General features: G+C 68.3%; 90 protein-coding genes and 2 tRNA genes. 40 read left to right on the forward strand and 52 right to left on the reverse strand.

Annotated features, from left to right (window positions below; genetic code table 11):
* Nucleotides 1-21 precede the first annotated feature (21 nt).
* On the reverse strand, nucleotides 22-957 hold the full coding sequence (locus tag ABD793_RS34285) for an SDR family oxidoreductase (protein ID WP_344867449.1): 936 nt from the start codon (nucleotides 955-957) through the stop codon (nucleotides 22-24).
* Nucleotides 958-1,035: 78 nt separating this feature from the next.
* Between ABD793_RS34285 and ABD793_RS34290 the strand changes: the two genes are divergently transcribed.
* Together ABD793_RS34290 and ABD793_RS34295 are read left to right on the forward strand one after the other, a co-directional pair.
* Nucleotides 1,036-1,608 carry a TetR/AcrR family transcriptional regulator gene (locus ABD793_RS34290; RefSeq protein ID WP_344867450.1) on the forward strand — a complete coding sequence of 191 codons (573 nt, stop codon included), beginning with the start codon at nucleotides 1,036-1,038 and terminating at the stop codon, nucleotides 1,606-1,608.
* 542 nt (nucleotides 1,609-2,150) lie between these two features.
* Nucleotides 2,151-2,408 (forward strand): cytochrome P450 family protein, encoded by a 258-nt coding sequence (locus ABD793_RS34295; RefSeq protein WP_344867451.1) that lies wholly within the window; start codon nucleotides 2,151-2,153, stop codon nucleotides 2,406-2,408.
* Here ABD793_RS34295 and ABD793_RS34300 read toward each other — a convergent pair whose 3' ends face one another.
* From ABD793_RS34300 to ABD793_RS34310, 3 genes are all read right to left on the reverse strand, one after another.
* Nucleotides 2,409-2,888 carry a cysteine dioxygenase gene (locus tag ABD793_RS34300; protein WP_344867452.1) on the reverse strand — a complete coding sequence of 160 codons (480 nt, stop codon included), beginning with the start codon at nucleotides 2,886-2,888 and terminating at the stop codon, nucleotides 2,409-2,411. It abuts the gene before it with no gap.
* A gap of 191 nt (nucleotides 2,889-3,079) precedes the next feature.
* Complete coding sequence (locus ABD793_RS34305; RefSeq protein ID WP_344867453.1) at nucleotides 3,080-4,093, reverse strand: NAD(P)H-dependent glycerol-3-phosphate dehydrogenase; 1,014 nt, start codon at nucleotides 4,091-4,093, stop codon at nucleotides 3,080-3,082.
* Nucleotides 4,086-4,790: a lysophospholipid acyltransferase family protein gene (locus ABD793_RS34310; protein ID WP_344867454.1), complete on the reverse strand. Its 705-nt coding sequence runs from the start codon at nucleotides 4,788-4,790 to the stop codon at nucleotides 4,086-4,088. Before ABD793_RS34310 ends, ABD793_RS34305 begins: the two co-directional genes overlap by 8 nt.
* Nucleotides 4,791-4,900: 110 nt before the next feature.
* On the opposite strand from ABD793_RS34310, the gene cofC reads away from it, so the two are divergent.
* The 3 genes from cofC to ABD793_RS34325 all read left to right on the forward strand — a co-directional run bounded on the left by cofC (nucleotide 4,901) and on the right by ABD793_RS34325 (nucleotide 9,253).
* Complete coding sequence (gene cofC, locus ABD793_RS34315; RefSeq protein ID WP_344867455.1) at nucleotides 4,901-5,533, forward strand: 2-phospho-L-lactate guanylyltransferase; 633 nt, start codon at nucleotides 4,901-4,903, stop codon at nucleotides 5,531-5,533.
* Between the two features lie 598 nt (nucleotides 5,534-6,131).
* Nucleotides 6,132-8,303 carry an RNA degradosome polyphosphate kinase gene (locus ABD793_RS34320; protein ID WP_425548820.1) on the forward strand — a complete coding sequence of 724 codons (2,172 nt, stop codon included), beginning with the start codon at nucleotides 6,132-6,134 and terminating at the stop codon, nucleotides 8,301-8,303.
* The gene (locus ABD793_RS34325; protein WP_344867457.1) at nucleotides 8,300-9,253 is read left to right on the forward strand and encodes an NUDIX hydrolase; all 954 of its coding nucleotides are present in this window, start codon (nucleotides 8,300-8,302) and stop codon (nucleotides 9,251-9,253) included. Before ABD793_RS34320 ends, ABD793_RS34325 begins: the two co-directional genes overlap by 4 nt.
* Nucleotides 9,254-11,410: 2,157 nt before the next feature.
* On the opposite strand, the gene ABD793_RS34330 is transcribed toward ABD793_RS34325, so the two are convergent.
* The 3 genes from ABD793_RS34330 to leuC form a co-directional block, all read right to left on the reverse strand.
* Nucleotides 11,411-12,025 carry an HU family DNA-binding protein gene (locus ABD793_RS34330; RefSeq protein ID WP_344867458.1) on the reverse strand — a complete coding sequence of 205 codons (615 nt, stop codon included), beginning with the start codon at nucleotides 12,023-12,025 and terminating at the stop codon, nucleotides 11,411-11,413.
* Nucleotides 12,026-12,253: 228 nt separating this feature from the next.
* Entirely contained in the window at nucleotides 12,254-12,856 is a 603-nt protein-coding gene (leuD, locus tag ABD793_RS34335) for a 3-isopropylmalate dehydratase small subunit (protein ID WP_344867459.1), read from the reverse strand.
* Between the two features lie 34 nt (nucleotides 12,857-12,890).
* Complete coding sequence (leuC, locus tag ABD793_RS34340) at nucleotides 12,891-14,324, reverse strand: 3-isopropylmalate dehydratase large subunit (protein WP_344867460.1); 1,434 nt, start codon at nucleotides 14,322-14,324, stop codon at nucleotides 12,891-12,893.
* A 139-nt stretch (nucleotides 14,325-14,463) separates the two neighbouring features.
* Between leuC and ABD793_RS34345 the strand changes: the two genes are divergently transcribed.
* From ABD793_RS34345 to ABD793_RS34380, 8 genes are all read left to right on the forward strand, one after another.
* Entirely contained in the window at nucleotides 14,464-15,165 is a 702-nt protein-coding gene (locus ABD793_RS34345; protein ID WP_344867461.1) for an IclR family transcriptional regulator, read from the forward strand.
* A gap of 398 nt (nucleotides 15,166-15,563) precedes the next feature.
* Nucleotides 15,564-16,211 (forward strand): HU family DNA-binding protein, encoded by a 648-nt coding sequence (locus tag ABD793_RS34350; protein WP_344867462.1) that lies wholly within the window; start codon nucleotides 15,564-15,566, stop codon nucleotides 16,209-16,211.
* Nucleotides 16,212-16,292: 81 nt separating this feature from the next.
* Nucleotides 16,293-17,171 (forward strand): cyclase family protein, encoded by an 879-nt coding sequence (locus tag ABD793_RS34355; protein WP_344867463.1) that lies wholly within the window; start codon nucleotides 16,293-16,295, stop codon nucleotides 17,169-17,171.
* A gap of 478 nt (nucleotides 17,172-17,649) precedes the next feature.
* The gene (locus tag ABD793_RS34360; RefSeq protein WP_344867465.1) at nucleotides 17,650-18,834 is read left to right on the forward strand and encodes a quaternary amine ABC transporter ATP-binding protein; all 1,185 of its coding nucleotides are present in this window, start codon (nucleotides 17,650-17,652) and stop codon (nucleotides 18,832-18,834) included.
* Nucleotides 18,827-19,717, forward strand: coding sequence for an ABC transporter permease (locus ABD793_RS34365; protein WP_344867466.1), 891 nt, complete (start codon nucleotides 18,827-18,829; stop codon nucleotides 19,715-19,717). Before ABD793_RS34360 ends, ABD793_RS34365 begins: the two co-directional genes overlap by 8 nt.
* A gap of 28 nt (nucleotides 19,718-19,745) precedes the next feature.
* Nucleotides 19,746-20,654, forward strand: a complete 909-nt coding sequence (locus tag ABD793_RS34370) for a glycine betaine ABC transporter substrate-binding protein (RefSeq protein WP_344867467.1) — start codon at nucleotides 19,746-19,748, stop codon at nucleotides 20,652-20,654.
* A gap of 440 nt (nucleotides 20,655-21,094) precedes the next feature.
* The gene (locus tag ABD793_RS34375) at nucleotides 21,095-21,319 is read left to right on the forward strand and encodes a hypothetical protein (protein ID WP_344867468.1); all 225 of its coding nucleotides are present in this window, start codon (nucleotides 21,095-21,097) and stop codon (nucleotides 21,317-21,319) included.
* Nucleotides 21,320-21,424: 105 nt separating this feature from the next.
* On the forward strand, nucleotides 21,425-21,928 hold the full coding sequence (locus ABD793_RS34380) for a MarR family winged helix-turn-helix transcriptional regulator (RefSeq protein ID WP_344867470.1): 504 nt from the start codon (nucleotides 21,425-21,427) through the stop codon (nucleotides 21,926-21,928).
* A gap of 1 nt (nucleotide 21,929) precedes the next feature.
* On the opposite strand, the gene ABD793_RS34385 is transcribed toward ABD793_RS34380, so the two are convergent.
* The 3 genes from ABD793_RS34385 to ABD793_RS34390 form a co-directional block, all read right to left on the reverse strand.
* Complete coding sequence (locus ABD793_RS34385) at nucleotides 21,930-23,669, reverse strand: chloride channel protein (protein ID WP_344867471.1); 1,740 nt, start codon at nucleotides 23,667-23,669, stop codon at nucleotides 21,930-21,932.
* Nucleotides 23,670-23,846: 177 nt separating this feature from the next.
* Nucleotides 23,847-24,365: a DUF5938 domain-containing protein gene (locus ABD793_RS42880; RefSeq protein WP_425548815.1), complete on the reverse strand. Its 519-nt coding sequence runs from the start codon at nucleotides 24,363-24,365 to the stop codon at nucleotides 23,847-23,849.
* Between the two features lie 176 nt (nucleotides 24,366-24,541).
* Nucleotides 24,542-25,333, reverse strand: a complete 792-nt coding sequence (locus ABD793_RS34390; RefSeq protein WP_344867472.1) for an SDR family NAD(P)-dependent oxidoreductase — start codon at nucleotides 25,331-25,333, stop codon at nucleotides 24,542-24,544.
* Between the two features lie 191 nt (nucleotides 25,334-25,524).
* Here ABD793_RS34390 and ABD793_RS34395 point away from each other — a divergent pair, with 191 nt between their 5' ends.
* Nucleotides 25,525-28,275, forward strand: a complete 2,751-nt coding sequence (locus ABD793_RS34395; RefSeq protein WP_344867473.1) for a transcriptional regulator — start codon at nucleotides 25,525-25,527, stop codon at nucleotides 28,273-28,275.
* A gap of 1,543 nt (nucleotides 28,276-29,818) precedes the next feature.
* On the opposite strand, the gene ABD793_RS34400 is transcribed toward ABD793_RS34395, so the two are convergent.
* From ABD793_RS34400 to ABD793_RS34410, 3 genes are all read right to left on the reverse strand, one after another.
* A tRNA-Glu gene (locus ABD793_RS34400) sits at nucleotides 29,819-29,891 on the reverse strand.
* Nucleotides 29,892-29,983: 92 nt separating this feature from the next.
* A tRNA-Gln gene (locus tag ABD793_RS34405) sits at nucleotides 29,984-30,055 on the reverse strand.
* A 50-nt stretch (nucleotides 30,056-30,105) separates the two neighbouring features.
* Complete coding sequence (locus ABD793_RS34410; RefSeq protein WP_425548816.1) at nucleotides 30,106-30,942, reverse strand: HAD family hydrolase; 837 nt, start codon at nucleotides 30,940-30,942, stop codon at nucleotides 30,106-30,108.
* A gap of 1,111 nt (nucleotides 30,943-32,053) precedes the next feature.
* Between ABD793_RS34410 and ABD793_RS34415 the strand changes: the two genes are divergently transcribed.
* Nucleotides 32,054-33,292 carry an FAD-dependent oxidoreductase gene (locus ABD793_RS34415; RefSeq protein WP_344867474.1) on the forward strand — a complete coding sequence of 413 codons (1,239 nt, stop codon included), beginning with the start codon at nucleotides 32,054-32,056 and terminating at the stop codon, nucleotides 33,290-33,292.
* Nucleotides 33,293-34,493: 1,201 nt separating this feature from the next.
* Here ABD793_RS34415 and ABD793_RS34420 read toward each other — a convergent pair.
* The 8 genes from ABD793_RS34420 to serA form a co-directional block, all read right to left on the reverse strand.
* Entirely contained in the window at nucleotides 34,494-35,264 is a 771-nt protein-coding gene (locus tag ABD793_RS34420) for a fumarylacetoacetate hydrolase family protein (RefSeq protein WP_344867475.1), read from the reverse strand.
* A gap of 250 nt (nucleotides 35,265-35,514) precedes the next feature.
* Complete coding sequence (gene cimA / locus ABD793_RS34425) at nucleotides 35,515-37,146, reverse strand: citramalate synthase (RefSeq protein ID WP_344867476.1); 1,632 nt, start codon at nucleotides 37,144-37,146, stop codon at nucleotides 35,515-35,517.
* 847 nt (nucleotides 37,147-37,993) lie between these two features.
* Complete coding sequence (locus ABD793_RS34430) at nucleotides 37,994-38,446, reverse strand: ATP-binding cassette domain-containing protein (RefSeq protein ID WP_425548817.1); 453 nt, start codon at nucleotides 38,444-38,446, stop codon at nucleotides 37,994-37,996.
* A gap of 211 nt (nucleotides 38,447-38,657) precedes the next feature.
* On the reverse strand, nucleotides 38,658-38,873 hold the full coding sequence (locus tag ABD793_RS34435) for an iron chelate uptake ABC transporter family permease subunit (RefSeq protein ID WP_344867478.1): 216 nt from the start codon (nucleotides 38,871-38,873) through the stop codon (nucleotides 38,658-38,660).
* Nucleotides 38,874-38,883: 10 nt separating this feature from the next.
* Nucleotides 38,884-39,135, reverse strand: coding sequence for a hypothetical protein (locus ABD793_RS34440; RefSeq protein WP_344867479.1), 252 nt, complete (start codon nucleotides 39,133-39,135; stop codon nucleotides 38,884-38,886).
* A gap of 1,029 nt (nucleotides 39,136-40,164) precedes the next feature.
* The gene (locus tag ABD793_RS34445; protein WP_344867480.1) at nucleotides 40,165-41,208 is read right to left on the reverse strand and encodes a 3-isopropylmalate dehydrogenase; all 1,044 of its coding nucleotides are present in this window, start codon (nucleotides 41,206-41,208) and stop codon (nucleotides 40,165-40,167) included.
* Nucleotides 41,209-41,487: 279 nt separating this feature from the next.
* Nucleotides 41,488-44,826, reverse strand: coding sequence for a S8 family serine peptidase (locus tag ABD793_RS34450; RefSeq protein ID WP_344867481.1), 3,339 nt, complete (start codon nucleotides 44,824-44,826; stop codon nucleotides 41,488-41,490).
* A 263-nt stretch (nucleotides 44,827-45,089) separates the two neighbouring features.
* Entirely contained in the window at nucleotides 45,090-46,688 is a 1,599-nt protein-coding gene (serA, locus tag ABD793_RS34455; RefSeq protein ID WP_344867482.1) for a phosphoglycerate dehydrogenase, read from the reverse strand.
* A 637-nt stretch (nucleotides 46,689-47,325) separates the two neighbouring features.
* Here serA and ABD793_RS34460 point away from each other — a divergent pair.
* On the forward strand, nucleotides 47,326-48,222 hold the full coding sequence (locus ABD793_RS34460; RefSeq protein WP_344867484.1) for a nuclear transport factor 2 family protein: 897 nt from the start codon (nucleotides 47,326-47,328) through the stop codon (nucleotides 48,220-48,222).
* Between the two features lie 1,168 nt (nucleotides 48,223-49,390).
* On the opposite strand, the gene ABD793_RS34465 is transcribed toward ABD793_RS34460, so the two are convergent.
* The 4 genes from ABD793_RS34465 to ABD793_RS34480 all read right to left on the reverse strand — a co-directional run bounded on the left by ABD793_RS34465 (nucleotide 49,391) and on the right by ABD793_RS34480 (nucleotide 53,243).
* Nucleotides 49,391-49,696, reverse strand: a complete 306-nt coding sequence (locus ABD793_RS34465; protein ID WP_344867485.1) for a DUF397 domain-containing protein — start codon at nucleotides 49,694-49,696, stop codon at nucleotides 49,391-49,393.
* A 108-nt stretch (nucleotides 49,697-49,804) separates the two neighbouring features.
* Nucleotides 49,805-50,818 carry a ketol-acid reductoisomerase gene (gene ilvC, locus ABD793_RS34470; protein WP_344867486.1) on the reverse strand — a complete coding sequence of 338 codons (1,014 nt, stop codon included), beginning with the start codon at nucleotides 50,816-50,818 and terminating at the stop codon, nucleotides 49,805-49,807.
* A gap of 35 nt (nucleotides 50,819-50,853) precedes the next feature.
* On the reverse strand, nucleotides 50,854-51,360 hold the full coding sequence (gene ilvN / locus ABD793_RS34475; RefSeq protein WP_344867487.1) for an acetolactate synthase small subunit: 507 nt from the start codon (nucleotides 51,358-51,360) through the stop codon (nucleotides 50,854-50,856).
* Complete coding sequence (locus ABD793_RS34480) at nucleotides 51,357-53,243, reverse strand: acetolactate synthase large subunit (RefSeq protein ID WP_344867488.1); 1,887 nt, start codon at nucleotides 53,241-53,243, stop codon at nucleotides 51,357-51,359. The genes ilvN and ABD793_RS34480 overlap by 4 nt, the downstream gene beginning before the upstream one ends.
* A 324-nt stretch (nucleotides 53,244-53,567) precedes the next feature.
* Between ABD793_RS34480 and ABD793_RS34485 the strand changes: the two genes are divergently transcribed.
* Nucleotides 53,568-54,098: a PH domain-containing protein gene (locus ABD793_RS34485; protein ID WP_344867489.1), complete on the forward strand. Its 531-nt coding sequence runs from the start codon at nucleotides 53,568-53,570 to the stop codon at nucleotides 54,096-54,098.
* Between the two features lie 72 nt (nucleotides 54,099-54,170).
* Entirely contained in the window at nucleotides 54,171-56,024 is a 1,854-nt protein-coding gene (ilvD, locus tag ABD793_RS34490; protein WP_344867490.1) for a dihydroxy-acid dehydratase, read from the forward strand.
* A gap of 1,097 nt (nucleotides 56,025-57,121) precedes the next feature.
* Here ilvD and ABD793_RS34495 read toward each other — a convergent pair.
* Nucleotides 57,122-57,697 (reverse strand): DoxX family protein, encoded by a 576-nt coding sequence (locus ABD793_RS34495; protein WP_344867491.1) that lies wholly within the window; start codon nucleotides 57,695-57,697, stop codon nucleotides 57,122-57,124.
* An 84-nt stretch (nucleotides 57,698-57,781) separates the two neighbouring features.
* A complete protein-coding gene (locus ABD793_RS34500; RefSeq protein WP_344867493.1) occupies nucleotides 57,782-58,690 on the reverse strand; it encodes a 2-hydroxyacid dehydrogenase in 909 nt (302 codons plus the stop codon).
* Between the two features lie 59 nt (nucleotides 58,691-58,749).
* Here ABD793_RS34500 and ABD793_RS34505 point away from each other — a divergent pair, with 59 nt between their 5' ends.
* Entirely contained in the window at nucleotides 58,750-59,958 is a 1,209-nt protein-coding gene (locus tag ABD793_RS34505) for a PQQ-dependent sugar dehydrogenase (RefSeq protein WP_344867494.1), read from the forward strand.
* A 550-nt stretch (nucleotides 59,959-60,508) separates the two neighbouring features.
* On the opposite strand, the gene ABD793_RS34510 is transcribed toward ABD793_RS34505, so the two are convergent.
* Genes ABD793_RS34510 through gatC form a run of 4 tightly spaced genes read right to left on the reverse strand, consistent with a single transcriptional unit; the run spans nucleotide 60,509 to nucleotide 64,343 of the window.
* Nucleotides 60,509-61,027, reverse strand: a complete 519-nt coding sequence (locus tag ABD793_RS34510) for a hypothetical protein (RefSeq protein WP_344867495.1) — start codon at nucleotides 61,025-61,027, stop codon at nucleotides 60,509-60,511.
* Complete coding sequence (gene gatB, locus ABD793_RS34515; RefSeq protein ID WP_344867496.1) at nucleotides 61,028-62,533, reverse strand: Asp-tRNA(Asn)/Glu-tRNA(Gln) amidotransferase subunit GatB; 1,506 nt, start codon at nucleotides 62,531-62,533, stop codon at nucleotides 61,028-61,030.
* The gene (gene gatA, locus ABD793_RS34520; protein WP_344867497.1) at nucleotides 62,530-64,047 is read right to left on the reverse strand and encodes an Asp-tRNA(Asn)/Glu-tRNA(Gln) amidotransferase subunit GatA; all 1,518 of its coding nucleotides are present in this window, start codon (nucleotides 64,045-64,047) and stop codon (nucleotides 62,530-62,532) included. Before gatA ends, gatB begins: the two co-directional genes overlap by 4 nt.
* On the reverse strand, nucleotides 64,044-64,343 hold the full coding sequence (gatC, locus tag ABD793_RS34525; protein WP_344867498.1) for an Asp-tRNA(Asn)/Glu-tRNA(Gln) amidotransferase subunit GatC: 300 nt from the start codon (nucleotides 64,341-64,343) through the stop codon (nucleotides 64,044-64,046). Before gatC ends, gatA begins: the two co-directional genes overlap by 4 nt.
* Nucleotides 64,344-64,565: 222 nt before the next feature.
* On the opposite strand from gatC, the gene ABD793_RS34530 reads away from it, so the two are divergent.
* On the forward strand, nucleotides 64,566-65,219 hold the full coding sequence (locus tag ABD793_RS34530) for an ACT domain-containing protein (RefSeq protein ID WP_344867499.1): 654 nt from the start codon (nucleotides 64,566-64,568) through the stop codon (nucleotides 65,217-65,219).
* Nucleotides 65,220-66,086: 867 nt separating this feature from the next.
* On the opposite strand, the gene ABD793_RS34535 is transcribed toward ABD793_RS34530, so the two are convergent.
* The 4 genes from ABD793_RS34535 to ABD793_RS34550 all read right to left on the reverse strand — a co-directional run bounded on the left by ABD793_RS34535 (nucleotide 66,087) and on the right by ABD793_RS34550 (nucleotide 70,579).
* On the reverse strand, nucleotides 66,087-66,581 hold the full coding sequence (locus ABD793_RS34535) for a GNAT family N-acetyltransferase (protein WP_344867500.1): 495 nt from the start codon (nucleotides 66,579-66,581) through the stop codon (nucleotides 66,087-66,089).
* Nucleotides 66,574-68,739, reverse strand: coding sequence for an NAD-dependent DNA ligase LigA (ligA, locus tag ABD793_RS34540; RefSeq protein WP_344867501.1), 2,166 nt, complete (start codon nucleotides 68,737-68,739; stop codon nucleotides 66,574-66,576). Before ligA ends, ABD793_RS34535 begins: the two co-directional genes overlap by 8 nt.
* Nucleotides 68,740-68,750: 11 nt before the next feature.
* Nucleotides 68,751-69,473 (reverse strand): hypothetical protein, encoded by a 723-nt coding sequence (locus ABD793_RS34545; protein ID WP_344867503.1) that lies wholly within the window; start codon nucleotides 69,471-69,473, stop codon nucleotides 68,751-68,753.
* Between the two features lie 71 nt (nucleotides 69,474-69,544).
* A complete protein-coding gene (locus ABD793_RS34550; RefSeq protein WP_344867504.1) occupies nucleotides 69,545-70,579 on the reverse strand; it encodes a methionine synthase in 1,035 nt (344 codons plus the stop codon).
* Between the two features lie 145 nt (nucleotides 70,580-70,724).
* Here ABD793_RS34550 and ABD793_RS34555 point away from each other — a divergent pair, with 145 nt between their 5' ends.
* From ABD793_RS34555 to ABD793_RS34575, 5 genes are all read left to right on the forward strand, one after another.
* Nucleotides 70,725-71,405 (forward strand): LURP-one-related/scramblase family protein, encoded by a 681-nt coding sequence (locus tag ABD793_RS34555; RefSeq protein WP_344867505.1) that lies wholly within the window; start codon nucleotides 70,725-70,727, stop codon nucleotides 71,403-71,405.
* Nucleotides 71,406-71,519: 114 nt separating this feature from the next.
* Complete coding sequence (locus ABD793_RS34560) at nucleotides 71,520-72,563, forward strand: MBL fold metallo-hydrolase (protein WP_344867506.1); 1,044 nt, start codon at nucleotides 71,520-71,522, stop codon at nucleotides 72,561-72,563.
* Between the two features lie 95 nt (nucleotides 72,564-72,658).
* Complete coding sequence (locus ABD793_RS34565) at nucleotides 72,659-73,054, forward strand: GNAT family N-acetyltransferase (RefSeq protein WP_425548821.1); 396 nt, start codon at nucleotides 72,659-72,661, stop codon at nucleotides 73,052-73,054.
* 263 nt (nucleotides 73,055-73,317) lie between these two features.
* Nucleotides 73,318-73,698: a zinc-binding dehydrogenase gene (locus ABD793_RS34570; RefSeq protein WP_344867509.1), complete on the forward strand. Its 381-nt coding sequence runs from the start codon at nucleotides 73,318-73,320 to the stop codon at nucleotides 73,696-73,698.
* A 668-nt stretch (nucleotides 73,699-74,366) separates the two neighbouring features.
* The gene (locus tag ABD793_RS34575) at nucleotides 74,367-75,641 is read left to right on the forward strand and encodes a DUF222 domain-containing protein (RefSeq protein ID WP_344867510.1); all 1,275 of its coding nucleotides are present in this window, start codon (nucleotides 74,367-74,369) and stop codon (nucleotides 75,639-75,641) included.
* 9 nt (nucleotides 75,642-75,650) lie between these two features.
* On the opposite strand, the gene mnmA is transcribed toward ABD793_RS34575, so the two are convergent.
* From mnmA to ABD793_RS34595, 4 genes are all read right to left on the reverse strand, one after another.
* Nucleotides 75,651-76,745, reverse strand: coding sequence for a tRNA 2-thiouridine(34) synthase MnmA (gene mnmA, locus ABD793_RS34580; RefSeq protein ID WP_344867511.1), 1,095 nt, complete (start codon nucleotides 76,743-76,745; stop codon nucleotides 75,651-75,653).
* Between the two features lie 3 nt (nucleotides 76,746-76,748).
* The gene (locus tag ABD793_RS34585; protein ID WP_344867512.1) at nucleotides 76,749-77,945 is read right to left on the reverse strand and encodes a cysteine desulfurase family protein; all 1,197 of its coding nucleotides are present in this window, start codon (nucleotides 77,943-77,945) and stop codon (nucleotides 76,749-76,751) included.
* A gap of 64 nt (nucleotides 77,946-78,009) precedes the next feature.
* Nucleotides 78,010-79,374, reverse strand: coding sequence for an MFS transporter (locus tag ABD793_RS34590; protein WP_344867514.1), 1,365 nt, complete (start codon nucleotides 79,372-79,374; stop codon nucleotides 78,010-78,012).
* Between the two features lie 53 nt (nucleotides 79,375-79,427).
* Nucleotides 79,428-80,714 carry a helix-turn-helix transcriptional regulator gene (locus ABD793_RS34595; protein WP_344867515.1) on the reverse strand — a complete coding sequence of 429 codons (1,287 nt, stop codon included), beginning with the start codon at nucleotides 80,712-80,714 and terminating at the stop codon, nucleotides 79,428-79,430.
* Between the two features lie 150 nt (nucleotides 80,715-80,864).
* Here ABD793_RS34595 and ABD793_RS34600 point away from each other — a divergent pair, with 150 nt between their 5' ends.
* The gene (locus tag ABD793_RS34600; protein WP_344867516.1) at nucleotides 80,865-81,770 is read left to right on the forward strand and encodes an NADP-dependent oxidoreductase; all 906 of its coding nucleotides are present in this window, start codon (nucleotides 80,865-80,867) and stop codon (nucleotides 81,768-81,770) included.
* Nucleotides 81,771-83,384: 1,614 nt separating this feature from the next.
* On the opposite strand, the gene ABD793_RS34605 is transcribed toward ABD793_RS34600, so the two are convergent.
* From ABD793_RS34605 to ABD793_RS34620, 4 genes are all read right to left on the reverse strand, one after another.
* The gene (locus tag ABD793_RS34605; protein WP_344867517.1) at nucleotides 83,385-84,284 is read right to left on the reverse strand and encodes a lysophospholipid acyltransferase family protein; all 900 of its coding nucleotides are present in this window, start codon (nucleotides 84,282-84,284) and stop codon (nucleotides 83,385-83,387) included.
* Nucleotides 84,281-85,063 (reverse strand): GNAT family N-acetyltransferase, encoded by a 783-nt coding sequence (locus ABD793_RS34610; protein ID WP_344867518.1) that lies wholly within the window; start codon nucleotides 85,061-85,063, stop codon nucleotides 84,281-84,283. Before ABD793_RS34610 ends, ABD793_RS34605 begins: the two co-directional genes overlap by 4 nt.
* A gap of 235 nt (nucleotides 85,064-85,298) precedes the next feature.
* Nucleotides 85,299-86,258, reverse strand: coding sequence for an electron transfer flavoprotein subunit alpha/FixB family protein (locus tag ABD793_RS34615; RefSeq protein WP_344867520.1), 960 nt, complete (start codon nucleotides 86,256-86,258; stop codon nucleotides 85,299-85,301).
* Between the two features lie 28 nt (nucleotides 86,259-86,286).
* Nucleotides 86,287-87,072: an electron transfer flavoprotein subunit beta/FixA family protein gene (locus ABD793_RS34620; RefSeq protein WP_344867522.1), complete on the reverse strand. Its 786-nt coding sequence runs from the start codon at nucleotides 87,070-87,072 to the stop codon at nucleotides 86,287-86,289.
* A gap of 243 nt (nucleotides 87,073-87,315) precedes the next feature.
* Here ABD793_RS34620 and ABD793_RS34625 point away from each other — a divergent pair, with 243 nt between their 5' ends.
* Nucleotides 87,316-88,155: a DegV family protein gene (locus ABD793_RS34625; RefSeq protein ID WP_344867523.1), complete on the forward strand. Its 840-nt coding sequence runs from the start codon at nucleotides 87,316-87,318 to the stop codon at nucleotides 88,153-88,155.
* On the opposite strand, the gene ABD793_RS34630 is transcribed toward ABD793_RS34625, so the two are convergent.
* Entirely contained in the window at nucleotides 88,133-88,480 is a 348-nt protein-coding gene (locus tag ABD793_RS34630; protein WP_425548818.1) for a hypothetical protein, read from the reverse strand. The two genes, ABD793_RS34625 and ABD793_RS34630, sit on opposite strands and share 23 nt — an antisense overlap.
* A 137-nt stretch (nucleotides 88,481-88,617) precedes the next feature.
* On the opposite strand from ABD793_RS34630, the gene ABD793_RS34635 reads away from it, so the two are divergent.
* The 4 genes from ABD793_RS34635 to ABD793_RS34650 all read left to right on the forward strand — a co-directional run bounded on the left by ABD793_RS34635 (nucleotide 88,618) and on the right by ABD793_RS34650 (nucleotide 94,106).
* Entirely contained in the window at nucleotides 88,618-89,391 is a 774-nt protein-coding gene (locus ABD793_RS34635) for a class I SAM-dependent methyltransferase (protein ID WP_344867525.1), read from the forward strand.
* Nucleotides 89,388-90,917 carry a 1,4-alpha-glucan branching protein domain-containing protein gene (locus ABD793_RS34640; RefSeq protein WP_344867526.1) on the forward strand — a complete coding sequence of 510 codons (1,530 nt, stop codon included), beginning with the start codon at nucleotides 89,388-89,390 and terminating at the stop codon, nucleotides 90,915-90,917. Before ABD793_RS34635 ends, ABD793_RS34640 begins: the two co-directional genes overlap by 4 nt.
* Before the next feature lie 20 nt (nucleotides 90,918-90,937).
* Nucleotides 90,938-91,435: a glutathione peroxidase gene (locus ABD793_RS34645; RefSeq protein ID WP_344867527.1), complete on the forward strand. Its 498-nt coding sequence runs from the start codon at nucleotides 90,938-90,940 to the stop codon at nucleotides 91,433-91,435.
* A 1,417-nt stretch (nucleotides 91,436-92,852) separates the two neighbouring features.
* Nucleotides 92,853-94,106 (forward strand): glycosyltransferase family 4 protein, encoded by a 1,254-nt coding sequence (locus ABD793_RS34650; protein WP_344867528.1) that lies wholly within the window; start codon nucleotides 92,853-92,855, stop codon nucleotides 94,104-94,106.
* 819 nt (nucleotides 94,107-94,925) lie between these two features.
* On the opposite strand, the gene ABD793_RS34655 is transcribed toward ABD793_RS34650, so the two are convergent.
* The 4 genes from ABD793_RS34655 to aceA form a co-directional block, all read right to left on the reverse strand.
* On the reverse strand, nucleotides 94,926-95,288 hold the full coding sequence (locus ABD793_RS34655; protein ID WP_344867529.1) for a hypothetical protein: 363 nt from the start codon (nucleotides 95,286-95,288) through the stop codon (nucleotides 94,926-94,928).
* Complete coding sequence (locus tag ABD793_RS34660; RefSeq protein ID WP_344867530.1) at nucleotides 95,285-95,545, reverse strand: methyltransferase domain-containing protein; 261 nt, start codon at nucleotides 95,543-95,545, stop codon at nucleotides 95,285-95,287. The genes ABD793_RS34655 and ABD793_RS34660 overlap by 4 nt, the downstream gene beginning before the upstream one ends.
* Before the next feature lie 948 nt (nucleotides 95,546-96,493).
* On the reverse strand, nucleotides 96,494-98,107 hold the full coding sequence (aceB, locus tag ABD793_RS34665; protein ID WP_344867531.1) for a malate synthase A: 1,614 nt from the start codon (nucleotides 98,105-98,107) through the stop codon (nucleotides 96,494-96,496).
* Nucleotides 98,108-98,186: 79 nt separating this feature from the next.
* Nucleotides 98,187-99,473, reverse strand: coding sequence for an isocitrate lyase (gene aceA, locus ABD793_RS34670; RefSeq protein ID WP_344867532.1), 1,287 nt, complete (start codon nucleotides 99,471-99,473; stop codon nucleotides 98,187-98,189).
* A 229-nt stretch (nucleotides 99,474-99,702) separates the two neighbouring features.
* Between aceA and ABD793_RS34675 the strand changes: the two genes are divergently transcribed.
* Together ABD793_RS34675 and ilvA are read left to right on the forward strand one after the other, a co-directional pair.
* Entirely contained in the window at nucleotides 99,703-101,127 is a 1,425-nt protein-coding gene (locus tag ABD793_RS34675) for a short-chain fatty acyl-CoA regulator family protein (RefSeq protein ID WP_344867533.1), read from the forward strand.
* A 494-nt stretch (nucleotides 101,128-101,621) separates the two neighbouring features.
* Nucleotides 101,622-102,878, forward strand: a complete 1,257-nt coding sequence (ilvA, locus tag ABD793_RS34680) for a threonine ammonia-lyase IlvA (protein WP_344867555.1) — start codon at nucleotides 101,622-101,624, stop codon at nucleotides 102,876-102,878.
* Nucleotides 102,879-102,986: 108 nt separating this feature from the next.
* On the opposite strand, the gene ABD793_RS34685 is transcribed toward ilvA, so the two are convergent.
* Together ABD793_RS34685 and ABD793_RS34690 are read right to left on the reverse strand one after the other, a co-directional pair.
* Nucleotides 102,987-103,571, reverse strand: a complete 585-nt coding sequence (locus ABD793_RS34685; protein WP_344867535.1) for a nuclear transport factor 2 family protein — start codon at nucleotides 103,569-103,571, stop codon at nucleotides 102,987-102,989.
* A 58-nt stretch (nucleotides 103,572-103,629) separates the two neighbouring features.
* Nucleotides 103,630-105,084 (reverse strand): alpha/beta fold hydrolase, encoded by a 1,455-nt coding sequence (locus ABD793_RS34690; protein WP_344867537.1) that lies wholly within the window; start codon nucleotides 105,082-105,084, stop codon nucleotides 103,630-103,632.
* Here ABD793_RS34690 and ABD793_RS34695 point away from each other — a divergent pair.
* On the forward strand, nucleotides 105,083-105,253 hold the full coding sequence (locus ABD793_RS34695; RefSeq protein ID WP_344867538.1) for a hypothetical protein: 171 nt from the start codon (nucleotides 105,083-105,085) through the stop codon (nucleotides 105,251-105,253). The genes ABD793_RS34690 and ABD793_RS34695 overlap by 2 nt on opposite strands.
* Nucleotides 105,254-105,912: 659 nt before the next feature.
* Here ABD793_RS34695 and ABD793_RS34700 read toward each other — a convergent pair.
* Complete coding sequence (locus ABD793_RS34700; protein ID WP_344867539.1) at nucleotides 105,913-106,626, reverse strand: FadR/GntR family transcriptional regulator; 714 nt, start codon at nucleotides 106,624-106,626, stop codon at nucleotides 105,913-105,915.
* A 76-nt stretch (nucleotides 106,627-106,702) separates the two neighbouring features.
* Between ABD793_RS34700 and ABD793_RS34705 the strand changes: the two genes are divergently transcribed.
* Nucleotides 106,703-107,584 carry a carbon-nitrogen hydrolase family protein gene (locus ABD793_RS34705; RefSeq protein WP_344867541.1) on the forward strand — a complete coding sequence of 294 codons (882 nt, stop codon included), beginning with the start codon at nucleotides 106,703-106,705 and terminating at the stop codon, nucleotides 107,582-107,584.
* On the forward strand, nucleotides 107,581-108,915 hold the full coding sequence (locus ABD793_RS34710) for an APC family permease (RefSeq protein ID WP_344867543.1): 1,335 nt from the start codon (nucleotides 107,581-107,583) through the stop codon (nucleotides 108,913-108,915). The genes ABD793_RS34705 and ABD793_RS34710 overlap by 4 nt, the downstream gene beginning before the upstream one ends.
* 7 nt (nucleotides 108,916-108,922) lie before the next feature.
* Here the strand turns inward: ABD793_RS34710 and ABD793_RS34715 are convergent, their stop codons facing one another.
* The gene (locus tag ABD793_RS34715; protein ID WP_344867544.1) at nucleotides 108,923-109,678 is read right to left on the reverse strand and encodes an acyltransferase; all 756 of its coding nucleotides are present in this window, start codon (nucleotides 109,676-109,678) and stop codon (nucleotides 108,923-108,925) included.
* Nucleotides 109,679-109,729: 51 nt separating this feature from the next.
* On the opposite strand from ABD793_RS34715, the gene ABD793_RS34720 reads away from it, so the two are divergent.
* From ABD793_RS34720 to ABD793_RS34735, 4 genes are all read left to right on the forward strand, one after another.
* The gene (locus ABD793_RS34720) at nucleotides 109,730-110,677 is read left to right on the forward strand and encodes a nucleoside hydrolase (protein WP_344867546.1); all 948 of its coding nucleotides are present in this window, start codon (nucleotides 109,730-109,732) and stop codon (nucleotides 110,675-110,677) included.
* A 557-nt stretch (nucleotides 110,678-111,234) separates the two neighbouring features.
* Nucleotides 111,235-112,359, forward strand: a complete 1,125-nt coding sequence (locus ABD793_RS34725) for a C40 family peptidase (protein ID WP_425548819.1) — start codon at nucleotides 111,235-111,237, stop codon at nucleotides 112,357-112,359.
* Between the two features lie 162 nt (nucleotides 112,360-112,521).
* A complete protein-coding gene (locus ABD793_RS34730; protein WP_344867547.1) occupies nucleotides 112,522-112,989 on the forward strand; it encodes a hypothetical protein in 468 nt (155 codons plus the stop codon).
* The gene (locus ABD793_RS34735) at nucleotides 112,934-113,479 is read left to right on the forward strand and encodes a tyrosine-type recombinase/integrase (protein WP_344867548.1); all 546 of its coding nucleotides are present in this window, start codon (nucleotides 112,934-112,936) and stop codon (nucleotides 113,477-113,479) included. Before ABD793_RS34730 ends, ABD793_RS34735 begins: the two co-directional genes overlap by 56 nt.
* Nucleotides 113,480-113,588: the final 109 nt, after the last annotated feature.

Raw genomic sequence — 113,588 nt, forward strand, 5'->3', positions numbered from 1 at the left:
CTCCACCCGGATCGCAGGCGCTCAGTCGAAGTAGTGGCCCTCCTCGAGATCCGCGATCAGCCCGGTGCCCCTCGGCTGCCACCCCACCAGGTCACGGGTGATCGTCGCGGAGGCCGGACCGTCGATGCCCCAGAAACCGCCGAGCCAGCCGACGTACTCCTTCGCCTGCTCCGCGGTGACCGACACCGCGGGCACTCCGAGCCGTTCGGCGAACACCTCGGCCACCTCCCGAATCGGGACGCCCTCATCACCGACCGCGTGCAGCACCGAGCCGGCGGGCGCGGATTCGAGCGCCAGCCGGAACAGGTGCGCGGCGTCGTCGCGGTGGACGGCCGGCCAGCGGTTGGTGCCGTCGCCGACGTAAGCCGCGGCACCCTTCTCCTTGGCGAAGCCGATCGCGACCGGCATGAAACCGTTGTCTCCCTTGCCGTGGGTAGCCGGCGGAAGCCGCACCACCGACGAACGGACGCCCTGCTCGGCCAGCGCGAGGGCGTAGTGGGCGTTGCCGATCCGCCCGCCACCGCCGCTGATCGGACCGGCGCCGCCGGCCGATTCCCCTGCCAGGCCGTCGCGTTCGGTGGCCACGACACCGGGTTCGAGGCCGAGCACGCCGAGGATGCCGGACGCAATCACCAGTGGCTTGCCGCTGCCTGCCAGCTCCTCGCCGAACGCCTCGATGACCACGCGATCGGCCTTGCCGGCACCGGCGTAGTCGCCGGAAAACGCGATGTCGTGCTTGAACGCCAGGTGGACGACGCCGTCCGCAGACGCGGCGGCGGCGCGTACGACGTCGAGATCGTCGAGCGAACCCCGGCGAACCTCGGCACCCGCCTGCTGCAAGGCACCCGCGGCGGAATCGGAACGGGCGAGCCCGACGACGTGATGCCCCGCGGACAGCAGGTCGGGGACCAGCCCGCGACCGACCCAGCCCGACGCACCGGTGACGAAAACACGCATGACCAACCTCCGGATGAGCTATTCTTTACACAGTCGTACCAGAAATAGCCAGCCCGGACAAACCCTGAGGAGGCAACGATGGCCGGACGTCCGGTGGACCACGATCGGCGTGCCGAACTGCTCGAGGAAGTGGTCGACTACACCGTCGAGCACGGGTTCTCCGACCTGACCTGGCGCCCGGTCGCGGCCGCACTCGGTGTTTCGACCAACACGCTGGTGCACCGCTTCGGCAGCAAGGAGCAGCTGCTCGTGGCCATCCTCGGCCGGCTGCGGGAACGGATTCTCGAGGCCACCGGCGAACTGCTCGGCGAACAACACGACCTGGCGACCGCCGCACGCGTCGCGTGGACCCGGACCTCCGCGCCGGAGCGAGCGCCGGAATTCAAGCTCTTCTTCGCGGTCTACGGACGTGCTCTGCAAGCGCCGGGCCAGTTCGCCGGCTTCCTGGACCGGGTAGTGGCGGACTGGATGGCCAGACTGTGCGAGGCACAAGGGCCGGACACCGATCCGGCGACGGCACACCGGCGGGCCACCCTGGTGATCGCGACGATCCGGGGGTTGCTGCTCGACCTCCTCGCCACCGGTGACCGCGACCGGGTGCAGGACGCCGCGGAGAGTTTCCTGGCGGCACTGGAGTCCCCGCCGGGCTGACCATCGGCCGGCCCCGGCGCCTGCTGCCGCCGAAGGGAAAGGGCCCACCACAAGGAGGAACGCGTCTTGTCATCACCGGCACCGCCGCTGCCGAACGAGGCCGGTTCCGCTACGTCTTCGCGCCTGCCGTCTCCACCGCGAAGCAGATGGCGGAAATCCAGCCGACGACCTGGACGCCACGGAACTCCCGTTGTCCGAATCCATCCAGGACCCCGTCACGAAATTCCGCACCGAACCGGGCGACGACGCGCTGAGCATCCTCGCCGACCGCGGCGGCGAAGGCTTCCGCGACCGGAACTGGTCACGATGACCGCCGGGCTGCGCATCGCAGGCGACGACACGACGGCGAACCTGATCACCCACGCGACTCGGGCCCTTCTCGACGAGCCCACCCAGTTCGCTCTGCTCCGCGACGATCCGGCGGCCGCCACCAACGCCGGGCAGGAGGTCGTTCGCCTGTTCGGCGTCGGCGCGGGACTGCTGCGCGTGACCGTCACCGGCACGGAAATCGCCGGGATTCCGATCGCCAAGGGGACTACGTCGTGGTGGCTGCGAACCACGACCCGGCGCAGTTCCCCGATCCCGGCAACCTGGCCACCCGCCGGCACCTCGGCTTCGGCCCGCACCAGTGCGTCGGAGAGCAGCTGGCCCGCCCGGAACCGAACGCGGTACTCGGCACGCTGCCGCCGCGCAGCCCTTCCCGGCGGCTGGCGATGGCGTTCGACGAGATCGAGTTCAACTCCGGAACGCCCATCCTCGGACCGGCACGGCTGCCGGTCACCGGGGACGAGATCCGCTGATCACCCGATCCGGCGCGGCCCGCGCACCGGATCCGGAAGGTAGGACCGCATCTGCCGCCCCTCGCGGTAGACGTGCACGCTGATCGCCGGGTCCGGTCCCTCGTTGCGGACTTCGTGCACGTACCCGGGACCGAACACCCGGGACTGCCCTGCGGACAAGGCGTGCACCTCGGTCACCGCACGGCCACCCGGGGCCTGGCGGGCGACGGTCTCGGTCAGCCGCCCCGAAACCACCGTGAACGCACCGGTCGCCAACGCGTGGTCGTGCAGGTCGGTGTGCTGACCGGGCAGCCAGCTCAGCAGCCAGATCTCCTGACCGTCGGCGGCTTCGACGAGTGCGGAGAACCGCTCGTCGGGGTCGTAGCGCAGCAGGCGGCCCCAGCGTTCCCGGTCCGCGGCCACCTCGACGGCGACACGCACCGGATGGCGCAGGGCGGGGTTTTCAGGACGCAGCAGGGTGTTGTCCGGAACGGCGAACATGACGGGAAAATCCTTAGCAACGAGGTGTCGAACTGGCCGGGGCTGAGATTCACCGACAACAGCGACACGACGCACACATGACCGGGCCCAGGGTAGGCGACCCCGGCCACACAGTCTTTGCACACGTCAGCATGCCGCACAGCGAACCAGCCCGGCCCGGTCCGGGCAACCCGTCCCAGCCCGTGGACCGCTCAGCTCCACTCGTGCTTCTGCGACCGTCCCAGCAGCTGCGCGCCTGCCTGCCGCGGGTCGACGCCCTCGTGGCACACCCGGTGCATCGCGTCGGTGATCGGCATGTCGACCCCGAGTCCTTCGGCCAGCGCCCGGATCGACGAGCACGACGCGACCCCCTCCGCGACCTGCCCGCCCGCGGCGGCCTGCGCCTCGGCGAGCGTTTCGCCGCGGCCGAGCCGCTCCCCGAACGTGCGGTTGCGCGACAACGGCGAGGAGCACGTCGCGACCAGGTCGCCGAGTCCGGCGAGACCGGCGAAGGTGAGCGGATCGGCGCCGAGTTTCGTGCCGAGCCGGGCCATCTCCGCGAGCCCGCGCGTGATGAGCGTCGCCATGGTGTTCGCGCCGAGCCCCATCCCGGCAGCCATGCCGCAGCTGAGCGCGATCACGTTCTTGCACGCGCCGCCCAGCTCGCAGCCCACCACGTCGGTGTTGGTGTAGGGCCGGAAGTACTGGTTCGACGTGGCCCGCTGCACTGCCTTGGCCCGCTCGTGGTCGGCGCACGCGAGCACCGCCGCGGCAGGCTGCCCGTCCGCGATCTCGCGGGCGAGGTTCGGCCCGGACACGACCACGATCTCACCCGCGTCCACTTCGGCCAGTTCGGCGATGACCTCGCTCATCCGCTTGAGCGTGCCCAGTTCCACGCCCTTGGCGAGGCTGACCAGTATCGCCTCCGGCGGCAGCAGCGGCCGCCAGCCGCTGAGGTTTCCGCGCAGGCTCTGGCTCGGCACGCCGAGCACCACCGCCTCCGCACCGTCCAGCGCGGCCGCCGCGTCCGACGTCGCGGTGAGCCGCTCCGGCAGCGGCGTGCCCGGCAGGTACGACTCGTTGCGGTGCCGTTCGCGGATCTCCTCGGCAACGCTCTCGCGGCGTGCCCACAGCGTGACGTCGCGGCCCGCGTCGCCGAGTACCTTCGCGAACGCCGTGCCCCACGAGCCCGCGCCGAGCACGGTGACCCGCTGCACGTCAGGCATCGTCCGCCGGCTTCTTCGCGGGCGGCTCCTCGTGCCGGATCTCGGCCAGCTGCTGGGTGATCCGGTCCATCATCACCTGGGTGACCTCGCGCAGCAGGGATGCGCTGCGCGGATTCCCGCCGCGGTAGGCGGAGAGATCGATCGGGTCGCCGACCAGATGCGTCACGGTCTTGCGCGGGAACGGCGTGAACTTCTTCGTGTAACCGTTGAAAATCCGGTTGGTGCCCCAGCGCGAGATCGGGATCACCGGCACGTCGTTCTGCAGTGCGAGCCGCGCGGCGCCGGTGTAGGCGTCCTTCGGCCAGCCCGCCGGGTCACGGGTGATGGTGCCCTCGGGGTAGATCACGATCACCTTGCCCTCGGACAACGCCTGGTGCGCGGCCTTGAGGCTGTCGCCTGCCGCGCTCGACCCGCGCGCCACCGGGATCTGGCCCGAGCCGGTGACGATCCGGCCGAACACCGGCACGTCCTTCAGGCTGGCCTTCAGGAAGAACCGCGGCACCCGCTTCTGCCGGTGCACGAACACCGCGTCGACCACCGGGTCCAGGTGCGAGATGTGGTTCATCACCAGCACCGCCGGCCCCTGCCTCGGCACCTTCTCCGCACCGAGGTACACCCGCTTGCCGATCGCGGTCAACGGGTAGAACACCGTGGCGGCCAGGCCCACCCAGAAGCCGCCCTTCTCACGCCGCGCCAAGTCTCCTCCTTCAACGCTGTGCTCGCCTGATCCTGCCGCGCGCCGCTTCGCGCAGTCCAGGGAGGGTGTGCTCACCACCTGACGGCAGCGTTTCGGGTAAAGATGGACGGGTGGACGTGGACCTGGTCGTGCCCTTGAAACACCCGCGCGAGGGCAAGTCGCGGCTGCGTGGCGCGGTCGCCGCGGACCAGCACGCCGAACTGGTACTGGCACTCGCCTACGACACGCTGGCCGCGGTCACCTCGGTGGCCGGCGTACGGCGGGTGCTGGTGGTGGCCGCGGAGCCGGGTGCGTTGTCGCTTTTGGCCGGTCTCGGCGTGGAACTGGTCACCGAGCCGGCCGCCGGCGGGCTCAACCAGGCGTTGCGGCACGGCGCAGCGGTACTGCGTGCGGACACGCCGGAGCATGTGGTCGGCGCACTGCAGGCCGACCTCCCGGCGTTGCGCGCGGGCGATCTGGCGCACGCGCTGTCCGCGGCGGACGGCCGTCGCGCGGTGGTCGCGGACCGGCAGGGCACCGGCACCACACTGCTGCTGTCCGCGCCGGGCGCCCCGCTCGATCCCCGGTTCGGCCCCGGTTCGGCCCGGCTGCACGTCGAGTCCGGAGCCGTCCCGCTGACCGGGGAACTGCCGTCGCTGCGCAGCGACGTGGACACCGCCGACGATCTTCGGCACGCCGCTGCGCTGGGCCTCGGCAAGCGCACCGCGGCGCTGTTCCCGGCCGAGGGTGAGCCGGTCCGCTGAGCTGTTCACTCGACCTTCACCGCGGTCTGCGCAAACGGTCGCTTTGTAGTGAACAATGGGCAGCGTGAGCACAGCAGACGGCAACACCCCGGCCGAGTCCGGCCAGCCCGCCCGGCGACGAAGGACCAGCGCGGCGAAGTCCGGTGCTGGCCAGTCACCGGCCCGCCGCACCGGCTCCACCGGGAAGACCACCGAGAGTGGCACGCCGAAGAAGCCGTCGAGCACCGGCGCGGCAAAGAAACGGGCGCCAGGGGAAACCGGCAAAGCGGCTCGCACCACCGCACCCCGCAACGCAACCACGGCACCGGCGAGCGCGCTGCGCACCGCCGCCCCGGCGAAGTCGACCGAACAACTGCCGGGCGGCACCCGCTCCACCGCCCCGGCCAAGGCAACCGGCACGGGGAAGTCCCGTGGCCCGGCCAAGGCCGAGCCACGGGACTCGGCCAAAGCCGCTCCGTCCGGCTCGGCGAAGTCCGGCAGGGCCGCTTCGGCGAAGTCCGGTAAAGCCGCCGCCGTGAAGGACGCGGCGAAGTCCGGTAAGACCGACTCCGGTTCGGCGAAAGCCGGTGGCCCGGCCCAAGCCGCACCGTCCGGCGCGGTGAAGTCGGTCGCTTCGCTCGCCGCGGCCGGAGCCGCGCGCCGTGGCCCGGACGACGAGTTCCGCGCGATTCCGTCCGCGCCGCCGGCGGTCACCAAGGCACCCACTGCCGTCGAGACGCTGCCCGACGACCGCTATTTCAACCGGGAGCTGTCCTGGCTCGACTTCAACGCGCGGGTGCTCGCGCTGGGCGAGGACGAATCGCAGCCGCTGCTCGAACGAGCGAAGTTCCTCGCCATCTTCGCGTCCAATTTGGACGAGTTCTACATGGTGCGGGTGGCCGGGCTGAAGCGGCGCGACGACACCGGGCTGTCCGTGCGCAGCGCGGACGGGCTCACCCCGCGCGAACAGCTGGACTACATCGCCAAGCGCAACCAGGATCTCGTCGAACGGCACACCGCCGCGTTCGAGGAGCACCTGCGCCCGCAGCTGGCCGAGAAGGACATCCGGATCGTCGGCTGGGCCGATCTCGGCGGAGCGCAGCAGCTGCGGCTGTCCACCTACTTCACCGAACAGATCTTCCCGGTGCTCACCCCGCTGGCCGTGGATCCGGCGCACCCGTTCCCCTACATCTCCGGGCTTTCGCTGAACCTCGCGGTCACGGTGCGGGATCCGCAGGGCGGCACGGAACGCTTCGCGCGGGTGAAGGTGCCGAGCAACGTGCCACGGATGATGCGCGTGGAGACCGAACGCACCAGCCGCACAGCGACGTTCCTGCCGCTGGAGGAACTCATCGCGGCCCACCTCGGCGAGCTGTTCACCGGCATGGAGGTCACCGAGCACCACGTGTTCCGAGTCACCCGCAATGCCGATTTCGAGGTCGAGGAAGACCGCGACGAGGACCTCCTGCAGGCGCTGGAACGGGAACTCGCCCAGCGCCGGTTCGGCCCGCCGGTGCGGCTCGAGGTGGCGCAGGACATGAGCGAGCACATGCTCGAACTTCTGTTGCGCGAGCTGGAGGTGGACCCGGCCGACGTGGTCGAGGTGCCCGGCCTGCTCGACCTGACCTGCCTGCACCAGCTGTCCGCGGTGGACCGCAAGGAGCTGAAGGACCAGCCGTTCGTACCCGCCACGCATCCGGCGTTCGGCGAACGCGAGACACCCAAGAGCGTGTTCGCGACGCTGCGCGAAGGCGATGTGCTGGTGCACCACCCGTACGACTCGTTCTCCACGAGCGTGCAGCGGTTCATCGAACAGGCCGCGGCCGATTCGAAAGTGCTGGCGATCAAGCAGACGCTGTACCGCACCTCCGGTGATTCGCCGATCGTCGACGCGCTGATCGACGCCGCGGAGGCAGGCAAGCAGGTCGTGGCGCTGGTCGAGATCAAGGCCCGCTTCGACGAACAGGCCAACATCACCTGGGCCCGCACGCTGGAGCGCGCAGGCGTGCACGTGGTCTACGGGCTCGTCGGGCTCAAAACGCACTGCAAGGTCTCGATGGTGGTCCGCCAGGAGGGCTCGACCATCCGCCGCTACTGCCACATCGGCACCGGCAACTACAACCCGAAGACCGCACGGCTGTACGAGGACCTCGGGTTGCTCACCGCCGACCCGAGCATCGGCGCGGACGTCACCGACCTGTTCAACGTGCTGACCGGCTACTCGCGGCAGGACACCTACCGCACGATCCTCACCGCACCGCACGGGATCCGCCGCGGCCTCGTGCGCGCGATCGGCGAGGAGATCGAGCTGGCCCGCGCCGGACAGCAGGCAGGCATCCGGATCAAGTGCAACTCGCTCGTCGACGAGCAGGTGATCGACGCGCTGTACCACGCGTCGCAGGCCGGGGTTCCGGTCGAGGTCGTGGTGCGCGGGATCTGCGCACTGAAGCCGGGTGTGGAAGGGCTGAGCGAGAACATCCGGGTCCGCTCGATCCTCGGCCGGTTCCTGGAACACTCGCGGGTCTTCCACTTCCGCGCCGGCGGCACGCACTGGATCGGCAGCGCGGACATCATGCACCGCAACCTGGACCGGCGGATCGAAGCGCTGGTGCGGGTCAAGGATCCGAAGCTCACCACCCAGCTGGACGCCGTGCTCGACTCGGCACTCGATCCGGCGACGCGGTGCTGGGTGCTGACCGAGACCGGGGAGTGGCAGCCGTTCCCGACCGCCGGTTCGCAGGTGCGTGACCACCAGACCGAACTCGCGAAGCTGCACGGGGCCGCCGGATGAGCGTGGACGTCCGGGCCGCGGGCGCGGTCCTCTGGCGCCCCGACGGCGACGGGGTCGAAATCGCACTGGTGCACCGGCCCCGGTACGACGACTGGTCACTGCCGAAGGGAAAGGTCGACCCCGGCGAGACACTGGCGGCCACCGCAGTGCGGGAGATCGCCGAGGAGACCGGCTTTCGCGCAGTGCTGGGCCGCCACGTCGCACAAACGGAGTACCAGGTACCCGCCAACGGCAACGGGAAACTGCTCAAGAAGACCGTCGACTACTTCAGCGGTGCGGCGGTGTCCGGCGCGTTCCGGGCCAATGAAGAGGTGGACGAGCTGCGCTGGCTGGGTCTTGCCGAAGCCGAGCGGTTGCTCACCCGTGACACGGACGTCCACGTGCTGCGGGAGTTCCGCGCGCTGCCGCCGAAGCTCACCACCGTACTGCTCGTCCGCCACGCGAAAGCAGGTAAGCGCGACGACTGGACCGGCGACGACGACCTGCGCCCGCTGTCGGAAGCCGGCCAGCGACAGGCGGAAGCACTGCGGGACCTGTTGCCGCTTTTCGCCCCGGACCGGGTGTTCTCCGCCCCACGGCTGCGGTGCGTGCAGACGGTCGGCGCAGTGGCCGACGCACTGGGCATCGAAGTCCGGCACGAGCCGCTGCTGTCGGAAGAGGGCTACTGGCCCGACCCGACCCGGGGAATCGCCCGCCTGCTGACCATCGCGGCCGCCGGGGGCACGCCGGTGATCAGCAGCCAGGGCGGCGTGATCCCGGATCTGGTGAGCGCACTGGCCGACCGCGACGACGTACCCCTGCCCTCCTCCCGCGGCGGCGTGGTCCCCAGCAAGAAGGGTTCGCTGTGGGTACTGTCGTTCAGCCACCCGGACCCGGCCACCGGCCCGACCCTGGCAAGCGCGGACTACTACCCGAGCCCCCTGCCCCTGCCAGTACCGGCCCGCTCCTGACCCCCGCCCCCGCCACGCAGACGGGGCGGGGGTCGGGGGTGGGGCTGCCGTCTCCGGATCGTTCTGCCTTCGGAGCTTCCTATCTCGGGCGCGCCCTGCTCCGGCGACCTCCTACTTCGGGCGCGCCCTGCTCCGGCGACCTCCTACTTCGGGCGCGTCCTGCTCCGGCGACCTCCTACTTCGGGGGCGTTCTGCTTCGGGCCTTCTTCCCCCGGGCCTCCTTCCCCCGGGCCTCCTTCCCCCGGGGCGCCTTCCCCCGGGGCGCCTTCCCCTCCGGGGCTCCTTCCCTTGGGGACGCTCTGCTCCGAGGGCTTCCTGCTTCGGCGACGTTCTGCTTCAGGCCTTCTTCCCCTGGGCTTCCGCTTCGGAGGCTTCGCTCTCCCTCCGGGTTCGACGTTCGCAGCCCTCTGCGGACTCTCCCGTAGAGCCCCACGACCTCCGTTGCCCTCTCCCCTCGCGCCCCACTGCCTCCGCCGCTCTCTCCCCTCGCGCCCTACGACCTCCGCGGCCCTCTCCCCTCTCGGCCCCACTGCCTTCGCGGCCCTCTCCCCTCGCGCCCCAGGACCTCCACCGCCCTCTCCCCTCACGCCCCTCTACCTCCGCCGCTCTCCCCTCATGACCCACTACCTCCCCGGCTTCTACCCTCGGTGCCTTCTACCTCTGCGGCTTTCCGTCTTCGCCGCTTTCTGCCTTCGGTACCGCTCGACTTGCGACCTGCCCGTCTTCACGGCCGCTCTCCCCGCGCCTTCTCCGCCGCCTGCTTTTCACTGTCGTCCGACTCACTCTCGCGCACCTTCACTGCTGCCGGCCTTCGCGTCTGCCCCTGGTGCGCGGCCCGGTCTCGGTGGCCTGGTAGCGATTCCAGGCCGCCCCCGCCTTTCCAGCAGCTCGGGGAAGGTTGTCCAGCCGTAGCCGCCTCCTCGTTGCCGAGCACCGGTCCACCGCCGGACCTGTCGTTGCCCAACCAGCCTCGCCGCCGCCCTGATTCACTCCACCCACTCTCGCCACCCGACCCACAACACTCCCTCGACCTTCACTGTCTCCCCACTTCACTCCGCCCACCTTCGCCGCCGGACCACATCACTCCTCCCGCCCTCGCCACCGGTCCACCTCACTCCACTGGCTCTCGCTGCTTCCCCCGACCTTCACGCCTCCCCGCTTCGCTTCGCCCGTCCTTGTTGTCGCCCGCCCTCGTTGTGGCTCGGCTTCGCTGCTGTCCCTTTGCGGTAACCGTTCTTCCCTGATATGCCCTTCGCGGCCGCGGCTCTCCGCGGATGCGTCCAGGTGCAGGTGTTGCTCTTCGCGAGTGCTTCCCTTACGGCTTGCCGCTCTGTCGGCTCTCCCCTTCGCGGTAGCGCGCTACTGGTGCTTGCCTTCGCGACAAGTGCCGCTTCACGGGTGCTTACGTTCGCGGTAGCCGACATTCCCGGACCGTCGCGGCAGCGTCTCCTCCAAGGCCCCTTCGCGGGCACCGCGCTCCCCGAAGTCCCCTTCGCGATTGCCGCTCTTCCCGCACGTTCCCGCTGCAGTTACCGCTCCCGGGGCCGCTTCGCGGTCACCACTGCCCCCGTCTCCTCCGCAGTCGCGGCTCTGCGCGAGGGCCTGCTCGGGCTTGTCGCTATTCCGTTCGCCCCGCTCGATTACTGCTCACCGGGGTCCCCGCCGCGGTTAGCGCTCTACGCGTTTACCCCTCGCATTGCGCCTTTCGCGGTTACCGCTCGTCCGGTTGTGCTGCTTCCCCGGGTGCGGTGCAAGGAGGGTGAATACCTCCGTAGGCCGACCTATCGGATTCGCCGGGATCCGCCCTTTCCGCAGTGGCTTCCGGGCTATCCACGGCGGACTTCGGCGCTCACCCGGGGCACCGTCCCATTAGCGGCCGAAGCGCTCGAATGGGCATTTTCCGCTCGTGCGGCAAGCCTCGGACACCGCCGCCGCACCTGCTCGCCAATGGCCGTTCCGACCGCCTCAGTACGTCTCTGCGCGGCACGACCGTCCCACCGGGGACCTTGGGTGGCAATGCCATTCCAGTAGCCCGTACGTACTTCTGCGGCGCGGGAAATCCGCCCGATCGGCGGATCAAGGCGAGGGGCATGAATGCGGCAGGGCCCCGACCCTGGGTGGGTCGGGGCCCTGCCGTGAAGGAGTGCCGGAGAAGGGCTACTTCTTCTTCGCCGCCGAGGTGCGCTTGGCGGCCGTGGTCTTCTTCGCGGTCGCGGTGGTCTTCTTGGCGGCAGGCTTCGCGGCCGCCTTGGTGGACCGGGCCGTGGTGGCCTTGGCCGCAGTCGCCTTGGTGGCGCGCGAGGTCGTGGCCTTCGCCGCGGTCGCCTTGGTCGCGCGCGTGGTGGCCTTGGCCGGAGCCTTGGCCGCGGTGGCGCGGGTACGGGTCGTGGCGGCGCGCGTCGCCGCCGGCCGGGACGCCGTCGCCCGCGTGGTGCTCGCCGCACGGGCGGTGGTGCCGGTGGCGCGCTTCACGGCCGTCGCCTTCGGCAGCTTCTTCGTGCCGGAGATGACGTCCTTGAACGTGGTCCCGGCACGGAACGCAGGCACGTTGGTCTTCTTGACCCGCACCGACTCACCGGTGCGCGGGTTGCGTGCCGTACGGGCGGCGCGGGCACGCTTCTCGAACACCCCGAAGCCGGTGATGTTCACCTTCTCGCCCTTGTTGACCGTCCGGATGATGATGTCGACGAGACCGTCGACCGCCTGCGAAGCAACCTTTTTGTCGCCCAGACGCTCCGACAGCGCCTCGATCAGCTGGGCCTTGTTGGCCATTCCAGTCCTCCAAGAAGAACTCTTCGTCCACGGCCACGTCGGCCGACTAACGCACACGGTATTACCAACGCAGCACAAATTCCAAACGGCACGCGGAAATTTCCCTTGCCTCGGGAGCGGTTCCGCCTCCCGAGGGACCCGGGAGGTGCCGTTTGGTGCAGGCGGAGAGCCTGGCCGCCGGGACCCGGATTCCCTTTCCGAGCAGGGAATCCGTGCCCCGGCGCCGGGTCAGGAGGCCGGTTCGGGCAGCGTCACCGGCTTCCAGGACGGGCGGGCGGACTCGAACGCGTCGATTTCATCCCCGTGGCGCAACGTCAGTGCGATGTCGTCGAGTCCCTCGAGCAGCCGCCAGCGGACGTAGTCGTCGATCTGGAAGGTCGCGGTGAAGTCCTTGGCCCGTACCGTCTTGGCCTCCAGGTCCACGGTGACCTCGGTGCCCGGCTCGTTCTCCAGCAGCTTCCAGAGCAGTTCGACGTCCGACTGCTCGCACTGCGCGGCCACCAGGCCGCCCTTGCCGGAGTTGCCGCGGAAGATGTCCGCGAAGCGGGCCGAGATCACGACCCGGAAGCCGTAGTCCAGCAACGCCCACACGGCGTGCTCACGCGAGGATCCGGTACCGAAGTCCGGTCCGGCGACGAGCACCGAGCCCCGGTCGAACGGCTCGGAGTTGAGGATGAAGTCTTCCTGGGCGCGCCAGGAGGCGAACAGGCCGTCCTCGAAGCCGGTCCGGCTCACGCGCTTGAGGTAGACGGCGGGGATGATCTGGTCAGTGTCCACGTTGGACCTGCGCAGCGGCACCCCGATGCCGGTGTGCTGGGTGAACGGTTCCATGGTGGGAGCTCCTCTCGGGGTTCGGGAAGGACGGTCACACGGTGGCGGGGACCAGGTCGGCAGGCGACGAGAGCGTCCCCCGCACGGCCGTGGCCGCGGCCACCAGCGGGGACACCAGGTGCGTGCGCCCGCCCTTGCCCTGCCGTCCTTCGAAGTTGCGGTTGGAGGTCGACGCGCTGCGCTCGCCGGGGGCGAGCTGGTCCGGGTTCATGCCGAGGCACATCGAGCAACCGGCCTGCCGCCATTCGGCACCCGCCTCGACGAAGACCTTGTCCAGCCCCTCCTCCTCGGCGGCCTTGCGCACCCGCATCGACCCCGGCACCACGAGCATCCGGACCGAGTCGGCCACGTGGTGCCCGCGCAGCACCTCCGCGGCGGCCCGCAGGTCCTCGATCCGGCCGTTGGTGCACGAGCCGAGGAACACCGTGTCCACCGCGACCTCGCGCAGCGGGGTGCCCGGAGCCAGATCCATATAGGACAACGCCTTCTCCGCGGCGAAGCGCTCGTTCTCGTCGGCGATCGCGGCCGGGTCGGGCACCGTGGCACCGAGCGGCAGGCCCTGGCCGGGGTTGGTGCCCCAGGTCACGAACGGGGTCAGTGCGTCGGCGTCGAGGTGCACCTCCTCGTCGAACTGCGCGCCCTCGTCGGTGCGCAGTTCACGCCAGTTGGCAACTGCGGCATCCCAATCGGCGCCCTGCGGGGCGTGCGGACGGCCCTTGAGGTAGGCGAAGGTCGTCTCGTCCGGCGCGATCATGCCTGCCCGCGCGCCCGCCTCGATGGACATGTTGCAGATGGTCATCCGGGCTTCCATGGACAGCGCCTCGATGGCCTTGCCCCGGTACTCCAGCACGTAGCCCTGACCGCCGCCGGTACCGATCTTCGCGATCACCGCGAGGATGATGTCCTTGGCGGTGACGCCCGGCTGCAGTTCGCCGTCGATGGTGATCGCCATCGTCTTGAACGGGCGCAGCGGCAGCGTCTGGGTGGCCAGCACGTGCTCGACCTCCGAAGTGCCGATGCCGAAGGCCATCGCGCCGAACGCCCCGTGCGTGGAGGTGTGGCTGTCCCCGCACACCACGGTCGTGCCGGGCTGGGTGAGGCCGAGCTGCGGGCCGATGACGTGCACGATGCCCTGTTCGGCATCGCCCATCGGGTGCAGCCGGACCCCGAACTCCTTGCAGTTGCTGCGAAGGGTGTCGACCTGGGTCCGGGACACCGGATCGGCGATGGGCAACTCGATGTCCACCGTCGGCACGTTGTGGTCTTCGGTCGCGATGGTGAGGTCGGGTCGCCGCACCTTGCGCCCCGCGAGCCGCAGGCCCTCGAACGCCTGCGGGCTGGTCACTTCGTGCACCAGGTGCAGATCGATGTAAAGCAGGTCCGGCTCGGCGCCTTCGCCTCGGCGCACGAGGTGGCTGTCCCACACCTTCTCCGCCAGCGTACGAGCCTTGCCGGTCGGACTGGTCATCTCCGGCTCCTTCCACGGGATCGGCCGGGAGCACGGAACTCGGGTGGTCTCAGACGAGGCGAGCCACGTCGCGGCGCAGCCCGGGTTCGTTTTTCCCAGATTCTGGACTTCCCAAAGTACGGGAAGATAGTATCGCGTCGTGGGACAGCATAGCGGTATCGGAGTACTGGACAAAGCCGTGGCCGTACTTCAGGCGGTCGCGGAGGACCCGTGCGGGCTCGCGGAACTGTGCACGCGCACCGGTCTGCCGCGGGCGACGGCACATCGGCTGGCGGTCGGCCTCGAGGTGCACCGGCTGTTGCGGCGCGGACCGGACGGGCGGTGGCGGCCCGGCACCGCACTCGCCGAACTGGCAGGCGGATCGACCGATCCGTTGCTCGACGCGGCGAGCTCGGTACTGCCGAAGTTACGGGACATCACCGGCGAGAGCGTGCAGCTCTACCGGCGCGACGGCGTGCAGCGTGTGTGCGTGTCGACCGCGGAGCCGCCGAGTGGCCTGCGCGACACCGTTCCGGTCGGCTCGCGGCTGCCGATGACCGCGGGCTCCGGCGCGAAGGTCCTTGCCGCATGGTCGGATCCGCACACCCAGCGGACGGTGCTGGCGGATGCGGTCTACGGCGAGCGGACCCTGCTCGAGGTGCGCCGCCGCGGCTGGGCGCAGAGTGTCGCCGAGCGGGAGCCAGGGGTGGCCAGCGTTTCGGCACCGGTGCGGGATTCCTCCGGCGCGGTGGTGGCCGCGGTCTCGGTCTCCGGGCCGATCGAGCGCATCGGCCGCAAACCGGGTGCCCGCTGGGCGGCGGATCTCCTCGCCGCCGCCGACGCCTTGCAAGAACGGCTCTGACTCCGACTGCTCCCACCTCGACACCCGAGCGCCGCCTCCCCGCCGCCATGGCGGGGAGGCGGCCTTTTTCGTTCCGGCCGATCGTCCTCAGTAGACCGACCGGGCGGCGGCGACGTCCGGGGTGCTCACCGAGGCAGCCACACCGACGGAACCGGGCAGACCCGGCAGTTCGACGGAAAACCCCAGCGCACAGGGTGTCCACACGCGACAGACAAGGCTTTTCGGGGCGGTACCGGCGTTCCGGCCAGTGAAAGAACCGGCTGTCGCGGCACCGGCCTAACACCTCGATCTCACCCGAAAAAGCCAGGTCCCGATTGGACTTGCCACGCGCGTGGGTGATAATGGCCTCGTTCGGCCTGCATGGCCGTGAAATACAAGTTCTGGTTGGAGGAACTGGAATGGCCAACAAGGCCCAGCTTATCGAAGCACTGTCGGATCGCATCGGCGACAAGAAGGCTGCCGCAGAAGCAGTCGACGGTCTCGTCGACATCATCATCCGCACCGTCCACAAGGGCGAGAAGGTCACCATCACCGGCTTCGGCGTCTTCGAGAAGCGCGCCCGCGCCGCTCGCACCGCGCGCAACCCGCGCACCGGTGAGTCCGTGCGGGTCAAGAAGACCAACGTGCCCGCCTTCCGCGCGGGCACCACCTTCAAGGACGTCATCTCCGGCTCCAAGAAGCTGCCGAAGGCCACTGCGGTGAAGCGGGCGACCGCGACGCGGGCCACCGCGTCGAGCACCACCCGTGCCGCCGCCGCCAAGCCGGCCGCCACGCGCACCCGCGCCGCGGCTGCCAAGGCCCCGGCCGCCAAGGCGACCGCGACCAAGGCGAAGGCGACCACCACGCGGGCGACCAAGGCCACCGCGGCCAAGGCGACCACCACGCGTGCCGCCAAGGCGACCGCGACCAAGGCCACCGCCGCCAAGGCGAAGGCCGCCCCGGCCCGCGCCACCAAGGCCGCGGCGAAGCCGGCCGCCAAGAAGACCACGGCGACCGCGAAGAAGGCCACGCCCGCGAAGCGGACCTCGGCCGCCAAGAAGAAGTAAAGTCGTTACCGGATACCCGGAACAGGCCCCGCCCGCTCTCGGACGGGGCCTGTTCCGTCTGCATTTCCGGAACGGAGAACCATGCCCGAGAACAAGACCCTGCCGGACAACTGGGGTCGCTGGGGTGCCGAGGACGAACTGGGCACCCTCAACCTGATCACCGACGAAGTGCGGGCCCGCGCCGCCAGGGAAGTCCGCGACGGCCGGGCCGTTTCCCTGGCGCTGCCGATCGATCCGACGCCCGCGCTCAGCGGTCCGTTCGCTCCGGCCGCAGGTCCCCTCTCACCGGTGCAGCAGGTGATGCTGCACACCGGCATTCCGGTCGCGACCGCCGATCTGGTCACCATCACCAACCACCATCCCCGTTCCACCCACCTCGACGCACTGAGCCACCAGATCCGGGAAGACGGCCAGGTGTACCCGGGCCGCCCGGCCACCGAAGTGGTCACCCCGGCCGGGGTGCAGCACGGTGGCAGCACCCCGTTCGCCGCCGGGATCCTCACCCGCGGCGTCTTCCTCGATCTCGCCGCGGACGGACCACTTCCCTCGGCGCACCCGATCACCGCCGCGGACTTCGAAGCCGCGGAAGGCCGGGAGAACGTCCGGCTGGAATCCGGCGACGCGCTCGTCGTGCGCTGCGGCTGGTCGATGACGCCCGATCCGGAACGCCCGATGCCCGGGATCACCCTCGACGCGGTGCGCTGGATGCACGAACGCGGCGTCTCCCTCTACCTCGGCGACATGGGTGACGCGCATCCGCCGCTCGAAGACGAGCACCCCGGCGCGCTCCACCGGGTCGCTCTGCTGAACCTCGCCATGCCGCTCGTGGACGCCACCGCAGTCGGCGAACTCGCCACCGTGTGCGCGGAACTGGGCCGCTACTGCTTCCTGCTCTCGATCGCCCCGCCGCGGATCCACGGCCTCACCGGAGTACCGGTCAACCCGCAAGCGGTGTTCTGAGCACCTCGGGGCACGAAGTACCGCAGTCCCGGGCAGGGTGCTCGTGACCGGTCCCCCCGGACAGCGGCCGCCGGCATTTCTTTCCGCGCCGGGAAGTGTTTCGTTCCTGTGTCCATTCCGGCACAATGCGTGTACGGAACGTGGTCGCGGTCACTCCGGAAAATCCGGGCCCACAAGGGAGTTCCGGGTTGTTACGCGAACGTGACCAGTACTCACCGTGTTCGGCTTCCCGGCACCGGGAGCGGTGCCGTGGCTCCTCCCGGTTTCGCCAGCGCACACCCGGTTTCCGCCGGTTCGGCCCGGCGCGGGAAACCGGCGGCAAACACCGCGGCAAAACGGGGCGCCAGGTCACGAAAACGGGATCCCGCCGGTGAAGCGGTGCTACATTCAGCACCGGTAAGTGTTGGTTTATGCAATCATGTCGCCCGGCAACCACCTGAGTTTTCGAGGACATGAGAGACCATTGCCGATAGTTCGAGTGGAGAACCTGTACAAGGTGTTCGGCCGCCGCGCGACGGAGGCGGTACGCCGGCTGGAGAGCGGCACCGACCGCGCGGAACTGGAACTGCCCGGTGTCACCGCCGCGGTTGTCGACGCATCGTTCACCGTGGAGCGCGGCGAGATCTTCGTGGTGATGGGGCTCTCCGGTTCGGGCAAATCGACCCTGCTGCGCACGCTGAACGGGCTGCTGCCGGTCACGTCCGGCCGGGTGCTGGTGGACGACACCGACCTCACCGGGATGACCCCGGCACAGGTGCGTGAACTGCGTCAGCAGCGGATGAGCATGGTGTTCCAGCACTTCGCGCTCTTCCCGCACCGCACCGTCGAGGAGAACGTCGCCTACGGGCTGAGCGTGCAGGGCACCGCGCGCGAACGACAACGCACCCGGACCGCGGAGGCGCTGGAGCTGGTCGGGCTCACCGGCTGGGAGGACCGGCTGCCGGGCGAGCTGTCCGGCGGGATGCGCCAGCGGGTGGGACTCGCCCGCGCGTTGGCCGCGGACACCGAGATCCTGCTGATGGACGAGGCGTTCAGCGCGCTGGACCCGTTGATCCGCAAGGAGATGCAGGACCAGCTGCTCAACCTGCAGCGGCAGCTGGGCAAGACGATCGTGTTCATCACCCACGACCTCAACGAGGCAATGCGCCTCGGCGACCGGATCGCGATGATGCGCGACGGCCGGATCGTCCAGGTCGCCACGGCAACCGAAATGCTGACCGCACCTGCCGACGAGTACGTCGCCCGGTTCGTGCGCGACGTCGACCGCACCCGGGTGCTCACCGCGTCCGCGGTGATGGAACCGGCCGGGATCTCCTTCACCCCGGCCACCACGCTGGCCGAGGCGCAGGAAACCATGCGCAGGCACGAACTCACCGGTGTGCTCGTGGCCGACGGCGGCACATTCGCCGGCGCGGTCACCCGTGGCGCGGTGTCCGCGGCGGACGGCGCCGGCTCGGTCGCCGACGTGCTCGACCGCTCCGCGGCGCGCGTCACCGCAGACACTCCGGTCGCCGACCTGTTCGGCGTGTCCGCGGCGGCACCGGCGCCGCTGGCCGTGGTCGACGGCGCGGGTGCGCTGCTCGGCATGGTCACCCAGCAGTCGCTGCTGCGGTCGCTGAGCATCACCGAAGACGCGGAAGAGGAGGTGGACGCGCATGCGTGAGCTCTTCCTCGCCGACGGCTGGCACGTGCCGCGGATCCCGGTCGGCGACTGGTTCGCCGCGATCGTCGACTGGCTGCAGAACAACATCGGACCGTTCTTCGACTTCGTCGACATGGTCGTCAACGGCGCGGTCACCGGACTGGCCTCCGCGCTGAGCTGGCTGCCGTCCCTGGTGCTCATCCTGGTTTTCGCGGCACTCGGCTGGTGGGTGCGCGGCTGGCGGTTCGGGCTCGTCTCGCTCATCGGGTTCGCGGTGGTGGACGGTCTCAGCGAACTGCCCTCGGCGATGGAAACGCTGGCGCAGGTGCTCGTGGCAGGCGTGGTGGCGGTGCTCATCGCGGTGCCGGTCGGCATCGCCGCGGCCCGCAACGCAGCGGTGAGCCGGGTCGTGAAGCCGGTACTGGACTTCATGCAGACGCTGCCGTCGTTCGTCTACCTGATCCCGGTGGTCGTCTTCTTCTCGATCGGCCCGGTGCCGGGTGTGGTGGCGACCGTGGTGTTCGCGCTGCCGCCGGGGGTCCGGCTGACCGAACTGGGCATCCGCCAGGTCGACCCGGAGATGGTCGAGGCGGGCGAGGCATTCGGTTCGCCGCCGGGGCGGATCCTCACCGAGATCCAGATCCCGCTGGCGATGCCCTCGATCATGGCCGGTATCAACCAGATCATCATGCTGTCGCTGTCGATGGTGGTGATCTCCGGCATGGTCGGCGCCCCCGGTCTCGGCTCCGAGGTCTATGCCGCGGTCACCAGCCTCAAGATCGGACAGGGTTTCGAAGCCGGGCTCGGCGTCGTGGTGCTGGCGATCTACCTCGACCGGCTGACCTCGACGCTGGGGGCCCGCTCGGCGGTCGGCCGGGCCCGCCGCCGCACCGCGGCTGCCTGACCACCACGTATCCAGAAAGGACGAACGAGTGCGGACAACGAAGAGGTTCACCCGGATCCTCGCGCTTGGCGCGGCGGTGACGGCGCTGGTCGGCATCACCGCAGGCTGCGGCGGCAGGGAAAACCAGTCCGGCAGCGGCCAGGACGCGAAAACGATCACCATCGGCTACATCGGCTGGGACGAGGACATCGCGCTGACCAACCTGTACCAGACGGTGCTGGAGGAGAAGGGCTACAAGGTCACGCCGAAGCTGCTGGACGCCGGGCCGATCTACGCCGGCCTCGCCAAGGGCGACGTCGACCTGTTCCTCGACTCCTGGCTCCCCGCAACGCACAAGCAGTACTGGGACCAGTACCACAACCAGCTCGAGGACCTCGGCATCTGGTACGACAAGGCCACCCTCAACCTGGCGGTGCCGAACTACGTGAAGGACGTCAACAGCATCGCCGACCTGAAGGCGAAGGCGAGCGATTTCGACGGCAAGATCACCGGTATCGAGGCCAGCGCCGGGGAAACCGACATCGTGCAGAAGCAGGTCCTCTCGCAGTACGACCTGAACGGCTCGATCACCCTGCAGAACTCCTCGACCACGGCGATGCTCGCGGCGCTGGACGGCGCGATCAAGTCGCAGAAGCCGATCGTGGTCACGATGTGGCACCCGCACTGGGCCTACTCGCGGTACCAGCTGAAGGACCTGCAGGACCCGAAGGGCGCGATGGGCAAGGGCGAACAGATCCACGCCATCGGCCGCAAGGGCTTCGGCTCGGACTTCCCGGCACTGGCCGAGGTGTCGAAGAAGCTGAAGATGAGCGACGAGGACCTCGGCTCGCTCGAGGACGCCATCCAGAAGGCGCCGAAGGGCAAGGAGAAGGACGCCGCAAAGCAGTGGGCGGACCAGCACAAGCAGTTCGTGGACGCAGCGTTCGCCGGTCTCTGACCGCCACCGCACACCACGGTCCCGCATCCCCCACCGGGGTGCGGGACCGTTGCCGTTTCCGGACTCGTCCAGCGCCGTCCACGGGTCGCTGCCATCGGGACCACACGTCTCTACCGCAGGGGCCACACGTCCTTACCGCAAGCGACCGCACGCCTTCACCACCGGCCACACACCTCTACCGCGGCCAGCACGCCGCGCACTTCTACCGCGGCCGCGGCCAGCATGCCGCGCACCTCTACCGCCGCCGATATGCCGCGCACCCGGCCCACCACGGCCGCCCACATATCCACCCCGCCGACACCCACACCCCTTTACCGCAGCAGGCCACGCACCTCGCCGCGGCCGGAACGCCACACCATGCACCCGGCGCGACCGTGCACCGCGGATCCGCCGGATCGGCGGGGAATCCGAGCCACGGCCCTCCTCCCCCAGGCATGCGGATGCCGCGCACCACCTCGACCACCACCTCCCGCCGCAGCCCGGACGCGTGGCCGCGGTGCCCGACGTACCGCAACCGGTGTCCGCCCGCCCAGCCGAAACCCGCCTGGTACAACGAGATCGACGCCCGCAGCAACCGGCACACCAGCCCGGCCGGCGGCCGCTCAGTCACCGGCATCGTGCTCTCGTTTCCCCGGCCCGGCCCACTTCCGCCGGACGCGGTCTGAAGCCGGTCGCGATCCACTTCCGCCGGACGCAGTCTGACGCCGGTCCGGATCCGCCCCCGCCGGTCGCGGTCACCGCCCCGACCGCGAATACGGCACACTGGAGGCATGTCCCGTGTGCCGGCCGCTCACTCCCGCACCGACGTCCCCGCCGACGTCGACGCGGTCACCGAGGCGGTGCTGACCGCGTCGAGGCTGCTCGTCGCCGTGTCCGCGCGGTCGATCGCGGCCGCCGGCGAGGCGATCACGTTGCCGCAGTTCCGGCTTCTGGTGATTCTGCACTCCCGCGGCCCGCTCAAGCACGCCGCGCTCGCCGAACTGCTCGGGGTCACCCCGTCGACCGCGAGCCGGATGGTCGACCGGCTGGTCGCGGTGGACATGGTGGCGCGGCAGGGCAATCCGTCGTCGCGGCGCGAGGTGGTCCTCGAGCTGACCCGCGAGGGCGCACGGATCGTCCGGCTGGTCACAAACCGCCGTCGCCGGGAAATCGCCAAAATCGTGGAGAACATGCCGGAAAACGCGCGGCACGGGCTCATCGACGTACTGACCGCCTTCGCCGAGGCAGGCGGCGAACCCCCGGCAGGTACCACCGCAGACGCGGGCTGGGGCTGAGTCACCGCAGCACCCCGAGCACCGACTGGTGGGTGATCCACCCCTCCAGCCGGTGTTCCGCACTGAGCACCGGCAATCCGGTACCCGCCGCGCCGGTGAGCACGGTCAGCGCATCGGCGAGGTTCGTGTCCCTGGTCAGCAACGGCGGCAGTTCGGCCAGCTCGCCGACGGTACCCTGCTGCCCTTCGGCCACCGCCTCGGCTACCGCACGGGCGGTCACACAGCCCTGGTAGGCACCGTCCGGGTCGATCACCGGCAGGACCCCGTGGCCGGACACCGCGAGCTCGTGTGCGGCTTCGTCCAGCGGCAGCCCGGCGGACAACGGTTCGGGCAGCGGCTCGGTCACCGCGGCGACCGTCGTGCCGGCGAGGCGCCGTTCGGACGGCGACCGGTCGAGATCGACGCCCCGGCGCCGCAGCTTGAGGGTGTAGATCGTGTCCCGGCTCAGTACCCGGCTGGTCGCGGTGGCGATCACGATCGCGGTGAGCATCGGGAGAATCACGGTGTACTGCCCGGTCAGTTCGAACAGCACGATCACCGCGGTGATCGGCGCCCGCGCTGCACCCGCGAACGCCGCGCCCATGCCGATCAACCCGTACACCCCCGGCGACGCGGTCAGCGAGGGCAACCAGGCGTGCGCCACGATGCCGAACGCCGTACCCGCCATCGCGCCGACGAACAGTGACGGCGCGAAAACCCCGCCGGATCCGCCGATCCCGATGGTCAGACTCGTGGCCACCATCTTCCCGACGAGCAGCACGAGCAGGAACGCGAGCACGTACTTGCCTTCGACCGCGTTCTGCAGCACCGGATACCCCACGCCGTACATCTGCGGCAACAGGAGCAGCAGACCGCCGAGGAACAGTCCGCCCACTCCGGGACGCAGCCACTCCGGCCCACGCCACAGCCGGTCGCAGACGTCCTCGATGAGGTACAGCACACGCGTGAACAGCACGCCGCAGGCGCCCACCAACAGCCCGAGCACCACGAACAGCAGGTACTCCACCGGGTTCCGGAGAGTGAACGGCGGCAGGTCCAGGAACGCCACGTTCCCCAGCACCGCACGCCCCACCACGCTCGCGGTCACACTGGCGAGCACGACCGCGCCGAACGATTCGGCCGCGAAGTCCCGCAGGATCAGTTCCATCGCGAAGAACGGGCCGGCAAGCGGCGCGTTGAACGTCGCCGCGATGCCACCCGCCGCACCGCAGGCGACCAGCACGCGCAGCCGTGATTCCGGCAACCGGGCGAACCGGCCGAGCGCGGACCCGAGCGCCGACCCGATCTGCACGATCGGTCCCTCGCGCCCGACCGATCCCCCGGCGCCGATCGTCAACGCCGACGCCAGCGCTTTCACCGCACTCACCTGCGCCGGGATCCGCCCGCCACGCTCCGCCACGGCGTACATGACTTCCGGAACGCCGTGTCCCCGAGCCTCCGGGGCGAAGCGATGCACCAGCGGTCCGTACACCAGCCCCGCGACGACCGGGGCAAGCAGCAGGAACCACGGTCCCAACCCGGGAAACCACGGATGCGCCACGCGCCCGGCCGCCGAATAGTCCACCCGCCCGGAGAACAGGTGCGTGAACGTGGTGATCAGCCACCGGAACACCACCGCCCCGGCCCCGGCGCCCGCACCGATCACCAGCGAGAGCCCGATCAGCCCCGTCGAACTCTCCCGGAACCACCGGCCGACCGGCGCCCGAGCCGGCACCCACACACTGTTGCCTTGAGACACCATTGCATTATGAAACATTTGCCGTGGTACCCGATACCCGGGGTGCGCGAGGTCTCCCCCGGCCGCTGGTGTCCGCCAAGGAAACCGTTCTCGTCTCGGGTCCAAGGCCGGCTGAGATTGTTGCCAGTCCCGGGGGAGAGCTTGCCGGATGTGTCGTGGTTCCGATTGCTCATCAGACGATCAGTGAGTGGCGATCGAGGACCTGCCGCCGGTCCGCATCGGCAAGCGCCGGCTACCCGCGTCGACAAGCCTGCCGATGTGCTGCAGTCGTGGGCGCTTGGATCCTTTCCGGCTGCCGGCCACCTCTTCCGCATGACAGAGAATGACCAGATTTCCGGTACGCACGGCTGGCCAGATCCTTCTCTCGGCGGCGAAGCCGGCGAAGTCGTCCCACGAACGGGCCTTCTTCCGGTGGTGCCGCCTGCGCGTGCAGGCAGGGCGGCGACACCGCGTGCGCCAGGGTGGGCAGCGCCGCGCCGATTCGGGCACTTCCCGAGTCACCCCGTTGGTTTCCGCGAGGCGGAACCGGTCGGCACGCAGGATGGTGCAGATCGCCTGGGCGGAAGCGTAGGCGGGGTAACCGTTCCGCAGTGTCAGGACGGCCAAAGTGTCCAGACCGGGCTTGGCCTCGAGCGCAAGGGGCAGCGGCGATCTCGCCGGTGATTTACGTCTGCGCGAGCAGCGGGCCCCGTTCGGCAAACCGCGCGCCGGTCGTGGTCGATGGTCTCGACCCCCGGCACGTTCCGCGCCATCATCACGGCCGGCCAGTCGTTGGACCGGCCGGCCGCGATGAACGGGACGTTCAGCTCGCGCAGGTACTCACAGATGAGCCTGCCGGTACAGCCGGACGACGGGCCTCTTCGCGTCGGCGGCCGTCACATTCCCATCCCACCGTCGACCCGGAGGCCGACGCCGTTGACGAACCGGGCTTGGTCCGAGGCAAGGAAAACGACTGCGTCGGCCATGTCGGCCACCTCGCCGAGACGTCCGGACGGAGTGAGCTCGACGACCTCGCCGACCGCCGCTTCGGGGCTGTCGAACAGACCGAGCGACGAGGTCTCCACCGCGAGCTTCGTGCCCATTTCGGTGGCAACCAGACCGGGCAGAACGCAGTTGACCCGCACGCCGTAGCCGAGTTTGCCCGCCTCCATCGCAGCGACCCTGGTCAGCCGGTCGATCGCGGACTTGGTCGCCGAATACCCGCTGATGCCGGGGAAAGCGATCGCCGCCGCGACCGAAGCGACGTTGACGACCGCACCGCCCTTGCCCGCCGGGCCGTCCGGGCGCATCGCGCGGAAAGCGTGCTTGACGCCGAGCATGGTGCCGACCACGTTGACGTTGAGCATGGTGAGCAGGCTCTCCGGCTCGGTGTCCACGATGAGCTGGGTGACCTCGACCCCCGCGTTGTTCACCACGACGTCGAGCCCGCCGAACTCGGCGACGGTGGTTTCGATCGCGGCCGCCCAGTCGCGGTCGGAGGTCACGTCGTGCGGCACGAAACGCGCGCCCGGAATGCCGGCCGCCGTCGTCTTCCCGATGTCGCTCCGGATGTCGGAGATCATCACCGACGCCCCCGCGCGGGCCAGCGCCTCGGCCATGCCTGCACCGAGCCCTTGCGCCCCACCGGTAACCAATACCGTCCGGCCGGTCAGGTCCACATCAGCCATCCCTGGTCCTCCTGTTCACCGCTTCGTTGCGGCAGTTCGAGGTGCGGTGAGGGAGACCGTAGAACCATCTTTGGTCAAGTGTCAAGATTTCTCTTACCAGTCGTCAAATAGCATTCCGGTGAGCGGCCGGCCTCGCGTCCACAGGCCGAAACCCGAGCCGCCGCAGGGCGAACCGGTTAAGCTTCTCGTCCGTGACCGTGCCGGAGTTGCTGTCCGATGTCCCGAATGCGCCAGAGGCCGAGCCCGAAGGTGACGCGCTGGTCGAACAGCTACGGGAACGTCTCCCCGAACTGGCCATGGCGACACTGGAAGAGCAGGCGAAAGCCCTGACGAGACTGGTCTCCGAAGGCGACCTCGAGCAGGTGCGAAAGTCCGTCCGCAACCGCGTGCAAAGCGACAGTGTGGCGATCCTCCGGGAGACCAACCCGACGATCACCGCCTGGCAAGCCGATCGCAATCGGCTCCGCAATCACCTCGCGTCGGGCCGCCTGCCGGTCGCGGCCACGGCGAACCCCCGGGACCGCGTGGGGCACGCCGCATTCGGATTCGCCTTGTGGCTCGGCATGATCCACCCACTGCTGTGCTGGCAGCTGTCCCGGGTTCCCTGGCCGGGAAGCACGTGGCTCGCGGTGGTCGCGGCGCTGATCGTCTCGACGATCGCGAGCCTGTGGCTCGGCCGCCGGTTCGTCGCGCGGGCGGGCGTCCGGTTCAGCGGCCGTCGCGCGCTCGGCGGCGCGGGCTGGCCGATCGCGACCGGCCTGGCCACAACGTATGTGCTGCTGGTGTGCCGTTTGTGGGGCGCGTCCTTCGACACGATGGGCGGCTTCTTGGCAGTGCTCGTGTGGGTGCTGTCCGGCCTGGTCACCGTCATGCTGACGTTCTTCGCCTACATCTTCGCGACCGAGCAGGAGAAAGAAGAGGAGCCGGGACAGCGGCTCCCGCCGATCGCGCGTAGCCGGGGTTTTCTCGGCTGTGTCACGGCCACTGTCGGCACGGTACTCGTGCTGTCCTGGACCTTCCCGGTCCCGGAGTGGGTCCAGTTCGTCACGGCCGACCTGCTGTCCCTCGTTCTGCTGGCCGGGACGGCACCACTCACGCTCAGCCCGGAACTGATCCCCCGCCGGTTTTCCCGCGATCCGGAACGGCGGGGCAGTCCACGGTGGACTCGGATCCGGGACGAGTTGCAGGCGAAGGTGGACGAAGACGACCGGGCCTGGAGTGTCGCGGCAACGGAGTCGGTCCGGCAGCGGGTCATCGGATATCTCAACGAATTGCGCAATCCGGCCTACCGCACCGAGCTCACCGGCGTGGACCGGCATGTACTCGGGCAGATGCGCCCGGGGGACCGGGTCGTGACCTCACTCGCGGGCGTGCGGCAGCTGCAGACGCTGATCGCAGGCATCGCCGGCGGCGCGGTCGGCATCGCCGGCCCACGCGGGGTGGGCAAGTCCACCTTGCTGGAGACCTATCAGGCCGGCGGCCTGGCCCTAGAGAGCAACCAGGCGCACATCGCGGTGTTCGAAAGCGTCCCGGTGCGCTACGACGCACGCGACTTCGTCCTGCACCTGTTCGCCCGCACTTGCGAAGCGGTGATCGACTTCAAACCGCCCGACGGCGAGTCCTCGTCGCCCGCTCCCCCGCAGCGTCGGTGGGAATGGCTGCGACGCGGGTGGCCGTTCCTCGCGACAGTCTTGCTCTGGGTGGGGTTCGGGGTGCTCGGGTCCCTCGCCGCGCGCGACCAGAAGCTCGACGCCGCCGGGTTGTTCACGACACTGTGGTGGCCGTTGATCGGACTGCTCGGCGGGAGCGCCCTGCTCTACCTCGCCATGCGGTGGCGTCCCGGCCGGACCTCCGTACGGCCGCCGGCAAAGCCACCGGTGCCGCCCGGCGACCTGGCGGCGCTGCGCGCGCGTGCCCGGTGGGCACTGAGCGAGATCGAGCTTCAGCAGAAGTACACCACCGGGTGGTCGGGCAAGGTCGCCGCGGCCGGCACCGAGGTCGGCGCGACCGGCTCGCACGAGGTGACCCGGCAGCCGCGTACCTATCCCCAGCTGGTGCACGATTTCGGCGACTTCCTCCAGACGGCCGTCGGATGTCTGGACGCACTCCAGCACATGGCGAAACCGTCGGTCGTGATCATCCTCGACGAACTCGACAAGATCGTCTCGCCCGATCTGGCGCAGGACTTCGTCAACGAGGTCAAGGCACTCTTCGGCCTCGACGTACCGGGTTTCCTCTTCCTCGTTTCGGTGTCCGAGGACGCACTGGCGTCGTTCGAACGGCGGGGTCTGCCGGTGCGGGACACTTTCGACAGCGCGTTCGACGCCATCCTCCGGCTCGACTACCTCACGCTCGGCGATTCCTGCCGGCTGCTGAACAGCCGTATCCTCTGGTTTCCCGAACCGTTCGCCTGCCTGTGCCACAGCCTGTCCGGCGGCCTGCCCCGTGAGCTGATCCGCATTGCCAGGCAAGTGATTTCCGCCGACGGCTCACTGTCCGCGGCGGCCGAACGGGTGGTGGCACAAGACCTGGCGGGCAAACGAGCCGGACTCCGCACCGTGGTCGCCCGAGGCGACCACGACGACGAACTGGCGAGCCGCCTGGTCCGCCACGTCGAGGCACACGCGGCCCCAGTGGCCTCCGTACTCGTCGACGCCGCGGCAGCTCCCCCCGTCGACCCCCAGCCCGGCCTCGTCGAGCTGAGCCGGCTGCAGGTGGAAACGCTGGGCTATCTCTACTATCTCGGCACCGTACTGGAAACCTTCGGCCCCAACTTCGCCGAAGCCGACCTCCAACGAGGCCACACCCCCGGCGACGGATCCTTCGACACCCTCGCCTCGGCACGCCAACTGTTCGCAGTCAACGCCCGGCTCGCCTGGCTGACCCTGAACGCCTTCCGCACAACATGGCACCTACGAGTCGTACCGGCACCGGAATCCTGACCCCGCAGTGCGCACCCCGCACTGCGCACCTATGCCCGCCACGTCCGCCCTGCCATGCCCCTGCCGCACCCTGCCCGCCGTTCCTGACCGGCCCCGCCATGCAATACCCACCGCACCCGCCGCCCACTGGCATGCCGCACCCGCCGTCCCTGCCATGCCGCACCCGCCGCCCACTGGCATGCCGCACCCGCCGTCCCTGCCATGCCGCACCCGCCGCCCACTGGCATGCCGCACCCGTCGTCCCTGCCATGCCGCACCCGCCGCCCACTGGCATGCCCTGCCCTCACCCGTCACGCCGCGCCCGCAGCCCGCGGTCGCTGCCCGCCACACCTGCCGTGCCTGCCTCACCCCGTCCATGGCCACCAACCTTGCCGCACCCGCCGCTTGCCATCCCTACCCCGCCCCGTCATGGCCGCCGACCTTGACACCCCCACCGCCTGCCACCGCTGCCCTGCCATACCCACCACACCCGCCATCCCTGCCCTGCCCGCCATACCCACCAACCTTGACGCACCCGCCGTCTGCCGCCTGCCCTGCCATACCCACCGCCTGCCGCCGCTGCCCTACCTCACCCCGTCATGCCCACCAACCTTGCCGCCCCACCGCCCCGGCTGCGCCCGGACGTCGCTGCCGTGCGTGCCTCTCCTGCCGTGTCTGAAGCTCCCCGCCATACCTGGACACCCTCGCGATACCGGCCGCGCCCGGACGTCTGATGCGCGTCATGCACCCGAGGCCGCGCTGGCCCGCCACACACCACGGTCTTCCCGAACGAAGAAATCCCCGGCGGCGAAGGTCTTCCCCCTCGGCGAAGACTTCCCCAGCCGACTTCCCCCACCAGCCGAGGCTTCCCCGACCGCCAAAGACTCGCCCGGCAGACGAGCCCCGCCCCATCGGCCGCCCAACCTCCAGCGACCCCCGCCAACCAGCCCCGCCCCATCGATTCCCCAACTGCCAAGGACTCTCGCCAACCAGATTGTCCCGGCCGACTTCCCAACCCCCAAGGGCTCTCGACCACCAAGACTCTCCGACAAGACTGTCCGAGTCAGCACGGTTTTCCCCGGTCGGCAAAGGTTTCCGGGCCGGCACCGGCGCCCGATCGGCAAGAACACCCGGCAGGCAACTGACTCCCGACCACCCCGCCGTCACGGATCCCGGGTCAACCCGCGGTCACAGACCTCCCGGTCGGCCAGGATCTCCCACCCAACCCCGGTCGTCACGGATCCCCCACCCGACAAGGGCTTCCTGACCAGCAAGCGCCTTCCCGATCGTCCCGCGGCCGAGGTACCGACGCGGCCAGGCCACGACGTGCCACCGGTGGATCAAGTCCCGTGATGCGTCCGACGTAACGTTCAGTGAGCAACGCAGGAACCGAACCCCCGTTCGTTCCCACGTTCACGGGGCTGCTGTGCCGACGTCGCCCACCCGATCAGCAACACCGGCGAAAGCCCGTCCCCGACCGGGCCCGCTGCCCGGTCACCGTGGCGTGGACCCACACACAAAAATTCCCCGCAGGAGACAGAGTCACCTGCGGGGATGTTGTAAGTACCCCCGATGGGATTCGAACCCACGCTACCGGCGTGAGAGGCCGGCGTCCTAGGCCGCTAGACGACGGGGGCTTAGGAACTTTCCCCGTTTCCGGGGCGTTTCTTGCGAGAGAGAACCTACCAGAGGCGATTCCCCCTCTCGCCGAGGGGGTCTCTCACCGCAGCTGGGGTACCAGGACTCGAACCTAGACTAACTGGACCAGAACCAGTCGTGCTGCCAATTACACCATACCCCAGTGAGGCGCATTCCCGGCTCGACCGGTTCAGCACCGCACGAGGAGAAATACTAGAACACGCCGCCGCGGACCCGCGCAGCGGGGGTCTCGCCCGCACGCTGTACCGGAACCCCGACCGTTGCGTACTCCGAAACCAGCAGCTCAGGAAGCTCGCCCAGGCCGGAGACGGTGTACACCTCCCGCGGCGCACGTTCACCGACCCGGCCGGTGCCGTCCCGATCGAGCCACACCGCGCCAAGACCCGCGTCCCGCGCGCCGATCGCGTCGGTGTCGAGTTTGTCACCCACATGCACCGCCTGTTCCGGCGCGCATTCCAGCGCGAGGCACACCGAGTGGAACATCACCGGATCCGGTTTGGCCACCCCGACCTCGCCCGCGATCGCGACATGGTCGAAAAACGGCGAGAGCCCGAGTTCCGCGATCTTCCGCCGCTGATGTGCACCTGAGGCGTTCGTCACCGCGGCAATGCACAGCCCCGCGGCGCGCAGCCATTCGAGGCAGGGCAGCACGTCGTCGAACAGTCGCCAGGAACGCGCCAGGATCTCCCGTCGGCGCGTCTCGAATGCGGCCACCTGTACCGATTCTGCGGCGATACCCAGCTCGGCGAGGAAACACTCGGTGCGCCGGTGGTGCATGACGTCGTAGCCGAGTTTTCCGGCGACGACGAGCGCCACGTGCTCCTCGGTGATCAAGTCCCACAACGGCCACAGGTCGCCACGCCCGGTGAGCGCGTGCAGGGTACGACGGATCGCCGCGGTGCAGTCGATCAAGGTGTCGTCGATGTCAAGGCACACCAACCGCAGCTCGGGAGGCGCCCACGGCTCCCGGCCCGAGGGGGCCGGCGGGGCGGTTCGCGAAGGGGTCGGAGCAGCCGCGGCGAAATCCACCCAGTGAGGCTAGGGCACGCGCCGCGTTCGCAACGCGGCCAAAAAGGTGATTGGCACTGCCCCGTTCCGACCCACCACCTCTACTCCCGGTGCGCAAAGCCACCACCGGCCACACTCCCACCGCCACCCGAGTGAGCCCTCCACCGACAAACCACCACAACCAAACTCGCGAATTCCCGTCGCACCCACAGCCCGGCCGCACCACATCCCCACCAGCAACCACACTCCCGCCCCTGCGCACACCCCCACCCAATTCACGCCACAACTCCACTCGTCCTATTCACGCCACAACTCCACTCGTCCCGGCTCGCGCCAATTCACACCACACCTCAATCAGCCCCAGCCGCGCCCGATTCACCCAGACCAGAACCCAACCCTCCGCCACGTCCACCGCCACAACGCCCCGTCACCCCCAGGCCGCATGCCCCCTTCGACAGCACGCTTCCTCTTCTTCACACCTCCCACTTCCCGCAACACTTCGGCCACGGACTTCCCACGCCCACACCGATCGAACAGACCCGCCGGCACAACACCAGAACCGTCACGATTTCACCACCGCTGCGCAGACTTCGCATCAACCTCACACAACCCGCGCCGCCAATTCCCGTAAAACAACCCACATACCTCAACTCGGACAAAGACTGCAATGCAAGATCAAAAATCGCAAACGTCACCAGCAATCCCATCAATCTACGCAATACCAAGACCTCACGCCCAACAACCCCCAAATCCGAATCACATTTCCTCAACGCGCCACATCGACGTGCCGTCAAACGCAATCCCCGCACCACAACAAGCACCAGTCCCTCAACGGACCATCGCGGGCCGATTTCGCTTCCCCAGCCCAAGCCCCGCTCGGCTAAACCGCGAAGCTCTCACTCCTGACGGCAAACCAGGCTCCGTCGACCGACCCCCAACAGCCAGCACGACCCCCCAGCGCCACCACTCGACATCACCCGACGCTCGAGGCCTCACCGGTCCACCGCGACGTCTCGACCGACCTACCAGACCCGTCCTAGACAGGACCCGCACACTCCGGGTTGACGCCACGACCCTCCGGGTGCATCCTGAATTTATTCAACAAGCGATGAAAATAAGGGAGCTGGGCAGCATGACCGAGCACACAGGGTGCGTGATCGTCGGCGGCGGGCCGGCGGGCATGGTGGCCGGGCTACTGCTGGCACGCGCCGGCGTCGAGGTGACGGTGCTGGAGAAACACGCGGATTTCCTGCGTGACTTCCGCGGTGACACGGTCCACCCGTCCACCCTCGGCATGCTGGACGAGCTGGGCCTTGGCGAGAAGTTCAACGCCCTCCCGCACACCGAAGTGGGCGCCGCAGGCTTTCCCACCGAGGACGGCGGCATCATGAAGATCGCAGACCTGTCGCTGCTGAACGTCCCGCATCCCTACATCGCGATGGTGCCGCAATGGGACTTCCTCGATTTGCTCGCCGAGTCCGCGCAGAAGGAACCGACCTTCACCCTGCGGCTCGAGACCCAGATGACCGGATTGCTGCGTTCCGGCCGTCGGATCGCAGGTGTGCGCTACCGCACGGCTGAGGGCACCGAAGGTGAGCTGGAAGCCGATCTGGTCCTCGCCGCCGACGGACGGTGGTCGCAGACTCGCGGCTGGGCAGGGCTGGACCCCCGCGAATACGAAACCCCGTTCGACGCCTGGTGGTTCCGGATCTCGCGGCACGAGGGTGAGACCGAGGGCATGCTGATGCCCCGGATGCGCAAGCGGCGCTTCGCCGTTCCGTTGCCCCGCAAGGGTTACTACCAGATCGCTTACCTGGCGCCGAAAGGCGAAGACCTGCGGGCCGCGGGCATCGAGCACTTCCGGCAGAACATTGTCGACGTCTGTCCGGAGTTCGCCGACCGCACCCACGAACTGGAGTCGATGGACGACGTCAAGTTCCTCGAGGTCCGGCTCAACCGGCTGCACCGCTGGCACGTCGACGGCCTGCTGTGCATCGGCGACGCGGCCCACGCGATGTCCCCGGTCGGCGGCGTCGGAATCAACCTGGCCGTACAAGACGCGGTAGCCACGGCGAGGCTCCTCGCCGACGCCCTGCGCCGAGGCCGCCCGACGACAACGGAACTCGCTACGGTACGCAGCCGCCGCCTCCTGCCGACGATCGCCGTCCAATCTCTCCAGCGGATGCTGCACCGAGGCGTGATGCGCCCTGTGATGGCCGGACGGCGCAACCAGCCGCCACCCGTGCTGGTCGCGCTCTTCGCCCGTTTCCCGAAACTGGCCTACCTACCGGCCCGCCTGCTCGGCGTCGGCTTCCGCCCGGAACAAGTACCTTCCTTCGCACGGCGCCCCATGGAACCCGCCGGCCGGTAGCCCGCACCCGCACCACCCCGCCATCACCAGCCCGGCAGTCGCCGCCACCCCGCCACCAGCCGACAGACAACCACCGCCACACCACCGACCCACAACCACCGACCAGCGACCAGCAACCAGCCACCGCCGACCAGCGACCAGCGACCAGCGACCAGCGACCAGCGACCAGCGACCAGCGACCAGCGACCAGCGACCAGCGACCAGCGACCAGCGACCAGCGACCAGCGACCAGCGACCGCCAATGATCAGCCAACCGGTAACCGCCGCACCCTCGCAACCAGCCAGCTGGCGGTCGCATACCGCTCAAGCGGTAATCGCCACATCCAGCGGCCGACCAACTGCCGATCGCGTACCCCCACCCGCCAACCACCGCGCCCGGCGCTTAGTCAACCCGTGGTCGCGTGCCCCCAGTGGCACCCACCCGGCAACCCCCACATGGTCAACCACCCAGCAATCGCGTCACTGCGCCACCGACCGGTCAGCGGTCACCCACCCCGACCGAGCCCCAGGCCCCCAAGAATCAGCAACGCCGACACCAGACGACTCTCGGACGCCGACCCATCCATCGCCGCCTCGACCGAAACTGTCCCGACGCAGTTGTCGTCCGAGCGGTCAACACACCGACCCACTCCAGCGCGGTTCCGACCGGACGTCAAACGGTGAAACTCGCACAGCGATCGCCCAAAATCACTGCCTGACCAGCCTGTTGCCATTCAGAAGACAACGTCGGCAGCCGCCATCCGGTACGTCGAACCTGGAACACCGAACACCCGAGGCACCACCCGCCATCACGGTCGCCAGTCGTCGTCCGAAGCGCCAGTTGTCGTCCAAAGCGACAATCACCATCCGCGGCATCGGTCGTTGCCCGAGGCGACAATCACCAGCCGAAGCGCCGGTCGCCGCCCGATGGGTCATTGACCGTTCGGAGGCAACACCGGTGACCCACCCGCGGCCGGGTCCTCCGTGCCCGCGTCGCCGTTCAACGGCCACCGCCGGCAAGCGGCACCCGAACGCCGGTGGGCCAACGACCCCCATACCGACGTCACCGTTCAAGGGCAACACGAGTGGGGGCCGGGGAAAATCCGCCCGCCACCAGCGACTCGCCATTGCCCCGCGCGGACAGCCGCCATCCGGGCAGCCGGCCGGACCACGATGCCCCGCAAACCGTCGAGGTCGCGGCGACAAAGCGGCAAGATCCTGGTCAGACGTCCTGCACCGGGTTGGTCAGAGTCCCGATGCCCTCGATCGTGATCGCCACCGACTGACCGTCGACGATCGGACCGACGCCTTCCGGCGTGCCGGTGAGGATCACGTCACCGGGCAGCAGCGTCATCACCTTGGACACGAACTCGACGAGCTCGGGCACCGTGTGAACGAGGTCGCTGGTCCTGGCGTCCTGTTTGACCTCGCCGTCGACCTCGCTGCGCAGCGCCAGGTCGGCCGGGTCGAGCGACGTCTCGATCCACGGACCGAGCGGGCAGAAGGTGTCGAACCCCTTCGCGCGGCCCCACTGCCCATCGGACTTCTGGAGGTCGCGCGCACTCACGTCGTTGGCCACGGCATACCCGAGGATCGCGCTCGCCGCGCGCGCCGCGGACACGTTCTTCACCGGCTGTCCGATCACGATCGCGAGCTCGCCCTCGAAATCGACCCGCCCGACGCCGGAGGGACGCCGGATCGGCACGTTCGGGCCGATCACCGTCGTGGACGGCTTGATGAACAACATCGGCGCCGACGGCACCTCGTTGCCGAGCTCCGCCGCGTGCTTGGCGTAGTTCCGGCCCACGGCGATCACCTTCGACGGCAGGATCGGCGCAAGCAGCCGCACGTCGGCCAGCGGCCACCGTTTGCCGGTGAAGTTCGGCTGGCCGAACGGGTGTTCCGCGATCTCCAGTACCTGGGTGTCCTCACCTTCACCCTCGATAGAAGCGAACGCGACACCACTGGGATGAGCAATACGAGCTAGACGCACACCCCCAGTCTACGTATGCCCTCCGGAGATGTCGCACGGCGAGTGGCATGAACGGTCCCTTCATGCCGGGATGACGTGAACGGGCCGTTCGCACCGGCGATTACCTGGGCAACCTCGACCATCTCCGACGCAAGCGGACCCCTCAGCCCCACCACGCTCGCGGGGAGTGCGCACGCCGGGACAACCTCGCCCGTGGGACGCCATTGCACGCACCGGCGAAGTGGAGAAGCCCGGGGCAACCAGGCTCGGCTCACCCGACCGCTGAAGTCAGCGAGAGACTCTTGTGCACCAACGCGTCGCACAACGCCAGCCAGCTTGCTTCGACGATGTTGCCGTGCACCCCGACCGTGGTCCATTCGTGTTCACCGTCACTCGTCTCGAGGAGAACCCGCGTGACCGCGTGTGTCCCCGGGTTCGAAGGAAGAATTCGCACTTTGTAGTCAGCCAGGTCGACGCTGTCCAACCAGGACAGGTGAGGACTCAGTGCCGCACGCAAGGCCGCGTCGAGCGCGTGCACCGGCCCGTTGCCCTCCGCGGTTGCGATGACCCGCTGATCAGCGACATGGACCTTCACCGTCGCTTCGGAGACGACTTCCCCGTCGGGACGGTGATCGAGCACGACCCGGTAGGACTCGAGCTCGAACGGCGGCGCCGGCGGTTCCTCGCCGGACACTTGCTCGACCTCCCGACGCAGCAACAGCCCCAGCGAAGCATCGGCGGCCTCGAACGACCAGCCCTCCGATTCGAGGTCCTTCACCTTGCGCACCGCGTTCGTCAGTGCTTCGGGCCGGCTGCCGAGGTCGACCCCGAGCTCGCGTCCCTTGAGCTCGAGGCTGGCCCTGCCTGCCATTTCGGTGACCAGCACCCGCATTCCGTTGCCGACCGAGACCGGATCGATGTGGTTGTACAGCAACGGATCCACCTTGATCGCACTCGCGTGCAGCCCCGCCTTGTGGGCAAAGGCCGACGACCCGACGTAGGCCTGGTGGGTGTCGGGTGCGAGATTGGCGATCTCGGCAAGTGCATGGGAAACCCTGGTCAGCTCGGCGACTCCGCCGGCCGGGAGGACCGCCATGCCGAGCTTGGTAGCCAGGTTTCCCGCCACAGCGAACAGATCGGCGTTGCCTGCCCGTTCCCCGTAGCCGTTCGCGGTGCACTGCACATGCGATGCGCCGGCCTGCACCGCGGCAACTGAGTTCGCGACTGCACAGGAAGTGTCGTCCTGGCAATGGATACCGAGCCGGAACCCGGTCTTTTCCTTGACTTCCCGTACGGTTTCGGCCAGTCCCAACGGAAGCTGGCCACCGTTCGTATCGCACAGCACGAGCACGTCGGCGCCTGCGCCGGCCGCCGCGTCAAGCACCCGCAGCGACGTCTCCGGCGACGCAGCATATCCGTCGAAAAAGTGCTCAGCGTCGAGGAACACACGCCGCCCCTCGCGGGTCAGGAACGCAACGGTGTCGCGGACCATGGCGCACGCCTCGTCGACATCCACTCGCAGCGCGCGCTCGATGTGCCGCAGGTCCGATTTGGCCACCAAGGTGACGACCGGCGCCTCGGCGTCGAGCAACGCGCGGACCTGCGGGTCTCGTTCCGCGTCGGTGCCCGCCTTGCGCGTGGAGCCGAACGCGACCAGTGCGGCGTGTTTGAGCGGCAACTCACCCTTCGCCGCCCTCGCGAAGAATTCGGTGTCCTTCGGCAGTGCACCCGGCCAGCCGCCTTCGATGAACCCCACGCCGAGCTCGTCCAGCAGACGAGCAACCGCGATCTTGTCGGCGACGGAGTACGTGATCCCTTCGCGCTGAGCGCCGTCGCGCAACGTCGTGTCGTAGAGGTGAAAGGCGTCGCCAAGTGGCGTCCCGGCGGGCTCCGTGCGGGTCACGGCGTTCTCCTTGCGGTGGACAGAACCTGATGCAGGCAACAAAAAACCTCCCGCACGGATGCGAGAGGTTGCGCGCCGGAAGCTCTTGTGGAGCGTCTACCCGGCGCGCAAGGCAATAATGATCGAGGTGGCGGTCATGCTTCGTATCATGCCACAGCTTCGCCCGGGTTCCAAGTGCGATGGAGCTCCCGCGGCGTTGAACGCCGATCGATCGCGACGGCCACCCAGGCACCCGTCGAACACCGCCACGGCGGATGCGTTCCCTCGACGGGAGTCGCGTATGACAGAGCGACGAATCGTCCTTCCCGCACTGCCGCACGTCGTGCAGCCCCGACGAGACGTTCACACCACCCGATTTGGTGATGATTTCCCTGCCGGTCCGACCTCGCACGCAACGGTGAACAGCTGGTCAGGGCCATTGTCGTGCGGGCTTGGGACTCCTCATGGTGCGCGCGTCGGACACCGTGGCCACCTGACTGCGGTATTCTCGGAGCATCTTCTCTGCACAAACACTGACTTCGAACATCTTCTCAAACTTCGCAAATCTGCGTACAGCGCCTCGAACGTCGGCATGACGGTTGGACTTCCCCTCCAGCTTGGGCGCCCGGCCGACCTCAGCCCTTCACCGTGAGGAGAGCACTTCCACAGACTGTCCCTTGTAGATGGTCAATGGCGCCCATCGTTAGTCACGGTCATCGCGCGGCGCCACTGTCCCCATCGGACACGTGGACACGACAGCCGGTCACGGCAAGCGTGGCGACCGGGACTGTCGCGATCCTTCGACGCACAACTACCGACCCGGAGATTCGCACTGATCGAACAGCGACTGCAGACACCCGCGTAGCCATCACCACGCGCACGCACACCGAACACGCCGGCAAGCAGCCCAGGCTCGAGCAGCTGCTCTAGCGTGCCGCTGGCGACGAGACGGCCGTGGTCGAGAACGCGGACCATCTCGCACATGGCGGCGGCCAGGTTCAGATCGTGGCACGATCAGCCCACTACTGCGGACGACGGCGAGAGTCTCCAACTGCTGACAGAGGTCGAGATGGTTGGTCGGCTCGTTGGACACGACGATCCGTGGCCGTGGGGCGAATGCGCGGGCTATCAGCACGCGTCGACGTTCGCCGCCGGACAACGTCGGCAGACTCCAGGTACCCGAGACCGACCTGTTCAAGGGCACGGCACCGCACTTCCGTTCGTAGGCAGCGATCCGTTCGGGTAGACCGTGGTGCGTCAACCGCCCTTTGCCACCACCTCGGAGACCCTGAAGTCGCCCCGGTGTGTGATTCCTGCGCAACGACGATCGCGCGGCCGGGCACGAAAAGACACGCCTCCCTCCGGCGGGCCGCCGACTAAGCGGCGTCAGCCGACTGTTTGAGAGCTCGATCGGCCGCGCCCAACGTCGCCGATCTGCCGATGCGGTTCAGCCCGAGCAGTCCGACGGACCGGCCTTGCGACGCGTCAAGCGTTCGCGTCGTCGACCAATTTCCGACCAGCGGCAGTCACGCTCACCCTGCGGTGCGAAAGGTCCATTCGCGCCCCGCCGACCACGTAACCACGGCACCCACGGCAGCAACGGCAGCAACGAACGCAACGAACGCAACGACACCCACCGTCGCGGACGTCACTCCGATCGGCAACTCCTCGGGCGCGACAAGGACGCGCACAGCGACATCCATCCAGACCAGGAACACCGCACCGGCAAACGGCGCAACCTCAAGCACCCAGCAATGGTCACGCTGACGACAAACGCACAGGCCGAACAGGCCGAATCCGACCGATACCGGCCGTGCCACGCACCGCGGCCGGCTCACCGGTCTTCACAGAACAATGCACGAACAGCAGTGCTCGCAACCCATTCACGCCGAGGGTCGTGGTCACATCGTCGCCCATGGTCAGCGCACTGAGCCCGCCTACGAACGCCGGCAACATGATCACCCCAGCAGCCACCACTATCGCGGCAATCGGCAGCACGCCCCAATTCATGCTGCGGAGGTGAACCGATCGCGGCGTCTCACCGTTCGGCACGGAACACGAGCACGGTGGCGACCGCGAAGAACCGAAGTGCCAGCGAGGTAGCGGTCAATACCAGGCACGACAGAGTAAGCCTTTGTCTCATAGGGGCAACAAGGTGCCGTCCACCGCGGCGCCCTAATGGCGGAGAACGTCGCCATTACTTGGCGCCCGCCGCCCAAACGAACGTCGCCGACCGGTGGAGGTATCACCCACGACTCCGCCTCTGGTGTGCGGACACATGCAGCCCAGACGAGTGTTGCCGGACGGTGGGGATACGTCTGCCCAGAAGACCACTGCCAACCGATGACGACAATCTGCCCGGACGACTACTGCCGAACAGGGATGGCACGCTGGCCAAACAACCCTTGCCGAACAGTCGCGGCACGCTGGCCAAACAGCCCATGCTGGACAGCCACGACACGCTGGCTGTCGTCGCTTGAAGCGACATGCTAGCGAAGTAGGTGTTGGCGCTCAGCCGACGGCGATGGGCTTCGGCGGGGTGGCCGGGCCGGAACTTCCGGACGGTGGATCGGAGGGCTCATCACGGGGTCTGCGCAGAGTCCGGGCGCGAAAGGTTGTCAGGAACCTGACGGTGCTCTGGGCACAGCACTGACGAGGGTCGAGCTGTGCCGGCCCATGCGAGGGAAGACGCTGGCCAACCCGGTTCAGAAGTCCGTGGCTCAGGAGTCCACGAGTCCGGAAATCCGGGAGCCCAGGAGTCCGGGAGCCAGGAGCCGGGGCCCAGAAACCCGAGGTGCAGAAACCCCGGGCTCCGAGGCCTGGACTCCGAAGTCCGAGGTGCAGAAACCCCAGGTTCGGCGGCCCGGGGTCGGGCTGTGTCGTCTCTCCGGACTACGACGGGGCGGCAGGTCTGAGGAGAGCGCGAAACCCCCGCCGGTGTCGGGCTCGCCTCCGGGCGGGGAGGCGAGCCGTTGCGGGGCAGCGCCGGGCTTCGACGGGGCTTCCGCGGCGGGGGTTCGTGCGGGGCGAGGGGTGCGGTCAGCCGGCCGTGCGCACCGCGTTCGACGACACGAGCGCGGCCAGCCGGTCGCCGATCGCCTGGGTCGCGCCCGGCGAGGACTGGTCCCGGGTGGCCAAGTCGAAGGCCACCGAGGCCTCGATACGCCGCGCTGCTTCCTTCTGACCGAGGTGGTCCAGCAGCAGCGACACCGACAACACTGCGGCGGTCGGGTCGGCCAGACCCTGGCCCGCGATGTCCGGTGCGCTGCCGTGCACCGGCTCGAACATGCTCGGGTTGCGCCGGGTGAGATCGAGGTTTCCGCTGGCGGCAAGGCCGATACCGCCGGTCACCGCGGCCGCGAGGTCGGTGATGATGTCACCGAAGAGGTTGTCGGTGACGATCACGTCGAACCGCGACGGGTCCGTGACGAGGTGGATGGTCGCCGCGTCGACGTGCGAGTACGCGACAGTGACGTCCGGGTGCTCCAGCGACACTTCTTCGACGATCCGCGACCACAACGAGCCGGCGTGCTCCAGCACGTTGGTCTTGTGCACCAGAGTCAGGTGCTTCCGAGGCCGCTCCTCGGCACGGTTGAACGCATCGGCGACGACGCGCCGTACGCCGAAGGCCGTGTTGACACTGACCTCCGTCGCGATCTCGTGCTCGGTGTCCTTACGCAGCAGACCGCCGTTGCCCGCGTACGGGCCTTCGGTACCTTCGCGCACCACGATCATGTCCACGTCACCGGCGTCGGCCAGCGGGCCGCGGATGCCGGGGTACAGCCGCGCAGGGCGCAGGTTGACATGGTGATCCAGCTCGAAACGCAAGCGCAGCAACAGGCCACGCTCGAGAATGCCGCTGGGCACCGTCGGGTCGCCGACCGCGCCGAGCAGGATCGCATCGTGCTGGCGCAGTTCGCCGAGCACCGATTCGGGGAGCAGCTCCCCGGTGGCATGCCACCGGGCGGCACCGAGGTCGTAGTTCGTGATCTCCGCCGCCGGTGCCACTTCACCGAGCACCTTGAGCGCCTCGGAGACCACCTCGGGCCCGATCCCGTCACCTGGGATCACCGCGAGCCGCATCCACACACCTCCGTAGACCAGGCCACCGGGCACACCGATGGCCCATACACACAAAAACGCCAGCAGGCGGAAGGTTACCGGCCGTAGACAAGACGCCGTAGCCGCACCACCCTTATGCCGCATCCTCCCACGGGGTGAGACACCTGTTCGGGGGAACGAAAAGCGGGGCTGTCCAGGCCCGATGGTCCTGGACAGCCCCTCGCTCGCAGTCTCGCTCCATTCCGCCGATCTGACGAGGTTCACCCTTTCAGATGAATCTCATGGCCATGCCGACACAGGTCAGCCGCGCGGATGGCCGGCTTCGACCTGCACCACCGATGCTCGCGCGCCCGCCGCGTTGTGGTGTTCGAGCGCGAGCAAGCCCTTCGGCTTGTCACCGGCGACGGCGGCCTTGTTCCGGTTGACCACCAGCGCCGTACCCGGCTTCGCGACGTACGCCAGTGCCGCGTCGCCGCCGCCCTGCGCCGAGTACGCCGGCGCGAGCGCGTCGAACGACAGCGGCGTGTCGACGGAGTCGATCAGCCCGTCCGTGGAGCCTGGCGCGACGTAGTAACCACTCGTGCCAACGGTGTAGCTGATGCGGTGCGACGCTGCCTTCGGGTCGATGCCGAGCGCGGCGATGCTGACAGGCAGCACCATCACGTTGGAATCGAACACGTTGGTGTCGACGTCGCCGAGTTGACCGTTGATCGCCTGCACGTCGACGCTCGGGGCGTCAGGCTGGCTCAGCGACACGGTATTCGCCACGAGCACGTCGGTCCCCGTCGCCTTCGTCACGAAGGTCTCGAAATCCGGCTTCCCGTCACCGGTCGTGTCTATGTCCACAAACGGAATGGTGTTGCTCCCGAGGTTCGCGAAATCGCTCCAGGTCGTGATCCCGAACGCCAGCACGGCGTCTTCCGGATCACCCTGCGTTCTGGCGAGCGGCGCGGTGGACGCCGCGCCGACATAACGCAGGTCGCCGCCCTTCGCGGTGTCGTTGAGCGTGCAGTCGGCGGTGACGTCCGCGTCGCACTCCGGCAGCTGCGGCGATTCGGCCTGCAGCTCCAGCACGCTGATCAGCGAGCGATACCGCTCCGGCCCGCTGCCCTGGTCGACGCCCTTGCCGCCGAGGTTCAGCACGGCCTGATCGGCGTCCGCACCGAAGCCGACGCCGCCCGGTGTGGTGATGGCCGAGACCGGCTTCGGCGCCGAGTAGACCGCCACCCGCAACGGCACCGTGGCACCGTTACGCGGAGTGAACGCGACCCGGCCCGAAGCGTCGGCGACGAACTGGCGGGCGAGTCCGGCCTGCGCTGCCTCCATCGTCGGGTCGAGCACCTTGCGCAGCGCCTTCGGGTCGGTGATCTTCAAGGTCACCTTGACCGTCGCGACCCCGCGCGGATTGACCTTCACCGAGCTCTTGTCCACTGTGTACTCAACACCGGGAAGACTGTTCACCGCCTCGTATCCGACCGAGTATTCGACCGGCTTGACGCCCTTGTTGACCACCTTGACGGTCTTCGAGAGCGTGACCGGGCCGGACGCCTCGACGGTGCCGAACGTGACACTCACCGCGCCCGGATCGTCCTGCACGTACGTCAGAACCTCGTTGTCCAGCGCGGCTTTCGCGTCGATCCGGCCGGCACCCACGCGCTGCGGAGCGTAGCTGCGGCCCTGTCCATCGGTGACGTCGTGCGCGGCGGTACCGACGATGTCAGCCTTGACCTCCTCGACGGTCCAGTCCGGATGCGCCTGGCGGACCAGCGCGGTGATCCCCGACGTGTGCGGCGCGGCCATCGAGGTGCCGGAGATGACGAGCCTGCCGTTGCCACTCCCGCGGAACGCCGACGTGATCGTGTCACCGGGCGCCGAGACGTCCGGCTTCACCGACGGGCCACGCCCGCCGCGTGAGGTGAACGAACTCGGCGTATCCACAATAGACTGGTCGGAGGTCTGCAGGATCGCACGACCGGTGCCGAACAGGCGGGTGGTCAACGTGCCCGCGGTCAGCCCGGGACGCACCGCCGTGGTGGCTTTTCCGGTGAGCTGGAACATCGGGACCGCCGCGTTACCGGCGATTCCCGCCGCGAAGTGCTCCAGCGTGGACGAAAGCAGCACGCCCTTGGCCCCGGCGGCCGCTGCGTTGTCCGCCCGCCCGGCCGACCCGCAGGCACGGGTGGCGTCGTTGTCGTCCCATTCGAGCCAGACGATCTTGCCGGCGACCTTCGCCTTGTCCTCGGCGGAGTAGGCGTTGCACCCCGCATTGTTGTCCTCGGACAGCGGCACCACCGGCAAGGTCACGTCCAGTGAGTCATACTCGGTGTAGTCCTGGCTGTACTGCCCTGGCTGCTGACCGGTGATCGGAGCCTTGACCTCGACGGCGTCCCGCAGTTCACCCGCGTCCCGGCTGCTGGCCACGGTGAGCGCCTCCGGGGTGTTGCCCGGCGAACCGGCGACGTCGTTGATGTCCCCGCCGTTGCCCGCCGAGATCACCGGGACCACGCCGGTCTGGGCAAGTTTGCGCACGAACAGCGAATCCGGGTCGTCCGGTGCGCCGAAATCGCTGCCCAGCGACAGGTTCACCACGTCGAGGTGGTCGGTGAAGTCGCCGTCGCCGTCCGGGTCCAGCGCCCAGTCCAGCGCCTGCGAAGTGACATTGGTGGAACCCTCGCAGCCGAACACCTTGATCGCGTACAGCAGGGCTTTGGGCGCGGTACCCGGGCCGATCCGCATGGCCTCGAGCGTCTTCTTGTTCAATTTCCGGTAGTCACCGTTGAAAGTGCTGCCGTCCGCGTTGACGCCGAAACCCGCGACGGTGCCGGCGACGTGCGTGCCGTGTTCTCCGCACGCGATCGGGTTGGGGTCTGGCGCCGGATCGGGCGATCCGGTCGTGCCTTCGGAGTCGTAATCGTCGCCGACGAGGTCGGTACCGCCGACCACCTTGGCGCTCGGGAACAACGGCGTCGGCTTGGTGCGGTCGACCGACTGGTAGGCCTCCGGCGTGCCGGGACCGCCGAAGTCGGCGTGCGTGTAGTCGATACCATCGTCGATCACGCCGACGCGGATGTTGTCGCCGAGCTTGCCCGTCTGCTGCCAGCTGGCGAGGGTGTTGGTGAGCTGCTCGGCACTGGCGTTGGTGCGGGTCTTCGGCACGACCGTACGCACGGAAACCACGTCCGGGCGTTTGGCGAGCTCACGGATTTTCGCCGCGTCCGCGGTCACCACGGCGCCGGCCACCGCATTGGACGTCTGCGTGACCAGCTTCGTGCCCGCATCCGCAGCGCGGAGCTGGCCCACCACGGAGCTAACCGCGGCTGCGACATCGGCCTTCGCCGCTCGGGCAGCTTGCTTGGCCTTCTCCTTGCCCTTGCCCTGTTCGGCGTTGAAGACGTCCACCGCCGGCTTCTTGGCCAGCTCCACGAACGCAGTGATCTCGCCCCGTGCGGTGTTCAACCGCGGCGAGAGCTTGCCCTGGATCCCGGCGGAGTCGACCTTCGCCGGGGCGACCGGCTCGGCGAGCGGCGCCCCTTCTTGCGCGGACGCGGACGGCACGCCGACGACGGCAGCCGCCAGCACCACCGCGGACCCGACGGCCACCGACCGCGCAGCCCACCTGGGCAACCGGGTTCTGCTCATGAGTACCCAACCCCTTACCCGAGGCCCGGATCACGAACCTGCCCGCGCTCCCCACCACACCCCCGACAGGTGAGCCCCGGCGCCGCGCCATGCCCTCACGGCGCGTGGTTCAGCCTCGCGGCACAGAACCTAACTGTCCGAAACACCTACTTTCGTGCCAAAAGTGCGCCGTTATGCGAATGTTGCCGGTCTGGGTGATCACGAAAACGCAGCCGGCCCCTTTCCCGCAGTGGGGAAAGGGGCCGGCTGCCGAGGCGGTGGGACTAGCTGAACTCGACCGCGCGAATGGTGTGCGCACCGACCGTGGCGCCGATCGGCTCCAGCACGTTGCTGTCCACGTGCCGGTCCACGCGCAGCAGCATCACCGCGTCGGACCCGTCGGTGGTCTGGCTGATCTGCGCGGCCTCGATGTTGATGCCTGCCTCGCCGAGCAGCGTGCCGACCCGGCCCATCACGCCCGGCCGGTCCGGGTACTCGAGCAGCAGCACGTCACCCTCGGCCCGCAGATCGAAGTGCCGACCGTTGACCTCGACGATCTTCTCGACCTCGTCCTTGCCGGTGACCGATCCGGACACGGTCAGCGTGGCGCCGTCCCCGTGCACCGCGCGCACCGTGACCAGGCTGCGGAACTTCGGGCTCTCCGATTCGGACACGAGGTCCACCTGCACGCCCAGCTCCTCGGCCAGCCGCGGCGCGTTGACGAAAGTGACCTGGTCCTCGACCACACCGGCGAAAACCCCGCGCAGCGCGGCGAGCTGCAGCACCGAGGTGTCCTCGCTGGACAGTTCGCCCTTCACCTCGACGGTCACCGACGTCGGCGCCTTCGGGCTGAGCGCGGTCAGCACCTGACCGAGCTTCTGGGTGAGCGACAGGTACGGCCGCACGTCCTCACCCACCGAACCGCCGCCGGACACGTTCACCGCGTCCGGCACGAAGTCGCCGCGCAGCGCCAGCAGTACCGAACGAGCCACGTCCGTGCCCGCGCGGTCCTGCGCCTCCGCGGTGGACGCGCCCAGGTGCGGCGTGACCACGACGTTCGGCAGCCCGAACAGCGGGCTCTCGGTGGTCGGTTCGGTGACGAAAACGTCGATGCCGGCGCCGCCCACGTGCCCGCTGCGGACGGCCTCGGCCAGCGCGTCCTCGTCGATCAGACCACCGCGGGCCGCGTTGACGATGATGACGCCCTGTTTCGTCTTCTTGAGCGCCTCGGCGTCGATCAGCCCCTTGGTCTCCGGGGTCTTCGGCAGGTGGATGGAGATCGCGTCGGCGCGTTCCAGCAGCTCGTCGAGGGTGACCAGCTCGATGCCGAGCTGCGCCGCGCGGGCGGCCGAGACGTAGGGGTCGTAGGCGATGATCTTGGTGCCGAACGCGGCGAGCCGCTGGCTGACCAGCTGACCGATCTTGCCGAGGCCGACCACGCCGACGGTCTTGCCGTTGATCTCGACGCCGGCGAACGAGCTCCGCTTCCACTCGCCGCCGCGCAGGCTCTGATCCGCGGCAGGCACCCGCCGGGCGACCGCGAGCAGCAACGCGACCGCGTGCTCGGCAGCGGAGACGATGTTCGAGGTCGGCGCGTTGACCACGAGCACGCCGCGCTCGGTGGCGGGCGGGATCTCGACGTTGTCCAGCCCGACCCCGGCGCGGGCGACGACCTTCAGCTGCGTGGTCGCGGCGAGCACTTCGGCGTCGACCTTGGTGGCGGATCGGACCAGGAGCGCGTCGGCGCTCTTCACCGCCTCGAGCAGCGCGGGACGGTCGGTTCCGTCCACCTGCCGGACCTCTACCTCGTCACCGAACACACTCAGCACGGAGGGCGCGAGCTTCTCCGCGATGAGGACGACGGGTTTGCTGGGCTTGGTCACGATGCGGCTCCCACTATCTGGTCACGAAATCGAGGACGCTCTCCTTCGGCGCACGCCGTTGTGCCCGGATGCGCGGAGTTTAGCCCGGACGACAGGCACCGCGCGCCCCACCTCGGCCACATGCCGGTAATCCGGTCGCAACATCACGGCACTCCGATCAGCCCCGTCCGTCGCGGCGGCGCACGCAATGCCGTGCGCGGCAACGGAAGGATCAGTGCGGCCGGTCCGGTGGCGGATGTACCAGGCACACCGGACCGACCTGTCCAACAGATGAGACGGCTGGCCGTTTCGTGCGGATTTGTGTTCTCACCGGGCGACCCAGAGGCTCGACCCCCTGCTTCGACGGTCTCGGCGATCGCAGAACCCGACCGGCACGCCGGAGTTTTGCAGACCCAACATGTCACGCCGGAGAACAGCCTGTATGTCACCCCAGGAGACCAAATCGTCTCCTGAGGCACCAATCAATCCTCGCGCCGGTGGAACCGTGCCGACGGGAACCGTGCCACCACTCCGAAGCGTGCCGAGCCGTCCCGCGACGCGCGACGGCGGGATTCATCGACCACCCACTGGACAAACGGAGTACATAGTCCGTATCGTTTAAGCGGACTGTGTACTCCGTTTCGTCTCTGGAGGCGACATGCCCTCACCAAGTGCCGTGTTCGAGTACCTGTCGGAAGGCATCACCGCCGGGCGCTTCGCCGAGCTGGCAGCGCTCTACGCCGAAGACACCGTGGTCGAGCACCCGCAGGCAACGCCCCGGCCGACCCGGATCGTCGGCAGGCGCGCGATCGACGAACGGTTTCGCGGCACGCTCGCCGGCACCTTGCGACTGGAGGCAAAGAACGTCGTCGTCCACGAGACAACGGACCCCGAGGTGATTGTCGCCGAATACGACTACGTCATCACCTCACCGGAAACCGGCAAGAGTGCCGACGCGGCCAACATCCAGGTCCTGCGAATCCGCGACGGATTGATCGTGCGTTCGCGTGACTACCACGATTATCTGCGAATGGCGGCCGTCCGCGACAGTCTCGACGATCTCCGGAAAGCCTACGAACAGTCACCGCCGCACGTCCTTTCCTCCCCCGGCGAACGCCCACCGTCTGCGCCCGCCGAATCCCGGCAGGCCGCGTTCGAGAACCTCGTCTACGGCGTTTCGGACGGACACTGGGACGACCTGCCCCACTTGTACGCCGAAACGACACACGTCACCCACCCGTTCCTGCCCGGATCACCAGTGCTCGGCAACCGGACGGATCTGAGCACCCACTTCGCCGCGGGCAAATCCGGCGTCGTCGACATCGAGGCTCGCGACCTCGTCACCCACCAGAGCACCGACCCCGAGGTTCTGATCGGCGAATTCACCTACGAAGGCCGATCCGGATCCAGCAACCCGATCCGGGCGAACAACATCTTCGCCATGCGCGTCCGGGATGGCTTGATCGTCGAATCCCGCGACTACGGCGACCACCTGTCCATGGCCGCGGCGACAGGACGGTTGCCGGAACTGACCGCCCGCGTCACAACTGACTGACGTCAGCGGGTAACCCCACGGCGACCGTGCCCACTGCATTCACGCCCGATCGCGTCTCCTTCCGAAGGCACCTCACGGCCCGGCCGCCCGATCCCGCCAGTCTTGTATGTGTGCTCAACGTCCAGAAACGACGAGCCCACCGGACAACGGTGAGCGCGAGCGGGACCGAGCGCACGCTTCGCATACAAGACACCGCGCAGCGACAAAGCCCGGACCAGAACTCGGCAACGGACCACCGACCCGCCCGACGACTGAGTGGCGGGGCGACCGAGTGGCCCGACGACCGAGTGGCGGGGCGACTGAGTGGCGGGGCCGACCGAGTGGCGGGCGACTGAGTGGCGGGGCCGACCGAGTGGCGGGCGACTGAGTGGCTCTTGTACGCGGAGCGGGCCGGGCGACGCGGGTGGCCACCCGCGTTGTCACCTCGTTGACCAAGGTGTCGCCATCCAGAAGACAACCGCACCACCGTCGCGCGCGGCGATGTATCGGCCACCAGCCGTGCTCCCTCCAGATGGAGCCACGTGGTGGCTGTCTGACAAGTGGTGGCTGTCTGACAAGGTGTCGCCATTCAAAAGACCACGCATCACCGCCGCCGGACGGCGACGTGTCGACCATCAGCCGCACACCTACCAGCCACGCAACCACGCGGCTGCCCACCAAAGGGGTCGGCAGAACCAGCCGTGCGGCGGCCGTTCGGTCCTGTCACGGGACGTCGGCCGAGACGCACCCGGCCCAGGTACGTCTCGGCCGAACACCCGGCCCATCTACAGGTCGAACGCGCAGCCAGGTGACAGGCCATCAGCCACTGGTCAGGCGCCCAGCCGCGTACCAGGCCAGCCATGGGTCCACGTACTCAGCCTCACGACAAGCCGGCCACAGGTCAGGCACTCAGCCCGACGACTGGCCAGCGATGTGGCTGCCACCCGGCCACACACCGGACCCAGCCAGCGGCAAGACCCAGTCAGGCAGCCGCAACGCACGGACCCCAACCAACCGGCGGCGACCAGCCACCGCGCGGACCCCGACCGGCCGAGGCCTCCGGCACCCTGCGGCCGGCCTCCGAGAGCCGACGGCCGACCGAATCGGGCGGCCAGGGTCACCCGGGCGGACCGGGCCACCCCGCCAGACATGCGTTGTCGTTTTTTCGACGAAACGCGCTGACCTGCGATTACGGCCCGGGGGTCAGGTCCTCCGGCAGGTCGAACTCCCCGGCCAGGACACCCTTGGTGAAGGCGTCCCACTCCGATGGGGTGAAGATCAGCACGGCGCCGTCCGGATCGGTCGGCTGGCGGAGTGCCACGTAGGTGGTGCCGTCGGTGTGCGGGACCAGGGCGTACTCGGCGCACTGGTCGAGTGCGGCCCCGTCCGGTTCGGCGCGAAACCACGAGACACCGGAAAGATCCAGCTCGTACCGGATGTGCGCTTTGTCGTCCGGGTGGTCGGCGGGGTGATCGTCCGCGAGCCGCTCGCTCATGATCACAGCGTATCCGGCATCCGGTGGAAACAGCGCCGAGGACAGCAGAGGCCCCTTCACCCGCAGGACACGCGGACGAAGGGGCCTCCGGGAACGATCCGGTGAGACTCAGGCGGTCTCGGTGATCGGCCGGTCCACCCACGACATGAGGTCGCGCAGCTTCTTGCCGGTCGTCTCGATCGGGTGCTGGTTGCCCTGCTCCTCGAGCTTGGTGAAGTTCGGCCGGCCCGCCTCGTCCTCGCCGACCCATTCGCGGGCGAACGTGCCGTCCTGGATCTCGCCGAGGATCTTCTTCATCTCCTCCTTGACCGCAGGAGAGATCACCCGCGGGCCACGGGTCAGGTCGCCGTACTCGGCGGTGTCGGAGATGGAGTACCGCTGACGCGCGATGCCGCCCTCGTACATGAGGTCGACGATCAGCTTCAGCTCGTGCAGTACCTCGAAGTAGGCGATCTCCGGGGCGTAGCCGGCCTCGGTGAGCACCTCGAAACCGGTCTGGACCAGCGCCGACGCGCCGCCGCAGAGCACGGCCTGCTCGCCGAAGAGATCGGTCTCGGTCTCCTCGGTGAACGTGGTCTTGATGACGCCCGCCCGCGCACCGCCGATGGCGGCGGCGTAGGAGAGCGCCAGCGCCTGTGCGCTACCGGAGGCGTCCTGCTCGACCGCGATCAGGCAGGGCACGCCCTTGCCGTCCACGAACTGGCGGCGGACCAGGTGGCCGGGGCCCTTCGGGGCGACCATCGCGACGTCCACGTTGGACGGCGGCTTGATCAGGTCGTACCGGATGTTGAAGCCGTGACCGAAGAAGATCGCGTCGCCGTCCTTGAGGTGCGGCGCGATGTCGTCGGCGTAGATGTAGCGCTGCTTGGTGTCCGGCGCGAGGATCATGATGACGTCGGCTTCGGCGGACGCCTCGGCGACCGACAGCACGCGCAGGCCCTGCTCCTCGGCCTTCGCCCGGGACTTGGACCCCTCCTGCAGGCCGATGCGGACGTCGACGCCGGAGTCGCGGAGGCTCAGCGAGTGGGCGTGGCCCTGGCTGCCGTAGCCGATCACGGCGACCTTGCGACCCTGGATGATCGAGAGGTCGGCGTCGTCGTCGTAGAAGATTTCCACTGCCATGGGGGGTACTACTTCCTTTCCTGACTGCACGAAAATCAGCGGGGTGAGGTGGCGGTGATCGAACGGGCCCCGCGGCCCAGCGCGACCATGCCGGACTGCACGAGCTCGCGAATGCCGTACGGCTCCAGCATCCGCAGCAGCGCGCCGATCTTGTCGGACGTGCCGGTCGCCTCGACGGTGAGTGCCTCCGGCGAGACGTCCACGACCTTGGCCCGGAAGAGCTGAACGGTCTCGAGGACCTGGCTGCGCACGGTGGCGTCCGCCCGGACCTTGACGAGCAGCAGTTCACGCTGCACCGCGCTGCCCGGCTCGAGCTCCACGATCTTGATCACGTTCACGAGCTTGTTGAGCTGCTTGGTCACCTGTTCGAGCGGTAGCTCCTCAACGGCGACCACGATCGTCATGCGGGACACCTCGGGGTTTTCCGTGGGCCCGACGGCGAGGGACTCGATGTTGAACCCGCGGCGGGAGAACAGGCCGGAAACCCGGGCGAGCACGCCGGGCTTGTTCTCGACCAGCACGCTCAGCGTGTGCACGGTCATGCGTCTTCTCCCTCCGCGGCCACGGCCTCGGCGGCTTCCCGCGAGACCTCGTCGTCGTCGAACAGCGGCCGGATGCCGCGAACGGCCATGATCTCGTCGTTACCGGTCCCCGCGGCCACCATCGGCCACACCTGGGCATCCTTCCCCACGACGAAGTCGATCACGACGGGGCGGTCGTTGATCTCCATCGCGCGGCGGATGGTGGCGTCCACGTCGGCCTTGGTCTCGCAGCGCAGTCCGGCGCAGCCGAGTGCCTCGGCCAGCAGCGCGAAATCCGGGATGCGGTGCTTGTGCGTGCCGAGGTCGGTGTTCGAGTAACGCTCGGAGTAGAACAGGTTCTGCCACTGCCGGACCATGCCGAGGTTGCCGTTGTTGATCACGGCCACCTTGATCGGCGCACCCTCGATGGCGCAGGTGGCCAGTTCCTGGTTGGTCATCTGGAAACAGCCGTCGCCGTCGATCGCCCACACCTGCGTGCCGGGCATCCCGAACTGCGCGCCCATCGCGGCGGGCACGGCGAAGCCCATGGTGCCGAGCCCGCCGGAGTTGATCCAGGTGCGCGGCTTCTCGTACTTGACGAACTGCGCGGCCCACATCTGGTGCTGGCCGACTCCCGCGGCGTACACCGCGTCCGGGCCGACCAGCTCCCCGATCCGCTCGATCACGTACTGCGGCGACAGCGAGCCGTCGTCCGGCCATTCGTAGCCTGCCGGGTAGTCCTGGCGCCACGAGTCGACCTGGGTCCACCAGTCGGCGAGGTCGGGACGGCCGTGCTCGAACTCGGTCTGCACCGCGCTGATCAGCTCACCGATGATCTCCTTGCAGTCCCCGACGATCGGCACGTCGGCCTTGCGGTTCTTGGAGATTTCGGCGGGATCGATGTCCGCGTGCACGACCTTCGCCTCCGGCGCGAACGACGCCAGCTGGCCGGTGACCCGGTCGTCGAACCGCGCACCGAGGGCGATCAGCAGGTCCGCCCGCTGCATCGACGCGACCGCCGCGACCGAACCGTGCATCCCGGGCATGCCGACGTGCTGGCGGTGCGAATCGGGGAACGCACCCCGCGCCATCAGCGTGGTGGCGACCGGGATCCCGGTCAGCTCGGCCAGTTCGAGCAGCTGCGCGGCGGCTTCGGCCTTGATCACCCCGCCACCGACGTACAGCACCGGACGGCGGGCGTCGGCGATCAGCTTCGCGGCCTCGCGGACCTGCTTGCCGTGCGGCCGCAACGTCGGGCGGTAGCCGGGCAGGCGCAGCTCGGGCGGCCAGGAGAACGAGGTCATCTCCTGCAGCACGTCCTTGGGGATGTCGACGAGCACCGGGCCGGGCCGTCCGGTTGCGGCCAGGTGGAACGCCTCGGCGATGGTCTGCGGGATCTCCGCCGGATCCGTGACGAGGAAGTTGTGCTTGGTGATCGGCATGGTGATGCCGCAGATGTCGGCTTCCTGGAACGCGTCGGTGCCGATCAGCCCGCGCGATTGCTGCCCGGTGATGGCGACGACCGGCACCGAGTCCATGTTGGCGTCGGCCAGTGGCGTCACCAGGTTCGTGGCACCCGGCCCCGACGTCGCCATGCAGACGCCGACCTTGCCGGTCGCCTGTGCATAGCCGGTCGCGGCGTGCCCTGCGCCCTGTTCGTGCCGCACGAGGACGTGCCGCACCTTGGTGGAGTCGAGCAACGGGTCGTAGGCGGGGAGGATGGTGCCACCCGGAATACCGAAGACGACCTCGGCGCCGACCGACTCGAGCGAGCGGACGAGCGACTGCGCGCCGGTGACCCGTACCGGCGTACCCGCCGGCGGGGTCGGCTTCGGACGTGCTCCGGGGACACCGGGCGCGGTCGGCCCGGGCTTCGCGTCGCTGTGCGACGTGGCACTGGTCATCGGTTCTGCCTCGTTGGTTCTCGGTGTCACTCGTTCGGGTGGTCGGGGCTGTGCTGCCGGTCGGAAACCGGTTTCACGCAACAAAAAACCCCCGCCGACCGAAAAGGTCGCACGAGGGTCGCGCGTCGACGCAGCGGACTATTCCTAAGCGTCGACGCGCTGAGGAAGTACGAGGCCGGTCTGCGGTTTCACGGCACTGAGGTTAGCGGGACGCCTGGGCGAGTGTCAACTGTGCGGGACGGCGATTCCGCATGCTGGACGGGCAGTACCGGTTCCGGCCGACCCGGGCGCAGCGCAGGCCGAGGGCCGGTGCACCATTTCCGGGTGGCCGAAAAAGAGCAGGACCAGCGCGCGGACGAGGGCCGGAAGGCCGTGTTCCGGATCCCCAGCACGGCGTACCTCGCGATCGGTCTGTTGATCGTCTGCGTGACCCCGGTCGCACTCGGTGAGATCAACGGATTCCAGTGGCTGTACATCTTCCCGCTCGCACTGCTCGTGTTCGTCGCCCGCACCCGCACCGTCGCGACCAAGGACGGCCTGCAGGTCCGGACCGTCTTCGGCAAGCGCGATCTGCCGTGGTCGGCACTCAAGGGACTGGCGATCACCGACAAGGCACGCGTGCGCGCGGTCCTCGGCGACGAAACGCAGATCACCCTTCCCACCGTGCGGACGCGGCACTTGCCGGTACTGGCGCTGGTGAGCGGCGGCAAGATCAAGGACCCGTCGGGGGTGCTGAAGGACGAGGAGCTGAGGTCCCCGGGCACCGGCGGCGAACCCGCCGAACCGGCAGCGGAGCACGAGCCACGGGAGGCGCCCGCCGAGACCGGGCCGTCCGATGGCGAGCCGAGAGCGTAGAATTGGTAGGACCAGTTTCCGGATCCTTCTCGCGACTCCGCCTGGACCAGCCTTCTGACCTGGGAGAATGCCGTGCCGCACCTCCGTTCCCGGACCACCACGCACGGTCGCAATGCGGCGGGCGCACGCTCGCTCTGGCGCGCGACCGGAATGACCGACAGCGACTTCGGCAAGCCGATCGTCGCGATCGCCAACTCCTACACCCAGTTCGTGCCCGGCCACGTGCACCTCAAGGACCTCGGCGAGATCGTCGCCGAGGCGGTCGCGGAGGCCGGCGGCATCGCCCGCGAGTTCCACACCATCGCGGTCGACGACGGCATCGCGATGGGCCACTCCGGCATGCTCTATTCGCTGCCGTCGCGTGAAATCATCGCGGATTCCGTGGAGTACATGGTTAACGCGCACCAGGCCGATGCGTTGGTGTGCATCTCCAACTGCGACAAGATCACCCCGGGCATGCTGAACGCCGCGATGCGGCTCAACATCCCGACCGTTTTCGTCTCCGGCGGGCCGATGGAAGCGGGCAAGGCCGTGGTCGTCGAGGGCGTCGCGCAGGCGCCGACCGACCTGATCACCACCATCTCGGCCTCGGCGAACGCGGCGATCGACGACGAGGGCCTGTCCGCCGTCGAACGCTCCGCGTGCCCCACCTGTGGCTCCTGCTCCGGCATGTTCACCGCGAACTCGATGAACTGCCTCACCGAAGCACTCGGCCTCTCCTTGCCGGGTAACGGTTCCACACTCGCCACGCACGCCGCGCGGCGTGCGCTGTTCTCCGACGCCGGGCGCACCGTGGTCGAGCTGTGCAAGCGCTGGTACGACCCGGAAGGCCCCGGCGACGAGTCGGTGCTGCCGCGTTCCATCGCCACCAAGAGCGCGTTCGAGAACGCGATGGCGCTCGACATGGCCATGGGCGGTTCAACGAACACGGTGCTGCACATCCTGGCCGCCGCGCAGGAAGGCGAGATCGACTTCACGATCAGCGACATCGACGAGATCGGCCGGCGGGTGCCGTGCGTGTCGAAGGTCGCGCCGAACTCCGACTACCACATGGAGGACGTGCACCGCGCCGGCGGCATCCCGGCCATCCTCGGCGAACTGCACCGTGGTGGTCTGCTGAACGCCGACGTGCATTCGGTGCACTCCCCCGACCTCGACACGTGGCTGGCCGAATGGGACATCCGCGCCGAGCCGCCGTCGGAGACGGCGCTCGAGCTGTTCCACGCCGCGCCTGGCGGGGTGCGCACCACCCAGGCGTTCTCCACGGAGAACCGCTGGTCGTCACTCGACACCGACGCCGCGGGCGGGTGCATCCGCGACATCGAGCACGCCTACACCAAGGACGGCGGCCTGGCGATCCTGCGCGGCAACCTCGCCGAGAACGGTGCCGTGATCAAGGCCGCGGGCATCGACGAGGACCTGTGGCACTTCGAGGGTCCGGCACGGGTGCTGGAAAGCCAGGAGGAGGCCGTGTCGGCGATCCTGAAGAAGGAAATCCAGCCGGGCGAGGTACTGGTGATCCGGTACGAGGGTCCGGCAGGTGGCCCCGGTATGCAGGAAATGCTGCACCCGACGGCGTTCCTCAAGGGCTCCGGCCTCGGCAAGAAGTGCGCCCTGATCACCGACGGCCGGTTCTCCGGCGGCTCGTCCGGTATCTCGGTGGGCCACATCTCCCCGGAAGCCGCCGCGGGCGGGCTGATCGGTCTCGTGGAGAACGGCGACCGCATCGTCCTGGACGTCCACGAACGCCGGCTCGAGCTCCTCGTGGAGCCGGAGATCCTGGCCGAACGCCGGGCGAAGATGGAAGCCGCCGAGCGGCCGTGGCAGCCGAAGGAACGCGAGCGCCCGATCACCTCCGCCCTCCGCGCCTACGCCCGCATGGCCACCTCCGCCGACACCGGCGCGGTCCGCGACCCGAACCGCTGATCCGCCAACCGACCCCGAAGGGCCGTGCACCCCGCTCCGGGTGCACGGCCCTTCTTTACGTCCTCGACAGGCCCACCACCAACGGCCGCAATGTCCCCGACCAGCGCCCGGCTACACCGCCCAGGACTACCGTCCCAGGACCAACCGTCCGGCACGAACGTTCAGCACCAGCGTCTTGTACGCCGAGCGTGCTTCAAGTACCACCGCCCGACCCCGATCGTTTGGCAGCAGCGTTCAGTACCAGCGTCCGCCCCGATCGCCCGGCACCAGCGTTCATTGCCAGCGTCCAGCACCGATCGCCCGGCACCAATCGTCGCCGAGACCACCGGCCGTCGCCCCAGACGACAATCAGCCAGACCTCCGTCGCCACACCCTCATCCAGCGCTACCACCGAGCGGCGACAAAACCATCACGACGGTCTTATCCGCGGAGCGTGCGTCCAGACCTGAGTTCGCCCCGCGTCCCGAACGACGATGCCGCACTCCCCGGCGCCCGAACCGGCGCCGCTGTTCCCGCCAACTCCGCTCCTGCCAGTGCCGCCCCCAGCGCCGCACGATCCGCGTGCAAGATCTCCTGCCAACGCCGCCCGCCGCCCCTGCCGACGCCGTTCCCACCGCTTCCGCTCCCACCAGCGCCGTTCCTGCCAATGCCGCTCTCACCCGCGCTGTTCCCGCCGGTGTCGGTCTGCCAGCGCCGTTCCCTCCAGTATCGCTCCTGCCAGCGCTGTTCCCGCGTAACCCGTCTCTTCGGACGCACAACCCGTCGGTAAACCCTCGCCCACCAAGCAGCGGCAGCTCGACGGCCCTCGCGCTCAAGAACCACAGCACCAAGAGCCCGTAGCTCGGACGTCGACAGCCAATCGCCCCAGCACGAGCAGCCCGGAGCCAGACGCACGCTCCGCATACAAGACGACGGACGCAGCCACCGCCAGCGGATACATCAGCAGCAAGCGAAGCCGACCGAGAGGCCGCCATCACCCCGTAAACCGCGGTCACGGCCGAGTTCCGCAGGTCAGCGGCCGTTGTCGCAAAAACGACCACGCGCCCGCCGGCCTGTTGTCACCCACTACGACAGGACCGTACCCACCGCCGGACGGCTCATCGAGCGAGAACGATGACCACCACGGACGCAGCCGCAGCCAGCAGCAGCGAGATGACGCCGAAGGGCAACGGCCGTTTCCGCCAGGGTGTGTTCGTCTCCAGCGACACACTCCCCGCGCCGGTGAAGACCAAAGCGAGCGCGCACAGGCCGAGCAGCAGTTCGAACTCCCAGCCACGGCCGTCGCCCTGGAAGAAGCCACCGTGGAACTTCACGTAGACGATGTTCGCCGCGATTCCCGCCAGGCCGGCCGCCGCGAGCGGCGTGAACAGGCCCACGATCACCAGTGCGCCACCGGCAACCTCGGTGATCCCGGTGATCCACGACAGCAATGTGGTCTGCTTGTGGTAGCCGAGCATCTCGAGCACATGCGCGAACCCGCCGACGCCCGGACCGCCGAACGCGCCGAACAGGTGCTGGAGCCCGTGCGCACCCATGATCACGCCGAGCCCGATCCGCAGGATGAGCAGGCCGAAGCCGAGGCCGCCCTGCCGGGGCTGGTCGTCATCGCCGCTCGTGGCGTCCTCGACGCCGGACAGCAGGCTGGTCGGGTAGTCGTCCCCTTGACTGGTCACGCGCGAAGGGTAGGGGATCCACGCCGCACCCGCGAGTGCGCGCGCCGAGGTCAGGGGCACTTTTCAGGGTTTACCCGGAGGTGGTCAGTATTCACCGTGCACAAGGTTGTCCGGCAGCTCCCCACCGGCGTACCGAGCGATTTCCGCCGCGGCCACCGCGTACGAACGCCGCCGGACCCCGTGCACCGCGCCACCGACGTGCGGCGTCAGTACGACTCCGGGCGCCGTCCACAGCGGATGGTCCGCGGGCAACGGCTCCGGATCGGTCACGTCGAGCGCGGCGCGCAACCGGCCCGTGGTCACTTCCGCGACCAAAGCGTCCGTGGCCACCACCGATCCGCGTGCAGCATTGACCAGCACAGCGCCGTCCCGCATCGCCGCCAGGAACGCGGCGTCGACCATGCCGCGCGTACGGGACGTGAGGGGGACCATCATGACCACCACGTCGTGGTGCGGCAGCAGCTCCGGGAGCTCGTCGACGCCGTGCACACCGTCGCGGGCCGACATGCCGACCATCGTGCACCGCACCTCGAACGATTCGAGCCGTTTGCGCAGCTGTCGTCCGAGATCGCCGGCGCCGACGACGAGCACGTGCTGACCCTGCAAGGTCTCGGACGTCATCCGTTCCCATCGCGACGCTCGTTGGGCGGCGGCGAAGACGTCCAGCCTGCGATACATCGACAGCAGCACGGCGACGACCCACTCGGCCATGCTGCCGCCATGCGCGCCACGGCAGGTCGAGAGCAGCACTCCGTCAGGAACCTTACCTACCCAGTCGTCCGCACCGGCGGTCAGCAACTGCACGAGCTTGAGGTTCGGCAGGTCCCGCCACAGCTCCTCGCCTGCCGGATGACGACCGGGAATGAGCACCTCGGCCTTCGCGGCCTCCGGCGGCACCGGGTCACCCCACCGGTAACGCACGGCCTGCACGAGGGGGACCTCGGAGAGCGCGGCGACACCGTCGTCGTCGGGGACCAGCACGGTTACCGTCATGATCACCACGGTAACCACTTACCGGTGGCTCACGCCGGGACACCTAGGCTGGAGTCATCATGCGTACCCGGTTCCGGTGGTCGGCGCCGCTGGCCCTGCTCGCCTGCGGCGGCCTCGTGCTTTCCGGCTGTGCCCGGTTCGACGACACCACGGCCGAGCAGTCGTTCAGCCCCGCGCCTGCGCCGAGCCCGGAATCGCCGCCGCAGGTCCAGGACCCGGGGGACGATTCCGGCAAGGCCCCGGAGACCGGTCCGTCGCAGGGCTCGCCCACTCCAGTCCCGCCGCCGCAGGGGTGCAAGGACTTCGACAAGGCGGTCATCGCGACCTGCCTGGACACCGTCACCGCCGTCGCCGGTCTGCCGGGTGACGGATCCTCGCCGACCGCCCTCGCCGGCGAACGGAAAAGCGGCCGCGTCCTGCTCGCCACGTCCGGTCACGAAGCGGCACCGTTTGCGCAACTCGACGTACAGGCTGCCGGCGACGGCGGCCTGACCGGCCTCGCGCTTTCCCCGAGCTACGACGAGGACCAGCTGGTTTTCGCCTACGTCACCACGTCGACCGACAACCGTGTCGTCCGGTTCGCCAAGGGCCAGGCGCCGAAGCCGGTGCTGACCGGGATCCCGAAGGGCGCCACCGGCAACCGTGGCGCCATCGTCGGTGACGGTCGCGGTTCCCTTCTCGTCGCCACCGGTGATGCCGGCAACCCCGGCGCCGCGGCGGACCCGAAGTCGCTGGCGGGCAAGGTGCTGCGGATAGACACGTCGGGCAAGCCCGCGAACGGCAACCCCACCGCGGGCTCCGCCGTCTACGCCTCGGGCCTGCACGCCCCCGGCGGCCTCTGCGGTTCGGCCGACGGGAAACGCATGTGGGTGACCGACCAGCCCGGCACCGGCCCGGACTCGGTGTACCGCCTGCAGCCCGGCCAAACCCTCAGCACCCCCGCCTGGACCTGGCCGGACAAACCGGCCGTCGGCGGCTGCTCGGATTTCGTCGATGCGAACGGCACCCTCGCCGTCGCCTCGTCCACGGGACTGCAGAACGTCCCGGTCAACCCGGACGGCGCCGTCACCGGCAAACCGACGGTCAGCCTCGACGGCAAGGGCAACCCTCCCACGACCTACGGCCGCCTCGCCGGCATGAGCATGATCAGCCCCCAACTGGCCGTAACCGGCACCACCAACAAGGACGGCGGCAAACCGGTCTCCAGCGACGACCGGGTGGTCCTGATCGTCGTCACAGAGACCGGCGGTGGTCTCGGGAAGGACTGACCCACCGGTCGTTCGCCGCCGCCGGGTCCCCGTCCTACGTCCCCCGTCGTCGCTGGGCTTGGCCGCCAAGCCTTATCCCGCGTGCCCATCCGCTACTCGGCTTCGCACCGGGCCAGGTCCCGCGAACCCGTCACCGCTGGACCTCGCCGCCGGCCCCTGAGCAGGTATAACCGTCGCTACCGGACCTCGCCCCGTGACCTCGCCCCCGGTGACCTGTCCCTCGGACCCGTCACCGCAGGGCCTCGCCGCCGGGCACTGCCCGGTATAACCGCCGCTGGCCTTGGCCGGCGGACCCTGTCCCGCGGACTCGTCGCTGTTGGTCGGTAGTTGTCCCTTCAGATGACCATGCGGCCCGTGGTCACTGAGTGGCGACGCCGTCCGGCCGTCGCCGCCGCTGGCAGCACGACACCGAGGCGCCCTGACTTCCGGGCGACCAGCAGCAACGGATCATCGTTACCCCAGCGCCCATCAGCTCCGTCCAGCGGCGAATGCCCGGCACGACGTGCGCTCACCGCCGCTCAGTGGTGGGCGAACCGGCGCTGTCGTCGTTTCAGCGACGACGGCGGGACGCGCGGCTTTCGGCACGCGCTGCGCGGATGTCCACTATCGCGACCACGACCGAAACCAGTGTGCACAGCATCCCCAGGTACCGCCCGACCCCGGCGCTCACCGTGACACCGGCAGCTTCCAGGAATGCCCGCTGGTCGCTGTCGAAGACCCAGTCCACCGTCGACCAGCCAATGGCCATCAGCACCAACGCGGCTAGGCCGGCCACCAGCCACAGGTGCGGCAACCCGGACATCCGCGCCTTCCGCACCTGCCCGAAAACGACCACGACCAACCCGGCCACCAGCAAGACGACTGGCGGCAACCACGAAAACGGATCCGAATGCCACGCCGAACGCACGACATCGTCGTGCGGCAGTGAAGCGAATGCGTCTTTGACGTCAGGTGTCGCGGTGTCGGCGGTCAACACGGTCCACGGAAGGAACAACGTCCCGAAGGCGAGCAGCCCGGCCGCCAGGCCGAGCCACTCGCGCCACGTGACGCGCTTGGTCGAGAACGCCACTCAGGAGCCGACGCGCTCGATGATCAGCTCGCGTACGCGCTTGGCATCGGCTTGGCCTTTGGTCGCTTTCATGACCGCGCCGACGATCGCGCCCGCTGCGGCGACCTTGCCGCCGCGGATCTTGTCGGCGATGTCGGGTTGCGCGGCCAATGCCTCGTCGACAGCGGCGAGGAGCGCCGAATCGTCGGAAACGACCTTCAGCCCGCGCTTCTCCACCACCTCACGCGGCGAACCCTCGCCGGCCAGAACCCCTTGGACGACCTCCTTGGCGAGCTTGTTCGTCAGCTCACCGGAGGTGACGAGCGTGATCACCTCGGCCACCTGTGCCGGAGTGATCGGCAGCTCGGCGAGCTCCACCTCACGCGCGTTCGCCTCCTGCGCCAAGGTGTTCACCCACCAGCCGCGGGCCTCGTCCGGCGTCGCCCCGGCCTCGACCGTTGCCGCGACGAGGTCGACGGCACCGACGTTCAGCAGGTCCCGCAACGCCTCGTCGGAAAGCTTCCACTCCTGCTGGATCCGCTTTCGCCGCTCCCACGGCATTTCCGGCAGCGTCGCCCGCAGCTGCTCGACCCATTCGCGCGACGGCGCGATCGGCACGAGGTCTGGCTCGGGGAAGTACCGGTAGTCCTCTGCGGTTTCCTTGGCCCGTCCGGCGGCCGTGGTCCCGTCGGCCTCCTGGAAGTGCCGGGTCTCCTGGCGAATCGAGCCACCGTCGGCGAGGATCGCCGCCTGGCGCGTCATTTCGTAACGAACGGCCCGTTCGACGCTGCGCAGCGAGTTCACGTTCTTGGTCTCGGTGCGCGTGCCGAACTCCTCGGCGTCCTTCGCCATCAGCGAAATGTTCGCGTCGCACCGCACCGAACCCTGGTCCATCCGGACGTCGGACACACCGATTGCGCGCAGCAGGTCACGCAACGCTGTCACGTACGCGCGCGCCACCTCGGGCGCCCGCGCGCCGGTGCCGGTGATCGGCTTGGTGACGATCTCGATCAACGGCACGCCGGCGCGGTTGTAGTCGAGGAGCGAATGCTCGGCGCCGTGGATCCGGCCGGTCGCCCCACCGACGTGCAGCGACTTGCCGGTGTCCTCCTCCATGTGCGCGCGCTCGATCTCGACCCGCACGACCTCGCCGTCGTCGAGTGTGACGTCGAGGTAGCCGTCGAATGCGATCGGCTCGTCGTACTGGGAGGTCTGGAAGTTCTTCGGCATGTCCGGGTAGAAGTAGTTCTTCCGGGCGAAACGGCACCACTGCGCGATCTCGCAGTTGAGCGAGAGCCCGATCCGGATCGCGCCCTCCACGGCCTTGCCGTTCACCACCGGCAGCGAACCCGGCAGCCCGAGGCAGGTGGGGCACGTCTTCGTGTTCGGTTCGCCGCCGAACTCGTTCGCGCAGCCGCAGAACATCTTCGTCTTCGTGTTGAGCTCAACGTGGACCTCGAGCCCGAGCACGGGGTCGAACCGCTCGATGACCTCGGCGTAGTCCATCAACTCGGCCACGGCAGTCACTTCGTTCCTCCCAGCTCCGGAACCTGGTGCACGAGCGGGCCGCCGGCAGCAGCGTCCCGCGCGGCCTCGTACGCGGCACCGACCCGGTACAGCCGATCGTCGGCCAGCGCCGGTGCCATGATCTGCAGGCCGACCGGAAGGCCGTCGTCGCCGGACAGCCCGCTCGGCACGCTCATGGCAGCGTTGCCCGCGAGGTTCGACGGGATGGTGCACAGGTCGGCGAGGTACATCGCCATCGGGTCGTCCACACGCTCCCCGAGCTTGAACGCAGTGGTCGGCGTCGTCGGCGAGACGAGCACGTCGACCTTCTCGAACGCCGTGGTGAAGTCACGCGTGATGAGCGTGCGCACCTTCTGCGCGGAGCCGTAGTACGCGTCGTAGTAACCCGACGAGAGCGCGTACGTGCCCAGCATGATGCGGCGCTTCACTTCGGCGCCGAAGCCCTTTTCACGCGTGAGCGACATGACTTCTTCCGCACTGTGCGAACCGTCGTCGGCAACGCGGAGGCCGTAGCGCATGGCGTCGAACCGAGCGAGGTTGGATGACGCTTCGCTCGGCGCGATGAGGTAGTACGCAGGCAGCGCGTACGTGAAGTGCGGGCACGACACCTCGACGACTTCGGCACCGAGTGCGCGCAACTGCTCCACTGCGGCTTCGAAGGAACGCAACACGCCAGGCTGGTAGCCGTCGCCGCCGAATTCCTTCACCACGCCGACACGGACGCCCTTGAGGTCAGCGTTGGCACCTTCGCGTGCCGCGGCCACGACGGGCGGCACAGGCGCGTCGATGGACGTCGAGTCCATGACGTCGTACCCAGCGATCACTTCGTGCAGCAGCGCCGCGTCGAGCACCGTACGCGCACACGGTCCGGCTTGATCGAGCGAAGACGAGAAGGCGACGAGGCCGTAGCGCGAAACACCGCCGTACGTCGGCTTCACACCGACAGTGCCGGTGACAGAACCCGGCTGCCTGATCGAACCGCCAGTGTCGGTACCGATGGCAAGCGCCGCCTCGAACGCGGCGATGGACGCCGACGAGCCGCCTCCGGAACCACCGGGGATGCGCGCGTGGTCCCACGGGTTGTGCGTGGGACCGAACGCCGAGTTCTCCGTGGACGAGCCCATCGCGAATTCGTCCATGTTCGTCTTGCCGAGGATGACGACGCCCGCCTCGCGCAGCTTGCGCGTCACCGTCGCGTCGTACGGCGGAATCCAGCCCTCGAGCGTGCGGGAACCGCAGGTGGTCGGCACGCCCTCGGTGGTCAGCACGTCCTTCAGCGCCAACGGGACACCCGCCAGCGGTGACGCCGGCTGCTCCCCCGCCGCGAGCTTTTCGTCGACGGCCTTCGCCGCGCCCAGCGCGCCCTCGGTGTCGACGTGCAGGAACGCATGCACGTGGTCGTCCACGGCGGCGATGCGGTCCAGGTGCGCCTGCGCGACCTCGACCGCGGACACCTCACGCGCGTGGATCTTCGCCGCCAGCTCGGCGGCGGTCAGCTTGACGAGTTCACTCACTGTTCTTCCCCCAGAATCCGCGGCACCCGGAAACGGCCCTCCTCGGCGGCAGGCGCACTGGCCAGCGCCTGCTGCTGGGTGAAGCAGGGGCGGATCTCGTCCTCGCGGAAGACGTTCGTCAGCGGCACGGCATGCGAGGTCGGCGGGACGTCTTCCGCGGCGACCTCGCTCACCTTCGCCACCGAGTCCAGGATCTGGTCGAGCTGGCCTGCGAAGACGTCCAGCTCGTCATCGGTCACGGCCAGCCTGGCCAGCTTCGCGAGGTGCGCGACCTCGTCTCGGGAAATGTTGGGCACGCGGGTGACTCCCGGGGTGTGCTGTGCGGGTGCTCTCGGAAGCTGTAAGTCTATGGTGACGGCGTCGGACGGCTCGACCGGGTTATCCGGCGGCGGGCGCGGGGCAAGGCGTCCCGCCCGCCGGACGGCGAGCCGCGACGGGTACCCGGTCTGTCACAATCGGCGCCCGGCAAGACGCGTTCCACGGCAGGGCTGGAACGCCTGAGGCGAGAGGGGCGCGTGGTGTCGTTCCTGATCCGGGTCCAGCTTCCGGACTCCCCCGGCACCCTCGGCGCCGTCGCGAGCGCGCTCGGCACCGTCGGCGCCGACATCCTCAGCGTGGACGTGGTGGAACGCGGCGGCGGCCTCGCGATCGACGACCTCGTGGTGGAGCTGCCGTCCGGAAGGCTCCCGGACGCTCTGATCACCGCGGCGGAGAGCGTGGAGGGCGTCGAGGTGGACGCGGTCCGCCCGTATGCCGGGGTGCTCGACACGCATCGTGAGCTGGAGCTCGTCGAGGAAATCGCGGCTCAGCCGAAGGCTGGACTCGACCTGCTCGCCGAAGGTGTGCCGAAGATCATCCGAGCCGGCTGGGCGGTGATCCTGGAACACAGCGAGTCGGGCTCCCGCCGCCTCGCCTCGTCGAGCGCGGCACCGGAAAGCCCGTTCAACGAGCTGCCCTGGCTACCGCTGGAACGCGCCACCGTCCTCGACAGCGAGGAATCGTGGATCCCGGAGACCTGGAAGGAACTCGGTACCGAACTGGCCGCGACCCCCTTGGGCAAACCGGGCAAAGCTCTCCTGGTGGCACGTCCGGGCGGGCCGAACTTCCGCGCCGCCGAGGTCGCCCGCCTGGCCCACTTCGCGGGCATCGTCGCCGTCGTACTGGACGGCTGAACCAAACCCGGCAACTGCCGAACCGCAAGACCACCGAACCACCGACACCGAACCTCCGAGCGGCACCCACCGGTCCGCACGCACCCATGCGAGTCGAGCAGCTCGGACATCAGAAGCACACTCCGCGCGAACCACAGCGACCCCCTACCGGGCTTCCTTCCACCGCCGAAGCCGGAAGCACCGAAAACCGCACGGACCGCCCCGCCGAAGCTCGCCGCCGGACGCACCCGGTGGGGTTGGGGACACGCCCACGGTGGGCAGTCTTATGCCCACATAGCGTCGGCAGAATGCCTGGATCGGGCCCTTACCAAGCCTTCGCGGTCGCTACAACCAATCGTGGGCGGCGCCGGACGGGGAAGTGGATGGAACGGGCGCCAAGCGCGTCTTGACCAGTATCAAGACCATCGCTCAGGAAGGTTCGGCTGCCCGGCTCGACCTCGGTTTGCCTATGAACGGCCTGGGGTTTGCCCCTCAGGTAACGAGCACGCGGCAGGGCAACCACTGCGTCGGAACGAACTCGGCAGCGTCCGGCGTTGTCTTTCAGAGGACAATCCCGGGTCGGGCGACGGCCCGGATCAGCGGACCGCCCACCGTCCGCGGGCGACGGGATCCGCCGGCCGGGTAGCGGTCCGATAACCCCTCGACCACCGTCAGTCGGCCACCGCCAGTCGTCTGTCGGCCGCTGTCGGTCGTCCGTCGTCGGCTGGCTGCTGGCTGCTGGCTGCTGGCTGCTGGCTGCTGGCTGCGTACGGTCGCTCGTTGTGCGCAGGTCGTTGTGCGCAGGTCGTTGGCCGCGGTCCGCCTCTCGCCGTTCGCGGGCCGTTGTCCATAAAACGGCAAAACGGCCTGACCTGCGGGAACCCGCGTCTAGAGGTCGTATTCGTAGGCGATCAGGGTGACGTCCGGCTGCGGATGCCAGTCCCGCTCCGGCAGGCGACGGAAGCCGATCCGTTCGTACAGCCGGTGCGCCGTCCGCATCTGCTCGTGGCTGCTCAGCACGACCTTCGCTGCCCCCAGCTCGCGCCCCCGATCCAGCACGGCGCGGGTGAGCGCCTCGCCGATCCCGCGCCCACGTGCCTCGCCCGCCACCGCCAGCATCCGGAACTCCAGCTCCTCCGGACGGGAGATCTCGGCGTACTCGCTGCCCGGCCGCACCACGGTGACGGACCCGAGCACCCGGCCGCCCGAATCGACGGCCACGACCAGCTCCGCATGGTCCGCTCGGCGGGCCACGTCCCGAAGCACCGTCTCGTACCCCGCTTCGACCTCGAAGAACCCGTCCAGCCGGTACGCCTCCACCGTCACGTCGCCGATGGCCGTGAAATCCTCCGGCCGCGCCGACCGGACCCGGAATTCAGCCATTTTCCTCCTCGGTTCCCGATTCCTCGTCCGCGCCAGTGTCGAGCGCCAGCTCTGCCGCGGCGTCCGGACCGCGTTGCAGCAGCGCCCGGAACCCGTTCTCGTCCAGCACCGGCACCTTCAGCTGCACGGCCTTGTCGTACTTCGATCCGGGCGAGTCTCCGACGACCACGAATGCGGTCTTCTTCGACACCGATCCCGCCGCCTTGCCTCCGCGGGCCATGATGACTTCCTTGGCTTCGTCACGCGAGAAGCCCTCGAGCGAGCCGGTGACGACGATCGACAGGCCCTCCAGATGCCGCGGCACGGAGTCGTCACGCTCCTCCTCCATCCGCACCCCGGCACGTCGCCATTTTTCGACGATTTCCCGGTGCCATCCGACCTCGAACCACTCCTGCACGGCGTGCGCAATGGTCGGTCCGACACCGTCGACGTCCGCAAGTTCCTCCTCATCCGCGTCCTCGATCCGCTGCAGCGAACCGAATTCCCGCGCGAGCGCCTGCGCAGCCGTGGGACCGACGTGCCGGATCGACAACGCGACGATCACCTTCCACAACGGTCGATCCTTCGCGGATTCGAGGTTGGCCAGCAGTTTCCGCGCGTTCGCCGAGAGGTCTCCTGCCTTGGTGCGGAACAACTCCACTTCGGCGAGCGACTCTTCGTCGAGTCCGAACACGTCGCCCTCATCGGCGACCACGCGGGCGTCGAGCAACGCGACGGCGGCCTCGTAACCGAGCACCTCGATGTCGAACGCACCGCGCCCGGACAGGTGGAAGAGCCGCTCCCGCAGCTGCGCAGGACAGAATCGCGTGTTGGGACAACGGATATCCTTGTCGCCCTCCTTCTGGTAGGCGAGTTCCGTACCGCATTCCGGGCAGTGCGTGGGCATGACGAATTCGCGTTCGTCCCCCGTCCGCGCGTCGACGACCGGGCCCAGCACCTCAGGGATGACGTCGCCCGCTTTGCGGATCACGATGCGATCGCCGACCAGCACGCCCTTGCGTTTGACCTCTTCCTGGTTGTGCAACGTCGCGCGCGCGACGGTGGACCCCGCGACCTTGACCGGTTCGGTGACCGCGAACGGCGTGACCCGGCCGGTACGCCCGACACCGACCTGGATGTCGAGCAACGTCGTGATCGCCTCTTCCGGCGGGTACTTGTACGCGATCGCCCACCGTGGCGCCCGTGACGTGCTGCCGAGGCGACGCTGGAGGCTGACCTGGTCGACCTTGATCACCACGCCGTCGATCTCGTGCTCCGCGTCGTGCCGATGTTCACCCCAGTAGGTGATGTGGTCGGTGAGCTCCTTCGCCGTGTGCAGGACCCGGGTGTGCGGCGACACCGGAAGGCCCCACGCCGCCAACGCGTCGTAAGCGTGCGATTGGGTGGCCGGTTCGAAGCCTTCTCGCTTGCCGAATCCGTGGCAGATCAGGCGCAGCCTGCGCTGTTTGGTGATCTTCGGATCCTTCTGCCGCAACGAACCGGCGGCCGTGTTGCGGGGATTCGCGTACGGCGGTTTGCCCGCCTCGACCATCTTCGCGTTGAGCTCGAGGAAGTCCTCGACGCGGAAGAAGACCTCGCCGCGCACCTCCACGAGCTTCGGCACCGGGAATTCGGCCGTACCGGTGAGCCGATCGGGTACCTGCTCCAGCGTGCGGATGTTGAGCGTGACGTCCTCGCCGGTGCGACCGTCACCGCGAGTGAGGCCCCTGGTCAGTTTGCCGTTCTCGTACAGGAGGTTGATGGCCAGCCCGTCGATCTTCAGCTCCGCCAGGTAATCGGTGGCCCCGATCTCCTTCTCGACGCGCTCGACCCAGGTGCGGAACTCGTCCTCGTCGAACACGTTGTCCAGGCTCAGCATGCGTTCGAGGTGGTCGTACGCGGTGAACTCGGTGGAGAACGTGCCGCCGACGTTCTGCGTCGGCGAATCGGGCGTGACCAGCGCCGGGTGCTCGTCCTCGATGGCCTGCAGGTCGGCGAGGAGCGCGTCGAACTGGCCGTCGGAGACGATCGGCGAGTCCAGCACGTAGTACCGGAACTGGTGGCCTCGGATCTCCTCGGCAAGGGCGCCGTGGCGCTCGCGGACGGCGGCCGGCAGATCGGTCACGTCCTTGGCGGCCTCCGGGGCCGCCGGGTCTTGGGGAAGGTCGGTGCTGCTCACGGGTGGTGAGCCTAGTCGGAGGCACCGACACTTTCGTCCGGTCGCTCCGGCAACGTGCGGACCAGCTCGCGGAACTCCAGCAAGCCGATGGTGCCTTCCGGCTCGGTTTCGGCCGTCTCGACCCGCCGCAGCCGCTCGGCGGCGACCCGCTCACCCAGCGTGGCGTCGAGCGGGAGGAAGGTCATCGCGGTGCGGGCCGCCTCGTCGAGATCCGCGAACACCGGGTGGTGCACGGCCACGTCGACCACGTCGTCGTTCACCTGGGCGACAACCCGGATCTCGGCGAGCGAGATCTGGTGCTCTCCGAGGTTCACCGTCACCTCGGTCGGGTCGGGGACCGGCGGCACCGAGTCGTGGTACTCCCAAATCGCGTCGTCCGGTGGCGCAGCGGCCTTCCAGGCGTCGGTGTACGGACGCAGTTCCGGATCTTCCTGACCACTGAGCACGAGGGCGTAAATCGCCTGGCGCCCGCGCTCGAGCGAGAAGTGCAGCCGCGGGTGCAACGCCTCCACCAGCGTGCACAGGTCGTGCTCGACGCGATTCGGCTCCCGGTCCCCGAGCGCCGCGCTGACCTCGGGAAGCAGCTCGTACCAGCCCTCCCAGAACGTGGTCGCGGCATCCGCGACGTCGGCGGGCACCGGCTGCTCGGGCCAAGGCGTACGTGGATCCGGCGGCGCGGCATCGACATCGGCTGCGGTGCCGGGCTCCGTACGACGACGACGGAACAGGCGCATGACTTCCGAACTCCCCCTCGTGTGTCTCCCACCCGCCACGTTACCCGTACCGCAGTGGCCGGATCAGCGGATCACCAGCTCTCAGGTGGCTCCAGGAACGCTTTGCCCAGGTCTCGGCTGAGGGCGAGCGCGCGGCGCAACCACTCGTTCGTGGCACCGGCCAGGCCGCACGCAGGGGTCGGCACGGCTCGCTCGGTGAGGATCGAACGGTCGAAACCCAACCGGTCCACCAGGTTGAGCGCAGGTGCCGCGAGGTCCTTCAACGTCGGCTGCGCCGCCGGATCCGTCGCCGGCACCAGGCCGAGGAAAAGCGACGTGCCGCCGTCCCAGGCTTCGCCGATCTCGTCGAGCAGCGCCGCCGGAGCTCCGGCCAGCCGGCCGAGGTCGAAGGCGATCGCGCCGGCACCGGCTGCCCGCAGCAGCGCGATCGGCGGACGTGCCGCGCAGCAGTGCACGACGACGGGTTGGCCGGTGCTCCTGCCGATGCGGTCGATGATCGAGGTGAGCAGCTCGCGGACCTCCGGCTCGGGCACCGCCGGAACGGTTCCGTATCCCGACGGCGTCGACAGCTTCCCCGCCAGCACGGCCGGAAGGGACGGCTCGTCGAGTTGGACGACAACGGGCGCTCCGGTCCTGGCCGTCAGCTCGTCGACGTGCTGAGCAAGGCCGTCGAGCAGCGACTCGGTGAAATCGCGCAGCGCTCCCCGGTCGGTCAGCACCCGATGCCCGCGCGCGAGCTCGATCCCGGCGCCGAGCGTCCACGGGCCCGCGATCTGGGTCTTGACAACCGGCGGCGAGCCGGTGTTCTCCCGTGCTTGCTGTACCGCGTCGAGATCCCATTGCAGCAGGTCACGCCCGCGGCGGTGCTCGTGACCCGGCCGGTCGGCGACACGGTACCCACTGGGCACGACGTCGATCGCGAGGTCCACGAGCAACGCGGCGGTGCGGCCGATGATGTCCGCGCCGACGCCACGGGCCGGCAGCTCCGGCAGGTGCGGGAAGCCCGGCAGCTCCCCGAAGACGACGGCAGCCGCCTCGACCGGATCCGTCCCCGGCATGGAACCGATCGCCGTTGCCGCGCCCGCAGGCCAAGCTCGTTCAGTCACGGCCGGATTGTCTCCGAACCGGCCACCGTCCGCCGCACCGCCCCTGTCTCCGGATCCCTCCCGAGGATCGTGCGATAGCCGGACATTCGCCGCATATCCCTTTGCCAGCACCGATTTCGCGGCGTTCCCGATACCCTGGACCCTCATGACCAGCTCTGCGCCACCACCCGGCAGACCCCGCGGCGCACCAGTTCCGCCATCACGCGAGGGCGCCGAACACGGGGTTCCCCGACGACGGCCCTCGGGCCGCGCGTTCGGGCGCACTCTTTTCACCGAGCCGGTGCTGGTCGTCACCCGCCGCACCGAGCCGGACGTCGTCGCCTCGGACGACTACGGCGTGTTCGATCGTCAGGGCCACGAACTCGGCAGCGTGGCAGACGTCAGCCAAGGATTCCTGCACCGAGCGGCCCGTCTGCTGCCGAAATACGACCAGTACGTCACCCGCAGGTTCGAGGTCCGGGACGCGAACCACAGCACGGTGCTGAGGATGACGAGACCGGCCAAGGACCCGCGAACCCGCTTTGTCGTCTCCCGATCCGACGAAACCCCGATCGGCGAGATCGTCCCCCACGGCGACAACCGCTTCACCCTGATTGCCGAGGAACAGACGATCGCCGCTGTCCACACGCCGAGCCGGCCCGGCTGGGACGCCGTGATCAGCGACCGGGCAGGCACCGAGATCGCCCGGATCGGCCGCCGGGCTGCTGAGGTTTCACCGATCGGCGGCGACACCTACGTCGTCGAGATACCGAAGCAACTCCCCGAACCGCTGGCCAGCATGGTTCTCGCCACCGCACTCACCATCGAGACCGCGCTCACCCGCTAGGCCTCTTGCGCACGTGACCGGCATCTCACGCCGGCCAGGTGGACACGAGGTCGAATACGGCCCAATGTGAGGAAAAGTCCGGGACGTCGGAGTCCCGCCTGTACGGAGGTCGGCGTGGAACTCTTGCCCGATGGCAGCAATCCGAACTGGGCCGAGCCCGGCGTCTACGAGGTGGCCTCAGGCGTGTACCGGATCCCCTTGCCGCTGCCGAACGACGCGCTTCGCGCCGTCAACGTCTACGCCGTCACCGATGGTTCGAACCTCGTTCTCGTCGACTCCGGCTGGGCACTCGACGAAGCCCGCCGGCTGCTGACCGACGCGCTGAAGGCCATCGGCGCGGAACTCGGCGACGTCCAGGAATTCTTGGTCACCCACGTGCATCGCGACCACTACACCCAGGCAGTCGTTCTTCGGCGCGAATTCGGCAACAAGATCTCCCTCGGCAAGCTCGAGGAGCCGTCGCTGAAGGCGTCCGCCGATCCCGACAGCTTCCCGATGCAGGCCCAGATCGACCTCCTTCGCCGAAGCGGAGGCGACGAAGTCGTCGCGGCACTGGGCCGGATGTTCGGTCCGGACCCCCGCCACACCGAGGCACACCTCTGGGAAGAGCCCGACGAGTGGCTGTCCCCCGGACGCCGGAGCGTGTTACCTGGCCGCCAGTTCGATGTGATCCACACTCCCGGCCACACCAACGGTCACGTCGTCTTCCTCGACGACAACGCCGGTCTGTTGTTCTCCGGCGACCACGTCCTTCCGCACATCACCCCGTCGATCGGCTTCCAACCCGTTCCCACCGAGTTGCCGCTCGACGACTACCTCGGCTCGCTCCGCCTGGTGCGTGACATGCCGGATCAGCGGATGCTGCCGGCGCACGGCCCGGTGACCGACAGCGTGCACGCCCGGATCGACGAACTTCTCGAGCACCACCGGCAGCGTCTCGAGACGATGGCCGCCCAGGTCGACGCCGGCGCCAGCACCGCGTTCGCGACGGCGACCCGCCTGGGCTGGACACGCCGAGGACGGAAACTGTCCGAAATGGACGCCTTCAACCAGACTCTCGCCGTCCTGGAAACCGGCGCGCACCTGGACCTACTGGCTTCGCAGGGCAAACTAGCGGCCGAAGAGGTCGATGGCGTACGCCACTACCGGACCACGTAGCCGCACCGGCAAGCATTCGCTCAGGGATACTGACCTGCGTGTCTGGACTCACCGTCAGAAAAGCTCGCCGCACCGACGTCGAAGCGATCGTGCAAATGCTCGCCGACGACCAACTCGGCGCCACCCGTGACTCCGGCGAGGATCTCACTCCCTACCTGCACGCGTTCGGGGCCATCGACCAGGACCCGAATCAGCTGCTCGTCGTAGCGGTCTCGAACGGAGCGCCCATCGCAACGTTGCAGCTGACGTTCATTCCCGGGCTCGCCCGACGGGGAACTCTCCGCGGACAGATCGAAGCCGTGCGCGTGCACCGCGACCACCGGGGCACGGGCTTGGGGAGCCGACTGATCCAGTGGGCCATCGAGGAATCACGCAGCCACGGCTGCTCCCTCGTCCAGCTCACCTCGGACACGACACGAACCGATGCACACAGATTCTACGAACGACTCGGCTTCGTCGCGAGCCACACGGGTTTCAAGCTGCACCTCTGACTCTCCCGCTGCACCTCTGCGCCTCGCAGGCTCCTCCTGGCAAACACTGACTTCATCGCTGTCCAGCACACCAAACGTTCAGGAATTTCGACGACGTTCCCGAAGGCGAAGTTCCCCTCTGCCCACGCAATTCATCAAGATCGAGCCGGCATAACGTCGAACAGATGAACTGCGGGCGACCTGAGGCACTTCGTCGTGCAGCTCGCGAAGTGGGAGGACGCCCGCGTCATCGCGGTGGCATGAGGCACATCAGTCTTTTCCGCGTGAGCTCGGTGTCGAACAGTTCATCGACTAAACCAAGAGTCGCCCCCGACGACGTCGCACGCGACGTCGATCTCTGCCTCGATACCGTCGACAGTCGCGACAACAGTCGTCTCCTGCACACGCTCAAGCGCGGCAGCACGTTGTACCCGGTGTACTTCGGAAAATTCGACCCCGAAGACACCGCGCGACTAGGCGTGACGGTCTCGGGAACTCAGGTGCGCGCGAGCGGCCCGCAACTAGCAGAATTTGGACCTTTACTCGACGAGGGCACCGTTCGCCTGGCCATAGACAGCACGTTTCCGCTCGTGGATGCCGGAAGGGCGCACGCACGGGCCGCCCGTGGTCACATTCAAGGCAAGATCGTGCTCACGGTCGCATGAAATGACACGTCCACGCCGCCACTTCGAGAATCGACCTCGCAGGAACACCCACCCGTGACGACGCCAGCAGCCTGAAGCCCTGACGGTGACGCGGTCGATCCCATCCGCGCCGCGCCGACGCCTTTCGCGCCTTACCACCTGACGTGCCCGAGCGACCGCTTTTCTCCGACTGCAAACCGGCTCCTTCACCCGATGACCGAGCGAAGCAAAGTTCGATCCGAAGAAAACCGTGACGCTCAGTCGGAAATCTCCACCTAACTGCAACCCCAGCAGGACATAGATCGCCCCCTTCCAGACCGACACGATCTAGTGACGCTGGAAAGCGCCCTGCCCGAAGACGCCACCGGACATTCACGTTCGTCGAACAGATCGATGATAACCCGCCCATGGGACACTGCAACTTTCCACATCTTACAAGGTGCAGTGGATGCACAGCGATCAGCGACAAGTACAACCTGGTCAATGTCGTCTTCCACAGCGCGAAGCAGGTGCAGCTCTCGCACGGATCTGACACCGAAGAATGCCAGCGGGCGGCTCCTCAAGACTCTACCCACTCGAACCAGAAATCACCACGGCCGTGTCGACGCCCTGAGGCAGGGACGGTACGAGAGTCCCCATCGCACAAAATTTTCCTGACTGTGCACGTGCGGATGCGTATTGTGACCTTCATGAGCAACTCAACCGCGTCGGCGGACCACGCCGACGAACCGAACCTTCCCAACGAGACCGTCGATCTGTCGTTACTGCTGCGTGCAATGCATGCAGATCTCGGAATTTTCCGGCGCCTGCGGCCAGAACAACTGATGGCCGTCATCAAGGAGTCGAGCGCAGAGATCGCGCGGCTGCAAGCGCTCCAGCTGCATTGCCTGGCGGGCATGCGAAGACGAAGATCCGACGCACGCGAGCTGGCTTCCGAACTTGCGCTCACGCTGCACATCACAGACAACCGGGCCGGCGCGATGATCGTCGCCGCCGAAGCCTTGGCCGAGCGCCTACCCCGGACGTTTCGCCTGATGGACCGCGGTCAGCTGGACATGTACCGCGCGATGAAAGTCACCGATGGTACGAGTTGGCTGTCCGATCACAACGCGCGAATCGTCGATGTTCTGCTTGAGAACCGCCTTGCCAACAAGAACCCGACCCAGATCCGGAGGGCAACCGCCTACGCCGCAATGAAAATCGACTCGGCCGGGGCAACGAACAGGACGAGCCAGCGACGTGCCGAACGTCGCGTCGTGCTTCACCACCAGGCCGAGGGCATCTCGCAGCTGTCTGTGGACAACACCTCCACGGACAAGGCGAATGCGGCATATTCGCGGATCGACAGGATCGCCAGGGCACTCAAGAACGGCGATGAAAAACGTACGCTCGACCAGTTGCGCGCTGACGTAGCGCTCGACCTGCTGCTCAGTGGCAAGGGTGGTGCTGCCGGGAAGGTCGAGGTTTTCCTCTACCTCGACCTCGAAACCTACCTGGGGCTCAACGACAATCCGGCCGAGCTGGCTGGGCATGGTCACATTCCGGCGGAACTGGCCCGTCACATCGCCACCGGTCCGGACACGACTCTGCGCCGGGTGATCACGGACCCCCTCACCGGCCAAGTCATCGAGGTAGGCAAGTTCCGGTACCGCCCCAGTGTCGATGTCGAGGAGTTCGTGCGGGTTCGCGACCGCGAATGCCGGCAGCCGGGTTGCCCGAGGCCCGCGCAGAACTGCGTCACCGAATCGACTGGCTCCTCCGCAACGGACGCCGACTCGACGCTGAGCTACTGTATTCGCCACCGGCGGCTGAAAGACCGGGCTGATTGGCAATACCAAGTCCTGGGTGATGGCCGACTCGCCATCACCACACCGACCGGTCAGAAAGTCGAGGCCATGCCGCCACCGCTGCATGAGCCACGTCCGAGACCGGAACATCCGGGTGAAGAACGACTGGGAGCTTAGTCCGTCGACTCACCGTGTCCGGCAAATCTTCGCGCTGCCCAGCACGATATCTCCAGCTTCGTCATCTCGCCGATAAAGGACAACGACCTGCCCCGGCGCAACGCCACGTAATGGCTCTCGCAGCTGGATCACAACTCGGCCGTCATCGTCGGCTTCGGCAACGGCTTCAGCAATGCCACCGTGTGCGCGTACCTGAACAGTGCACTCGGTCGGCCCTTGCAGCATCTTGCCGCTGGGCCAGATCGCCCGATCCGCGTCGATGCCCTGCACATCGAGGCCTGACGACGAGCCAACCTTGACCGTGCCAGAAACAGGCTCCAACGAAAGGACATACCGCGGTCGCCCGTCAGCGGCCGGCGCATCGACCCCGAGGCCTTTCCGTTGCCCGACGGTAAACCCGTGTACGCCAGTGTGACGCCCGAGCACCGCACCTGTCTCCGCGTCGACCAACTCGCCTGGGCGCTCGCCGAGACGCTTCTCCAGGAAGTTCTTCGTGTCGCCGTCCGGGATGAAGCAGATGTCGTGACTGTCCGGCTTCTGCGCCACGGACAAGCCACGTTGCTCAGCTTCCGCACGCACATCGGACTTCCAGGAGTCGCCCAAGGGGAACATCGCGTGGCTCAGCTGTTCCGGCGTCAATGAAGCAAGTACGTACGACTGATCTTTGCCCTCGTCGGCACTCCGCCGCAGTTCCAGATCGCCCGCCACGGTGGCGAGTCGGGCGTAATGGCCCGTAGCCACAGCATCGAAGCCGAGGGCCATGGCCTTTTCGAGAAGAGCCTCGAACTTGATCTTCTCGTTACAGGTCACGCAAGGGTTCGGCGTACGCCCTGCGGCATACTCGCCGACGAAGGTCTCGACGACCTCTTCGGTGAAGCGCTCTGCAAAGTCCCAGATGTAGAACGGGATCCCGAGGATGTCGGCCGCGCGCCGCGCATCGTGAGAGTCTTCGATCGTGCAACAGCCCCGGGCTCCGGTCCGCAAGGTGCCGGGTTGAGCGGAAAGGGCCAAGTGCACGCCGACGACATCGTGCCCGGCGTCCACCGCACGTGCGGCCGCGACGGCCGAATCGACTCCGCCACTCATGGCGGCCAGTACTCGCATCCCCTACACCTCTTGCTTCTGCGTCTGCTTGCGCATGCCCGCGAGGCCGGCTTGTCGAGCGCGGGTAACCACACCGCCGATCTCGCGCGCGAGCGTGTTCACGTCCTCCGATGTGGACGTGTGCCCCAGAGAAAACCGGAGCGAGCCACGTGCTGCCGCGGCGTCTGCGCCCATTGCCAGTAGGACGTGGCTAGGCTGGGCGACGCCCGCGGTGCACGCCGAGCCTGTGGAGCACTCGATTCCCTTGGCGTCCAAGAGCATCAGCAGGCTGTCGCCCGCGCAGCCCGGGAAAGTGAAGTGGGCGTGGGTGGGCAGACGTTCACCGATTCGGCCGTTGAGGATCGCGTCGGGGACCTCACGGAGAACGACGTCGACGAGTTCGTCTCGGAGTTTCTCGACGCGGATCGCGTATTCGCCGCGGCCGCTGACGCTCGCGTGGATGGCCGCGGCGAAGCTGACGATGGCGGGCACGTCCAAGGTGCCGGAGCGGACGCTGCGTTCCTGGCCGCCGCCGTGCAGGACTGGGACACAGGAGGTGTCGCGGCCGAGCAGCAGGGCGCCGACGCCGTAGGGGCCGCCCAGTTTGTGCCCGGTCAAGGTGAGGGCGGCGGCACCGCTGGCGGCGAAGTCGACCGGGATTGTGCCGACTGCCTGGACAGCGTCCGTGTGCAGGGGGATCTCGTGCTCGTTGCATACCGCCGCCAGAGCGGCGATCGGATTGACGGTGCCGACCTCGTTGTTTGCCCACATCACAGTGGCCAGTGCGACGGTTTCCGGCTTTGGGCCGATCGCGGTGCGGAGGGTTTCGGGGGCGACGCGGCCTTGCTCATCGACCTCGAGCCAGGTGATCTCGGCGCCGGCGTGTTCCTCGAGCCATTCGACGGTGTCCAGGACAGCGTGGTGCTCGACCGTGCTGCACAGGATGCGGCGGCGCGCGGGATCTTCGGCGTTGCGGGCCCAGTAGACACCCTTGATCGCGAGGTTGTCACTCTCCGTGCCACCGCCGGTGAAGATGACTTCGGACGGCCGGGCGCCTGCGGCGGTCGCGATGATCTCGCGTGATTCCTCGACTGCCCGGCGGGCACGGCGGCCCGAGGAATGCAACGCTGAGGCGTTGCCAACGGTGGGCAAAGCCTCGGTCATCGCCGCCACGGCTTCGGGCAGCATCGGAGTGGTCGCCGCATGGTCAAGATAGGTCATCGCCCCATCAGGGTAGACCGCTCCGAGCGGTGACGGAGTCCACCCCGACGGGTGGAGTGGCCTGTCACACGCGCTTCGGCCACCTGCTCGTGATACGCACACCGGTCAACGCGAGCAGGGCGAGGACGAAACTGAAAAGTCCCATCGCGGGAGCCGGCTGGGTTGCCGACGCGACGACGGCCAACAGGACCCCGCCGAGGCCGATGAGCAGGGCTGACCCGACCCAATCTGCGAGCTGCATCGCGGAGGTGTTGTACCCCCGTTCGCCTTCCGGTGAGTACCGGAGCAGGAGAACCGAGATCGCGGGCATGGCGACCCCCATGCCCGCGCCGCCTATCGCGCAGACCACGCAGGCCATCCATCCCGGGAACCAGGACTGAGCAACAAAGCCGAAGCCGACCAGGCTGACCGCGACCAGGGCGAACCCGGTCCGCAATGACGCTTCGCGGGACCAATCGAGGAAACGTCCCTGGAGCGTGGAGCCGGTGGACCAGCCGATGGCGGTGATGGTCAGAGGCAAGCCGGCGAGGGCGGGGCTGTAGCCGTGCACGGCAGTCATGGTCAAAGGCAGATAGGCCTCCATACCGGCATAGGCGCCGGACAGCAGGGCGCGTGAAGCGACCACAGTGGGGAGGCCAGGTCGGGCAGTCATGGTGCCGGTAGGAAGAAGCCTCCGCAGGGCGACGGCCAGGGCCACCAGGCCGCCTGCGCCGTAGGCAATGGCGAGCGGGGACGGGTGCTGCGCCGCCCAGCTGAGGGCTGCGACGCCAAAAGCAGCGACCACCGCTGCGACAACACCCGCCCGACGTCCCGCGCGCGGCGGCATGTGGGCAGGCAGGCGGCGGGTGATCAGGATCAAGAGCGCGAAGCCCACGGCCACCAGCGGGACGAGTCCGAGGAACACCCACCGCCAGCCGATGGTAACCGTGACCAGGCCGGATACCGACGGACCGACGACCGCCGGCAGGACCCAGGCCGCAGCGTTCGCGGCGTAGATCACCGGGCGTTCGCGATCGGTGAAGACCAGCGCGATCAGCAGGGAAACGGCCACCAGCAGGAAGCCCGAGCCGAAGCCTTGGAGCGCGCGACCGGCGAGAAACACAGGCATACTGCCCGCGGTGCCGGCTACGAGAAGGCCGGCGACGAACAGCGCAGGACCAGCCAGCAGAGCCGGCGCGGGGCCGCGCCGGTCGCCTATCCGGCCGGATAGCACTGTGGCCACGACGCTGGCCACGAGGAACGTCGTGAACGGCCACGAGTAAAGCGCGAGGCCGTGCAATTCGGCCACCAACGTCGGCATCGCGGTGGCGACACCCATGTTCTCGAAGGCGACAAGTGTGACCACGAGCAGCAGGCCGACGGTCACCAGACGGTGCTCACGGCTCCACAGGACGCTTCTGCGCGGCTGGGCTTCGACGGTCCGGCTCATGCTCGTGAGCGTGCAACCTCCAGCGCTCTGGAGGTCAAGCTGTCAGGATCCTGTCATGCCGTCCGGCGGGCAGGCGCCGGCTCGAGCCTCAGCTCGTGGGCGAGGGCCGCGGCTTCCCCGCGAGAGCGGACTTCCAGCTTTTCCAGCAGGTTCCGGACGTGGAACTTCACGGTGTGCTCGCTGAGCTGCAGCCGTTCGGCGATTTCACGGTTGCGCAGCCCCTGGGAAATACCGGTGAGCACCTCCAGCTCCCGCGCGTTGAGGCGATCGAGCGGGCGCAGTTTGGGCGGTTCGACCACGTCGAGTGGCAGCGTGGCCGTCACGGTGGTGCCCCAGCCGGGCACGGCGTCGATTTCCCACCGACCGCCGAGCGGGGTGATGCGTTCGGCAAGGCGAGGTTCGACAGCGGTCTCGGCCAGGTGCGGATCGTCGTCGCGGACGGTGACCCGGAGCGCCGCGCCGTCAAGGTGCCAGGAGACGCGTACCCGAGTAGTCCCCGGGCGGTCCAGCGCGGCAAGGACCAGGCCGCGGCTGGCTGAACGCGCCGTGTGAGCGATGTCCTGGTGCACCTGACGATCGTCGTCCGGACCGACCAATTCGACCGACGCGTCGACGTGCGCCACGACGGGTGAGAGCTGGTCGGCCAACAAGGCGAACGCTCCGCGAGCGGATTCCGCTGACAGGCCTTGTGCACGATCGGTGACCGCGCGGAGGTCGACCAACGCGCGGTCCGCCAGATCGGTGGCGGTCTGGCGGACCGCCGCGTCACTGAGCTGGCGCGAGCGCAGCACCGAAAGGAGCGCGACAAGTGTCGTGGCGTGGGTTTGCCCGAGATCGGTGACGGCTTGGCCCCGTGCCGTGGCCGCGGCGAGATTGCTGGCGATCACCTCCGGCTGCACTTCGGTGGCGCGCTGGCCCGCGTCGAGGCTGGTCAGGTGCCAGAGCCGGACGGCAAGGTCCAGCACTTCGGAAGCCGGGTGGGGATCCTCGGGGACCAGCGCGATCATGGCGCCGTTGCCGATTGCCGGTCGAGACGACAACAGCACGAGCCGCCGTTCCGTCCCGCCGAACGCGGCGTCGAGAACGACTGCTTCGCCGGGGATCGCCTGTTCGGCGAGGTAATTGAACTCAGCGCTGGTGACGGCGTCGGTGATGGCCTGATCGCCGACCGTCTTGAACGGGCTGCGCGGGCAGTCCCCGGTCTGCATCGCCGCCGCACGATGCGGCAACAGAGCCGTGAGCTCGTGCGAAAACTGCGGCAGCATCCTGGGCCGGGGCACGGACATGACCCGCACGACGACATCAAGCACCGAGGCAGGGTCGGACCACATTTCGTCCATACGTCCACAGTAGGCGCGTGGGCGGTGGACTACCTGCTCTTCCGGCTAGTGAACGCTACTCCTCCGGGTAGTTCGGAACAGGGCGCCGAACGGTTGGCTTGAGAAGGGGCGCGCGGACTGCCGTCCTGAACCGAAGGAGAACGAACCGACATGCGAGCGATCACTTTTGCCGAATACGGCGGGCCGGACGTGCTGCGGGTGTCCGACGTCCCGGTGCCGGAACCCGGACCGGGTCAGGTGCGCGTCGCCGTGCGCCGCGCGGGCGTTAACCCGATCGATTGGAAGATTCGCAGGGGATTCATGGCTGACGGAGCACCGTTGGATGGCCCGCAGATCCCGGGCATGGAGATCGCGGGCGTCGTCGACGCGGTCGGCGACGGAGCCGCGTTCAGCGTCGGCGACGAAGTGTTCGGATGGTCGGACACCGGTGCATACGCCGAGTTCGCGCTGTCCAAGGCGGTGGCCAGGAAGCCGGCGGATCTTTCCTGGGAGGACGCGGCGGCGTTGCCGGTAGCCGGCGAAACGGCGTTGCGCGTGCTCCGGCTGCTCGACGTCAAGCCCGGCGAGCTGCTGGTCGTCCACGGCGCGAGCGGAGCGGTCGGGCGGTTCGCCGTACAGGCAGCGATCGAAACGGGCAGCACGGTGATCGGAACCGCGGGGCAGCGGAACCTGGACGAGGTCAAGTCGCTGGGCGCGATTGCCGTCAGCTACGGCGACGGCTGGCTGAAGCGGGTCCGGGAAGCGGCCGGCGGACGGGCCGTCGACGCGGTGTTCGACACGTCCGGCCACGGTGTGCTGCCCGATTCGGTGGAACTTCGCGGGTCGCAGGAGCGCGTGGTGACCATCGCCGACCCGGCGGCGTTCCAGCTCGGCCTGCCGTTCTCGTCTGGTGGCGACGCGCTCTCTGACGAGACGCTGGACCGAATCCTTGGTTACGTGGAGCGAGGGCTGCGAATTCCGCAGGGAACCAGCTATCCGCTGGAGGAAGCAGCAGATGCTCAGGAGGAGAGCGAGAACGGGCATCCGAGCGGGAAGTTGACGATCGTCGTTTCCTGACTGGACGACGGCCCGTCTGACCCGCCGGTGCTGTCGTGAGGCAAGAGCTTCGTGCTCTTGGGGAGCCTGTCCGTCGGTTGCGGCGTTTCGGCTGGTCAGACTCTCTCGCCGGCTTCCCGGGCGGAGGTTTGGCCGTGTTGGCTGCCGTTCACAGGCGTCGAAGGTTTTGGGTGAGCGGCTGAAGTTTCGCGGGTATGGCTCGGGCTGTCTGGCTGTCGCCGTTGGATGGCGGCAGCCGGAAGGCCGGGCGCTCAGTGCTCCGACGCTGGATGACACTTACCGGTTGGCAGGTCGGCATCGGCCTGTCGACGGAAGGACGTTGGCCGGTGGGGACGACCATCGACCATTTGGCGACCACGACTCGGCGGGTGGCGGGACGGTGGTCGCTGATCGCGGCGGTGGTGGGTGCCGATTCCCGGCTCGGTGGCGACTTCGCAGATGGCGGTCGCCGCTCGGTCACGGTCAGCCGGTCAGGGACCACATGGTGCGCGTCGGTGTGCAAGCGAAATCCCGCATCGTTGCCGAGCGACGTGCCCAGCCGAGCTGCTAAGCGGAGCGCGTCCGAGCTGCCAAGCGGGGCGCGCTGCTGAGCTGCCCAGCGGTGTGCGCAGCTGGGCTGCTAAACGCCATGCGCTGCACCGCTGTTGAGCGGTAACAAGGGGACCAATCCGCCACCACAAGACTCGGTATCGACCACTCAACGGACAACGGACTCAGCCGGTCGCGAACTGCTTAACCGTCGCCGTTGGGCGATGCGGCGTCGAGCGGCCTGCGCGGTGTCGCTTGCCGCGAGCGGATCAGTCACCTGACGTTGCTCAGCGTCTGTCGGCTGATGACCACGTCAGGAAGGCGTTGGGCGTGCTCGGGACTCGGCGGGACGTTCACCGAACGGATTCGTCGTGACATCGGATACCGGACCGACTACCGGCTCGGCGAACGTCCCGCTGGTGTCAGGGCCTTCTGCGACGAGATCGTTGCCTACGCTGTACAGCCCTGTGGAGTCGTCGACGATGGGCAGGCCAGGGCTTCTGCGGCGGGTACTGCGGGTCCGTTTCGGAGGCGTACGCCCAGCTCGCGAGCTGCCAGGGCGGGCATCGGACTTCTTTGGGGACCGGCCGAACCTGCGGTTTGTCTGAACCGGAACCAGGGCTGGTTCGGAACAGCACCAGCCGAAGCATGGGCCAGTCGGGACCGGACCGTCCGAGATCGGCGTCGCCCGGGTCCTGGGCCAGTGGAGGTCAGTGCCGCCCGGGGGCCAGGGCCAGTAGAGATCGGTGCCGCCCGGGTCCAGGGCCGGCCGAGATCAGCGCCACCTGGGAACAACCGTCAGCCGAAACCAGTGCCGCCCGGAACCGCGGCGACCCACAACCGGGGCAGACTACAACCGGGCGCGACCCAGAACCGGGGCGGGCTGGAACCGGAGCGGCACGGAACCGGGGCAGACCGGAGCCTAGGCGGACCGGAACCGGGGCGGACCGGAACAGCGGCCGGCCGGAGACCGGCGATCGGCCTCGCGCCAAAGGGCCGTCCCGAGCAGCGGGCGATCAGCCCAACCGCGGTCAGTCCAAACCGGTGACCTGCCCGAGCCGGCGGCCGATCCGGACCGTTGGTTGTTCAGTGACCAGTACCGGATGCGGCGGTCGCGTCGGGGACGATGCGTGTGGCCACCGAACGGCGACGGGGTTGGGCTGGGATGCGGACTGTGCCGAGAGCGGAGTGCACCGAGGCCTCCGCCAGTGCGGCCAGGGAGCGACGGTCTTCCGCTCGGCCCGGCGCGATCTCCGGGCACACGTGCACCTCCAGGACCAGGCCGCGCAGGGCGGCGACTCGGCGGAGGGACGCAATGAGCGATTCCGGGCCGATGAAAGCGGGCTGGCTGGTTTCGCGGCTGTCGGACAACCGGTAGCGCAGGGCAATCGGGCGGACGGGCACGCCACCGTCGATGGCGGCCTGGAACGTCGCCGTCGTGAAGCGGCCGGACGCCAGGCCACACCAGGTGGTGCCTTCGGGGGTGACGTTCACGAGCGAGCCGGAGCGCAAGGCGTCGGACAGCTCGGCCACGGTGTCCGGCAGGGTGCGGAGGCGGTCGCGGTTCAGGAAGATGCTGCCACCGCGCCGTACGAGGGTGCCGAGGACCGGCCAGGTGCCGATTTCGACTTTCGCGAGTGCACGCATGGGCCGCAAGGCGTTGATCGCGACGATGTCGAGCCACGAGATGTGGTTGTTCACGACGAGCGCACCGCGACCGGCAGGCGCGGTCAGGAAGTCGGCACCGCCGTGTACGGACAGGCGGACGCCGAACGCACGGAGTACGGACCGGAAGATGGTGCGCACCAGCCGTTCCCGGCTCCGGCCGTGGAGCACGAGCAGCATCGGCGTGCCGAGCAGCGCGCCGCAGACCATCGTGACCGCCGCGGAGTATCGCAGGATCCTGCGTGGCAGGCCGACGGTCGGGGCGCCGGTGGTGAGGCAGCCGTCGCCACAGGGAGACGTCGGCATCCAGGCGTGGCTCATACCTGCACCCCGAGGAAGAACTTCAGGTAGCGCTCGTCGACCTGGTGCAGGTCAAGCAGCACGAAGAAGTCCGCGACGCCGAAGTCCGCGTCGAGTGCCGGCGGGCCGCACACCTTCGCGCCGAGCCGCACGTAACCCTTGATCAGTGGCGGCAGCATCGCCCGACCGGGACGGACGATGTCGTCGCACTCCCACGGGTGCAACGGCGAAACGCGGCGAGCCTCGTCCGCATAGTGCTTGGCGCGCAACACATCCCACACGCCCGCGGCGTAGTTGCCACCGTCGCTCAGTGGCACCGACGCGCAGCCGGCGAGGTAGCGGTGACCGGAAAGCAGCATGTACCGCGCGATCCCGGCCCACACGAGGCTCACGACGGCGCCGCTGCGATGGTCCGGGTGCACACAGGACCGTCCGGTCTCAACCAGCGACGAACGCAGGCCGTCGAGCGCGGTCAGATCGAATTCGCTGTCGGAGTACAACTTCCCGGCCTGCACGGCGCGTTCCGGCGGCAGCATCCGGTAGCAGCCGACGATCTCGCCGGTGTTGTCGTCTCGGACGACAAGATGGTCGCAGTACTCGTCGAAGTAGTCGACGTCCAGGCCAGGCCGCGGGGAGTTGAGCTGCGCCCCCATTTCCCCGGCGAACACCCGGTGCCGCAGCTGCTGGGCGGCAAGCACTTCATCGTTGCCGTGCGCGACGAGAAGGGAATACCTCGGTGCGTCCTCGGGGAGGTCGGCACCCGCCTGATCAGTGCTGACGAGGAGCTGTGACGACGTCATGGTCAAGGTGTACCTGCCACCGAGAAACCGCGGAGAGTGCCAATCGATGACCGATCAGTGCACGTTGAGTTAATTGCCGGTTCTCAGGCTTCTCTCAGGCTCGAACCACCCCAGAACGACCCGGAACCACCCGGAACCACCCGGAACGACCCGTGAAACGTCCCGAAACATCCGGAAACGCCGAAGGCCGCCGCGTACCGAGGGGGTACGCGGCGGCCTTCGGAGCGGGAAAACGTCAGCCCTTGCGCTTGTCGACCGCTTCGGTCAGCTGCGGCGCAACGTTGAACAGATCGCCCACCACGCCGAAGTCGGCGATCTCGAAGATCGGCGCCTCGGCGTCCTTGTTGACCGCGATGATCGTCTTCGAGGTCTGCATGCCGGCGCGGTGCTGGATCGCGCCGGAAATGCCGAGTGCGATGTACAGCTGCGGCGACACCGTCTTACCGGTCTGCCCCACCTGGAACTGGGCCGGGTAGTAGCCCGAGTCGACCGCGGCACGCGAGGCGCCGACGGCCGCGCCGAGCGAGTCGGCCAGCTTCTCCACGACGTCGAACTTCTCCGCCGAACCGACACCACGGCCACCGGAGACGACGATCGACGCCTCGGTCAGTTCCGGCCGGTCGCCGCCGACCACCGGCTCGATGCCGGTGACCTTTGCCGACTTCGCCGGGTCCTGCGCCGGGATTTCCACGGTCTCCTCGGCAGCGGCACCGTCCGCGGCTTCGGCCTCGACCGCGCCGGGGCGGACCGACACCACCGGCACGCCCTTGGCGGCCTTGGACTTCACCGAGAACGCACCGCCGAAGATCGACTGGTCCACCGTGCCGTCGGAGTTCACGCCGACCGCGTCGTACAGCAGGCCGGAGCCCAGCCGGAACGCGACGCGCGCGGCCACCTCCTTGCCCTCGGCGCTGGCGGCGACGAGCACCGCGGCCGGGGACGCCTGCTCGGCGAGCTTCGCCAGCACGTCGACCTTCGGGGTCACCAGGTAGCCGCCGGCGTCGTCGCCTTCGGCGACATAAACCTTGGCCGCACCGTGACCGGCGAGGGCTTCCTTGGCCTTCGCCGCGGTACCGGTGGGACCCACCACCACGGCGGAGGGCTCACCCAGTGCACGCGCCGCGGTCAGCAGCTCGAGCGTGACCTTCTTGACATCACCGTCGACGTGGTCGACGAGGACGAGTACTTCAGCCATTTTCCGAATTCCTCCTCGAAACCGTGTCTCAGATGAGTTTCTGCCCGACCAGGTACTCGGCGACCTTGCCGCCGCCGTCGCCCTCGTCCTCGACCTTCTCGCCTGCGGTGCGCGGCGGCTTCGGGGAGGACTCGATGACCGACGACCACGCGTTGGCGAGGCCGACCTCACCCGCGTCGATCCCGAGGTCGCCGATGGTCAGCGTCTCGACCGGCTTCTTCTTGGCCGCCATGATGCCCTTGAACGATGGGTACCGCGGCTCGTTGATCTTCTCGCTGACGCTGACCAGCGCCGGCAGGTTCGCCTCGAGGTGCGTGATGCCGTCCTCGGTCTCCCGGTCGGCCTTCACGCTGGAGCCCTCGACGGTCAGCTCGCGCACGTAGGTCAGCTGCGGCAGGCCGAGCAGCTCGGCGAGGATCGCGGGCACCGCGGCACCCCGTCCGTCGGACGCCTCGTTGCCGGCGATGACGAGGTCGTAGCCCTCGACCTTGCCGACGGCGGCGGCGAGCACCTTCGCGGTGGCGATCGCGTCGGAGCCGTGCAACGCCTCGTCGGAGACGTGGACGGCCTTGTCGGCGCCCATGGAGAGCGCCTTGCGGATGGCGTCGGTCGCGCGGTCCGGTCCGACCGAGATCACGGTGACCTCGCCCTCGCCGGCTTCCTTGATCTTGAGCGCTTCCTCGACTGCCTTCTCGTTGATTTCGTCGAGCACGGCGTCGGCGGATTCGCGGTCAAGCGTGTTGTCGGCACCCGAGAGCTTCCGCTCCGAGTAGGTGTCCGGTACCTGCTTGACCAGGACAACGATGTTCGTCATGGGTCTTCTTCGACCTCCCGGTAGGGGCCGGTGCTCGGCCACGGGACAGTGCTCTACTGGCCGGTAGATTAGGGCCATTCCGGCGGCCATACCCGCTGAGGTGACCGCATTCACCTGGATGGGCAATCTAGTGGGACCATCGTCCCGGTAGTTTACCGGTTACCCCGTACAGATCACCGCTCGCCCGATCGGACCAACGGTCGCCTACTGCCAGTAGGGCGATAGGCATTAACCTCGGGCAGCATGTCCGCGCACATCGCCGTAGTCACCGACTCGACCTCGTGCCTGCCCGAGAAACTCGCCGCCCAATGGGGAATCGGCGTCGTGCAGGTCCAGCTTCACGTCGGGAATCAGACGGACGACGAGCACCGCTTCGACCGGGGCGGGCTCGTCGAGGCCATGAAGGCCGGCACTCCCGTCTCGACCTCCCCACCCGACCCCGGCGCCTTCTTCTGGACCTACCAGGACGCGGCCTCCGCCGGTGCGTCCGCGATCGTCAGCCTGCACATCTCCGGCCGGTTGTCGGACACCGTGCAGGCCGCCCGCGAGGCGTCGCAGCAGGTCCGGATCCCGGTGCACATCCTCGACAGCGGCACGGCCAGCATGAGCCTGGGCTACGCCGCGGTGTCCGCTGCCCGCGTGGCAGGCGCCGGCGGCCAGCTCAACCGGGTGCTCGACGCCGCGGAACGACGGGTCCGAGGAGCCACCGAACTGATCTACGTCGACACTCTCGAGTACTTGCGGCGATCGGGACGGATCGGCGCTGCCCAGTCGATGCTGGGCACCGCGTTCTCGATCAAGCCGCTGCTCACCGTCCGCAACGGTGAGGTGAGCCCGCTCGCTCGCGTTCCCGGTACCAAACGGGCGATGAACCGCCTCGTCGACCTCGCCGAGAAAGCCGTCGGCGACCAGAAGGCGGACCTCGCGGTGACCCGTTTCGGCTCCGACGAACAAGAGGTCGTGCGCCGGCTGAAGGAACGCATTCCGGGCGTGGGCGACATCCTGGTCGCCGACGCGAGCACTGTGATCGGCGCGCACGTCGGCCCCGGCGCGTTGAGCATCACGGTGTCGCCGACGAACTGACCACCTTCCGACGACCCGGCAGGAGCAGCGTCACGAGCGGCACAACCACAGTCAGAACCAGCGCCACGACGGTGAGCACCTGATCGGTGCGGGCGTAGTGCCCGAGGTGACCGAGGTGGTAGGAGATGTGCGGCACGGAGAACAGCAGTGCCGCCACCGAAACCATCCTGGCCACCGCTGTGGTGCCGATCACCGCGGCGCCGATCAGGACCGCGGCGAGCGCGAGGCTGAGGCCGCCGAAGTCGCGGATCAGGTGCTCGTTGAACGGTCCGTCCATCGACACCCAGCCACGCCGGAAGCCGGGAAAGTCCTGATAGAAACCCATTGGGGTGACCGTTGGCCAGATCCCTTGCGCCAGCTCCGCCAGCCCGAGCACGGCCAGGAGGATGCGCGTGATTGTCCGTTGCATGCAGCAGGAACGAGACCGGCCGGTGGAACGTGACACGCGCTAGGGTCGCGCAGGTGACCCACGCAGCCACCCGGGCCGAAGCACTGCACCTCACCGGCGAACGGACCGTCCCCGGCATCCCCGAGGAGAACTACTGGTTCCGTCGCCACGAAGCTGCCTACCTGGCCCTGCTCCCCCACTGTGCCGGCGCGACGGTGCTGGAGGCCGGCTGCGGCGAGGGTTACGGCGCGGGGCTCATCGCCCGGCACGCGCGCCGGGTGCTGGCGTTGGATTACGACGTCCCGACCACGGAACACGTGGCGCGCCGCTATCCGGACGTCGCCGTGGCACGCGCGAATCTCGCATACCTCCCGGTGCCGGTCGGCGCCGTCGACGTGGTCGCGAATTTCCAGGTCATCGAGCACCTGTGGGATCAGGACGGGTTCCTCGCGGAATGTTTCCGCGCACTGCGCCCTGGCGGGAAACTGCTGGTCACGACGCCGAACCGGCTCACCTTCACACCGGACAGCGACACTCCGCTCAACCCGTACCACACGCGCGAGCTGGCACCGTCCGAATTGGACGGACTACTGCGTGCGGCCGGCTTCACCGTGCAGACGCTGCACGGCTTGCACCACGCGGAAAGCCTGCGCACGGTGGAAAGCCGGCACGGGGGTTCGATCATCGACGCCCAGCTGGCAGTCGTGATGGGCTCGCTGCCGGGGCAGGCGGTGTGGCCGGCGGACCTGCTCGCGGACGTCGCCGCGATCCGCGCGGAGGATTTCACCTTGCACGACCGGGACCTTGACGCCAGCCTCGATCTGGTGGCGGTGGCGGTGCGCCCGTGACCGTCTCGAATCCCGGGCACGAGGGCACGTTCTGCCTGGTCCTGCACAGTCACCTGCCCTGGCTGCCGCACCACGGCAGCTGGCCGGTCGGGGAGGAATGGCTCTACCAGGCGTGGACGCATTCGTATCTGCCGGTCGTCGACCTGTTGCGCCGCTTCGCCGACGAGGGACGACGCGACGTGCTCACCCTCGGCATGACGCCGGTGCTCGCCGCTCAGCTGGACGATCCGTACGCGATCCGCGCTTGTCAGGACTGGCTCGGCCATTGGCAGCTGCGCACTCGCCACGCGTCGACCCTCTGGCGCGGTGACCCGCTGTTGCGCGATTTGGCCGCGGCAGAGCACCAGACCGCCGTTCGCGCCACCGAGGAGCTGGAAACCCGTTGGCGGCACGGCTTCTCCCCGATCCTGCGCAGCCTGGTGGACGATTCGACGATCGAGCTGCTCGGCGGGCCGCTCGCGCACCCGTTCCAGCCGCTGCTGGACGAGCGGGTGCGCCGGTTCGCCCTGCGCAGCGGCCTGGCGGACACCGCGCTGCGGCTCGGGCACGCACCGGAAGGCATCTGGGCGCCGGAATGTGGTTACACACCGGGGATCGAACGGGACTATCAGGCCGGCGGCGTGCGACGGTTCCTCGTCGACGGCCCGTCCCTGCGCGGTGACACCTCGGCAGCGCATCCCGTCGGCGAATCGGACGTGGTCTGCTTCGGCCGTGACCTCGAAGTCACCTACCGGGTCTGGTCGCCGAAGGCCGGCTACCCCGGGCACGCGGCGTACCGGGACTTCCACACGTGGGCACACGAGGTGGGGCTCAAGGCGTCGCGCGTGACCGGCAAAACGGTGGCACCACAGGACAAGGAGCCCTACGATCCGGCGCTGGCCGCGGACGTTCTCGGGCTGCACGTCAAGGATTTCGTCGACACCGTCGTCACGCGGCTGCGCTCGCTCCGCGAACAGCACGGCCACCCGTCGTTGGTGGTCGCCGCATACGACACGGAACTGTTCGGACACTGGTGGCACGAGGGCCCAGCGTGGCTGGAAGGAATCCTGCGCGCACTTCCCGAGGCCGGCGTGCGGGTGACCACGCTGCGAGGCGCGTTGGAGGCCGGTCACCTGGGTTCGCCGGTGGACTTACCTGCGTCCTCATGGGGCTCCGGGAAGGACTGGCGCGTCTGGGACGGCGAGCAGGTCGCCGACATGGTGCAGGACAACACAGCGTTGCAGACCCGTCTCCTGGACCTCGTCGACCGGATCGACGGGACCGCTCGCGACACCGTCGCCGATCAGGCCGTCGCGGAGGCGATGCTCGCCCTGTCCAGTGACTGGGCGTTCATGGTCACGAAGGATTCCGCCGCGGACTACGCGCGGCGCCGGGCCCGCGTGCACACCGAGCGCTTCGACGCGCTGTCCGGATTGCTTCGCAGCGGAGACCGTGCCCGCGCGGTCGCGCTCGCCGACGAATACCGCCGGGCCGACGGCCCGTTCGGCCACGTGGACGCACGCGCCCTGCGTCGTCCTCCTGCATGACGAATCGAAAGGACCCGCACATGGGAATCCGTGACCTTCCGCTCACGACGCTCGCCGGTGAGGACACGACCCTTGGCGCCGACGGCCCGCTCGGCGGCAAAGCGCTACTGGTGGTGAACGTGGCGTCGAAATGCGGCCTGACGCCCCAGTACTCCGGCCTCGAGCGGCTGCAGGAACGCTACGGCGACAAAGGCTTCTCGGTCGTCGGCTTCCCGTGCAACCAATTCGCCGGCCAGGAGCCCGGGACGGCCGAGGAGATCCAGACGTTCTGCTCCACCACCTACGGCGTGTCGTTCCCGCTGTTCGAGAAGATCGACGTGAACGGCGAGGGGCGCCACCCGCTCTACGCAGCCCTCACCGAGACCCCCGACGCCGAAGGCACGGCAGGCGACGTGCAGTGGAACTTCGAGAAGTTCCTGGTCAGCCCGTCCGGCGAGGTCATCGGCCGGTTCCGCCCCCGCACCGACCCGGAGGACGAGACCGTGGTGAAGGCCATCGAGGCGACGCTCCCGTCCTGACCCCCGCCACCCGGCCGGTCTCGCCTGCGTTCCCGACGGGCCGGCCGGGGACGCCGGAGGTCGAACGCCGAGGCGAACCTCGCCGGTGAACCTGACCCGCGGGACCCGTCCGAACCACGATGGTCCCGCGGTCCCCAAGACGACAATCCGGCGTCCGGCGCTGTTGTACGCAGAGCGTGCCTGGGACCCGGCAACTCGAAACGGCTCCGCTCGCTGCCGACCCGGCGACCAAAAACGACTCCTCGCAGTTGCCGACCCGGCAACCCGAAACGACTCCTCGCAGTTGCCGACCCGGCAACCCGAAACGACCCCTCGCAGTTGCCGCTCCGGCGACCGAAACAACCCCTCGCACTGCCAACCCGGCAATCACCCCTCTTGCCAACCCGACAACCAGCACCCGCTTGCCAACCCGGCACGCTGCCGACCCGGGACCTCGTCACGACCCCGTGTTGCTGACCCGGCGCTCCGGATCGGTCCAGCGCGCTGCCGACCCGGCAATTCGGAACTCTTGTACGCGGAGCGGAGAACGCAGAGCTGCGCACTGGCGACCCGGAACCCGCCGCCCGAGTCGACGATCCGTAACGGCCATCGAGAACCGGCCGAGGTGAACCATCTCGCATATCCGTGTCGAACAACGCGCAGAACCGGCGGTGCCGCCAGTCCTGCGAACCGGAGTTCAAGCCACCCCGAGAACCGGCGGCCGACCGAACTGAGGCGCTGGTGATTGCCCCGATCAAAGCACTGGCAATCGGGCAGACTCTTGTACGCGGAGCGTGCCCAAGCACTGACGACCAGGCACCCCGGCACCGGCAACCAAGCTCTTGTCCGCGGAGCGTGCACACCCAGGACCGCCAGTCGAGCAGACCCGAGGTCAACCATCGAGCAGACTCAAGGAACGCCGACCGACCACATCCAGGAACACCGGTCGAACAGCCCCAGCGCCGGTCGAACAGCCTCAGCACCGATCGAGCGGCCCCAGAAACCCCGGTCCAGCGGCCCAGGGACACCAGCCGAACGGACTCAGGGACACCGGTTGATCAGATCCAGAGACACCAGCCGAACGGACCCGAGACCAGCCGTCGAAGAGATCCCGAGGTCAGCCGTCGAAGAGGCCCAGCGACCGGCAGCACGCTCCGTCGACAAGCGTCAACAGATCCGTGCGACCACATACACGCTCCGCGTACAAGACCGCAGAGAGCCATCCGTTCAGCCGCACGCTCCGCGTACAAGAGATCCGGGCCGTCGCCAAGAACCTCGCCTCGCCCCCACACAGCTCCCACCGCCCATCCCGCCCATCAACGGTGAGGCGGCACTGACGTGCGGACCCAGCGTGGCCGTTCCGCGGCAACAAACCGGGCTCACCAGCGTCGATCGGGCAGGACGTCCGAGGTAAGCGACTGGCGAGTAACCTCTGGCCATGCGCGTGCTGATGTTGTCGTGGGAGTATCCGCCGGTCGTCATCGGCGGGCTGGCCCGGCACGTGCACGCGCTGGCCCGGCACCTCGCCGGCCAGGGGCATGACGTGGTCGTCCTCTGCCGGCACACGGCGGGCACCGACGCGTCGACCCATCCCCGCAGTGACCGCATGGTCGACGGTGTCCGGGTCGTCCGGGTGGCCGAGGACCCGATGCACCTGACGTTCGAACGTGACCTCGTCGCATGGACGCTCGCCATGGGGCACGCAATGATCCGCGCGGCGCACGACCTGCTGCGCGGCTGGCAACCCGACGTGGTGCACGCGCACGACTGGCTCGTCACGCACCCCGCCATCGCCGTCGCCGAGGCGGCTCGGGTCCCGCTCGTCGGCACGATCCACGCGACCGAAGCGGGCCGGCACTCCGGCTGGCTGTCGCATCCGCTGAACCAGCAGGTGCACTCGGTCGAGTGGTGGCTGGCCAACCGGGTCGACGCGGTGATCACCTGCTCACAGGCCATGCGCAAGGAAGTGGCTCACCTCTTCGAGATCGACGACGGCGACGTCACCGTGATCCACAACGGCATCGAGGAACGCAGCTGGCGCGTGTCGTCCGGTGAAGTGACGAAAATGCGCGAGCGGCACAGCCCGGCAGGCGCCCCGCTCCTGCTGTTCTTCGGCAGGCTCGAATGGGAGAAGGGCGTGCAGGACCTGCTGGCCGCGCTCCCCCGCATCCGCCGGCGGTTTCCCGGCGCGCGACTGGTCGTCGCCGGGAAGGGTCGGCACCACGACGAGCTGGTCGCGCAGTCCCGCAAGCTGCGGATCCGCCGGGCGGTGGACTTCGTGGGGCACCTGCCCGACCGCGAATTGCGTGCGTTGCTCGCCGCGGCCGACGCGGTGGTGCTGCCCAGCCGGTACGAGCCGTTCGGGATCGTCGCGCTCGAAGCCGCTGCCGCGAAGGCGCCACTGGTGGCCTCGACGGCCGGCGGCCTGGGCGAGGTGGTCGTGGACGGGGAGACCGGATTGGCGTTCGAACCAGGCGACGTCACCGGATTGGCCGAAGCGGTCACCACAGTGCTGAACGACGCCGCCGCAGCGACGCGACGGGCGCGTGCAGCCCAGTCCCGTCTGGCCGCCGACTTCGACTGGGGCCGGATCGCCGAAGAGACGGTCAAGGTCTACCGGCGGGCGCGCATCGGCGAACCGGTCGAGCTGGGCCGCCCGAAGATCGCAACCGGCAACGCTTTCGAACTCTGACCGACACTCGTGCACGCGGAGCTCGCCACAACACCGGCGCTTACACCACGCTCCGTGCACAAGACCACGAGATCGACCGCGGACGGGCCTACGGAACTCCCGGATCGTCGGGCCCCAGCGACCAGATCCGCGACAACCCGCCCCCCGGTCACCGGGCCGCCAACCACCCAGGGCTCCCTCACCACCAGGCCGACAAGCCCGGGACGCCCGGCAATCAGACCGGCGAAAAGTCAGGTACCAGCAACCTCCGGACCGACAAACCCGGACACCCCTGGTCGCCAGACCGACAACAACCCGGCAACCTGGTCGCCAGATCGACAACGATCCGGCACCCCTAACCGTCGGATCGACAACGGTCCGGCAGCCCTGACCACCGGATCGACAACAACCCAGGTACCTCAGCCCTCCGACCAGCAGCAACCCAGGCGACCCCAGCCGGACAGACCGGCAGCCCAGGCTCTCGGCTCTCGGCTCTCGGCTCTCGGCTCTCGGCTCTCGGCTCTCGGACCGACAACAATCGGGGCACTCCCAGCCGACAAGTCGGTCAGTAGCCGGCCCTCGGTCGCTGGATCGGCACCAAGCTGCCCGTGGTCCTTGGACCGGCAACAAGCTGCCCATGGTCGCCGGGCCGACAACAACTCGTCCCTACTCGCTGGACCGGCAACGGCCAGGGGCCGCAGGCACGGGGCTGCCAACGGGCCACTTCGGAAACACCGGACTTGCGGTGAGCCGAACCTCGCGGACGATCGGTGACCGGCCCCATCCCGACGTGTCGCCGAATCGGTCGCCGCTGAATGCCGACAGCCCGCTGCGACGCGGTCAGCAACGGCCTGTCAGGATCCTGACACTGACCGGTTCGCGATACGGCTCATGCGGTTCGATGGCCGCCCGGATGCGATCCGCGAACGCGACGCGCTCATCAGCAGCGGGCAGAGTTTCTTCGCTGAGAGCTGAATACACACCGCCCGCGATCTGTTCCGCAGTGAGCTCATCGACGTATTCGACGACCCGAGTGTCCACTTCGTACCCCGCAGCGACGAGTGAATCCCGATACCGGACATGGCTTCTGTCGTCAGTGCCGCAGGTCGTGGTCAAGGGATGGCCGAGCCACTCGGTGAGCACGTCGCGGAGCGCTCGGGACGAGGCGCTTTCCTGAAGCCACAGCGGCGAACCGTTCGTCACCACGGCAACCCGCCGCCCTCGCGCAGGATTGGTCGAAAATCGGCAAACACCGTCTCGTGATCCATCCAGTGCAGGGCTTGGCCGATCGTGACGGCGCCAAGCGCCAAGCGCCAAGCACCGAGCGCCGGGAGGTCGGTGTCGCTGCCCAGAAGCCACAAGACGTTGCCAGTACCGGCGGCAGTTGCGGCACGACGAGCCGTCACCAGCATGTCCGCCGACGGGTCCATCCCGACCACTGCACGGACACGTTCAGCCATCGGCAGGGTCAACTGGCCAGTACCACACCCGAGATCAACGACGACGTCTTCATCATTCAGGGTGAAACGTCACAGAGCGCGTCGAACACTGCTTGCGGATAGCCGCGACGCTACTGCCGGTAGAACTCGGTGACCTCTCCGCTGAATCCCAAGCCCATACGGCGATCCTCGCGACGCGACCGGAGGAAAGCGACGGATTTCGCAGAGAGCCGAGCAGATCCGAACCGTAGCTCCACAATGCGACGCTCCCGCTTCACCCACCTCGACTCATCTGGCCCACCTGTCTCGCTGCGAAGGGCATCCGCATGACGTACCAGGCGACACCGCGTACGACTCCGCGTGCAAGAGCAAGACTCACGCACAAGGTGGCACCGCTCACGACTCAGCGGCACGTTCACAGAGAGACACGACGCAACCGTCGGACGGCAGGTTTGCCCGCCCGGCGTACAAGAGCCGCGCCGGCACGCAAGAGGCCCGACACGCGAGAGCCGCCCACCATGCACGAGCCGTCCGGCGGGCACAAGCCCCGACAAGCAGGAGCCGCCCGAGTGAACCACGGCCGGCACTGCGCTGGCCGACGTCTTCCGGCCCGCAAGGTCGACCAGCGCGCAAGGTCGGTTGACGCGCAAGAGCCACACAGCGCGCAAGAGCCGCCTGGTGCGGAGGAGTCACGCGGCATACAACAGTCGCCCGGCGGCCAGGTCGTCCAGCATCGAAAGAAGACCCTGACCTGGTCACCCCGTCACCGCCGCCGAACAAAGTAGACCTGCGTGACCAGCGGAAATGCCAAAACCCGCGTGTTGTCGTTTGAGACGACAACACGCGGGCTCTGGAAAGCCCGGGTCCGGTGGCGGGGAGCCTCCGCCACCGAACCCGTACCCGCGCCGTCCCAAAACGCGACGCGGGGGCCGGGTGCCCGCGGTCAGGTCACGGACAACCGGAGCAGGTTCACCGGATGGCGGTATCGGTGAGGTAGCGGGCGTAGGCGCCGGTCGTGAGGAAGCTCGGGAGCTTCTCGCCGAGGGCGGTCTCGGTGAAGATCGCCCTGGCGTCGTCGAGCCGGGCGGCCGCACCGAGGTCGGCGCGGACCTTGGCGAGTTCGTCGTCCAGAAACTCGACCGCGAGTTCGCGGGTGAGCGCCGTACCGTCCTCGAGCTTGGTGCCGTTGCGGATCCACTGCCAGATCTGGCACCGCGCGATCTCGGCCGTCGCGGCGTCTTCCATCAGGTTGTGGATCGCGGCGGCGCCGGTGCCCCGCAGCCAGGAGTCGACGTACCGCAGGGCGACGTTGACGTTCGCTCGCACGCCCGCCTCGGTCACCTCCCCACCGGCACTCGCGACGTCGAGCAGGTCCTCCGCACCGACCGACACGTCCTCGCGCAGCTTGCCGAGCTGGTTCGGCCAGCCGCCGAGCACCGCGTCGAACACCTCGCGGCACACCGGGACCAGGCCGGGGTGCGCGACCCACGAACCGTCGAACCCGTCACCTGCCTCGCGTTCCTTGTCCTGGCGGACCTTCTCCAACGCAACCTCGTTGGTGGCAGGATCCTTACTCGGGATGAACGCGGCCATTCCGCCGATCGCGTGCGCTCCGCGGCGGTGGCAGGTGCGGACGAGGAGTTCGGTGTAGGCACGCATGAACGGGACCGTCATCGTCACCTGGGCTCGGTCCGGCAGCACGAAATCGGCGCCGTGCGCGGAGAAGTTCTTGATGACGCTGAAGATGTAGTCCCACCGGCCTGCGTTCAGGCCGGAGGCGTGTTCACGCAGCTCGTACAGGATTTCGTCCATCTCGAAGGCCGCGGTGATCGTCTCGATCAGCACGGTCGCACGGACGGTACCCCGCGGGATGCCGAGTTCCTGTTGCGCCAGCAGGAAGACGTCGTTCCACAGCCGCGCTTCGAGGTGGCTCTCCAGTTTCGGCAGGTAGAAGTACGGCCCGCTGCCGCGCGCGATCAGCTGGCGCGCGTTGTGGAAGAAGTACAGCCCGAAGTCCACCAGGCTGGCCGAAACGGGGCGGCCGTCGATCCGGATGTGCTTCTCCGCCAGGTGCCAGCCACGCGGCCGCGCGACGATGGTCGCCGGTTCGTCGCCGATCGTGTAACGCTTGCCCGCCTCGGTGGTGAAGTCGATGTTGCGGCGAATGGCGTCGAAGAGGTTCACCTGGCCGTCGACGATGTTGTGCCAGGTCGGCGACGTCGCGTCCTCGAAGTCTGCCAGCCACACCTTGGCGCCGGAGTTGAGCGCGTTCACCGTCATCTTGCGGTCGGTCGGGCCGGTGATCTCCACCCGACGGTCCTCGAGGCCAGGCGCGGCAGGCGCGATGTGCCAGCTGTCGTCGGTGCGGATCCGCCGCGTCTCCGGCAGGAAGTCCAGCTGTTCCTCCCCCGACTGCACGCGCTCCCGGCGCCGGCGGCGCTCATCGAGCAGTTCGCGGCGACGTCCGGCGAAGGCGTTGTCGAGCTTGGCCACGAAGTCCAGTGCGGCCGGGGTCAGGATCTCGGCGAACCGGCCACCGGTCGGCCCGGTGACCTCGATGCGGTAGTTCAACTTGTCAGCCATCTCGTACCTCCGCTGCGGGGGAAGAAGGGGGCGGTCCGGCGGCGGGCGGGAATCCGCCGCCGGACCGCATGGGGAAGGCTCAGAACTGCGCTTCCTCGGTGGAACCCTTGAGCGCGGTGGTCGAGCTCTGCGGGTTCAGCGCCGTGGCGACCTGGTCGAACCAACCGGTGCCGACCTCGCGCTGGTGCTTGGTGGCGGTGTAACCGCGCTCCTCCGAAGCGAACTCACGCTCCTGCAGTTCGACGTAGGCGCTCATGCCCTCGCGGGCGTAACCGTGCGCCAGGTCGAACATCGAGTAGTTCAGCGCGTGGAAGCCGGCCAGCGTGATGAACTGGAACTTGTAGCCCATGTGGCCGAGTTCGCGCTGGAACTTCGCGATCGTCGCGTCGTCGAGGTGCTTCTTCCAGTTGAACGACGGCGAGCAGTTGTAGGCCAGCATCTGGTCCGGGTACTTCGCCTTGATGGCCTCGGCGTACCTGCGTGCCACCTCGAGGTCCGGCTCGGAGGTCTCCATCCAGAGCAGGTCGGCGTACTGCGCGTAGGCCAGGCCACGCTCGATGCACGGCTCGATGCCGTTGCTGACCTCGTAGAAGCCCTCCGCGGTGCGGCCGCCGGTGAGGAACTGCTGGTCCCGCTCGTCGACGTCGCTGGTCAGCAGCGTCGCGGCCTGTGCGTCGGTGCGGGCGACGATGAGCGACGGCACGTTCAGCACGTCCGCGGCGAGACGGGCGGCGTTCAGCGTGCGCTCGTGCTGCTTGGTCGGGATCAGCACCTTGCCGCCGAGGTGACCACACTTCTTCTCGGACGCGAGCTGGTCCTCCCAGTGCACACCCGCGGCACCGGCCGCGATCATGCCCTTCATCAGCTCGAACGCGTTGAGCGGGCCACCGAAGCCCGCCTCGGCGTCGGCGACGATCGGCGCGTACCAGTCGATGTCGGTGTTGCCCTCGGCGTAGTTGATCTGGTCGGCGCGGCCCAGCGCGTTGTTGATCCGGCGGACCACGGCCGGCACCGAGTTGGCCGGGTAGAGGCTCTGGTCCGGGTAGGTCTGGCCGGACAGGTTGGCGTCCGCCGCGACCTGCCAGCCGGACAGGTAAATCGCCTTCAACCCGGCACGCACCTGCTGCACGGCCTGGTTCCCGGTGAGCGCACCGAGTGCGTTGATGTAGTCCTCGTTGTGCAGCAGCTGCCACAGTTTCTTCGCACCGCGGCGGGCGAGCGTGTGCTCTTCGACAACGGAACCCCGCAGCTTCACCACGTCGGCGGCGGAGTAGGTCCGCTGGACGCCCGCCCAGCGGGGGTCGGTCTTCCACTGCTCGGCCAGCTCGGCCGCCGCCTGCTCGAGCTGCTTGGCCTGCTCGGTCATCGGACTCTCCCGTGTTGCGAAGTTTGCGATTGCTCGCCTTGCCTGGTCACGACCCTGACACGAGCGGGAAAACCGGGTCCATAGCTCCAATTTGCCAAATTTTGCGAAGGATGCTTACGATCCTGCAAAGGTTGTGAATCGCCGATTCGCAACACGAGGGAGAATCCGCCGGCTTGATCGTTCACGTAATCGTTCAGGCCCGGAAACCTTCCGGCCGGACGGAGGAGCGATGGACAAAACTTTCGCCGGGGCGCGCCTGCGGCATCTGCGCGAGAGCCGCTCGATGAGCCAGGCGGACCTGGCACGTGTGCTCGAGATCTCACCCAGTTACCTCAACCAGATCGAGCACAACTCCCGTCCGCTCACGGTGCCCGTGCTGTTGCGGATCACCCAGGCGTTCGGCGTCGACACGGAGTTCTTCGCCAACAACGACACCTCGCGGCTGGTCGCGGACGTCAAGGAAGCGCTGCTCGACGAGGTCGTCGGCGTTGAAGTGACCACGAGCGAGCTGAACGAATTGGCGACGAACCTGCCCTCGGTCGCCCAGGCACTGGTGAAACTGCACCTCAGCTACCGCAACGCAGTTGAGAACACTGCGGCGCTGACCACGGAAAACGGCCTCGGCCTACACGGCAGCGCGGCCGCGCCGTTGCCGCACGAAGAGGTCCGCGACTTCTTCTACGAGCGCGAGAACTATGTCGCCGAACTGGACGAACGCGCCGAACGGATGGCCGCGACGATCCCGCTGCGCCGTGGTTCGGTGCTCGTCTCGCTCAAGGAACGGCTCTGGCAACGCTACGGCGTCGAGGTGACCACCGAGGGCATCGACGAATCCGCAGGTCAGCAGCACCAGTACGAGCCGGCGACGCGGGTGCTGCGGCTCGCCCCGAGTCTTCGGGTCGGCCAGCAGGCGTTCCGGATGGCCTCGCAGATCGCGCTCCTCGAGTACGACGACCTGATCACCGAACTCGCGGATTCATGGGCGTTTTCCGGCCTGCCCGCGCGCACACTCGCGCGGGTCGGCCTGGCGAATTACTTCGCCGGCGCGCTGATCCTGCCGTACAGCTCGTTCCTGGACGCGGCGGAGCGGTTCCGCTACGACATCGAGCGGCTGTGCGACCACTTCGGTGTCGGATTCGAGACGACCTGTCACCGGCTGTCGACGCTTCAGCGACCAAAGCACCGCGGGGTGCCGTTCTCGTTCGTGCGGGTGGACCGGGCAGGGAACATGTCGAAACGACAGTCGGCGGCCGGCTTCCACTTCTCGCGGGTGGGCGGTGCCTGCCCGCTGTGGAACGTCTACGAGGCGTTCACTTCGCCCGGCAAGATCCTCACCCAGATCGCCGCGTTGCCCGACGGCAAGCGCTACTTCTGGGTCGCGCGCACCGTGTCACGCAACATCGGCGGCTACGGGAGTCCGGGCAAGACGTTCACCGTCGGCCTTGGTTGCGAACTGCGCCATGCCGGCCGGCTCGTCTACTCGACCGGCCTCGACCTGGACGAACCTGCCGCGGCGACGCCGATTGGCATGGGCTGCAAAGTGTGCGAACGGCCCGCGTGCCCACAGCGTGCGTTCCCGGCGATCGGCAAACCGCTGACGGTCGACGAGAACACGAGCACCTTCGTCCCGTACCCGGCTGTTCCCAAGAAGTGAGAGCCACGGGCTGCGTACGCGGACGTACGTGTTGGACGTCGGTACGTACGCGAGCGCGAGGCCGAGAATGCACCTGCGCGAGACTCAGTACGCCGATCAATGATGAGCCGTAGCGGTGTCCGTCCTCTTGTACGCGGAGCGTGCGTCAGGGCGGACACTGGCGAGTAGGCGTGCACCGCGAGGACAGTGAACGTGGTCATGCCCCCACGCCCGCCTAGTCAGAAGCGCAGCGCGGAGTAGAGCCCAATCAGCCTGATGAGCAGGAACCCGAACCGCCCGCGATCTCAAACGGCCCGGCCACGACGAGCCACAGCAGGGTTGGCAAGCGAAAAGGCCGGCAGCGACCATCACCGAGGTCGGCCGGTCCGGTTCGTCGGCAGCTTGCACGAACGGGCATATTGGGCCGGTTTGGTCACGTTCGGTCGCCAGACGGCATTTCCTGCCGTCAACACCCCTGCGGACGCCGCAGTGAGCGGGAAGTAGATTCAGCGACTGTGCAACGGATCGAAACCGTCAGTGCCCAAATGGTGGAACAGGCCGCCGAGCGGCTCGCCGGCGTGGTCACTCGGACACCGCTCGAGCCCAACGCCCGTCTGTCGTCCCGGGTGGACGCGCGCGTCTGGCTGAAGCGCGAGGACCTGCAGACTGTCCGCTCGTACAAGATCCGCGGCGCTTACAACTTCATCGTCCAGCTCGACGACGAGACGCGTGCGCGCGGCGTCGTCTGCGCCAGTGCCGGCAACCACGCGCAAGGGGTCGCGTACGCATGTCGCCGTTTAGGGGCGAATGGTCGCGTGTACGTACCGGGCACCACGCCGCGGCAGAAGCGTGAACGCATCGCAACTCTCGGTGGCGCGCACATCGAGGTCATCGTGGTCGGCGAAACGTACGAAGATGCCTTCACCGCGGCGAACGAAGACGCGCAACGCACTGGGGCGACGCTCGTGCCGGCTTTCGATGACATCCGCACTGTCGCCGGTCAGGGCACCGTGGCGCTGGAGATCGTCGAGCAGCTGGGTTTCGTCCCGGACGTGCTGGTAGTCCCGGTCGGTGGCGGTGGCCTGCTGTCCGGTATCGCGACCTGGCTCCACGAGCGGCATCCTGAGGTCCGGGTCGTCGGCGTCGAGCCGGCAGGGGCGATGTGCATGGCGGCGGCGCTCGGCGCGGGTGAACCGGTACGGATCGCCACGGTCGACCCGTTCGTCGACGGCGCGGCGGTCCGACAAGCCGGCCGGGTGCCATTCCCGCTCGTCCGAGACAGCGGTGCGGAACTGACGTCGGTCGACGAGGGCGCGGTGTGCACCGAGATGCTGTCGATGTACCAATCGGACGGCATCATCGCCGAACCCGCGGGTGCCCTCGCGGCCGCCGCGTTGGGGACCACCGTGCGCGTCGAAGCCGGGCAAACGGTGGCGTGTGTCGTCTCAGGCGGCAACAACGACGTCAGCCGGTACAGCGAAATCCTCGAACGCTCCCTGATCCACGAGGGTCTGAGGCACTACTTCCTCGTCGGCTTCCCTCAGGAACCCGGCGCACTTCGCCGTTTCCTCGACGAAATCCTCGGCCCTGAGGACGACATCACGCGCTTCGAGTACGTCAAACGCAACAACCGCGAGACCGGCCCGGCGCTGATCGGGATCGAGATCGCCCGGCGAACGGACCTGCCCGGCCTGCTTGCCCGGCTGGCCGCGAGCCCGCTGCAGGTGGAGCGAGTGGAACCGGGGAGCCCCCTCTACCACTTCGTGGTCTGAGCGCTTCCCCTCCCTTCATGGTCTGAGCTCACCCCCTCGCGGTCCAAGCGCTCTCCCTCACCTCGCGGCCCGAGCGATCCCCTCACCTCGCGGTCCAAGCGCTCTCCCTCACCTCGCGGCCCGAGCGGTCCCCTCATGGTCTGAGCGTTTCCCCCGAGTCGAGGTCCAGCGCTTCCCCCCGACCTTGTGGTCTGAGTGCTCCTCCTCGCCTCGATGTCTGGGCGCTTCCGCTCTGCGTTGTGGTCCGAGCCCTTCTCCTCGCCCCGTGGTCTGGGCGCTTCCCCTTGCCTCGCAGTCTGAGCATCGTCCCTGGCCAGGCAGCATTTGCCGAAAAGACGACAACGGCCGCCAGGCCAGTTCGGCGTTGCCCTCGCGATAGATCTTCGCCGACGCGATCCGGCCGCCTTCGAACCGGTAGAAGCCGGCGATGGAGAACTGGCGGCCAACCCCGTTGTGGGTGAGCTGCTCCGTCAACTGGGCGGCGACGCGGTCACCGTCGGCGATGACGTTCTCGATGGTCAGCGTGGGCAATAGCTGTTCGAGTGCGTCGCTGAAGAGCTCCGCGAGTTCTTTGCGGCCGTGCACGACACTGCCTCCGGTGACCCAGACCGCATCGTCGGTAAAGCCAGCCAACAGGGCCTCGAGGTCGCGGTCGTTGAAGGCGTCCACGTGACGCCGCAGAGCTTCGGTCACTCAGCGAGGCTATCCGCGGCGTCGCGTGGTTTCGTCGATTTCTCGGACACAGAGCGTGCTACGACTTCGGTGTCGGAATCGGTGGCCCAGGGCAGGATTCCGTGGTCGTGCGGCCGGTGTCGAAGAAGGTCACGGCGGCTGCCGCACACGGCAGAGAGGCCAGCGAGCCGTGTGCGTCGTCCTCGACCGTCATCAGTGCACCGCCGATTTGCCGCTGCATCGCATAGGCCCATCCGATCGGCGTGACGGGCTCGAAGGTGTGCCCGACGAGCTGCAACTGACTCTTGCCCGGCCCGAACTGCCACTGTTGCGCGGCCGACGGCCAGCCGATGCACCGCTGCTCCCAGATCCCTTGCGAACCGGCGACCGGATTGCGCTGGATGCGTTCGAGCCGGTGTTGCCACACCGTGTCGAAGTCCCGCGGGCTGGGCGATTCGTTGCACAACAAGGCGTTCTGCTGGAAGGTGCTGCCGCCGGTGCGCTCGGTGTCCCAACCGAACCCGCTCGCCGGCGCGGCCGCCCGCGGTGCCGCGGGAGTTCCGCCGTCGCGGATCGTGGCCAGTCGGGAAGCAAGATCCGGCCACTGTTTACGCGGGTCGGCGAGCATGGCGTTCACGGTTTCGCCGTTGACCACCGAACCGTCAGGACCCTTACGTGGATGAGCAGCCAGCTCGGCACGCAGGTCGAGCAGGGCCTTGACGACGGTGGGCTCGTCCGCGCCGAAATGGTAGACAGCGTCGTAGTCGGCGATCCAGGCAGAGAACTCGTGGAAGGTCTTCTCACCCGCGGTGGTCTCGTCATCGTCCATTGCGGTGAGGTCGAGTTTCGGCGACATCACCGAATCCAGCAGCATCTTGTCGACGTGATCGTCGAAGAGTGTTCGGTACTGCGCGCCGAGCGCCGTTCCCCAGGAGATGCCGTAGTAGCCGATCTTGTCCTCGCCCAGCGCCTGACGGATCCGATCCAGGTCGCGCGCGATGTTCGGTGTGGTCAGCGAACGGACCAAAGCCGGATCCTTGGCGATGCACTGCCGCTTGGCCGCCGCGTCCCGTTCGGCGACGAACCTGGCTTGCTCCTTTTCGGACAGTCCCGGATCGGGTTGGGTGCCGTCCTCGGGACAGTCCAGCCCCGCGCTGTAGTCGACGCCGCGTGGATCGAACCCGATCAGGTCATAATGTTCGAGCAACCCGGCAGCTTTGCTGTCCGCGGTCGTGCGCGGCGTGGTCATTCCGGACTGACCGGGACCGCCGGGATTGAAGACGATGGCCCCGGTGCGCGTGCCGATCGCCGGGATCCTGCTGACCGCGATGTCGATCGTCCGCCCACCTGGGTCGGCGTAGTCGAGGGGAACGGTGACCATCGCGCATTCGGTCCGCTGATCATCGGCGTCCCATCCCTTCGCGATCGACGCGCACGGCTGCCAGTCGAGTCCTTCTGCAGCGGCGACCGTGGGAACGAGAGGGACCACCGCAACCGCCATGAAGACGGAAGCGAGAGAACGGAATTTCGGCATGAAGATCATCCTGCCGACCTCCGGTGCAACCGCGGATCAGCCGATCGGCCGAGTGCCCGAACCGATGGGCTGGTTCATCGACGACGCTCCGTCGCGATTGCCGGCCGACACCGAGCTCACGCAGCGCCCCTGGCCCACCGCGCACCGACGACCAACCTGTCATTGGTGACCGCACCGACGTGCTGACGACCACTCCCCGGCGCTGGGGCATACGCCGCGCCGTGCGCAGACAAACGCCGGAACGCGACGGCGGATTTTCGTCCAAAGGGTCGTCACCAGTTCAGGGCGGGCTTCGGGTTCGTCGTCCCGTGACAGTTCCGGGTCCGCGGCACTGTCTGTCACAACCACCCCAGGCCGACCACCGTCTCGCGACGGCCCCGGGCCCCGGCGGTCGTACAACCACTCCAGGTTCGGCGCCGTCCGCGGTCATCGTGGCAATCCCACGTCCACAGCAGTCACAACCACTCCAGACTCACCACCACCTCACGCCAACCACAGGCCCGCACCGGTCGCACGACCACTCCACAACCACCGCTCGCCACGGCAACTCCGCACCCGCGACGACCGTGCAGCTTCTCCACGTTCGCTGTGGTCGGCGCGGTAGCCCTCAGGCGACGCGTTCCCGTGCCGACTCCAGGCATCCTGTCTGCTGAACGTCCGGTTTCGTTGTTGTGTGGGCGACGATCGGCTGTTCGCGGGTGGCGTTCGGCGTTATCCGGGGATGCCTGTCGACGCTGCGGGGCTGCGGCAGCTGTGGCTAGGTGTCTCCGCCGGCAGGAGCCGGCAGGAGATCGATCGGCGTCGTCGTTCAGGGGGCAGATAGCAAGGTCAGCGAGGAAAACCGACGAACATCGTGTGGTGTAGATCGTTCACATGGGCGCGAGTGATGATCGCGGCAGCCTCCGGGTCCTGGTCGGCGAGGGTCTGGACCAGGACCTCGTGGTCGCGGTTCGACTCGTGCAGTGACTCCGTCGGGTAAGGCAGGTAGAACCGGTACAGCTCGTCCAGGACCTGGCGGTACTGGTGGACGGCCGAGCGGGGGGCGCCGGCGTTCGCGACCGTGGTGTGGAATCGGGCGTCGAGTTCGTGGAATTCTGCCCACCCCGTCGCCGCGTCCATTTTGCTGACGAGTGCGCGCAGTTCGTCGACCACGTCGTCCGGCCTGCGAAGGGCGGCCAGCTGCACCAGTCCCGATTCGAGCACGAACCGGTGGTCGATCAGTTCGTGAACTTCGGCCGAGGCCTCGCGGTACGCACGGACCTCGCCGACCCGGCCGACCGGCGCGTCGGCGGCGACGAGGGTGCCCCCGTTGCGGCCCCGGCGGCGCTCGAGAAATCCGTCCTCGCACAACGACACGAGCGCCCGCCGCACGGTGATGGCGCCGACGCCCAGTGCGCGCGCGATTTCATCGTTCGGCGGCAGCCACTCGCCTGGCCCGAGCAAGCCCAGTTCGATCGCCAGCGCGATGCGGGCCCGTACGGTGTCAAGCGCGGAAAGGCGCCGGATGGCGGTCAGCTCGGGCGCGCCCAGATCGGCAGCCATGCGGCGACGATACCTCGCAAAACTGCTCAAAGTGAACACTCTTGTTTAAGTGTTCAAGATGGACTATTTTTCGACCATGCCGCGCCTCCTGCCGCTCGCGCTCGCGCAGCTGCCACCGCGCCCGTACACGGACACTGTGGCTGCGTACGCAAGCGAAGTCGAGACTTTGCTTGCCGCGCACCCGGGCACCAAGCTTGTCGCCTTTCCCGAGCTGCACCTGTGTGGCGTCGAAGGCACCGAGGCGGAACGCAACGAGCAGCTCAACGCCGCCGCGCAACCGCTCGACGGCCCGCGTACTCGGCAATTAGCCCAGCTGGCGGGCGACCTCGACGTATGGCTGGCACCCGGCAGTGTCTGCGAGCGCGGCGACGACGGCGAACTCTTCAACATCGCGCTCGTCTTCTCACCGGAAGGGCACCTTGCCGCCCGCTACCGCAAGATCTTCCCCTGGCGGCCGTACGAGCCGTACGAGCCGGGTGACCGCTTCGTCGTCGTCGAACTGGCCGAATTCGGGCGGCTCGGCTTCTCCATCTGTTACGACGCGTGGTTTCCCGAGGTCGCGCGGCATCTGGCCTGGCTCGGCGCGGAACTCGTGCTCAACCCCGTGCAGACGACAACCGCGGACCGGGCGCAGGAATTGGTGCTCGCCCGCGCCAACGCGATCACGAACCAGGTGTTCGTCGCAAGCGTGAACACTGCCAGTCCGGTCGGGATGGGCGAGAGCATCCTGGTCGACCCCGAAGGCATGGTTCTCGGACAGGTGCCGGGCGCAGAGCCGGGCGTGCTCGCGCGCACGATCGACCTCGACGACGTCGCGCGCGTCCGACGGGATGGCACGGCCGGCGTCACCCGGGTGTGGGACCACTTCGCGCCGGGTGACTCACCGCTGGAACTTCCGCTGTACCAAGGCCGCATCGAACCCGGCCGTTGGCGGCCGCGAGCAGGAGGAGCCCGATGAACAGCACGCAACCGGCGTCGACGGCAACGCTGGAGCGGCGACTTGGCCTGCCGGGTGTCGTCCTCTTCGGACTCGCTTACATGGCGCCGTTGATCGTGCTCGGCACTTTCGGTGTCGTGGCGACGACCACCGACGGCTCGGTGGCGTCGGCCTATCTCGTGGCGCTGATCGCGATGCTCTTCACCGCCGCCAGTTACGGTAAGATGGCCAGTGCATATCCGGTTGCCGGTTCCGCCTACACCTACGTGCGCAAGGCAATCGACTCACGGCTCGGCTTCCTCGTCGGCTGGGCGGTGCTGCTCGACTACTTCTTCCTGCCGATGGTGATCTGGCTGATCGGTGGCGCGTACCTGTCGGCGCAGTTCCCCGGTGTGCCGAGCTGGCTGTGGCTGATCGCGTTCATCGTCATCACGACGGTACTGAACGTGCTGGGCATCAAGATCGCCGAAAAGACCAACTTCGTCCTCATGGCGTTCCAGATCCTGGTGATCGCGTTCTTCGTGATCCTGTCGATCAAACAGGTCGTCACCGACAGCGGTTCGCTCGCCAGCGGCGACCCGTTCTTCCACCAGGGCAGCACGTTCGGCACGATTTCCGGTGGCGCGGCGCTCGCCACCTATTCTTTCCTCGGTTTTGACGCCGTCACCACGCTGACCGAGGAGGCGGTGGAACCCCGTCGCACGATCCCGCGCGCGATCCTGCTGACCGCGCTGATCGGTGGCGGCGTGTTCATCGTGCTCGCGTATTTCACCCAACTGGTGCACCCCGGTAGTCAGTTCAGCGACGAATCCTCGGCCGCATTCGAGATCGCGACCCGCATCGGGGGCAACCTGTTCGCCTCGTTCTTCCTGGCCGGGCTGGTGGTGGCGCAGTTCGCCTCGGGGATCGCCGCGCAGGCCAGCGCGTCACGGCTGATGTTCGCGATGGGCCGCGACGGCGTGCTACCGCGGATCTTCGGGCGGCTGCAACCGAAACTGCACACGCCGGCGTTCGCGATCGAGCTCACCGGATGCGTGGGCCTGATCGCACTCGCACTGGATGTGACCACGTCGACGTCGTTCATCAACTTCGGCGCGTTCACTGCGTTCACCATGGTCAACGTCTGCGTGATCGCCACATGGCTGCGCGAGCGGCGGACAACACGACGGAATCCGCTGACCTGGCTCGTCTTCCCGGTCATCGGCGCCGCGGTCGACCTGTGGCTGCTCGTGCACCTGGACGGCATCGCCCTGGTGCTGGGCCTGGTGTGGCTGGTGATCGGCGTCGGATACCTCGCGGTGCTGACCCGCGGGTTCCGCAGGCCGCCGCCGCAGATGACGTTCGAGGAGTGACGAACGGTCAGCCTTCGCCCAGGGTCTTCTGCAGGGCCCTGTTCGCCTTGCGCGCCATGTCGGCCACCGCTTCCCGGCGGGCCGCATCCGCGGCGTAGTCGTCCTCGCGGTCGCGCACCACCCGGGCGGGGGAACCGACCGCGATCGAGTAGTCCGGGAGGTCACCGCGGACCACCGCATGCGCACCGAGCACACAGCCGCGGCCGACCCGGGTGCCCTTGAGCACGCTGACCTTCGTGCCGAGCCAGGTGTCCGGCCCGATCCGGACCGGGGACTTGACGATGCCCTGGTCCTTGATCGGCACATGGATGTCGGCGGTGACGTGGTCGAAGTCGCAGATGTACACCCAGTCGGCAATGAGGGTGGCCGCGCCGAGCTCGATGTCCAGATAGCAGTTGATGACGTTCTGGCGCCCGAACACCGACTTGTCGCCGATGCGAAGGGACCCCTCGTGACAGCGAATGGCGTTGCCGTCGCCGACGTGCACCCAGCGGCCGATCTCCATCCGCCCGTAGCCGGGGCGGCAGTGGATCTCCACGTCCTTGCCCAGGAACAGCATGCCGCGCAGGATGATGTGCGGGTTGGCGAGCCGGAACTTCAGCAGCCGGTAGTACCGCACGAGGTACCACGGCGTGTACGCGCGGTTGCGTAGCGCCCAGCGCAACGAATCGACGGTCAGGAACCTGGCCTGGCGCGGGTCTCGCCGAGCCCGCCGCCAGGCGCGCACTCGCGACAACGCGGGCGCACCCCACATCGACGTCATGCCGTTGACCGTAACCTGTGCCCGACGGCCCGGTACAGGCAAGGGAGCACGATGGGGACCAAGCTGATCATCGACACCGACCCGGGCGTCGACGACGCGTTCGCAATTGCGCTGGCGGCGGTGTCCACAGACGTCGAGCTACTGGGTGTGACGACGGTCTTCGGAAACGTGCCTCTCGCCACGACCACCGCCAACGCCCGGCGGCTGCTGCAGCTGTGCGACCGGACCGACGTACCGGTCGCCGCCGGTGCATCACGCCCGCTCGTGTACCAAGCCGCACGCCGGGCGAGCGGGGTGCACGGCAGCGACGGTCTTTCCGGCCAGGCCGGCTCGCTGCCGGAGGCCACCCGCCCGCTCGAAGAACGCGACGCGGTGAGCCTGTTGGTCTCGCTGCTCGAGGCGGCCGACGAGCCGGTGACCATCGCGCCGATCGGGCCGCTCACGAACATTGCCGCACTGCTCGCGGCGCACCCCGGCGTGCGCTCGAAGATCGCTCGCATCGTGCTGATGGGCGGGGGCGTCGCGCGGGGCAACTCGACGGCCGTGTCCGAGTTCAACATCTGGGCGGATCCGGAAGCAGCACGGCGTGTGCTCGCCGAGGACGACGTTCCGTGCGTGATGGTCCCCCTCGACCTCACGCACCAGTGCGCCGTTGACGGTGCGTGGCTGGCGAAGGTCGCCGCGTCCGGGTCGCTGGGACGAACGCTCGAAGCGTTCACGTCGGAATACCGGGCGCACTACCGGCAGGTGCTCGGCTACGACGGCATCGTGATGCACGACGCGGTGGCCGTCGCCGAGGCCATCCACCCGGGCCTGCTGCGGACCGAGTCCTTCCCGGTCACCGTCGACACCAGCGCGGGCCCGGCGCGGGGCATGACGCTGGTCGACCGTCGGGCGGTGCCGGTCGAAGCGGCGGGCCGACCGGTGGACGTGGCTGTGGACACGGATGTGGACAAATTGCGTGACTTCGTCCTGTCGAGGCTGGCCGGCGGCCGCTGATGGCCAGGGCTGAACGTCCGGACGAGCCGCCGCAGGATGGTGCCGGTCGGGAGGACGCGGCTTTTGGGGTCACCGTCCCCGGTGCGGCGAGCAGCAGGGGCGAGGTTCAGGCCGCGGACGATGCGGGCGGCACCGGCGACGGCCACGGTGACCTGACCCCGACAGACCGCCGGGGCGACGTCGATTCGTCACCATCGTATGACGAGCCGCCGCTCGCGGCGGCACCACTCGGAGGCGGTGCACCGGCCGAAACCCCACCGTTCGGCGACCAGGTACCGGCTGAAACGTCACCACTCGGCGACACAACACCAGCCGGAAGCCCACCACTCGACGACCAACCACCAGCCGAAACACCACCACCTGACGACCAGAAACCAGCCAAAACGTCACCACCCGACGACACAACACCAACCACAACCCCACCACCCAACGACCAACCACCAGCCGAAACACCGCCGCTCGGCGACCAACGACCAACCGAAGCGTCACTGCTCCAAGGCCAGGGTCCGGCCGACGTGTCAGCGCTGGGTGGCGGAAGGCGGGTCTCGGCTGGTGGGGTGAAGAGCGGCGTGGGTGGGCGGCGGCGGGTTCTTGTCGCGTTGGCTGCGGTGGTTGTCGCTGTTGGGGCGTTGGTCGTCGCGGTGCGGTTGGCTTCTGGGGGTGGGGAAGGCGTCGGTTCGTCCTCGGTGGCGGCGGGGTCTTCGCGGACCTCGGCGGCGGGCGAGCCTTCGCGAACGTCGGGGCCGGCTGCGTCGTCGGTGCCGGTTCAGCCGGAGGTTCCTCGGGCCAGTGAGTTCGAGGCGTGGGCCTCGCGGACCAGTCAGTGGCTCGACATTCCCCTGCGGGCGATGACGGGATACGCACAGGCGACCGTCACGCTCGGCAAGGAACAGCCGAAATGCCACCTTTCGTGGATCACACTCGCCGCAATCGGGAAGGTCGCCAGCGATCACGGACGGGCACAGGGTGACCGACTTGGCGACAACGGGGCGCTCGTGAAGCCGCTCGGTACGGTCGAGGTGCGCGACTTCTACCGTCACGTGGTGTCGACCCCGGACGCGGCGGGACCGATGCAGCTCGCGCCGGCGGTGTGGGCGAAGTGGCAGCACAGCACGTCCGACGGCAAACCCGATGTTCAGAACATCGACGACGCTTCACTCGCCGTCGGACGTGCGCTCTGTGCGGGTGGCCGCGATTTGTCCACCGACTGGTGGAACGGTGTCGCCACGCTCGAGCCGGCGACGGTCACGGTGCACCGCACGTTGGCGACGGTGAACGTCTACGGCACCGTCGGCCAACGCGACCAAGCACCGAACCCGGCAGTGCTGAGCGCGGTCGACTTCGCGATCGACCAGATCGGTCTCCCGTACGTCTGGGGCGGCAACGGCACCGGCGACGCCGGGTTCGACTGCTCCGGCCTCACCACCGCGGCGTACGCCAGTGCGGGCGTGAAACTCATGCGCACGGCCGACACGCAATTCCACAGCGTCACCCCGGTGCGTGAACCCGATCTGGGTGACCTGATCTTCTACGGTGAGCCCTCGACCAAGATCCACCACGTCGGCCTCTACATAGGCAACCAGCAGATGATCGACGCACCACAGACCGGGCAGGCGGTGCAGGTCCACCCGTACCGCACACCGGGCGACGACTACGCCGGCGCCGGGCGGCCGGCCAATTAGGCTCTATTGCATTTGATGCAACATTGAGCAGGACGCGATACTTCTCGTTCGTGCTCTTCAGGGAGTTTTCTGGTGATGTCGGCGACGGTCGTGGCGTGTCGTTGACCTGGACCGTCTGATGTGGATACAACGATGTTGTATCTGTTGCAACCGGAGGTTCGGGTGGTGCGACAGGCTGGTTTGGACGGCGCCGCGCATCTGATGCTGCCGCCCGGGGTGCGGCATCTGGACGAGACCACCGCGGTGTTCGAGGCGATGCTGAACGGCTGGGAATGTCAGCAGCAGAGCCGGTTCCTGCGGGTGGAGACCATCGCGCCGCGGGTGCGGCGGGTCCGGCGGTTCGCCGAGTTCACCGGCCAGTACCCGTGGCAGTGGGATCCTGCGGAGATCGAGGCGTTCACCGGCGAGCTGGTGTCGGGGCCTGCACCGCTGGCCCATTCCACGGTCCGTGGCTATCAGGTGACGCTGCGTCTGTTCTGCGAGTTCGTCACCGACTCCCGCTACGGCTGGGCGGGCGAGTGCGAACTGGCGGTTCGGGGAGGCACCCGTGCAGATCTGCCACGAGTGGAACACCGTGGCGCACCTGGCCGAGCTCGAATGCCGGCCCGGCCGCCGTGCCTTGACCTATGACGAGGTACAGGCCTTGTTCGACGCCGCCGACGCCCGGGTGGAACAGATCCGGGCCCGGGGCCGCAAGGGTGCTCTGGCGGCGCTGCGCGATGCCGTGATCCTCAAGACGGTCTACGCGTTCGGCCTGCGACGGCAAGAGACCGCGCGGCTGGATCTGGCGGACTTCCGCCGCAATCCGCGGGCACCCGGCTACGGCGGTTTCGGGTCGGTGCAGGTCCGCTACGGCAAGGCATCGCGCGGCAACCCACCCAAGCGGCGCACCGTGCTGACGGTGCCGGAACTGGATTGGATCGTCGACCTGCTCGGGGAATCGGTCGAGGACGTGCGGCCGTTGCTGACGCCACAGCGGCATCCCGCATTATGGATCACCGAGCGGTGCGGGCGAGTTTCCGTGCGCCATCTCAACAACGCGTTCGCCGCTGCCCGCGAGGAAGCGGAGCTGCCCGGCGAACTGGACCTGCATTCGCTGCGGCACATTCTCCCCGCTTAGTTTTCGTGTGGCGATTAGCCTTGACGGGGTACGGGAGCAGGGTGTTTGCGCTTTGCCTTGAGTCGTGTGGTGTTTCTATGGTCTCCGGTCATGATCTTGAGCTTCTTCT

The organism is Amycolatopsis ultiminotia, from assembly GCF_039536925.1.
Taxonomy (GTDB): Bacteria; Actinomycetota; Actinomycetes; order Mycobacteriales; family Pseudonocardiaceae; genus Amycolatopsis; species Amycolatopsis ultiminotia.

Coding starts and splice junctions, on each gene's coding strand:
- leuD (WP_344867459.1), bottom strand. CDS start 12,856: ATGGAACCGTTCACCCAGCACACCGGCATCGGGGTGCCGCTGCGCAGG.
- ilvC (WP_344867486.1), bottom strand. CDS start 50,818: ATGGCAGTGGAAATCTTCTACGACGACGACGCCGACCTCTCGATCATC.
- ABD793_RS34585 (WP_344867512.1), bottom strand. CDS start 77,945: ATGACCTATCTTGACCATGCGGCGACCACTCCGATGCTGCCCGAAGCC.
- mnmA (WP_344867511.1), bottom strand. CDS start 76,745: ATGCGAGTACTGGCCGCCATGAGTGGCGGAGTCGATTCGGCCGTCGCG.
- ABD793_RS34285 (WP_344867449.1), bottom strand. CDS start 957: ATGCGTGTTTTCGTCACCGGTGCGTCGGGCTGGGTCGGTCGCGGGCTG.
- ABD793_RS34355 (WP_344867463.1), top strand. CDS start 16,293: ATGCCCGAGAACAAGACCCTGCCGGACAACTGGGGTCGCTGGGGTGCC.
- ABD793_RS34330 (WP_344867458.1), bottom strand. CDS start 12,025: ATGGCCAACAAGGCCCAGCTGATCGAGGCGCTGTCGGAGCGTCTGGGC.
- ABD793_RS34625 (WP_344867523.1), top strand. CDS start 87,316: ATGTCCGCGCACATCGCCGTAGTCACCGACTCGACCTCGTGCCTGCCC.
- ABD793_RS34595 (WP_344867515.1), bottom strand. CDS start 80,714: ATGGACGAAATGTGGTCCGACCCTGCCTCGGTGCTTGATGTCGTCGTG.
- ABD793_RS34545 (WP_344867503.1), bottom strand. CDS start 69,473: ATGCGCCTGTTCCGTCGTCGTCGTACGGAGCCCGGCACCGCAGCCGAT.
- ABD793_RS34630 (WP_425548818.1), bottom strand. CDS start 88,480: ATGGGTTTCTATCAGGACTTTCCCGGCTTCCGGCGTGGCTGGGTGTCG.
- ABD793_RS34500 (WP_344867493.1), bottom strand. CDS start 58,690: ATGACGGTAACCGTGCTGGTCCCCGACGACGACGGTGTCGCCGCGCTC.
- ABD793_RS34450 (WP_344867481.1), bottom strand. CDS start 44,826: ATGAGCAGAACCCGGTTGCCCAGGTGGGCTGCGCGGTCGGTGGCCGTC.
- ABD793_RS34480 (WP_344867488.1), bottom strand. CDS start 53,243: ATGACCAGTGCCACGTCGCACAGCGACGCGAAGCCCGGGCCGACCGCG.
- ABD793_RS34445 (WP_344867480.1), bottom strand. CDS start 41,208: ATGCGGCTCGCGGTGATCCCAGGTGACGGGATCGGGCCCGAGGTGGTC.
- ABD793_RS34305 (WP_344867453.1), bottom strand. CDS start 4,093: ATGCCTGACGTGCAGCGGGTCACCGTGCTCGGCGCGGGCTCGTGGGGC.
- ABD793_RS34465 (WP_344867485.1), bottom strand. CDS start 49,696: ATGAGCGAGCGGCTCGCGGACGATCACCCCGCCGACCACCCGGACGAC.
- ABD793_RS34535 (WP_344867500.1), bottom strand. CDS start 66,581: ATGGCTGAATTCCGGGTCCGGTCGGCGCGGCCGGAGGATTTCACGGCC.
- ABD793_RS34700 (WP_344867539.1), bottom strand. CDS start 106,626: ATGGCTGCCGATCTGGGCGCGCCCGAGCTGACCGCCATCCGGCGCCTT.
- ABD793_RS34575 (WP_344867510.1), top strand. CDS start 74,367: ATGAGCAACTCAACCGCGTCGGCGGACCACGCCGACGAACCGAACCTT.
- ABD793_RS34460 (WP_344867484.1), top strand. CDS start 47,326: ATGCCCTCACCAAGTGCCGTGTTCGAGTACCTGTCGGAAGGCATCACC.
- ABD793_RS34440 (WP_344867479.1), bottom strand. CDS start 39,135: ATGAATTGGGGCGTGCTGCCGATTGCCGCGATAGTGGTGGCTGCTGGG.
- ABD793_RS34690 (WP_344867537.1), bottom strand. CDS start 105,084: ATGCCGAAATTCCGTTCTCTCGCTTCCGTCTTCATGGCGGTTGCGGTG.
- ABD793_RS34600 (WP_344867516.1), top strand. CDS start 80,865: ATGCGAGCGATCACTTTTGCCGAATACGGCGGGCCGGACGTGCTGCGG.
- ABD793_RS34300 (WP_344867452.1), bottom strand. CDS start 2,888: ATGTTCGCCGTTCCGGACAACACCCTGCTGCGTCCTGAAAACCCCGCC.
- ABD793_RS34350 (WP_344867462.1), top strand. CDS start 15,564: ATGGCCAACAAGGCCCAGCTTATCGAAGCACTGTCGGATCGCATCGGC.
- ABD793_RS34385 (WP_344867471.1), bottom strand. CDS start 23,669: ATGGTGTCTCAAGGCAACAGTGTGTGGGTGCCGGCTCGGGCGCCGGTC.
- ABD793_RS34325 (WP_344867457.1), top strand. CDS start 8,300: ATGAGCGTGGACGTCCGGGCCGCGGGCGCGGTCCTCTGGCGCCCCGAC.
- ABD793_RS34505 (WP_344867494.1), top strand. CDS start 58,750: ATGCGTACCCGGTTCCGGTGGTCGGCGCCGCTGGCCCTGCTCGCCTGC.
- ABD793_RS34705 (WP_344867541.1), top strand. CDS start 106,703: ATGCCGCGCCTCCTGCCGCTCGCGCTCGCGCAGCTGCCACCGCGCCCG.
- aceB (WP_344867531.1), bottom strand. CDS start 98,107: ATGGCTGACAAGTTGAACTACCGCATCGAGGTCACCGGGCCGACCGGT.
- ABD793_RS34720 (WP_344867546.1), top strand. CDS start 109,730: ATGGGGACCAAGCTGATCATCGACACCGACCCGGGCGTCGACGACGCG.
- leuC (WP_344867460.1), bottom strand. CDS start 14,324: ATGACCAGTCCGACCGGCAAGGCTCGTACGCTGGCGGAGAAGGTGTGG.
- ABD793_RS34380 (WP_344867470.1), top strand. CDS start 21,425: ATGTCCCGTGTGCCGGCCGCTCACTCCCGCACCGACGTCCCCGCCGAC.
- ABD793_RS34565 (WP_425548821.1), top strand. CDS start 72,659: ATGCTCGCCGACGACCAACTCGGCGCCACCCGTGACTCCGGCGAGGAT.
- ABD793_RS34415 (WP_344867474.1), top strand. CDS start 32,054: ATGACCGAGCACACAGGGTGCGTGATCGTCGGCGGCGGGCCGGCGGGC.
- ABD793_RS34650 (WP_344867528.1), top strand. CDS start 92,853: ATGCGCGTGCTGATGTTGTCGTGGGAGTATCCGCCGGTCGTCATCGGC.
- ABD793_RS34715 (WP_344867544.1), bottom strand. CDS start 109,678: ATGACGTCGATGTGGGGTGCGCCCGCGTTGTCGCGAGTGCGCGCCTGG.
- ABD793_RS34390 (WP_344867472.1), bottom strand. CDS start 25,333: ATGGCTGATGTGGACCTGACCGGCCGGACGGTATTGGTTACCGGTGGG.
- ilvN (WP_344867487.1), bottom strand. CDS start 51,360: ATGACCGTGCACACGCTGAGCGTGCTGGTCGAGAACAAGCCCGGCGTG.
- aceA (WP_344867532.1), bottom strand. CDS start 99,473: ATGACCGAGCAGGCCAAGCAGCTCGAGCAGGCGGCGGCCGAGCTGGCC.
- ABD793_RS34710 (WP_344867543.1), top strand. CDS start 107,581: ATGAACAGCACGCAACCGGCGTCGACGGCAACGCTGGAGCGGCGACTT.
- ABD793_RS34365 (WP_344867466.1), top strand. CDS start 18,827: ATGCGTGAGCTCTTCCTCGCCGACGGCTGGCACGTGCCGCGGATCCCG.
- ABD793_RS34605 (WP_344867517.1), bottom strand. CDS start 84,284: ATGAGCCACGCCTGGATGCCGACGTCTCCCTGTGGCGACGGCTGCCTC.
- ABD793_RS34375 (WP_344867468.1), top strand. CDS start 21,095: ATGCCGCGCACCACCTCGACCACCACCTCCCGCCGCAGCCCGGACGCG.
- ABD793_RS34645 (WP_344867527.1), top strand. CDS start 90,938: ATGGGAATCCGTGACCTTCCGCTCACGACGCTCGCCGGTGAGGACACG.
- ABD793_RS34620 (WP_344867522.1), bottom strand. CDS start 87,072: ATGACGAACATCGTTGTCCTGGTCAAGCAGGTACCGGACACCTACTCG.
- ABD793_RS34555 (WP_344867505.1), top strand. CDS start 70,725: ATGACCAGCTCTGCGCCACCACCCGGCAGACCCCGCGGCGCACCAGTT.
- ABD793_RS34590 (WP_344867514.1), bottom strand. CDS start 79,374: ATGAGCCGGACCGTCGAAGCCCAGCCGCGCAGAAGCGTCCTGTGGAGC.
- ABD793_RS34695 (WP_344867538.1), top strand. CDS start 105,083: ATGAAGATCATCCTGCCGACCTCCGGTGCAACCGCGGATCAGCCGATC.
- ABD793_RS34660 (WP_344867530.1), bottom strand. CDS start 95,545: ATGGCTGAACGTGTCCGTGCAGTGGTCGGGATGGACCCGTCGGCGGAC.
- ABD793_RS34615 (WP_344867520.1), bottom strand. CDS start 86,258: ATGGCTGAAGTACTCGTCCTCGTCGACCACGTCGACGGTGATGTCAAG.
- ABD793_RS34610 (WP_344867518.1), bottom strand. CDS start 85,063: ATGACGTCGTCACAGCTCCTCGTCAGCACTGATCAGGCGGGTGCCGAC.
- ABD793_RS34675 (WP_344867533.1), top strand. CDS start 99,703: ATGGACAAAACTTTCGCCGGGGCGCGCCTGCGGCATCTGCGCGAGAGC.
- ABD793_RS34290 (WP_344867450.1), top strand. CDS start 1,036: ATGGCCGGACGTCCGGTGGACCACGATCGGCGTGCCGAACTGCTCGAG.